Genomic DNA, 109,417 nt, shown 5'->3' on the forward strand with positions numbered 1-109,417 from the left:
AAGAGCGCCATCACACCGCCGATGCAGAAGAACGCGAACGACGTGACCAGATACAGCGTGCCGATCGTCTTGTGGTCAGTGGTGGTCAGCCACTTCACGACGGCATGCCCGGGGCGTCGGGGCCGGAGCACCGACTGCGCGGGCACGGAAAGGGGGTCTGAGGCGCGCGCGGGTGGCGGCACCACGGTGTTGCTGTCCATGCCCCGCCTGTGTCCGGCGCCCCTCGATCTGTGACAGGCGGACGGAGCGACATGGATCACACCCCACCGGTGTGACGATCGCGGCGGTGCCGGACACTTCGTAACCGTGAGCGACGACGAAACCTTCGCCGCTGCCTATCGCGAGCACTACTGGGCGGTCAGCCGCTACGTGGCACGGCGGCTCGGCGGCCCGACGAACGACACCGAGGAGGTGGTGGCCGACGTGTTCGCCGTCGCCTGGCGGCGCCGCGCCGACCTGCCACCGGCCCCGCTGCCCTGGCTGTACGGGATAGCGCGGCGCTGCCTGGCCAACGCGGTCCGCGGATACGGGCGTCGGCGCCGGCTCGTCGAACGGCTCGGCAACGACGAGAGCCGCCACCGCAGGAACGTGGTGGCGGGGCCGGAGGCCGAGCACCCGGGGGATTGGGTGCACGACGCCCTGAACCGGCTCTCCGCTTCCGACCAGGAGGTGCTGCGCCTGACGGCCTGGGAGGGCCTGGACACCGAGGAGCTCGCGACCGCGCTCGGCTGCGGCACCCGGGCCGCGGCGATGAGGCTGCACCGGGCCCGCCGCCGGCTGAGAGCCGAGATCGACCGCTTGCGGCCCGCACCGGCCGCACGGCCCGCCCCTGCAGCGACCCGCGCCACCGTTCCGGAGGACCACGGCCATGGCTCATGACGACGAACTCGCCCTGCTGCGCGACGCCGACCCCGTGCCCGGCGACGCCGACCGGTTCCGCGACCGGCCGCTGCCCGCGCACGCCCAGCGCCAGTTGCACCAGCTCCTGCACAGCGCCCCCGGCGACCGGCGCAGACCCGCACGCCAGGTGCGCCGCCTGGTCTGGGGCATCGAGATGGTCTCGCTCGCCGTGGCGGCCGCGCTGGCCCTGGTCCTCGCGGGGCCGAGCAGCGCGCCGGCGGCCGCGGCCCCCCGGCCCCTCACCCTGCGGGCGGGGTCCACGCCCGTGGCGCTCGACCAACTCGCGGACCGGGCGTCGGCGTCGGCGTCGGCCAAGGGCGCGCCCCGGCTGACCAGGGGAGCGCACGTCCAGACCTGGAGCCTCGCCATGCACGAGGACCGCGGCGGCACCGCGCCCGTCACGTTGCCGGAGGAACGCGTCACCCGCTGGCACGCGGACGGCAGCCGCACCGAACTGGTCGTGGCCACCGACCCCCGCAGCCCCGGGAAGCCGGTCATCACCGACGGCGACGACGGGCCGCGCACGGTCCGCGACGGCAAGGTCCTCAGCAACCGCACCTACCCCCCGAGTTGGGGTACGGCCGCGCCCCAGACCCGGCCCCCGCACACGCCCGGAGCGCTCCGCACCTACCTGGCCGAGCTCAGCCACCCGGGCGTCCGCACCCCGCTCACCGGCACCGATGAACTCCTGGACACGGTCTCGACGTTCCTGCGCGAGTGGACGCCGGGTGCCCGGGAGAGCGCGGCGCTGACCCGCGTCCTCGCCGACGCCGAGGGGCTGCGCCCGGCGGGAGCGGTCACCGACCGGCTCGGCCGCACCGGCCAGGCGTACGTCCACACGAGCGACGGCCTGCGGCGGATGCTGATCCTGGACCCGGAGAACGGCGCTGTGCTGGGCCTGGAGGAGACGGTCACCAGGGACGACCCTGCCTTCGGCGTGAAGGCGGGGGACGTCATGTCGTACACCGCTTGGGTGCGTTGACCCGGCCTTTGGGGCGTGGGGTCTTGAAGACCCCCGCCCGTTGATCGTTAACATATGCCAGATGGGCGTAAACAAGCAGGAATCGGGCGATCGGGTCGAAGTGGCCGCGACGCAGGTGCCCGGGGCGCGGGTCTCCGGCGAGCAGGTGTCCGAGACGCACGTGTCCGAGACGCAGTTGTCCGAGGCGCAGGTGGTCGAGGCCAAGGCGCGGGCGGCGCGGCTGCTGCTGGCGTTCCGGCACGGCAACCAGCTCGCGTACGACGCCCTGATGGCGGAGTTCGACGCCGACGAGCGGACCGCCGACCTGGTCTCCGCGCTGTGCTGGATCGCCAACGAAGGCGTACGCAAGGCGTATCTGCCCGCGGCGGGCGACCGGGTGCTGCGGCACATGGTGCGCCGGGCCGAGTTCGGCGACCGGTCCGTCCTCACGGAGGACGGCGCGGGGCCGGACGCGGCGGAACTCCTTCAAGCCGTCGCGGCGGAGGACGTGACGGCCGTCAAGGACATCGTGCGCGGGACGCCGGACACCACGTTCCTGCTCGGGAAGTTGCTGCTGGCCTTCGCGATGCTGCTGCCGGACGTGCCGGCGCCGGTGCTGCGGCAGGTCGTCGAGGAACTGCGCGGGGCGTGACACCGGGGGGCAGGCTCTCAGAGCCTGCGCGCTCCCGTGCCCGCACTCTCCTCCGGTACCGCGAGCGGGGCCCCGAGCGGCCGGGCCAGGCCGACGATCCCCTCGTCGAGACGCTGCAGGTGCCGCAGCACGCGGAACGCCACCGACCCCGTCCGCAGCACCTCGTGACCGCCGCTGTCCAGCATCGAGGCGATGCTGGCCCCCGACTCGATGGTGCCGTCGGTCTCCTCACCGCGTACCCGCGCGGCGATCAGGTCGATGTTGTGCGTGATCCGCCGGCCCGCGAGCGCGAGGCGCGCGTCGGCGGCGACGCTCTTGCTGGAGGGCACCAACTCGGCCGTCGCCGCCAGCGAGCGGGCGTGGTAGGCGCACGTCTCGAGGAGCGCGACGAGGTAGCGGGCCGTCTGGCGCCGGGCCCGCAGCGGGGCGATGGGATGCGTCAACGGCTTCGTGGAGCGCCGTAGGTCGTCCAGCGCAGTGTCCAGGTCCCGCGCCAGGTCCACCAGGTCGACCGCGGGGCCGCCGCTCAGCTGGGCCACCGCCGCCGACACGACGTCCCGCAGCCGGGCGAGGACGGTGCCGAGCTCCTCGTCGGTCCGGTGCGACGTGCGCACCGGGAGCACCAGGACGGCCGCGATGATCCCGCAGGCCGCGCCGAGCGCGGTCTCCTCGATCCGCAGCACGAGGACGTCGAGGCTGTAGGTGTTGAGCAGGGTGTAGAGCAGGCCCAGCATCGCCGTGACGAAGAACGACATCAGGGCGTACGACAGCGGCGCGGTGAAGAACATCCCGAAGACGCACAGCACGACGAGGGCGAACGCGGCCCAGGTGTGGTTGCCGACGGCGCCCGCGAGCGCGACCCCGGCCACCACGCCGAGCACCGTGCCGAGCAGCCGCCGGTAGCCCTTGACCATGATCTCGCCCGTGGAAGCGGTGTTGAGGAAGACCACCCAGCATGTCAGGACCGCCCAGTACCACCGCTGCGTGGACAGGAACTCACCCCCGACGATGGCGAGCGCCGAGCCCACCGCGACCTGGACGGCCGCCCTCGTGGTGGGCCGCCGCAACCCGGTGGGCTCGTCCTCGGCGGCCCCCGCCGCCTCGCTCGAGATCGAGATCTCCTCCGCCTCGAACTCCTCCCTCGACCGCGCGGCTTCCGGGCTGTCGTACTCCTCGCCCTGCGATCCGTCGGTCGCAAGCCGCAGGCCCAGAATGGCGCGCGCCGCCTCACCGACCGCGCGGAAGCAGTCCTGGACGGCGGGTGAGCCCTGCGGCAGCCCCTGCTCCTCGCGGTAGCCGAGCAGTCTGTTGCGTACGTACGGCAGGGCCGTGCCCCGGTCGTCGGGGACCAGCCGCACCACGAGCAGGTGCAGGGCCCGCAGATCCCGGCGCAGCGCCGTGCCCGCGTCCTGGCCGAACTGGGCGCGCCCCGGCATGGCGACGGGGGCGCTCGGAAGGTGCAGGGTCAGGGTCTCCACGCGTTCCGCGCTGCGGGCGTTGAGGAGCAGCACGCCGAGACGCTCCGCGGCGATCTCGGCGTCGGCCACCCTGCGCTGGAGCAGCGCAGCCGCGGCCGCGTCCCGTGTGCCCTCCTCCAGGCGCCCCTGGATCATCAGCGCCGCCTCGTGCAGCCGGGCGGTGGAGCGCCGCAGGTCGTCGAGGACCTTCTCCGGGCCGTCCGTGGACCCGGCGTCCGCGTCCAGGAGCTCGATCTGGTGGGCGATCAGCTGGGCGAGCCGGGCCCGGAACGCCTCGCGCAGCCGGGCGAGAGTGCGCTCAGGCGTCTCCGGCACGATGGCGAACCGTACGACCGCGCTGCACGCGAAGGCGATGGTCAGCGTCAGCCACAGTCCGGGCAGCGCCGAGGCGGAGGCACTCACGAAGAGCGAGACGAAGTAGACCTGGAAGCCGATCAGGCCGAGCGCGGTGCCCCGGTCGCCGAACCGGCGGCAGTAGACGGCGCCGAAGATCAGCAGGATGAAGAAGGCGTCCCCGGCCACCACCCGGTGGTTGAGCAGCGCTCCCAGAGATATCGCCGCGAGGGCGACCGGCAGCCCGAGCGCCACCGTGATCGCCTGCCCCCGCACCTCCTTCTCCTGGATCGCGAAGGTGGCGACCATGGCCGTCATCGCGCCCGCGACGAGATGGGTCACCGAGGTGCCGAGCGGTGCGAGCACGGCGAGCGCGAGGAGGATCGCCCCCACCGTGCGCAGTCCCGCCATGAGCCGCAGGAGTCCTGGGTCGGATGCCGAGAAACGGTCCCAGACGCCCTTCGCTGTCCGTCGTGCCACTGCCATCGTGATGCCGTACTCCCCGTCGCTCTCTCGGTGCCTCCCGGCGTCACCCAGCATCGCACGACGGCGTTCGACGGGATCAAGGCTGGTCGGAGGGTGTCGGCGGGCGGCCAGGAGCAGGGCGCCAGGACCGTGCTCGGACCATCGAGTAGGGTTTCGCTCCCGCCACTTGAGGAGGCAACGTGTCGCCGATGGACCGTACGTCGACGGGGAGCCCGGCATGACGGCGCGCACGGCGGTCGGTGACACCGTCGAGGACTTCACGCTGCCGGACGAGACCGGCGCCCCGCGACGGCTCTCCGAACTCCTGCGGGAAGGCCCTGTGGTGCTGTTCTTCTACCCCGCGGCCCTCACGCCCGGCTGTACGGCGGAGGCCTGCCACTTCCGTGACCTGGCCGCCGAGTTCGCCGCCGCGGGAGCGCGGCCCGTGGGGGTCAGCGGCGACGGGGTCGGGAAGCAGCGGGAGTTCACGGAGCGGCACTCCCTCGGCTTCCCGCTGCTCTCGGACCCCGAGGGAGTGGTGCGTGGCCGGTTCGGCGTGGCACGCGGCTTCTCGCTGGCCCCCACCAAGCGCGTCACCTTCGTCATCGGCAAGGACCGGACCGTCGTCGAAGTGGTCCGCAGCGAACTGCGCATGAGCGCACACGCCGACCGCGCGCTGGCCGCCGTACGCCGCCTCGCGGAAAGCTGACCGATCGCGGATTTCCGGCCAAGGCTGAAGCCCGCTAGGAGCCTGTCCTGCGCAGGAAGGCATCCAGCCGTTCGGCGAAGCCCGGTGCTGCGGCGACGAAGTGACCGGCGCCCGGGTGCACGCTGCGCTCGCCGCCGAGCGCTACCGCGAGAGCATCGCAGATCCGCTCGAGCGCGACCGCGTGGCCGCCGGACGCGACGAGCACCGGGACGCCGGTGCGACGGACGCGGTCGAGGCTGAATCGGGCCTCGCCGGGCAGCCTGGCACCGTGCGCCCGGCGGACGCCGGCGACCACGTCCCGCGGGAGTGGCCCGTCGCCGACGGGGGCACCCGCGAGACGGAGGAACTCGCGCAGCTCGACCGGGTCCGTGTCCATCCCGTGGGTGAGGACCGCGTCCCCGATGCGCTGGAGTCGCGCCACCTCGGGATCGTCGGGGACGAGCCAGGTCAGCGGCGGCTCGATCAGAGTGAGCGAGCGCACGCCGTCCGGCGCGTCCGCCACCGCGGTCAACGCCCCGAGGACGCCGTACGAGTGGGCGACGACGTGCGGACGGCCGACGAGCAGCGGCGCCAGATCCAGGGCGTCCACCGCGAAGTCCTGGCCCTCGCACGGTGGTGGACTCGGCGGATAGCCGCGCCGGTGGACGTGCGCGAGTGTCCACCGATCGGTCAGCGGCGACAGCGCGCCCCACGTCGTCCGCGGCCCCGCGCCGCCGTGCACGAGCAGGACCTCCGGCCCGGAGCCGGTACGCACCACCACTACCTCACCCACGCGGCGAGCATAGCGGCGCATCCGTTCCGCTCCGGTGCGGCCCCGGCAGGTGGGGGTTCAGCCCTTGTGCTTGATGGTGTCCCGGATCCAGTCCGCGTAGGCCGGGACGTTGACGTACAGGCCGGGCCCGTCCGAGCACGCGACCCCGGGGGCACCGGGGCCGGAGGTGGCGCCGATCAGTTCCCACCGCCCGTGCCGGCCCTTCTGGAGCTGCGGGCCGCCGGAGTCCCCGGAGCACGCCATGGCCTTGGGCCTGAGGCTGATGGTGCACAGGCGGTTCGCGGACGCGTAGCCGGGGGCGCATTCGGACGCGGCACCCCTGCGCGTGTCCAGCTCCTTCAGGCGCGGGGAGAACCGCATCTCGCCGTCCACGGTGGTGCCGAACCCCAGCAGCCGGGTCGGGGTGCCGGGCCGCCCCGCCCGCTCCGCGATGCCGATGGGCTTCTGGGAGACCGGGCGATCGAGCTGGACCAGTGCGATGTCGTGCCGGTTGAACGAGGTCCCGTCGCCGCTCCGGAACCCGGGGTGGGCGATGGTCCGCTCGATCTTGCGGACGGTGCCCCCGGACTTCCGGTGGCTGCTGCCGACCCGGACGATGCCGTCCAGAACGACATCGCCCCGCACGCAGTGCGCCGCCGTCACGACCCACCGCGGATCGATCAGCGTCGCCCCGCAGGTACCGTCCTGCACGCTGCCGTCCTTGGCCGACTCCGGGATGGTCGCCATGAAGGGGTAGCGCTGACTGGCGTCGTCCCCGTTGACGATCGCTCCGGCGCTGCCCGTCATCAGGGTGGCGCAGGTGGCTGCGGCGAGGGCGCCGACGGCGGTGGTGCGGGCCGCGCGGTGTCGCATCGACTTCAAGCTGAACACGAGGGGTTTCCTTGTCTGTGAACCGGTAAAGCGGAACACGGCCATCCTGCTGGCCCAAGATCCACCGGCCCATCGGGCCAGCATGCCTGTCCGTGGTCGGGGCGGCGGCCCGTTCAGGGTGGGGCAAACCCCCGGTTGCGGGCGGGCGGGCTTCGGCCGCGCCGGTCGGGTGAGCCGTGTCTCACCTGACCGGCACGGCTTGTCTATGCAACTAGTTGCATAGAAGGATTCGGGCATGGCGCTCGAACACGCGATCCTCGTCTCCCTGCTGGAGAAGCCGGGCTCCGGCTACGAGCTGGCCCGGCGGTTCGACCGTTCCATCGGCTACTTCTGGACCGCCACGCACCAGCAGATCTACCGCGTGCTCAAGCGCATGGAGAACGACGGCTGGATCGGCGCCCGCGAAGTGGCGCAGCAGGACCGGCCGGACAAGAAGGAGTACTCCGTGGCCGACCGGGGGCGCACGGTCCTCTCCCGGTGGCTGCAGGAGCCGATCGAGCCCGAGAGCGTCCGGCACGAGCTCGCCGTGAAGATCCGCGGCGCCGCCTTCGACGACCCGGCCACACTGATCCGCGAGGTGGAGCGCCACCGCCAGGCGCACGCCGACCGGCTCGCGCACTACCTCGCGGGCGAGCTGCGCGACTTCACCGGCCCCGAGGCCCCTGCCCCCGCGGCACCCGACGCCGGGCGGGAGCTCCAGCACGTCGTGCTGCGCGGCGGCATCGCGTACGAACGCATGACGCTCGACTGGCTCGACGACGTGATCGCCACCCTCCACCGGCTCGCCGCCGAGCACTGAGCCCGTCCCCGACCCTCACTCGAAACACCGCACCTCCCACCCTCCCGAGCCGGAAAGGCGAACCACCATGGCCGACCAGCTGCTGTTCAACCCGCACACCTACGACCCGGTCCACTTCGATCCCGAGACCCGCAGGCTGCTGCGCGCGACCGTCGACTGGTTCGAGGCCCGCGGCAAGCGCAGGCTGATCGAGGACTACCGCTCCCGCGCCTGGCTCGCCGACTTCCTCGCGTTCTCCGCCGAGGAGGGCCTGTTCGCGACCTTCCTCACCCCGGCCTCCGCGGCGGGCGAGGGGCAGGACGACAAGCGCTGGGACACCGCCCGGATCGCCGCACTCAACGAGATCTTCGGCTTCTACGGACTCGACTACTGGTACGCCTGGCAGGTCACCATCCTGGGGCTCGGCCCGGTCTGGCAGAGCGACAACGCCGCGGCCCGCGCCCGCGCCGCCGAACTCCTCGCCCAGGGTGAAGTATTCGCGTTCGGCCTCTCCGAGAAGGCCCACGGCGCGGACATCTACTCCACCGACATGCTCCTCGAACCGGACGGCGGCGGCGGCTTCCGGGCGACCGGCTCCAAGTACTACATCGGCAACGGCAACGCCGCCGGTCTCGTCTCCGTCTTCGGCCGCCGCACCGACGTCGAGGGCCCCGACGGCTACGTCTTCTTCGCCGCCGACAGCCGCCACGAGGCGTACCACCTCGTCAAGAACGTCGTCGACTCCTCCAAGTACGTCAGCGAGTTCCGCCTGGAGGACTACCCCGTCGGACCCGACGACGTCCTGCACACCGGCCGCGCCGCCTTCGACGCCGCGCTCAACACCGTCAACGTCGGCAAGTTCAACCTCTGCACGGCCTCCATCGGCATCTGCGAGCACGCGATGTACGAGGCCGTCACCCACGCCACGGGCCGCATCCTCTACGGCCGCCCCGTCACCGCGTTCCCGCACGTGCGCCGCGAGCTCACCGACGCGTACGTCCGCCTCGTCGGCATGAAGCTCTTCAGCGACCGCGCCGTGGACTACTTCCGCTCCGCGGGCCCCGACGACCGCCGCTACCTCCTCTTCAACCCCATGACGAAGATGAAGGTGACCACGGAGGGCGAGAAGGTCATCGACCTCATGTGGGACGTCATCGCGGCCAAGGGCTTCGAGAAGGACAACTACTTCGCACAGGCGGCCGTCGAGATCCGCGGCCTGCCCAAGCTGGAGGGCACGGTCCACGTCAACCTCGCGCTGATCCTCAAGTTCATGAGCAACCACCTGCTGAACCCGGCCGAGTACGAGCCCGTGCCGACCCGCCTCGACGCGGCCGACGACGCCTTCCTCTTCCAGCAGGGGCCGGCCCGCGGCCTGGGCGCCATCCGCTTCCACGACTGGCGCACCGCCTACGACGCGTACGCCGAGGTGCCCAACGTCGCCCGCTTCCGCGAACAGGCCGACGCGCTCTGCGAGTTCGTCACCACCGCCGCGCCCGACGAGAAGCAGAGCCGCGACCTCGACCTGCTCCTCGCCGTCGGCCAGCTGTTCGCGCTCGTCGTGCACGGCCAGCTGATCCTGGAGCAGGCGCGTCTCACCGGCCTCGACCAGGACGTGCTCGACGAGCTCTTCGCCGTCCTCGTACGGGACTTCTCCGCGCACGCCGTCGAGCTGCACGGCAAGGACTCCGCCACGCCGGAGCAGCAGAGCTGGGCGCTCGGCGCGGTACGGCGCCCGGTCGTCGACGAGGCCCGCTCCGCACGCGTCTGGGAGCGCGTCGAGGCGCTGGCGGGGACGTACGAGATGGCGCCGTAGCGCCACAGTCCCGGTCGGGAGTGGTTCAGGGTCGGGCCCTCAGAGGAAGCTGACGTTCTGGGCGAGGGAGAGCCGGCCGGAGTAGTTGACCGTGTTGGTGGCCGGGCGCATGTACGCGCGCCACGCGTCGGACCCCGACTCGCGGCCGCCACCGGTCTCCTTCTCGCCGCCGAACGCGCCGCCGATCTCCGCGCCCGACGTCCCGATGTTCACGTTGACGATGCCGCAGTCCGAGCCCTCCGCGGACAGGAACAGCTCGGCCTCGCGCTGGTCACGGGTGAAGACGCTCGACGAGAGGCCCTGGGGCACGTCGTTGTGCAGGGCGATCGCCTCGTCGAAGGTGTCGTACGTCATGACGTGAAGCAGCGGTGCGAAGGTCTCCTCGCGGACGATGCCGGTCTGCCGGCCCACGCGCACCACGGCCGGTTCGACGTACGCGGCGTGCGGCGCCGCCTGCGCCGGGCGCCGGGCGCCGCCCGCGAGGAGCTCACCGCTCTCGCCGCGCACCCGGTCGAGCGCGGTGCGCATGCCATCCAGCGCCTGGACGGAGATGAGCGGGCCGACCAGCGTCGTGTCGTCGAAGGGGTCACCGATGGGCAGCTTCCGGTACGCGGACGTCAGCCGGCCGACGAGGGTGTCGGCGATGTCCCGGTGCACGATGAGGCGCCGCAGGGTCGTGCACCGCTGACCGGCGGTGCCGACGGCGGCGAACACGATGCCCCGCACGGCGAGGTCCAGGTCGGCGGACGGGGCCACGACCGCCGCGTTGTTGCCGCCAAGTTCGAGCAGGCAGCGGCCGAAGCGGGCGGCGACGCGCGGGCCGACCTCGCGCCCCATGCGGGTCGATCCCGTGGCGCTGACGAGGGCGACCCGTGGGTCGTCCACCAGCCGTTCCCCGACAGCACGGTCGCCGAGCAGCAGCCGGTGCACGTCGCGGGGCGCCCCGACGTCGTCGGCGGCCCGGGCGAGCAGCCGGTCACAGGCCAGGGAGACGAGCGCGGTGAGCTCCGACGGCTTCCACACCACCGTGTCGCCGCAGGCCAGCGCGACCGCGGTGTTCCACGACCACACGGCGGCCGGGAAGTTGAACGCGGAGATGACGCCGACGACACCGAGCGGGTGCCAGGTCTCCGCCAGCCGGTGCCCCGGCCGCTCCGAGGCGATGGTGCGCCCGTAGAGCTGCCGTGACAGGCCCACGGCGAAGTCGCAGATGTCGATCATCTCCTGGACCTCGCCGAGCGCCTCGGAGCGGATCTTGCCCGCCTCGATGGTGATCAGGTCGGCCAGATCCTCCTGGTGCACACGCAGCAACTCGCCGAGCCTGCGAACCAGTTCACCCCTGCGCGGCGCCGGGGTGCTCCGCCAGGTGAGGAAAGCCTCGCGGGCCGCGGTGAGCGCCTCCTCTGTTCCGGCCGCGTCCGTGGCGGCCAGACCGAAAAGGTCCTCGCCGGTGACCGGGGTGCGGGCCCGCAGGGTGTGGCCCTCGGGGACCGTGACGCCGATGCGGTCGAGTCCGGCGCGGGCGCGGGCGCGCAGTTCGTCGGTGGAGGGCAGGACGAGGGTCATGAGGCTCCCTGGGGACGGAGTGCGCGGGGCAGCAGGGCGAGGGAGCGGTCCCGTTGCCGCTCGTACAGCGTGAACGGGTCGAGGACGTCCCGGCACATGGCTCCGGAGAGCCGGTCGGCGTCGTACGCGCTGCCTTCCCGGCCGCTGTTCCTCGACCCCGCCTCACTGAGGTTCGACTGGAAGATGCCTGCGGCCGACCGGGGCAGGAAGTCCTCGTACACGACCGGCTCGGCCCGCAGCCAGCCCCCACCCAGGAGGCCGTCGAGATCGGAGGGCGGACGCGCGCCGTCCGCGGGACGGCCGGGCACCTCGTGGTACGTGAAGAACCCCAGCCCCCGCCCGGCCAGTTCCCGCTCGGTCGTTGGCAGGTGCTCGGCCCACACGGCGCGGGCCACCTCGCCGCGCTCACCGGCCGGACGGCCCGCGGCCCGCTCGTCCACGACGGCCAGGAGGCTGTCGTAGAGGGCGCGCCCCGCACGCGTCAGGGCGATGCCGCGGGCTTCGACCTCGCCGAAGCGCACCCGCAGCGCGCCGCGGGTCACGCTGCCGTCCGGGGCGCGCAGGGCACGCGGTTCGGCGAGCGCCCGGAAGGAGGTCTGGCGCAGCAGTACGTCCGGCCCCGCCCAGCGCGGCGGCCCCTGGATGGTGTCGATCATCTCGATGCCGCGCTCGGTCATGCGCCGGTACAGCTCGTCGATGTCCAGGACGCGGGGGGTGAGGTGGTTGATGTGGGTACTGCGTACGCCACCGATGTCCGCGGCGACGGCGGAGACCTGCTCCAGGGCCGCGTACCACTGCCCGTCGATGGGCTCGGCCGACAACTCGAAGGCGGACACGGCCAGGTCGAGGAAGCGCTCGGCGTCGGCGTCGGACAGTTCCCGCTCCGCCTCCGCCCGGTCGGCCAGCTTCAGGAGCTCCGGGCCGAACAACTCGCGGCCGGCGAGGAACGCGGTCAGGCGTGAGCGCAGGTCCGCGTCGAAGAAGCGGGGATCCGACACGGTGAGCATGGAGGTGAAGACCCGGAACGGATTGCGGGCCAGCTCGTCCTCGGCCACCGGGCGGAACGCGGTCGACACGATGGGCAGCGCGCTGGTGGCGGTCTCGCGCAGGTCGTAGAAGCCGACGGGACGCATGCCGAGCGCGCCGAAGACGCGGGCGACCTGCCGCAGCTCCTCCGGGGTGCCGACCCGGATGGCGCCGTGCCGTTCGGCGGTGACGCGGCCGATGGTGCCGAGGCGTTCGGCGTCGGCGCCCCGCGCGCGCAGCACGTCCTCGTTGACCTCGCGGGAGACGTCCACCAGCGTGGTGTACGCGGGGACCTCGCGCCCGTACATCCGCGAGAGCCTCGCGGCGAACGCGGCACGCAGCTGCCACTGTCCGATCATCGACACGTCGTCCTCTCAGTGGTGGGGTGACTTCCCGCGTGGATGGCCGGGGGATGGCGGTGCTTCACACCACATGGGCCTCCGGGCGGTTCGCGGCGGACCCGGCGCGGAAGCGGTCCGCGCTCAGCGGTGCGACATCGACGCACGGCGGCCGGCCCAGGTGCAGATCGCGGACGATCTCGCCCACCGCGGGCGCCTGCAGAAAGCCGTGTCCGGAAAACCCGGTGGCGTAGAGGAAGTTGACCGGATCGGTGGCGCGGCCGATCAGCGCGTTGTGGTCCGGGGTGACCTCGTAGAGTCCCGCCCAGCCTCCGCGCGTCTCCATCCCGGCGAGGGCCGGCGCCCGCTCGCGGGCCACCTCGCGGAACAGCTCCAGCCAGCCGGGCGTCCATGTCGTGTCGAAGCCCTCGCTCTCGTGGGGGTCGGCAAGGCCGAGAAGCAGCCCGTCGTCGCTGTTGTGGAAGTACGCCGATGACGAGAAGTCGATGGTGAAGGGGATGCGCGGCGCCGGGGACACCAGCGGTGCGGTGAAGGCGAGCTGGCGGCGCAGCGGCCGCACGGGGAGGTCGACGCCCGCCATGGCGCCGATCCGCGCCGACCAGGCTCCGGCGGCGCAGACGACCGTCGAGCAGGCCACAGGGCCGCGGTCGGTGTGCACGACGGTGACGCGGTCCCGGGCCGTGTCCATGCCGGTCACCGTGGTGTGCGTCGCGAACACGGCACCGGCCCGCGCCGCGGCACGCGCGTATCCGCGCACGACGCGTGCGGGCCGCGCGTGCCCGTCGGCGGGGGAGTGGACGGCGGCCACCAGGCCGTGGGCGTCGACGTAGGGGCAGAGCGTCCGGGCCTCGCGGGGGCTGATCAAGCGGCTGGGCACACCGAGCGCGTTCTGCCTCCGCACCGCGTCCTCGAACTCCGCCGCCTGGCCGGGGCCGGTCAGCAGGAAGAGGTAGCCGACGGTGTCGAGGCCGATGTCCGCGCCGGGGCGGTCCCCGAAGTCGCGGAAGGCGCGCAGGCTGCGGTGGCCCAGCTCGATGTTGAGCGGATCGGAGAACTGCGCCCGTACCCCTCCGATCGGCTTTCCCGAGCTGCCGCAGGCCAGCTCGCCGCGCTCGACGACGACGATGTCGCGTACGCCCGCCTCGGCGAGGTGGAACGCGATGCTCGCCCCCATCACCCCGCCACCGACGATCACGACGTCGGTGGCGGTGGGGAGGGCGCGGGGTGCGCCGGGCGACATGGCCGGGCGGGGCGGTGAGGAGGCCAAGTGGCCGCTCCCTTACAGGCGTTGGCCCGGACTGTCATGGCGTGACGGGGAACGCTGGACAGTTGTCTGCCCGCCATGGTGCAGTACGCCGCCCGCGGACGTCCATGAGCCCTCGCCGCCGCAGCGCTCGATCCGGCCGGGACCGGCTCACGCGGCGAGAGCGCGCCGGAGCGCGGCGGCGAGCTGCGCGATCTGCCGTTGGGAGACCTCGGCGGAGAGGATGGCCTGCGAGCCGTGGAACGTGCCGGGCCACTGATGCAGCTCGACGCAGACGCCCGCCCGCAACAAGCGCAGCGCGTAGTCGATGTCCTCGTCGCGGTTCGGGTCGAACTCGGCGGTGGCGATGTAGGCGGACGGCAGCCCGGAGAGGTCGGTGGCCCGGGCGGGCGCGGCGTACGGTGTGACCGGCGCGGTGCCGAGGTAGTGGCGCCACGACGCCCCCACGTTGGCGCGCGTCGCCCAGGGCGTGTCGGTGAAGTTCCGTTGCGACCACGTCTCCTGGCGGTCGTCGAGAGCCGCCTCGTTGAGCAGCTGGAAGTGGATCGGCGGCCCCTGCCGGTCGCGGGCCCACAAGGCGAGACCGGCCGCGAGGTTCCCGCCGGCGCTGTGACCGCCGACCGCGATCCGCGCCGGATCGGCACCCAGCTCGGCGGCGTGGCCGGCCGTCCACTCCAGTACGGCGTAGGCGTCGTTCAGGGCGGCGGGGAACGGATGCTCGGGGGAGAGCCGGTAGCCCACCGAGACCACCACCGCCCCGGAGGCGGCCGCGATGCGGCTGGCCCACGGGTGCTCGGTGTCCAGATCACCCATGACGTGCGCACCGCCGTGCAACCAGACGAGGGCGCCCTGCCCCTGGTGCGGACGGTAGATCCGTACCGGCACGTCCGGATCGGCCGGCACCGTACGGTCCTCGATCTCCATGCCCGACGTGTCGGGTGCCGGCTTCGAGGCGGCGTACGCGGAGTACATCGGGCGCGCGGCGACCGGGTCGGTCAGGTCCTGCTGGGGGATCAGCGGCAGAAACGCTTCGAGTTCGGGATCCATGGCGGACATTCTCAAGGCTGCCACCGACACGATCCCCCGCCAACTGTCGGACGGCGGTGGGCAAACACGCGCCGGACGGCGCACCGACTGCGCCTATCCTTGCGCCATGGAGGCTCTCGCCGAACGGCTGTCGCACCTGGATTCCCACGTGCAGGGCGCGATCCGTGTCGTCCAGTTCTACGACACGCTGATGCGCCGCAGGGTGGACATCCCGGCGCTCGTCCGGTCCTCGGCGGGACTGGCCGAATGCGTGGTGGGGGTGCGCCTTTCGGGTGCGGGGCAGGCGGTCCGCTTCTCACCGGAGGGCACCCCGGCGGCAGGACCGCCGGGGCCCGAGTCCCTGTCGGCGCCGGTCACCCTCGACGACGAGGAGATCGGCACGGTGTGGCTGGAACGCGCGGGCCCACCGGATGCGTCCGGTTCGCTCGCCAAGCCCAGCCCGCTCGTCAAGCCAGGACCGCTCGCCGAGCCAGGACCGCCCGGGCCGCTCGACGACGTACTCCTGGACCGGCTCGCCATCGCCGTCGCGGCGGCGGTCGAACGGTACGGTCCGGCCCGCACCACCATGGCCGACCCCGCCCTGGTGGAGCTGGCCATCAGCTCCGACAGCGAAGAGGCGGCCAGGGCCCGTGCGTTGCGCCTGCTCGGCTTCTCCGCAGGTCTGCCGGTCCGCGTCGTCGCCGTACGGTCGCGGCTTCCGCTCGACCGGATCGGCGGTCTGATCTGCCCGGCCCGCCCGGTGAAGGCGGCGCCGCTCGCCGACGTGGGCGTCATCCTGGCCACCACCGTCGACCAGGCACTGTTCCCTGCGGGGGTACGCGCGGGCATCGGCGCCGCGGGAAGCCCCGACCGCTCCTGGCGCGAAGCCCGCACCGCCCTCCGCTTCGCCACCGCGCGCCGACCGGTCGTCCCGCACGACGGTTTGGGCGCGCTCGCGCTCCTTGCGCAGGTTCCGCAGGACGCCGTGCGGGACAACGCCGACGTGGCCGCGATGGCCGGCGCGGCAGCCCGCCCGGAGGACCTGGAGACACTGGAGGCCTACTGCGCCACGGGCTCCCTGCGCCGCGCCGCGGACTGCCTCCACCTGCACCACAGCAGCGTCGCCCGCCGACTCGAACAGATCGGCAAGACCCTGGGCTTCGACCTGACCGATCCCACCGGCCTCCTCCGGGCGAGGCTGGCGCTCACCGCGTGGCGGCTGCTCGACGAGTGAGAGGGGGCGGTCTCTGCGTACGCGCCCCTTGCCGCCCTGGGAAGCGCCTGACAGGCTCCTGCCCCGTGATCGATGACTTCGCGAAGCAGTACCTGCACAATGACCTGCGAGTGATGCGTGATGCGGTGCTCCAGAAGCTCGACGGGCTCGGCGAGTACGACATCCGCCGCCCCCTGACCGTGACGGGGACCAACCTCCTCGGCCTGGTCAAACACCTGGCGCTCTGGGAATCCAGGTACTTCGGCGAGGTCTTCGGCCGGCCGTTCCCGGAGGCGCTGCCCCGCTGGGACGACGCGGAGCAGCGCGGCACGGACATGTGGGCGACCGAGCACGAGACGCGCGCCGAGATCGTCGACCGCTACCGGCGTGCGTGGCGGCACTCGGACGCGACGATCACCGCCCTCGCCATCGACGCCCCGGGTCATGTGCCCTGGTGGCCGCGGCCCGACGTGAAGCTGTTCAACATCCTGGTCCACGTGCTCACCGAGACCAGTCGGCATGCCGGGCACGCCGACATCCTGCGCGAAGAACTCGACGGCTCCACGGGGGCGGTTCCGGGGAACGCTGTTTCAGAGCGCGACGCGGCCTTCTGGGCAGCCCGGCGTACGACGATCGAGCGGGCCGCCGAAGCAGCCGTCGCGGACGGAGCGGGCGGGCCGTTCGCCGCTCGACCGGGCAGAGGCGGGTGGCGTGGCCGCCTGGGCGAGGAGCCGGACGGCCTCGCGTGACGGTGAGCCCGGTTCGGTGACGGCCAGTACCAGGTGCTGGTCCTCCTCCTGGGGGAGGCTCAGGCTCTGCTGGGTCACGGTGAGGGTGCCGACCAGGGGGTGGCGCATCTCGTAGCCGGCGAAGGCGCAGGGGCTCACCCCGTGGCCGGACCACATCGCCGCGAACTCCGGGCTCCTGACCGTGAGTTCACCGATCAGTGAACTGAGCAGTGTGTCGTCGGGGTGCCGTCCCGCCACCATCCGCAGATTCTCGACGACGGCCTTGGCCTTCGCCGTCCAGTCGGCGTACAACGCGCGGGTGTGCGGATCGAGGAAGAGCATCCTGGCGAGATTGGGGCGCTCCGCCGCGCGCTCGGGGCTGTCCGGGCTCAGATGCCCCGCGAACAGCGCGTGCCCCAGCCGGTTCCAGGCGAGCACGTCGCTGCGGCGACCGGTGATCAGTGCCGGCACGCTCTCCAGGGTGCTCAGGAGCTCAAGCGTGGCGGCCCCCGCCCGTTCCGCCCGCGGCCGACGGGCCGGAGTCCGCCGTCGCCCGGCCTCGGCGAGGTCCCGCAGGTGCCGGCGTTCCGCCTCGTCCAGGCAGAGAGCCCGCGCGACGGCGTCAAGGATCTCCGGTGACGCCCCCACCGACTGCCCCTGCTCCAGCCTCGTGTAGTACGAGGCGCTGACGCCGGCGAGCAGCGCGAGCTCCTCCCTGCGCAGGCCCGCCACCCGTCGCCGGTCGCCGTAGTCCTGCAGGCCGACGTCGGCGGGGCGGAGCCGGGCGCGGCGCGCGTACAGGAAGTCGCCCAACCGTCCTCGTTCGCTCATGCGCCCCAGTCTGCATCGACCGGCGCGCGGCAGCCTGACCCTGCCGGGGGTAGGCAGCGGCGGGTCTGGCCGACGTGCGGCGACACGGCGACGGTGGCGATCAGGACCTCAGGACCCGAGAACCCCAGAAGCCCAGAACCTCAGAACCCAGCCCCGGCCATGGAGCAACCCGATGGAACAGATCGAACTCGGCGACGTCACCGTCACTCGCGTCAAGGAGTACTACGGCCCGGTCGACATGACGCCCGGCGCCTTCCTCCCCACCAGCCCGGAGGCCGCCTGGAGAGACACCGACGCCTGGCACGCGCCGCACTTCCTCGACCCGCGGACGAACATCGTCAACTCCGCGGTCCAGAGCTGGCTGCTGCGCAGCGAGGGCAGGACCATCCTCGTCGACACCGGCGTCGGCAACCACAAGGAACGTCCGTACTCCCCGGTGTGGCGCCACCTGCGCACCGATTTCCTCGCCGGTCTGGCGCGCGCGGGCGTCACACCCGAGGACGTCGACATCGTGATCAACACCCACCTGCACGTCGACCACGTCGGCTGGAACACCCGCCTGGACGGCAGGGACTGGGTCCCCACCTTCCCGAACGCCACCTACCTGCTGCCCAAGGACGACTACGACTTCTGGAACCCCGAGAACGGCCACAAGAGCGTGCTCGGCCGCGGCAACCAGAACGTCTTCGAGGACAGCGTCGCCCCCGTGCACCGGGCCGGCCAGGCGCGCCTGTGGGAGAGGGGCCACCGCATCGACGCCAATCTGCGCCTCGACGCGGCCCCCGGGCACACCCCCGGGTCGAGCGTCCTCACCCTCACCAGCGGCACGGACCGCGCGGTCTTCGTGGGGGACCTGCTGCACAGTCCCGTCCAGCTCGTCGACCCGGACCACAACAGCTGCTTCTGCGAGGACCCCGTCGCCGCCCGCGCCACGCGCCGAAGGATTCTGGGCTGGGCCGCCGACCACAACGCGCTCGTCGTTCCCGCACATCTGGGTGGCCACGGCGCCGCCGAGGTCGAGCGCGCGGGCAGCGGGTTCGCCATCAAGGGGTGGGCTCCTTTCACGCCGTACGTGCGGTCGGAGGAGTACGAGGGTCAGGCGACGAACGCATGAGCAGCGAGAACCGCCCGGGCAGCGGCCACCCCGGCGCCCTCCGCACCGTGACCACCGCGCAGGGAGCCGTGGCCGGTGCGCGGCACGGGGGCGTCACGGTCTTCCGAGGCGTCCCGTACGCCGCGCCCCCGGCCCGGACCGGCCGCTTCGCCGCGCCACAACCGCACGCCCCGTGGGGCGGCGTCCGGGACGCGACGGCGGCTGGCCCGACCGCGCCACAGGCTCCCCGGAACCTCGGCGCGATCGACATGTCGCCCTACTTCGGACCCGGTTGGATCCACGGAGAGGACTACCTCACCGTCGACATATGGGCCCCCGACCCTCCCGAGGAACAACACCGGGACCGGGACGGGTCCCGGGTCCGGGGTCGGGCCCTCCCTGTCATGGTCTTCGTGCACGGTGGAGGCTTCGTGGCGGGCTCGACCAGGGCGAGCCTGTACGACGGCACCGCGTTCGCGCGCGACGGAATCGTCCTGGTGACCGTCAACTACCGCCTCGGCATGGCCGGTTTCCTCGACCTGCCCGGAGCCCCGCGCAACCGGGGACTCCTCGACGTACTCGCCGCCCTGCGCTGGGTGCGCAAGAACATCGCCGCGTTCGGGGGCGACCCCGATCAGGTGACGCTGTTCGGCCAGTCCGCGGGCGCCACCCTCACGGGAGCCGTCATCGCGGCGCCGGAGAGCAGGGGTCTGGTCCGGCGCGCCATCGTGCAGAGCGGCAGCGCTCTGGGCGCCTTCGATCCCGAACAGGCCACCCGGGTCACACGCACGGCGGCAGCGTCCCTGGGCATCGCGCCGCACGCCGACGCCTTCGAAGCCGTCCCCGACACACGTCTGGTCGAAGCCGCCTCCCTGCTCGGCGGGATCGACCTGCGGACCGCGACCGCGTACGACCCGCTGCTCGGGCTCAGCCCCTTCAGCGTGGTGGCCGAACGCCAGCCAGTCGATGCCTTCGCCGCCGGGCACGGCAGCCTCGACATCGACCTCCTCATCGGCACCAACGCCGAGGAGGGCAACCTCTACCTCGTGCCCTCCGGCGCCTACACCAGCTCGACCACGGCCGGCGTCCGGGCCGCCGCCGAACGCTCGCACCCCGAACCGGATGCGCTCACCGCCACCTACCGCGCCGCGCACCCCGACGCCACACCGGGGCAGTTGCGCTCGGCGATCATGGGTGACGCGCTGTTCGGTGCGGGAAGCTGGGCCCTGGCCGACGCGCACGCCGACCGTTCACCCGGCGCGACGTACGCCTACCACTTCGACTGGCGCTCCCAGGCGTTCGACGGCCTGCTCGGCGCCACCCACACGATGGAGCTACCCTTCGTCTTCGGCAGAGTCCCGGACCAACTGCGGGGAACCGGCGCGCTGTTCGGCACCGGCAGCCCTCCCCCCGACCTGGCCGCCCGTACGCACGCCGCCTGGGTACGCTTCGCACGCACCGGCGCCCCCGGCTGGGCCGCGTACGACACGCGCAGTCGGAGCACGATGGTCATCGGAGACCGCTGGGCGGTACAGGAGGACCCGCGCGGCGATGTGCGCCGGGCCTGGGAGGCGGCGAGGTGAGCGGGGGCGGTGCTCCCGCTGTCTCCAGGAGCTACGCGGTTCCGGCCCAGCCGCCGTTGGCGCCCCCGCCGGTACCACCGTTGTCGTGCAGGGCGGTGCCGAAGGCCTCGATCGTGCGGCGGCGCGCGGTGAAGAAGGCCAGCCAGGTGCCGTCCGCGTAGTGGAGCCGGAAGCGGGCCATGAGCTGGAGGCGGGGGCGGCGCTCCACGCGGGCGACCCAGGTGCGGGGGATCTCCCAGACGGGGGCGCCGTCCAGGGGCCGTACGAGGCCGACCCGCTGATCCGTCACCCGCATCAGCAGCGCGCCGGAGCTGGGCGGCATGGCCGCCGCGATGCTCTGCGCACCGCCGGACTGGGCGCCGTACCGGTGCATCAGGTGTTCGCCGAGCTTCCCGCCGGCCTTGCCATGCTTGATCTTGATGCCTTCGGCACTCTTCACCGGGACGACGATCCCGTAGGAGAGGAGCTGCTCGCCCGGCGCCAACTGGCTCAGTGCGGCCTGCTGTTGCTTGGATACGGCTTCCGGCATGGCGCTGTCTCCCCGTGTTCCCCGTGATCTTCCCGATTCCGACGGGAGATCGTACCGGTCGGCACCGCAGCGGGGGTCGGCGCCCCTCGCAGGGTCGGTCCGCCGGGCCGGGCAGCCCGCGCGGTCACTGTCCGGTCCGCCGCGGCTCACCCGCCCGCGCCGCCCTGGTGCGCCGCACGAGGGACGTGGCCGCCGTCCCCCACTCGGGCCGAGTGAAGGCGAACCCGGCCGCGCGCAGCCGGCCCGGCACCACCCGGCGGCTCTTGAGCAGCAGCTCCGTGTCCGAGCGGAGCGCGAAGGCCCCCAGCTCGGCCATCCATCGCGTCGCAGGCAGGCCCACCGGAACGCCCCAGGCCCTGCGGAGCGTCCGCATGAAGTCACGGTGGGGCAGCGGGCCGGGAGCGGCGAGGTTCACCGGCCCGTCGAGGTCGTCCCGGTCGATGAGGAACTCCACCGCGCGCACGAAGTCCTCATCATGGATCCAGGAGACGTACTGCGCGCCGCCCGCGACCGGCCCTCCAAGGCCGAGGCGGGCCAGCCGCGACAGCACGTCGAACACCCCGCCGCGGTCCGGGCTCATGACCATCGCCGAGCGCAGCGCCACCTTGCGTGTGCCGGGTGTCGCCGCCTCGGCCTGCGCCCGCTCCCAGTTCTCCGCGATCCTGACGCTGTACGCCCAGTAGTCGGGGACTCCGGCCTCCGAACCGCCGAGCACTCCGGTCGCCTCGTCGTTCGCCGCGTCGAAACGGTGGGCGTAGATCGTCGCCGTACTCATCTGCAGCCAGACGCGCGGCGGCCGGGCGGCGGCGGCGATCGCCTCGCCGACCACCCGCGCGGAATCCACCCGGGAGGCCATCATGGCCCGCAGGTTGTCGGCCGTATAGCGGCAGGAGACGCTGCGCCCGGCCAGATTGACCACCGCGTCGCAGCCGTCGATGGTCTCGGTCCAGCGGCCGAGCGTGGCTCCGTCCCAGCCGACTTCGTGCGCCCGGACGGGGCGCCGGGTCAACACCGTGACCTCGTGGCCCGCCGACGTCAGCGCCCGGTGGAGGACCGTGCCCACCTGTCCGGTTCCTCCGGGCAGTACGACCTTCATGGGGCCTCCTTGACGCGACAGCCGGTACGGGTGGACGGCCGTCCGCCGCCCGTCGTTGCGTGGTGCCGAAACAATTCTCCGCCACGCGACGCGAGGTGAAGCAGGCGCCCCCACTTATGATCAGCGGTGAGGGGGTGGTTGCATGGCCGGGGGCGGGCATGTCCGGGCGCGGCTCGTTGGATGGTTCACAGGGGCGGCGCGACGCCGGGCGAGGGAGGATCTCGTCGAGGTGGAGGCCCGGATCACCGCGTTCGGGGTCGCGCTCGACGAGCACGACTTCTCGCCGGGGGAACCGGGGTCGACCGACGGCATGCGCGCCGACCTGGGTCGGGCCCTGAACGCGTACGACGAGGCCAAGCGCGCCTTCACCGGGGACCGGGACCGGGAGGACGCCCTCGACGTGCTGCGGGCACTGGACGATGGATGGCACGCGCTGGCCTGCCTCGACGCCCGGCGTGCCGGGTTGCCGCTGCCCCGCCGGCTGCCGCTGTGCTTCTTCGACGCCCGGCACGGGCGAGCCGAGCGAGAGCTGCCCTGGACCCCGGTGGACGGCGCTGCCCGCAATGTCGCGGTGTGCGCCGCGTGCGGGGTGCGGATCGAGGACTCGCACAGCGGGAGGGGGCGGGTGTTCGCCGCGCCCCGGTACGTGGAGCGCGAGGCCGCGTTCCGGCGGCCAAGGGACGCGCGGGATGCCGACCGGGCCGAGGCGGGCGAGCGGGTGCATGGGCCGGGGCCCGGGGTCGCCCGGGTGCGGCTGCCGGCAGCGGGACGGCCCGCCGTGCTGGTGGTGCGGAGCGACAACGGCAGGCAACTGGCCGTTGCCTTGCTGCTGCGCAAGAACCAGCGCATGCGTTTCGTACTGGGCGACGGCTGCGCGCCGGTGTGCGCAAGAGTGCCGCTACCGCGCTCGGGCGACCGCGAAGTGGTGCGATTCCAGGTGGAGTTGCGGGACGGAACCGGGGTCGACTGGGAGGCGTGGGTCGAACCGGTCGACGCCGTACCGGAGTTCACCGATCGCATCCACGGGCGCGGCGGGGACCTGATCCGGTACGAGGGCCGCGGCGGCCCGGCCGTGCTGCGGCACCGTGGGCGCGGCAACGTACGCCTGGTGCCCCTGGACGATGCCCTCGCCGACCGGACAGAGGTGGCCCGCGGCAAGGGCGACACCGACCTGGCGCTCCATCTGCCGGGGCCCGGCGTGTACCGGGTGCAGGCCCGAGGCAGCTGGGTCATTGAGGCCGGGGACGGCGCCGCGGCCTCGGCCGGGGTGGTGGAAGGCGTCATTGAGGGGCGTACGAGTCCTCCGGGCTGACCAGCCTGCCACGCTCCTGGACGGCGCGGGCGAGCACGCGGACGCCGGTGGCGGTGATGGCCAGCAGCCCGGTGACGACGTACGCGTTCTCGTGCGTGAAGGCCCACACGTGTGCCAGGGGGCCCGTGAGCGGTCCGGTCGGCAGGGCGATGATTCCCGCGGGGCTCAGCTTGGGCGGGTCCTCCGGGAGGGGGACGGGCCAGGCGGCGTACCAGCACCACAGGGCCGCCGCTGCCGCGTACAGGCCGCCAGCCGTCGCCCGCCGGGGCGCCGCGGCCCCGCGCGCCACCAGGAGCAGCAAGGCGGGAGCGACCCACACCCAGTGGTGGGCCCAGGAGAGCGGGGAGACGAGCACCGCTGTCGTGGCGCACAGCACCATGCCCCACAGGTCGTGGCCCCGGCGGCTGACCGCCGCGGCACAGGCGAGGCCCGCGACAGCCGTGAGGCAGACGGCGAGCACCCAGAGCGCGTGGGGGAACGGCGCGTCGCCGAGGGTGCGCAGGATGAGGCCGTTGAGGGACTGGTTGTGGGTGGCGGCGAGGTTGATCCTCCCGCGGCCGGTCGCCTCACTGCTGAGGTCGCCCAAGGCGGTCCAGTAGTGCAGTGAAGCCCCCGGCAGGAACAGGGCTCCCACCGCCACGGTGGCCGCGGTGGTGGCGACGGCCGTGGCGGCCGCGCGTCCGCGCCGGGTGAGCAGCAGGTACACGATGAAGATGGCCGGGGTGACCTTCAGACCCGCGGCGAGCCCCACCCCGACCCCTTTCCACCGTGAACCCGTCGGCAGGCTGAAGTCCCACACCACCAGGGCCAGGAGGAACAGGTTGATCTGCCCGGCCTGAAACGTGAGGTACACCGGAGTGAGCCACAAGCAGACCGCGGTCACGGCCAGCACGAGCGCCAGACGCCGCGCCGGGGGCCAGGTCGCCGACGGGGGGAGGGTACGAGCCATGCGGTGCAGCGCGGCACCGAGCGCGAAGAGGGTCAGCGCCGGAAGCAGCACGCGGAAGCTCTGCCATCCGACGGAGCCGAGGACGCGGAACACCAGGGCGCTGAACGGCGGGTAGGTGAAAGGAAGTCGGCTCGCTCCGTACGGGGTGCCGTACAGCCCGGGACCGCCGTCGAACAGCTGGCGCGTCGCGTCGAAGTACACGGTGGCGTCGCGCTGGTGCCAGCGGTACGCCCGCTCGGTCAGCCGGCAGGCGAGGTGGATCCCGAACCCCGCCACCGCGAGTACGAGGGCGCCCGCGCCCACCGTCCAGGCCCTGGAGCCCGCCTTGTCGGTGACCGGGTCGGTGGGGTGCACGCGGCGCATGACCATCCCTGTTGGCAGTAGTGCGACAACAGGGGCTCACCCTACGCGCCGCCGTCCCAATCGTGTTGAATTGTCCACCTTGCGGCTCAATGCGGCGCCGAGCTCACGTCGAGGGGCGTGGCTCACATCGAGGGGCGTGGAGCTCACATCGGGGGAGTGGCGGGCGCCGGTCCCAGCGTGGTCGTGCCGGGCGCGGCCCGGTGCCCGAGGCCCGTGCGGTACGCGTCCATCGCGGCCTCCACCCGGCCGGCGCGGCGCCGCAGATCGCCCAGGAGGCGGCAGAGGTCCGCCAAGTCGCCGACCGCGCTGGAGCGTTCGAGCAGGGACAGCGCCGCGCAGTAGTGCTCCTCGGCCGCCTCAGTGTCGCCCCGCTCCTCGGCGATCAGTCCGAGCAGCCGGTGCGCCCCGCCCGCGTGCACCGCTCCGCGTCCGGCGCCGAGCGGCCCGGTCCCCCCTTCCGCGCCCCCGCCCGAGGCGAGCAGGGGCCGCAGCAGCGCCTCCGCCTCCTCGGCCTTGCCGCGCCGCCGCAGCACGTCGGCCAGCTCGACCTCCACCTGCTCGGTGAAGAGCGCGGCCCGCTTGGAGGCGAGGATCTCGCGGGCCTTCCGCAGCTCACCCTCCGCCTGCTCCAGGTCGCCGTCCTGGGCGTGCACATAGCCGCGCATCCAGTGGCAGTGGGCGAGTTCGGTGCGGATCTGCAGTTGCCGGTAGAGCTCCTGGGCCTTGGCCAGTGACGCGTCGGCCTCGGCGATGCGGCCCTCGGCGATGAGGGTGCGGGCCACCCCTCGGTGCATGCCCGCGACGAGCGCGGGATCGGCCACGCGCGGGGCGAGCGCGAGCGCCAGTTCGGCGGCGTGCGCGGCCCGCGCGTGGGCGCCCATGTCCATGTAGGGGGCGATGGACGCGGTGTAGAGAAGCAGCAGGGCGTCCGGGTCGTGCAGCCCGGCGGCGTTCAGCTCGTCGAGGGTGCTCTCCAGGAGGTAGCAGGCGTAGCGCAGTTCACCGGTGAGCAGGTGGGCGGTGGCGCGGCCCCGGACGGCCGGTACGCGGCGGGGCAGCGGCTCGTCGGCGAGCAGCCGTTCGGCGGCGGCGAAACGGTCCCGGGCCGCGGTGAGTTCACCGGCCTCCAGGAGGCAGTCGCCGAGCCCGAGCAGGGCGTCGGCCTGCTCCTGGGCGAACCCGTGCTCGACGGCTTCCTCGTGCAGTACGCGAAAGAGTCCGGCGGCGTCCTCGGGCGCACCGGTGGCCAGGGCGCGCCGTGCGTCGGTCAGTCGCAGCCGGATTCCCGCGGCCAGGTGGGCGGGGCGGCCCGTGGCCAGCTCCTCGTAGCTGACGCCGAGGCGCCCGGCGAGGTGGCGCAGCGCGGCCTCGGAGGGGCGCACCTTTCCGGACTCCAGTGTGGAGATGTACGCGGGTGTGTAGGCGGGCTCGGCCAACTGCCGCTGGGTGAGGCCGTGTTCACCGCGCAGCCGCAGGACGCGCCGCCCGATCTCGGCCGGGTCGTCGGGGCGTACGCCCTCCCGGGAAACGTTCTGCGCCACCGCTGCCTCTCCGTCGCCACTTCGTACGTCGCTTCACATCACTGCCCAGCGGGGGCGGCGGCCGGAACTCGCCCGGCCCCACAAGTTACTTGGCCCGCACCCATTGCCTGGCGCCCCGGCAGCCCCTACGTTGATCCGCGCATTAACCCCGCTTAACCCGCCATTTATATCGCGTATGTCGCGGACCCCGAAAGGACGCCCATGCCCCCCACGGACCGAATACCCGGCACGCCCGGCCGCGTCAGACGCTCACCGCTGCGTCTTGCCCTCGCCACGGGCATCGCCCTCACGGCAGCCGCCGTCGCCACCGGCCCCGCGGCCACGGCCACCGCGGCGGACCCGGAAACCACCGCCGGACAGACCCAGCACGTCGAGTACTTCACCGGGCCCGGCGCCCACCCCCGGCACACCGAGGTTCCCGCGTCCCCGACGCTCTCCCCGAAGGAGCGCGCGGAGATCAGGGGCGACGGCGACGTCGTGCCGATCGTGCAGGCGGGCCCGACCGGCACCAAGCTCGACGTCGTCTTCATCGGCGACGGCTACACCTCGTCCCAGCAGGCGGACTTCCACGCCGACGTGCGCGCCAAGTGGGCGAAGATCTCCGCGGTCGAGCCGTACGCCTCGTACAAGAGCCTCTTCAACGTGTGGGCGGTCGACGCGGTCTCCCGGCAGTCCGGCGTCTCCGGCGATCCGACGAGCGGCACCGTCAAGGACACCGCGCTCGGCTCGGCCTTCTTCTGCGACGGCATCGAACGGCTGCTGTGCGTCGACACGAACAAGGTCGAGTCCTACGCCTCGAAGGCCGCGGACCCCGACCTCGTCATCGTCCTCGCGAACTCCACCAAGTACGGCGGCGCGGGCTACAACGACATCACCTCGCCGTCCGGCTACGACGGCATCGCCACCGCCTCCTCGGACAACGCGCAGTCCGACCAGGTCGCCGTCCATGAGACCGGCCACTCGCTGGGCAAGCTGGCCGACGAGTACTTCTACGACGAGTACGGCACCTACACGGGCGCCGAGCCCTGGGAGGCCAACACCAGCAAGCTGACGGCCGCCCAGCTCACCGCGCAGAAGAAGAAGTGGTACCGCTGGATCGGCCAGGCCTCACCCGACGGCGGCAGGGTCGGCGCCTACGAGGGCGGCGGCTACTACCCCCGCGGGCTCTACCGCCCGACCGCGGACTCGATCATGCGCACCCTGGGCCGCCAGTTCAACCTGCCCGGCCGCGAGGCCATGATCGCGGGCTTCCACCGGCACGCGTCCGTCGTGACAGCGGAGACGTCCACCGATGGTGTGGTGCGGCGCGACGACAAGCTCCGCGTGCGGGCGGCGGACGGCATCCGGCTGCACTGGAGCGTCGACGGCCGCGAGGCGAAGAGTGCCAGGGACGACGCCGTCGTGACGCCCCGCTCCCTCGGTGCCCCGGCCGACGGCCGCACGCACACGGTGTCGGTACGCGCCACCGACCCGACCGAGGCGGTCCGCGATCCGCAACTGCGCACCCTGCTCACCGACTCGCTCACGTGGCGGGTGAGGCGCTGACCCGACCAAGGCACGGAGCCACGGGGTGGGCGGTGCGGCGAGGGCGGAATCCGCCCACCGGCGTGGCCCCGCCCACCCCTCTACGGAGTGGGGACCCGCTGTCGCCCCAAGCCCCCGCCCGCCGCGACCACGGCCGCCCCGCCCCGCACGCTCGACTCGCGGACCACGAGTTCCGGCGTCAGCCGTATCGCGCGGCGCGGTCCGTCCTCGCCGCCGGAGAGGCGTCCGGCGAGGAGGCGTGCCGCTTCGGCGGCCAGTGCCGCCACCGGCTGGCGGACCGTGGTGACGCCCGGGGCGGAGAGCGCCGCCATCGGGATGTCGTCGAAACCGGTGACGGCGACCTCGCCGGGAACGTTGGCGCCGAGCTGCTGCAGGCGTTGCAGCGCCCCGATGGCGATCAGATCGTTGGCGCAGACCAGCGCGTCGGGCCGGGCGGGCCACACCTCGTCGACGGCGGCGCGCCCCCACTCCACGGAGAAGTCGCCGAGGGCCACCCGCTCCGGCGCCCCGGGATCGAGCGCCCCGGCCCCGGCGGCGTAGGCGGCGCGCCGCTCGGCCGCGGCGGAGGCCGTCCCCGTCGCACCGAGGAAACAGACGCGGCGACGGCCCGTGGCGGCCAGATGATCGAGGACCAGGGCCATGCCCGCCGAGTTGTCGACCGCCACGGAATCGGCGACGGCAGGACCGCAGCCCCGGTCCATCAGGACGAGCGGCACCCGGTCGGCCGCCGCCGCCACCGCGTCCCTGCTGCGCTCCTCGTGCGCCGGGATCACCAGGAGCGCGTCGACCTGCCGGCTCAGCAGGTCGGCGATGTACTCGGCCTCGGCCACCGGGTCGTCGTCGCAGTCGGCGAGGAGCACGGCGCGGCCCTCGGTGTGCAGGGCATGCGTCAACTCCCGTACCAGCGCGGGGTAGAAGGGGTTCGTGATCTGCGGCAGGACGAGGCCGACGGTGCCCGTCGAGCGGCTGCGCAGGGCCCGCGCCGCGTGATTGGGCCGGTAGCCGAGCGCGTCGGCGGCCTCGCGGACGCGCCGGGCGGTCTCGGCGCCGACGGGGCGCGTGCCGGCCAGGACCCGGGAGACCGTCGCGACGGAGCAGCCGGAGACCCGGGCCACATCTCTCAGCGTTACGTCGGCCACGCCGCGCCGCCCCTTCGATAGCCGGCCAAGTTTCGGCAAACGTTATCAGCGGGTCTCAGGCCCGACCAGACCTCTTCTTCGTGGTGAATTCGTCTGGTTGAGCCTCAGTTGGTCTGATGTCGCCTCTGTCCGTTCCGGGCGCGTTTGCCGGGGTGTGGTTTCGGCCATTGACATAATCCGCCCCGGTGCACAAAGTCTTGGGAGAACGTTTTCCCGAGCTTTCGCCCCCGCAGCGTCAGCTCAGCCGAACAAAGAGGTTCCGCGATGCCCCGAAAGATCATCCTGGATTGCGACCCCGGACATGACGACGCGATCGCCATGCTCCTGGCCCACGGCAACCCGGATGTCGAGCTGGTCGCCGTCACCACCGTGGTGGGCAACCAGACGCTGGAGAAGGTCACCCGCAACGCCCTCTCGGTGGCCCGCATCGCGAACATCACCGGCGTCCCCTTCGCCGCGGGCTGCGTCCGCCCCCTGGTGCGCCACGTCGAGACGGCCCTGGAGATCCACGGCGAGAGCGGCATCGACGGCCCCGTGATGCCCGAGCCGACGCTGGCCCTGGACGAGCGGCACGCCGTCGACCTGATCATCGACACCGTCATGGCGCACGAGCCCGGCGAGATCACCATCGTCCCGACCGCGGGCCTGACCAACATCGCCATGGCCGCCCGCAAGGAGCCCCGCATCGTCGAGCGCGTCCGCGAGGTCGTCCTCATGGGCGGCGGCTACCACACGGGCAACTGGAGCCCCGTCGCCGAGTTCAACATCAAGATCGACCCTGAGGCCGCCCACATCGTCTTCAACGAGTCGTGGCCGGTCACCATGGTCGGCCTGGACCTCACGCACCAGGCCCTCGCCACCCCTGAGGTCATCGAGCGCATCGGCAAGGTCGGCACCGCCCCCGCGCTCTTCGTGAACGAGCTCCTCGACTTCTTCGGCGCCATGTACCTGGAGGCCCAGGGATTCGACGCCCCGCCGGTCCACGACCCCTGCGCCGTCGCGTACGTCATCGACCCCAGCGTCATGACCGTCCGCAAGGCCCCCGTGGACATCGAGCTCACCGGCACCCTCACGCTCGGCATGACCGTGACGGACCTCCGCGCCGTCGCCCCCGACGACTGCCACACCCAGGTCGCCGTCGACCTCGACCACCAGCGCTTCTGGGACCTCATCGTGGACGCGCTCGAGCGGATCGGTGACGTGCGCGCATGAACGCCTCCCTCGCCGAACCCGCCGCCGCCCCCGGCGGCGCCCGCGGATCGCGCCCGGTCCGCGTCGGGGTCCTGGTCGCCGCGCTCCTCGCGGCCTGCTTCGCCTTCCAGCTGAACGCGAGCATGCTCAGCCCCGCCCTGAAGAACATCCAGGACTCCCTCGGGGCGACCTCGGCCGAGGTCGGCCTGACCCAGACCGCGTTCTTCACCTCGGCCGCGCTCTTCTCGCTCTTCCTGCCGCGCCTCGGCGACCTCGTCGGCCGGCGCAAGGTGCTCGCCGGAATGCTGACGCTGATGGTCGTCGGCTGTGTGGTGGCAGCGCTCGCCGGAAGCGTCCCGATGCTCTTCGCGGGCCGCGTCATCCAGGGCGTCTCGGGCCCCACCGTGCCGCTCTGCCTCATCATGCTGCGCAACGAGGTCCGCGAGCCGAAGAAGTACGGCACCCTCCTCGGCGTCATCACCGCCGTCAACGGCGGCATCGCGGGACTCGACTCGCTGGCCGGCGGCTACCTCGCCGACCACCACGGCTTCCAGTCGGTGTTCTGGGCGATGGCCGGTGTCGCGGCGATCGCCGCGCTCCTCGTCGCCACCCTCACCCCCGAGTCGAAGGCGGCCGACACCACCGACACCCGGATGGACTGGCCCGGAGTGACCCTCCTCGTCGTCTCGGTCGGCGCGGCCCTGATCGCCCTGAACGAGGCGGGCAAGCTCGGCGCCGCGAACTGGCCCCTCGTCGTCGGCCTCTTCGTGGTGAGCGCCGTCGCCTTCGCCCTGTTCTGGCGCACCGAGGACCGCAGCAGCCACCCCCTGGTCGCCACCCGGCACCTGCGCCGGCGCTCCACCTGGGCGCTGCTCCTCACCACGGTCCTCACCATGACCGGCGTGTTCGCCGTGATGAACGGCATGATCCCCGCCTTCGCGCAGGACGCCCAGGCGGGGTTCGGCATGGGCGCCGAGCAGTCCGCCTGGTGGACCCTGACGCCGTACGCCCTCGCGGGCCTGGCCATGGGCCCCCTCGCCGGACGCCTCGCCGCCACGTACGGCTACGGCCGCATCCTGCGCCTCGGCCTCATCGGCTCGGCCGTGACCGTCGCCCTGATGCTGTTCACGCTGCACGCCGACTCACGGCTGCTGCTGCTCGTCACATCGGTCCTCATCGGCGTCACCTACGCGGGCGTCGGCAACATCGTCCTCAACGGCCTCGGCATCGTGCTCTCCCCGAAGGAGAACCCGGGCTTCCTGCCGGGCCTGAACGCGGGCGCCTTCAACCTGGGCGCGGGCCTCAGCTTCGCCGTCCTGTACGCCGTGCAGACCGCCGCGGCACCGGCCGACAAGACGTCGCCCGCCGGCTACACGGCAGGCATGATCGCCGGAGTCGCCCTCATCGCGGCGGCCTTCGCGACATCCTTCCTGATCCCCAAGCCGGTGGAGGCGGAGGCCACGGAGTGAACGTGCGCGCCGCTCACGCGCGCACGCGCGGCAGCCCGGTCACCGACATCACCAGCGAGTAGAGCGAACTGGTGGCCGTGAGGAAGAGCCGGTTGTTCTTCGGACCGCCGAAGGCGATGTTGGACACCGGCTCCGGCACCCGGAGGCGGCCGATGAGGGTGCCGTCGGGGTCGTAGCAGTGCACCCCGCCCTTGATGGCGGCGGCCCACAACCGGCCGCCGTCGTCGAAGCGGATGTTGTCGAACCGGCTGACGCCGTCCTTCGTCTCGGCGAAGACCTCGCCGTCGGACAGCGTGCCGTCCTCGCGCACGTCGAAGACCCGGATGCGGCCGCCCCGGGTGTCCGACACGTACAACTGCCGCTCGTCGGGCGAGAAGACGAGACCGTTGGGGGCGCCGAAGCCGTCGGCGACCAGGCGGACCGCGCCCGTCGACGGGTCGATCCGGTAGACGTTGAGGCCGTCGATCTCCGGCTCAGCGCGAAAGCCCTCGTAGTCGCTGGTGATCCCGAAGTCCGGGTCGGAGAACCACACCGATCCGTCCGAGTGGACGACCGCGTCGTTGGGGCTGTTCAGCCGCTTGCCCTCGTACCGGTCGGCGAGCACGGTGATCCGGCCGTCCGGCTCGGTGCGGGTGACCCGGCGATTGCCCTGCTCGCAGCTGATCAGCCGGCCTTCGCGGTCCAGGGTGTTGCCGTTGACGTGCCCGGCGGGCGACCGGAAGACGGCGACGCCGCCGGTCGTCTCGTCCCAGCGCAGCAACCGGTCGTTGGGGATGTCGCTCCAGATCAGCTGGCGCCAGGCGGGCAGGTAGAGCGGGCCCTCGGCCCACCGGCACCCCCCGTACAGCTTCTCGAAGCGGTCGTCCCCGTTCGCGCACCTTCCAGTACGGAACCGTTCGTCAAGAATCTCGTACGGAGAAGTGCTGTCGTCGCCGGACATGGATACCCCTTAGCGGCCTTGGTGCGAATGTTGTTCGGTCGATCATGACTGTGGCACGACCGTCGACGTGGACCCCGCGGCGCTCGACCGCGAGGAAGCACGCACGCAGGCCACGGTCTCCCTGGAGACGTTCTTCGAACGCCCGGTGTCGCCCCTTCCCGGCTGACCCCGCACGCCCGTCCCGCGGAGCCGGACGCTCTCAGACGCTGCCGCCGCCGTCGACGGTCAGCACGGAACCGGTGATGAAGTCGGCGTCGGGCCCGGCGAGGAAAGCGACCGCTGCGGCTATGTCCTCGGGCGTGCCGATCCTGCCCAGCGGGCGATCGGCCGCTTCGGCGAGGAACTCGGCGTCGCACTGGCCGAGTTGACGTGCCTCGCGGGCGAGCATGGGGGTGCGGGTGTCGCCCGGCGCGACGCAGTTGACCCTGATGCCCGCGGGGCTGTGGTCCAGCGCCATGGCCTGGGTCAGCATCACCACACCGGCCTTGGCCGCGCAGTACGCGGCGGCCTTCGCCCCCGCCCGCAGGCCCCAGCCGGAGGCGACGGTGACGATGCGGCCCTGCCCGGCCCGCTCCATGAGCGGGAGCACCGCCCGGCACACCAGGAAGACGGAGTCCACGTTGTCCGCGAAGGACCCGTGCCAGTCCTCGAGGGAGAGGTCCGGCACCGTGCCGCGCCGGATGCTGCCCGCGACACAGCACACGTCGGTGATGCCGCCCAGCCTGCCGGTGACCTCCTCGACGAGGGCCGCGACCTCGCTCTCGGCGGAGACGTCGCACAGGAACGACTCGGCGTGCCCGCCGGTGTCGCGGATGGCTCCTGCCACCGCCTCGGCCCGGTGGTCGCGGTCGACGACCGCGACCCGGGCGCCGGCGTCGGCGAGCCGCCGCGAGACGGCGCTGCCGATGCCGCCGCCGCCCCCCGTGACCAGCGCTACGCGCACGTCGGACCGTGTATCCGTCATCGCGCGCCTCCCGAGAGCGTCCCGTCGAACAACTGGGTGAGCAGGGCCTTCTGGGTGTGGAGGCGGTTCTCGGCCTGCTGGAAGATCTTCGAGCGCGGTCCGTCCTTGACCTCGGCGTCGACCTCCTCGCCGCGGTTGGTGGGCATGCAGTCGAGGAACACCGCCTCGTCGTCGGCCCGGCTCATCAGCGGCGCGGTGATCCGCCACCGGTCCGCGAGCCGGGTCCTCGCCCGGATCTCCTCCTGGCCGACGAGCGTGGGGGACTTCCAGCTCAGGGTGTACACGGCGGCGCACCCGTCGACGGCCTCCGCGAGGTCCTGCGTGAGCTCGATGCGCGCGCCGGTGCGGGCGGCGACGGCCCGGGCGGCGCGGGTCACGCGTTCCTCGGGGGCGAAGCCCGGCGGGTGCGCGACGGTGATGCGGTGGCCGAGGACGGCGGCGGCCATCATGGAGGAGTGCAGCACGCCGGGGGTCTTCTGGCGCGGCGAGTAGGACCAGGCGTACACGATCCGTTTGTCCGGTACCTGTGCCCCGAACAGTTCGCGCAGCGTCATCAGGTCGGCGAGCACCTGGCAGGGGTGCTCCTCGTCGTCAAGCGCGTTGATGACGGGGATCGTCGCCCGTTCGGCCATCGCACGCAGGCGGGCGTGGCCCGCGCCGTACTCGTTCATGTCGTACCAGCGCACCACGAGCGCGTCGAGGTAGCGGTTGAGTACGCCGATGGTGTCCTCGATCGACTCGCGGTTGGCGAGCCGGAGCTCCTCCACCCCGTACGGGTAGCTGTGGGCGCCGAGTTGGGACGCGGCGACCTGGAAGGAGACCCTGGTCCTGGTGGAGGGTACGTTGAAGAGCAGGCCGATGCAGCGGCCCGCCAGGTGGGCGCGTGTGTCGTCGCCGCGCTTCATCGCTTCGGCGAGATCGAGCAGGGCGCACATTTCGTTGGCTGAGAGGTCCTGTATGCGCAGGATGTGTCGCGCGGTCACGTGAGGACTCCTGTCTCGGTGGGTGGGGAGACGCGCTTGCGCAGCCACCGCTCGGCGATGACGGAGAGGAGCAGCATCGCCAGCGCGATGCCGAGACTGCTGCCGAAGAAGGGCAGCATGGCGAGGGTGGCCGCGATGACCGCCAGGTTCAGGTACGCGATGCCGCCCCGGGGAAGCAGCCGGGTGGCGGAGAGGAAGGCCATCAGGAAGATGAGCACGTAGGTGGCCGACGACGCCTTGATGAGCGTCGACTCACTGGAGTCGGTGACCAGGAGGAGCACGACCGGCACGGCGTAGCCGGGCAGGAGCGCGAGGACGGCGCGCGCCGGGACCCTGCCCCGCGCGGAGAGCCTGCTGAGCCCGGCGGGCAGGATGCGGTCGCGGGCGAGTGCGAAGACGACGCGCGAGGTACCGAGGCACCAGGCGTTGGTGGTGAGCAGCAGCAGAATTCCGGCGACGAGAAATCCGCCGCGCTGCAGGCCCGCCCCGGTGGCCACTTCGAGAAGTCGCACGAACGCCGTCAGATCCGACTGCCCCGCGGAGGTCCCGGGCAGCGCCACCGAGACGGTGAACGCCATGGCGAAATACAGGAGGCCCACACAACTGACGGCGTAGAGAATGCCTTTGGGAAAGGTGTGTCCGGGATTACGCACCTCCTCGGCCACCGGGGCGGCGTTCTCCCAGCCGATGAAGCCGAAGAAGCAGATGAGCAATGTACTGCCCAGGGCGCCCCAGCCGTGCGGCGCGAACGGTGTGAGGCGTGTGTAGTCCCCCTCGGGCAGGGCCAGGCAGATGACCGCGACCAGCAGCAGCACCACGGCGCCGAGAACCACCATCTGGGCGCGCGTACTCACTTTGATTCCCCAGAGGTTGAGCGCCACGCAGAACACGATGACGGCGGCGCCCGCGAGGAGAGCGGCCCGGTTCGAGGCGGTGGGATCGGCCGCCGAGAGCAGATAACGGCCCGCCGCGAGTCCCAGCACCGGATTGCCGGCGAGCAGGGTGAGGAGAAGGAAGACGGCGGCGACCCGGCCGGCCCGGACCCCGAACGCCGCTTCCACGAACTGGGCGACGCCCTTGCTCGTGGGATGCCGTACGGACAGCTTCGCGAAGATGAGGGCGAAAGGGTAGCTGTAGAGGATCAGCACCCCCCAGGCGACGAGGGACAGCGGTCCTGCCTCGGCCCAGGCGAGAGAGGGAATCAGCAGGACGCCCGCGCCCATGACGGAGGTGATGTAGTGGGCGACGAGCCCTGGAGTGCCCAGCCGGCGAGGTAGTTGAGGGGGCTCGGGCGCTTGTGCAGGAGCCCCCTCGACCGACGTCATACGATCTGTCCCGCCTGTTCTTCGCGCGAGCCGTGCCAGAGCCCGTCCATGGTCTCGTGGCTGATCTGTTTGTGCAGGTCGGCATGGGAGGCGTACCCCATGTTGATGATGAGCCGACGGCCGCGGCTCAGCGGGTAGACGCGGTGCAGGGTGGTGTCGGTGCGCATCAAATAGAGGTCACCCGGCCGTAGTTCGAAGGAGTGGATGGGCTGCGCGATGAACTGGCGGTGCAGCTGCGGATCCTCCTTGTTCCAGTACGTGCGGGGCACGCACTGGACGAATCCGCCGTGCTCGGCGGGCGGGCAGTCGACGATCCAGACGAGCGCGAAGCTGTAGTCGTCCCAGTGCCATCCGTGCGTGTCGCCGGACTGCTCCAGCTCGGTGATGACATACCGCTCCGGCTCGTAAGGGCACAGGAGCACCGGCTCGCCGGCGACTCTGCTCAATACGCCGAGGAGATCCGCGGAGGCGTACACCTCCGGAATGACGGAACCGTGCTCGCGTATTTCCTTGTGGCGGACATTGCGCATGTGCCGGGGCGTGTGCCCGGTCTCCTTGAAGCTCATTCCGCGGCGGACGCCGTGTTCCTCGATGAGGCTTTCGATTTCGTCCGCGATCGCGGTTTTGACATCGTCAGGCGCGAGGAAGGGCAAGGTGGTGAATCCGCGCTGGAGGAAATCGCGGCGCGCTCCCTCGATGCGGTGTTCCTCGACATTCCTGACCAGGTGTTCCGAGAGGGACTGAACGAGGCCCCCGATCCGCTCGTCCGGTCGCATGACCAGCTCCCAACGTCGTCGGCAGGAGGGTGTGCCACTTCGGCCTATTTCAAAGACGGAAGCCTACCGGGTCGTCCTGTGGGGACCAAGGAAAGGGGCGCATTCAAGCCAGCTGACAGGAGAGACGGTGTGCCGCGCCCTACCGTGCGCGCAGAATATGAGGATCCGTTTTGCATGATTCAATGATTCAATAGAAATTGTTGCGACATTGTTTTTGACGCAACGTTTCCTTCTGTCAGCCGACAGGACGGTCCGCGACCCGCACCGAGAGTCCGTAATCCAGCTCGGCCCCGTCCACGAGCAGTGCCTCGACCGCGCGGGTCACCGGGTCGATGTCCGCTTCCATGCCGTCCCCCGCATACCGCGGATAGCCGGAGGCGCCGGTCTCCCCGGTGGCCACCACCACCGCGGAACGCAGGGCGCCGTCGGTACCGCCCGTGCCCGCCCCGCCCTCGGCGAACTCGGGGACCAGGAGCAGCTCGTACCTCTGCGGATGAGTCTTCATGCCAGTGACGCTAGACAGGAGTCGCGTGCGCCGCACGTCCACGCGGCCGCTCGTGGCCGCGACTCACCGGTCCAGAGCACCGGCGGCCGCCCGCGCCACCGCGTCCGCCATCGCGGCGAGCGCGGGCGAGTCGAGCTTCCACTGCTGCCAGAACAGCGGTACGTCCACGACGCGTTCGGCGTCGAGCAGGGTCAGCGTGCCGGCCCGCAGCAAGGGCTCGGCCTGCGCCCGCGGCACCACGCCCCACCCGAGGCCCGCCTCGATCGCCTCGACGAAGGCACGCGATGAGGGAACGTAGTGCCGCAAACGTCCTGCCCCGCGCCCGCCCGTCACCTGGCGCGCGAAATCGTCCTGCAGGCAGTCACGACGGTCGAAGAACATCACGGGCGCGTCCGCGAGGACCTGCCCCAGCGGCACCCGCGGCCAGTCGCCGAGCCACCGCGCCGCGAACGCGGGCGAGGCGACCGGCAGATACCGCATCCGCCCCAGCCGCCGCACGGTGCACCCCGCCACCGCGTCAGGCGACGACGTCACCGCGGCCATCACCGACCCCTCGCGCAGCAGCGACGTCGTGTGCTCCTCGTCCTCGCGGCGCAGCTCGAAACAGACCCGCAGCTCGGCGGGGATCGCGGCCAGCGCCGACAGGAACCAGGTCGCGAGCGAATCGGCGTTCACCGCGATCGGCAGGACGGCGGCCTCACCCGTGTCGCTGATGCCGAGCTCGGCGCGCGCGTCCCGTTCGAGGCGGGCCAGCTGCCGCGCGAACCGCACGACGACCTGCCCCGAATCGGTGGGCCGCACCGGCTTCGTACGCATCAGGAGCACCCGGCCGGTCCGCTGCTCCAACGCCTTCACGCGCTGGCTGACCGCGGAAGGGGTGACGTGCAGGGCGGCCGCGGCGGCGTCGAAGGTGCCCTCGTCGACGACGGCGAGGAGGGTCCGCACGTGATCCAGCGGCAGCTCCGACACGGCTCCCGGCAGCGACCTCACCGGCACGTCCGCACCTGTCACCGGCGCTCCCCTCCTCCACTCACGCCATTAGTTCTGCTTAAGCTACATGACAATCTTTAGCTGTACGCAGGCGTCAATGATCCTTAACGTCGGTGTCCATGGGATCAGCACTCACCGCCACAGCCGCCGGGTTCGGCACCGGACTCTCGCTCATCGTCGCCATCGGCTCGCAGAACGCCTTCGTGCTGCGCCAGGGCATCCGTCGTCAGGCGGTGTTCAGCGTGGTGGCCATCTGTGCCCTGTCCGACATAGTGCTCATCGCCGCGGGCGTGGGCGGCATCGGCACCGTGGTCACCGCCTGGCCCCCGGCGCTGACCCTCGTCGGCCTGATAGGCGGAGCCTTCCTCCTCTCGTACGCCGTGCTCGCCGCACGCAGAGCGCTGCGCCCCACCGCGATGACGGCCACCGGCGCGACGGCCGGGTCACGGCGCGGCGCGCTGCTCGCCTGCCTCGCCATGACCTGGCTCAACCCGCACGTCTACCTCGACACGGTGCTGCTGCTCGGCTCCGTCGCCGCCGGGCACGACGGGCTGCGCTGGGCCTTCGGGATCGGCGCGATGCTCGGCAGCGTGTGCTGGTTCGCCGCGCTCGGCTACGGCGCCCGCCTGCTCAGCGGCTTCTTCGAGCGCCCGGCGTCCTGGCGGGCCCTGGACGTCCTGATCGCCGTGACGATGGCGGTCATGGGAACCACGCTCGTCATCGGCGTGCTCTGACCACCGCCCACCGCCGCTCCCCTTAGGTGATCGTTCGGGGTAAACCCCTACCCGTACCGGGCAGTTGGGAGGATGTGATCACCCTGGAAGATCGGCGAAGCTCTTCCGCATGACGAAGATCAAGCGCAACACCGCCCTGCTCGCCGCCTCCGCGGCCGTCCTCACCCTCACCGCGCCGCTCGCCGCCTCCGCGTCGACCCCCGCCACGGCCGCGCGGACCGCGAAGCTCGTCTGGACCACGTGCCCAGGTCAGGGGCTCGACCCCCGGCAGGAGTGCGCGACGCTCGACGTCCCGATGGACTACGCCCACCCCGAAGGCAGAACGATCGAGCTCGCGATCTCCCGCATCCCCAGTGAGAAGCCCGCCACCCGCCGCGGCGCCCTCCTCCTCATCGCCGGCGGACCCGGCGGCTCCAGCATCAACGACCCCTCCCACAAAGGACAGAAACTGCCCCAGAGCGTGCGGGACAGCCACGACCTGATCGGCTTCGACCCCCGCGGTCTCGGCCGCTCCACCCCGGTCACCTGTGGTTTCGAGCACGCCGACATGGCCACCTCCAAGCTGCGCCCCTGGCCCGCGCCCGACGGTTCCGTCGACGAGAACATGGCCGTCGCGAAACGGACATCCGAAGCCTGCGCCCGCAACGGCGGCGAACTCCTCCGCCACATCAGCACCCCCGACAACGCCCGCGACATCGACCGCATCCGCGCCGCACTCGGCGAAGAGAGAATTTCCGCGTGGGCGGTCTCGTACGGCACCTACGTCGGCGCCGTCTACAGCCAGCTCTTCCCGCGCCGCACCGACCGCATCGTGCTGGACAGCAACGACAACCCCGACCCCGCCCGCGTCGGCCGCGGCTGGCTCGCCGCGCACGAGCAGGGCGTCGAGGACACCTTCGCGGAGTTCGCCAAGTGGGCCTCGGAGCCCGGCAACCAGTACCGCGTGGCCGACACGGCGGCCGACGTGCGCACGGGCTTCCTGCGCCTCGCCGAACGCCTCGACCACGAGCCGATCCCCTGGGACGGGGCCAATCCGGCGGAACTCGACGGCAACGTACTGCGCCAGACCATGCTCAACGCGATGGACGACCCCGACGGCTTCCCCGCCCTCGCCCAGCTGATCCTCGCCGCCCGGCAGGGCAGCCTGCCGCCCGCGCCCCCGGCGCCGCCCGAGAGCGCGATACAGAACTCCGTGGCCGTCGGCTCCGCGACCCTCTGCAACGACGTCGCGTGGCCCAGGACGGCGGCCGTGTACCAGAAGGGCGTCACCGCGAGCCGCGCCGCGTTCCCGCTGACCGCGGGCATGCCGAGGAACGCGATGCTCTGCGCCGCCTGGCCGTACGAGCCCAAGCAGGCCCCGGTACGCATCACCGACCGCGGCCCGTCCAACATCCTGCTCGTCCAGAACGAGCGCGACCCCAACACCCCGCTGAAGGGCGCCCTGAAGATGCGCGACGCCCTCGGCCGCCGGGCCACGATGGTGACCGTCGACGCCACCGGCCACGACTCCTACCTCGCCAACGGAAACGCCTGCGGCGACCGCACCGTCTCCCGCTTCCTCGCCACCGGCGAGCGGCCGGACCACGACACGTACTGCGCCTGACCAGCCGCTGACCTGCCGCTCCCGGGGCGCCCGCCGCGTGTGAAGGTCATCACAAGCGGGCGTCTCATGATCGGGGTCGGTCCCACCGGGGCACTGAGTTCGCGTAAGGTCGCGGGTCGGCCGCACACGGCCGCCCGAGTACGCAGTCCCCGAACAAGGAGCCGCAGGTCATGCCGGCCAATGACGCCACCCAGGCGCCGATATACCACACCCTCGTCCAGGAGCACGGCGACGTCGTCGCCACGGCCCGCAAGGCGGCGGAGGAGACCCAGCAGACGGCCGAGGACCTCCTCGACTTCGGCACGTCCGCCCCGGCCGGCACGCCCTCCTCCGGGCCCGCGTCCTGACGGCAGCGGCGCGGCGCACAGGCTCTCCCGTACGCCTCGGACGCGGCCCGGGTGCCCGAACGGGTTCTCGGGGCCGCACCGCCTCGCGCGGGCCCGCGTCGATCGGCCAGGATGACCCGATGGACTACGAGTTCTGGAAAGAGATCCACGCCCGCGGCGGCATCCCCGCGGTCAAGAGCGCGCTGGAGGACCTTCCCGGCGACCTCCCTGCCAAGGAGGCGGACGCGGCCACCGAGCTGGCCCTGAAGGTCATCGAGGACGACATCGCCCGCATCAACGCCCGGGCGGACCGGGCCGAGGCGCGAGCGAGCCAGCTGGCCGCGCAGGCCCGCGAGGTGAACCAGCAGCTGAGCGCGCACGCGAACCGCGAAACGGGCGGGACGGCGGGCGCAGTGATTGACGAGGGCGACGGGCGGGGCGACTGAGCAGGACGGGACGTCTGTGCCGGGCGGCCTCGCAAGGTGAGACGGTGCCGCAAGGTGCGGCGGCCCCACGGGGTGAGCGGCCCCGCGGGCCGAGACGACCGGCCACCGACGCGGACCGCCGGAAGACGGCCGTCGCGTCGCGGCCCGTCGAAGGGCTCCACCCTCACGTACGCGCCATCAACCGCACCAGCGCCATGTCGTACCGTGCCTGCAGCCCCGCGTCCGCCGATACCCGCAACAGCGCCCCGAGCGCGCGGACCGCGCCGTCGTCGTAACCGCACCCCTCCGCCTCGCGCGCCGCGGCCTCAAGGCGCCGAATGCCCTCGGCCTCGTCGCCCATCCCCAGCAGCGCCTCCCCGATCACGATGCGCAGCAGCACCCGGGCCGCCGCCGAGGCCTGCGAGGAGTTGTCCAGGTCGAGGGCCGCGACCGCCGTCTCGAAGGCCGGCTGCCACTCACCGGCATCGAGGCGGTGCCGGGCCAAGTGGTAGAGCGCGAGCCGTTCGGTGTTCCGGTCGCCGACGCTGTGCGCCAGCTCCGCCGCGAGCGCGCATCCCTCGGAGGCTTCCTCCGGGCTGCCGAGTTCCGACTGCGCGAGCGACAGGTTGATCAGCGCGGTCGCCTCCCCGCGCGCGTCACCGGCCCGGGCAGCGAGCACGGGCGCGGCCTCCAGATGGGCCAGCGCCTCTGTGGTGCGCCCCTCCTCCGTAAGCACCCAGCCGAGCAGCGCGAGCACCCGCGACTCGGCGCGCGCGTCACCATCGGCCCGCGCCGCCTCAAGTGCCGTACGCAGCAGGGAAGTCCAGCCGTCCCGGACCCGCCACACGATCTGCGGCCACAGCGCCAGGACGATCCGCCACGTCCTGGCGTGCAGCCCGGCGGCGTGTGCGGCGGCCGCCGCCAGCGTCAGGTCGTCGCGCTCGGCCGCGTACCAGTCCATGGCCTGCTCACGGCCGGTGAACTCCCGTGTCGCCTGCGGCGGGTGGAAGTCCGCGGGCAGGGCGAAGCACGACTCGTCGCCGGGCTCGGCCGCGTCCGCGGCGGCCAGCGCCGTGGCGACCGTGTGGTCGAGCCCCCGCACCAAGGTGTCGGGCCCGGCGTCGAGCCCGCGCGCGTACAACCGGACGAGGTCGTGCAGCGTCCAGCGGTCCGGCGCGGTCCGGATCACCAGGTGCGCGGCGGTGAGCTTGTCCAGCGCCGCCGCGGCCGTCTCCGGATCCGTACCGGCGAGAGCCGCGGCCGTGTACCGGTCGACATGCGTCCCAGGGTGCTGCCCGAGAGGGGCGAAGTGGTGCGCGGCGTCCGCCGGGAGCCGGCGGACCGTCAGGCGCAGCGCGGCCCGGACGCCCGTGTCCTCCACGTCCAGGAGGTTCAACCGCCGTGACTCGTCGGACAGTTCGCCGCACATGGCACTCAGCGACCACTCCGGCTGATCGGCGAGACGGGCGGCCGCCACCCGCAGCGCGAGCGGCAGCCCGCCGCACAGCTCCGCGAGGCGCCGGGCGGCCACCTCCTCCGCGAGCACCCGTTCCTTGCCGAGCACCGCGGCGAGCAGCGCCGTGCTGTCCTCCGGTTCCAGTACGTCCACGGGGACGGGCCGCGCGGCGTCGGACGCGATCAGCCCGCGCAGCCGGTACCGGCTCGTGACCACGGTGACGCACTGCGCACCGCCCGGCAGCAGCTCGCGGACCTGCTCGGACGCGCGCGCGTTGTCGAGTACGACAAGGAGTTCCCGCTCGGCACAGAGGGAACGGAACAGCGCGGACGCGGCCCCGGCCGACTCAGGTATCCGACGCGGCGCCACACCCAGCGCCAGCAGGAACTCCCGCAGCACTTCGAGGAGGGCCGGTTCGCCCGTGTCGCTGAAGCCGCGCAGGTCGGCGTAGAGCAGACCGCCGGGGAACTGGTCGCGATTGCGGTGCGCCCAGTGCGCAACGAGCGCGGTCTTGCCGACGCCGGCGGGCCCGGTGACCAGACAGACGGGCGCCTCGCCCGCGGCGGCCCGGGACAGCGCGGTCAGCTCCCCGGCCCGCCCGTGGAAGCCGCGCGGCATGCGCGGGAGCAGGTCGATCGTGCCTGGCGGAGGGGCTGTTGGCAGCCCGTGGACGGGTGGTGGGGCGGGGGCGGCCACGGGGGCAGGGGCGGGAACCACGGCGTGTGCGGGAGCCGGAGGCGAGGCCGACTTCGCGGTGTCGGTCACGGAGGCGGCCGCGACGGAAGTCGCAGCCGTGGTGGCGGCAGCGGTCGATGCGGACGACGTCGATAGGGAGGTCGACGTCGAGTGCGAGGCCGGACCTGGTCTTCGCGCCGCCTCGTCCCTGTCGTCCTCTCCGCGCAGCACGACCGTGTAGGCGTCGGCCAGCTCCCGTCCGGGATCGACCCCCAACTCGTCGGCGAGCAGCCGTCGCGTGCGGTGGAACCAGTCGAGCGCCTCCGAGCGGCGGCCCGCCCGCTGCAGTTCCCGTACGAGCGCCGCGGCCAGCGATTCGCGCAGCGGGTGGACGCTCGCCTCCGCCCGCAGCACGGCCGCGGCGCGCGCGTGCTCGCCCATCCCCGAGTACGCCGTGGCCAGCGACTCGACGGAGGCGAGGCGGAGCTCTTCCAGGGCCTGGGCGGCCGCCTGCAGGGGCTGACTCGGATGCGCGCCGGTCAGCGCGGGACCCTGCCAGAGGGACAGCGCCTCCTGGTACATCGCCACGGCATCGGCGGGGGCGCGCTGACTGCGGGCCAGCGTCACCAGCTCTTCGAAGCGGTGGGCGTCGAGCAGCGATTCGGGCATCCGCAGGACGTACGCCGAGCCCTGGGTGAGCAGCTCGACGCCGAACATGTCGGCGTCCGCGCCGGCGAGCAGGACCCTGAGCCGCGACACATGGCCCTGGATGACGCCGCGGGCCCGCGCCGGCGGCTCGTCGTCCCACAGCGCGTCCGTCAGCTGGCTCACCGGGACCGGATGATTGGGCCTCAGCAGCAGGGCGGCGAGCAGGCTGCGCCGCTTGGCGGGTCCGAGCGGCACCACACCGACCTCAGTGGCGACGGAAACCGCTCCAAGCAGCCGGAACTCCACTGATGCAACTCCTCCTGCGGGAAAAGATCCAGATTACCGGAGGGGGCGCGGGGCCCGAGTACCGTCTACGCGGAAGCGGCCTCCGGCCCGGCGGAGTCCGGAAGGCAGGCGGCAGATCTGGGCCGGCGGTAAGAGGGGGCCGGTCAAAAGTGTGAGAGGTGGCGAGCGGGCATGGTGGCCGGCTGGGAGTGGGACGAGACGTTGTTCGCGGGGGCGGCCCCCTATTACGCGCGCGGAAGACTGCCCTACGCGCCCGGCCTGGCGGACGTACTCGCCGAGGTGCTCGGCCTCGACGTGCGGGGGCGTCTCCTCGACGTGGGATGTGGTCCGGGAACCCTCGCGCTGGCCCTGGCCCCGCTGTTCGGCGAGGTGGTGGGCGTGGACCCGGACGGCGGCATGATCGCCGAAGCGGGTCGCGAGGCGGTCCGGCGGGGCGTGGCCGCACGGGCGCGATGGGTGCGGGCCCGCGCGGAGGACCTCCCCGCGGGGCTCGGCACGTTCACCGTCGCGGTCTTCGCCCAGTCCTTCCACTGGATGGACCGCGACCTGGTCGCCGCGACCGTCAAGGAGATGCTCCGTCCCGGCGGCGCGCTGGTCCACATCTCGGATGTGAAGACGGAGGCTCGGCCGGTCGACGGGCTCCCGTACCCGGCGCCACCCCACGAGGCGGTGGGGGCGCTGGTCAGGCGGTACTTGGGGCCGGTCCGCCGCGCCGGGCGGGGCGTGTTGACGCAGGGCACCCCCGGCGGCGAGGCAGCCGTGTACGCCCGGGCGGGCTTCTCGGGGCCGGAACACCACGTCGTGCCCGGCGGACAGCCCCTGGAACGGTCGGTCGACGACGTCGTGGCCGGTGTCTTTTCCATGTCGAACTCGGCCCCGCACCTGTTCGGAACCGGCCGCGACCGTTTCGAAGCCGATCTGCGCGCAATGCTTCAGGAGGCCTCCGCGTCGGGCCGGTTCTCCGAACGTGTCCCGAGCACGGAGGTCCACGTCTGGCGGAATGGCGCGCCCAGGGACTGATGACGGCGGGGGCCGACGGATGGCCAACGACCAAGACCACGAAACGACGACGGCATGCGTTATCCGCGAGCCACATGCGAATGCCGCCCGCCGGTTGGCTAGGCTGAGGTCATGGGTATGTCTTCCGTCGAGCGACTGCGTGCGGCTGTGGCCGCGCTGATGCAGATCACCGGTGACACACAAGCGGGCCTCGCCTCCGTACTGGGCGTCGACCAGACGCAGGTGTCACGTCGTCAGTCCGGCGCCGCCGCCTGGGGCCTGGACGACTGCGACGCGATCGCCGTGCACTACGGCATCGATGTGCTCGACCTGCTCGCCGGCCCCACCCGGGCCTGCGAGGCGCTGCCCGTCGACCGCCGTCGTACCGTTCCGAGGCGCCGTACCGCCGCCGGACCCGCAGCGAGGGGTGCGGCCCGGCGATGAGCGACTTCGACGCCATCGACGCCCTGCTGGCCGTCGCGGGGCCGGAGGTGGAACTGCCGTCCGCCGAGGAACGCCGCACGCTGCGCGAGGCCCTGAACCTGTCGCAGGCCCAAGTGGCGCGCGCCATCGGGGTGAGCCCGAACACGGTCGGCGGCTGGGAGTCCGGCCGCGAACCGACGGGTGGCGTCCGGGAGAAGTACGCGTACTTTCTCGACGCGGCGCGTACGAGGCTCGCGCCGCAGCCTTCGGGGACCGACCCCGACCCCGAGCCCGAAGCCGAACCGGAGTCCGAGCCGCAGCCCTTCGCCCCCTCCCAGGCGCCGACCGGGGGACGAGGCGAGCCCGCCGACAGCACGGCCGGGCGCCTGGCCCACCCTGAACCGTGTGTGCTGTGCGGCAGGCCCGCCACGGAGGAGGTGGAGGGCTTCCCGCAGCACCTGGACCCCACCCAGTGCGGCACCACGAACACAGCGGTCACCCCCGCGCTCGCTCCCGCCTCCACCCGCCCGGCGCGGCAGGTGAAACTCGTCCCGGTGGGACGCAGGGCGCAGACGCCCGCCGACATGCCCGACGTGATCGGCCACGCCGTGCGGGAGGCGCTCGCCGCGCACGCGGGCGACGTGGATGCCGCCACGGCCGCCCTGGTCAAGCGGGCCATCCCGGACGCGATGGCCCTGCTCGACGAGACCCGCAAGGGTGGCCGTTACGACATCGTGGCGCACCCCTGGATCCCGGACATCCTGCGCAAGCAGACCTCGCGCGGCGCGGACCAGATCTGGGAGGCCCGACCCAAGTGGACCCGCCCCGAACTCCCGCCCGGTGCCCACGAGGTGACGGCCCTCGACATCAACGGCGCCTACCTCTCCGCGCTCAAGACGCATCTCCCGATCGGCCAGCTGGAGCACTCCACCGGCTTCGCCCACGACCGCCGCCGCGCCGGAGTCCACCTCGTCACCCCACCCGTCTGGGACCACGAGGATGTCCTGCCGAACCCGATCGGCAACCGCGACGAACCGGGCCCTCTCTGGATCACCGAGCCGACCCTGCGCCTGCTCCTGCGCCTTTCGTCGCCGAAGTACGGACTGTGCGAGCCGCCCCTCATCCACGAGTCGTACACCTCTGGCGCGACCGAAGGCCTCCTCGAGAAGTTCCGTGTCGCCCTCAAGGACGCCAGGGACCTGGCGATCGCCGAGGACGACGAGGTGACGCTGGAGTACGTGAAGGCGATGTACTCCAAGTTCGTCGCCACGATGGGGGAGTCGAACTACAACCGCGAGCTCTACCGCCCCGACTGGATGCACCTCATCCGCTCCCAGGCTTTTTCCAACCTCTGGATGAAGGCCTACAAGGCGTACGAGGAAGGTCTCACCGTCGTCCGCGCGATGGGCACCGACGAGCTCCATGTGATCGGCGACTGGCGGAGTGTCTTCGCCGAGGGACGGTCGGTCACCGAGGTCAAGGTCAAGGACCGGTACACCCTCGGGAGTCAGCGATGAGCGAACAGCAGGAGCGGGACCGTGAAGAGGAGATCACGTGGGGCTCCTTGAGCGCCACGGGGAAAACGCTGGTCGCAGCCGGAATGACGGCTCTGGGTCTCGGGGTCGCGGCCGTCGTCGTGCTCGTCCTGCTGCTGATGGTCCTGATCGTCACCGCCGCGTTCAGCGACCTGATCGAATTCGACGGCCTGGGCACGCTGCTCTGGGCCGCGCTGCTGAGTATCCCCTGCGGACTGCTCGCCGGGGTGTTCACCACCCCGGTACGACTCCTGGTGCGGCTCAGCCGGCCCGCGGAGCGCACGAAGCAGGCGGCAGAGACGGTCACCTCCTGCCTGACGACCTTCATCGCCGCCATGTTCGTCCTGCAATTCACGCCGGGCCTGCACGCCACCAACCCATGGCTGCCCTCCGCGGCGGCGACCTTGCTGGGGATCGTGGCGAACCTGGTGATGGACCGAAGGAACCGAGTGGAGTCGCGCAAGAGGTAGGTGTGCGAGGCCGCCGCAAGGACGACGGGGCGGACCGTGGCCGGTCCGCCCCGCCGCGCGGGCGTTCGCTACGGAAGGCTGTGCACCTTCGGGCCGACGGTGTTCGACCATGTGCTGCCCGCCGTCGCGTCCCAGTTCGTGGACCACGTCATGGCGCCGCGCAGTCCCGGGTACGTCTTCGACGGCTTGAAGGAGCCGCAGCCGGTGCCGCGGGCCAGGCAGTCCAGGGCGTTGTTCACGACGGACGGGGCGACGTAACCGCTGCCCGCGCCGCGCGTCGACGCCGGGACGCCGATGCCGACCTGTGACGGGTCGAGGCCACCCTCCAGCTGGATGCAGGCGAGCGCGGTCAGGAAGTCCACGGTGCCCTGGCTGTAGACCTTGCCGTCGCAGCCCAGCATCGAACCGCTGTTGTAGTACTGCATGTTGACGATCGTGAGGATGTCCTTCACGGCGAGCGCCGTCTGGAAGTACCCACCGGAGGTGGACTGCATGTCGATGGTCTGCGGCGCCATCGTGAGCACCAGCTTCGAGCCCGCCTTCGCGGAGAGCTGGCGCAGCGCCTTCGTCATGTAGGTCGGGTTGAGGCCGTTCTCCAGGTCGATGTCGACGCCGTCGAACCCGTACTCCTGCATGAGCGCGTAGGCACTGTTGGCGAACGCCGTCGCGGAGGCGTCACTGTTGACGGAGATGCTGCCCTTCTCGCCGCCGACCGAGAGGATCACGGACTTGCCCGCGGCGTGCTTGGCCGCGATGTCCGCCTTGAAGTCGGCGGGGGAGGAGTAGCCGACGGCCGGGTCCAGGTTGAAGGTGATCTGGCCCGGTGTGGTGGTGGCGTCGGCGAAGGAGACGGCGATGATGTCGTACTGCGAGGACACGTCCCGCAGCTTCTGCACGGTCGCGCCGTTGTTGAAGTTCTGCCAGTAGCCGGTCAGCGCGTGCTTGGGCACGGTGCCGCCGTCTCCGCCGCCGCCCTTGGTGGTCCGTGCGGACACCGCCGCCGACTTGGCGGACTCACCCGCCGCGTTCGAGGCGCTCACCTGGAAGCTGTACGTGGTCTCCGGCGTGAGGCCGGTGACGGTCGTGGAGGCGCCGCTTGTCGAGGCGACCTTCGTGCCGTCGCGGTAGACGGTGTACGCGGTGGCCGTGGACACCGGGGTCCAGGACAGGTCCACCGACGTGGACGTCGTCGCGCCCGCCGTGAGGCCGGCCGGCACGGCCGGTATCTCCACCGGATCGGTGCCGCCGCCTCCGTCGGGTCCGAGGACGCTCACATCGTCGACGTAGTACGCGCTCTGCCCGTACCAGCCGTGGGTGTACACGGTGACGGACGTGGTGTTCGCGCCGGTGGTGAAGCTGGTGGAGAGCTGCTGCCAGGAGGAGGTGCCCGGCGTCCACGTCGACACGTCGGTGGTACCCGTGCCGCGGGCACCGAGGTAGGCGTAACTGCCCTGCACCCAACTGCTCAGTTTGTACGTGGAGTTGGGCTTCACCTTGACGATCTGGGAACACTCGGCGGTGTCCTGGCCCGACGGGGTGGCCTTGAGCGCCTTCGTACCGCCGTGCACGGGGGAGGTGACGGCGGTACCGCTGTTCGCTGCGCAGGTCCAGTTGCTCAGGTCCGATTCGAACCCGGCGTTCTTGGCCACGTTGACGTCCGCTGCGACGCCGGCGGCCTTGGCGTCGGCCGACTGCGCGGGCGCGGCGAGCGCGGTGACGGCGAGTGCGGCGGCCGCACTCACGGCGATCGCTGCGCCGAACCTCCGACGAAGGCCGGGTCTGCCCTGACGTACACGGTCCACGGGGTGCCTCCAGGGAGGAGAGAAGGAGGGGAGCGAACGACGGTGGCCACCGCTGTTGTGCGCATAGTTGGTCCAGACCAATTGAGTTGTCAATAGTTTTGACACGTACCCGTGGGTGATCGCCGGGTGGGCGAGGTGGGTACCGACCGGATGAGGGCGGGCGCTGCCGTCAACGCCGACGGCAAGCGAGTGAGCGAGGTCGCCGCCGCGAAGGAACCAACCGGGCTGCGCGACGGTTCACCGTCCTGGAACAGGGACGGCCATCCGACGGGTGGGGCGGCTCACCTGGTGGGAGGGGTGCGCCAGGGAGACCGCTGCCCCACCCGTCGGGCAGTTCCCGGTGGTGGGCCGACAGCCGGTTGCTCCCGCGGTGGCTGCCAGCCGGTTGATGCGTACACCGGGACCCTGTAGTGGTGATGGGGGTGTGAAGTCACTGACCGGGCCGGGACAGAAAGACCGGTCTGTCTCGTGGGCCGCTACTTAGACGATGGCAGGGGGCGGCGGCTCTGTCCAGGGCTATTCTGGACGGTGATGGACAGCGGACCGCCGGCAGAGACGTGCCAACTGGCACCTCGTGAACGGATCTTGCGAACCGCGTACGAGCTCTTCTCGCGACGCGGCGTCCGCGATGTCGGCATCGAAGAGGTCATATCGCGTTCGGGAGTCGCCAAGGCGACGCTCTACCGGCACTTCGAGTCGAAGGACGCGCTCGTGCTGGAGTTCCTCGCCCGCCGTGAGGAGCAGTGGACGCTCGGTCTCGTCATGGCAGGTGCCCGCAGCCGTGGCGGTACGCCGGAGGAACGGCTGCTCGCGATCTTCGACGTCTTCGACGATTGGTTCCGCAGCGACGACTTCGACGCCTGCACGTTCATCAACGTCCTGCTGGAGATGGGCGGCGAGCACCCCCTGGGCAGGGCGAGCATCGGCTACCTGCAGAACATCCGCTCTTTCGTGTCCGGCATGGCCGAAGAGGCGGAGCTGCGCGACACGGACTCGTTCGCCCGCTCCTGGCACATCCTGATGAAGGGGTCCATCATCTCGGCGGCGGAAGGGGACACCGACGCGGCTCTCCGGGCCCGGCGGATGGCACACCTGCTCATCGCCCAGCACCGCTGAGCGCAGGTGCGTCCCGCGCCGCGAGAAGATGAGGTCTCGGTGACCCACCCGAGCGGACGGAGTCGGCAGCCCATGACGAACGAGTGGCGCGAGGACCGGATCGCAAGCGCCCTGGCCGGCGAGAACCCGGCCGTGATGCGGCGGTTGACGGCGGGGTTCGCGGCGATGGGGGACGTCCAGTTCCTGCCGGGCTACTCGGTCCTCCTCGTCGACGATCCGCAGGTGGAGCGATTGTCCGAGCTGCCCAAGCCGAAGCGACTGGCCTTCCTCTCCGACATGGACGTCCTGGGCGAAGCCGTCGAGTGCGCTTGCCGACGCCTCGACCCGGAGTTCCGGCGGGTGAACCTGGAGATCCTCGGTAACACCGACGGATACCTCCACGCGCATGTGTGGCCGCGATACGCATGGGAGCCGGCCGACCTGGTGCGGATGCCGGTCTGGCTCTACCCGCGGGAGAACTGGAACGACGAACGGTACGCACTGTCGTCCAGGCACGACACGCTCCGGACGCGGATCACCGCGGAGTTGGACCGCCTGACCGGGCAGAACTGAGTCGGTCAGCCGGGGATATGGCACGGGCTCTGAGCGCACGAAGGTGAGCGTCCGGGACCGAAGAGGCTGCCGACGGGTGCCAGAAGCGGGCACCCGGCGCCCGACGCGGCCTGTGCGGTCCTACGATGAGGCCATGCCGGAGCGCGACGCACCCTCAGCCGCACACCGCGAGACCAGCGGTCACCAAAGCAGCCCGAACCGGGTGCAGTTGGAGGCCGCCACAACGGTGTTCGCGCTCCTCGCCGACCCGACGCGCCTGCACCTGCTGTGGGTGCTGGCCGGGGGAGAGGCGGACGTGACGGAGCTGGCGGGCGTCAGCGGCGCGGCGCGTCCTGCCGTCAGCCAGCACCTGGCCAAGCTGCGGCTCGCCGGTCTCGTCCAGTCCCGCAAGGACGGGCGCCGCATGGTGTATTCGCTGCGCGACGGCCATCTGCGCCGACTGGTCACGGAGGCGCTGAGCCACGCGGACCATCAGGTGACCGGAGCACCCTGGCACCCCTGAGAGCCTGTACTTGAATCCTCCTCATGGGGTCCTTGAGGCTGGATGTGGCTCTGGTGGCGCGGGGCTTCGGCCTTGGGCTGCTAGGGAGCTGGTAGCGGGATGGCGCTGCTGTTCAAGGAGGGCCGGGGCTCGTCGTCGGCGAAGTGGATCTCTCCTCAGCGGGCATCGCGCCCACCCCCAAAGGCCAAGGCGCGGCGGAGCGCCAGGTCACCAATCCGAAAACTGCCCCTTGGACTGCTGCTCGACCACGTCCCGCAGCTCGGCCACGATCTCCTCGTAGCGCTGCCGGGTCACACACCCGACCTTCTTCGCCGCGATCCGGACGCCGCCGGAGGGCAAGAGTCGCCGGACGCCGGACGACGCCGGCCGGCGGGTGGGCCAACGCAATGCTCCAGCTCACCCAGACCTCCTCCACCACCATCTCGATCACCTGAGGTCCCGAGGACGACCCCGCGGCTGGCTCGCCAGCGCCGTCAGCCTCGGGCACCTGGAGGACGCGCTGCGCGTGCTCGGCGACCCCATGGAGATGGCCAACGTCGCAGCCGACGACCGGCAGGCCAAAAGGGAGACCCATGGTCTCGCACACTGAAGCCATCGCCACGTTCGCCGCCGCCTTCACCATGCTCTGGGTCGGTCACACCGTCGCAGACCACTGGGTCCAGCAGTCAGCGCACATTGCCGCCAAGGCAAAGCCCGGATGGGTCGGACGTCTCGCCGGCACCCGCCACGTCCTCAGCCTGACCCTCACCAAGGGCATGCTCCTGGCCCTCGCAGTCCTCGCCCTGGACCTGCGCCTCACCGCCCCTGGCCGCACCGTCGGCCTGGCCTCAGACGCGGCATCACACCGGTGGGCGGATCGACGCTCCACACTCGCCTGGCTTGCCACGGTTACCGGCAAAGCCGAGTTCTACGCCCTCGGCACATCTGCCCACCCGGCTCACCCGACCACCGCCGACAACAAGCCCGCCGCGCATCTGGGGACCGGTGACTACGCGCTGGACCTTCTCTGCGCCCGAGGTCGTCGCGGACGATGCGCCGGCCCCGATGGAGCAGGCTCGCGCCCAGCGCCGCCGCCGCCAGGCCACGGCGACCGAGGCCGCCGCGCTGCGCCGGGCTCGGCAAGAGCGTGCGGCGCGGGAAGCCGGGACGCCGGCCATCGGCCCGTCGGCTGCACTGCGGACCACGGCCTGAACTGGCGGATCCGCTGCGGTAGCCAGCGGCGAGGAGACGGCGCAGCTCGGCGCGCCCACCCGCGCAGGCCGCGACGGTGAACCGGTGGGTCACTCCGGTCCGCCCAACAGGTCATGAACCCTCTGGAGTTGGGGATGTGAGGTGTGCCACACTCGTTGGGTGGTCACATGGATGGGGGCAGCGGGCCCGGCGGGTCATGCGGTGTCGGAGGCGGCGGGCCGGGTCGGCTCCGTATCGGAGCTGGGCGAGGTGGTGTCGAGCCACCTGAGCAGGGCCGTACCGCACGACGGCTATCTGCTCACCGGCTATGACCCCGTCACCGGCGCGCGCTGCTTTCTGGCCTGCGAGAACACCTACGACGCGCGGGCGCGGCGCCGTATGGACAGCGAGGATGCGCTCGGCTGGACCCAGAGCCCCGTCGCCGAGCTGATTCGCGGGGCCTGCCCGGTCGCCGTGCTCGGTTCCGGCTCGTCGGACGAGCGCCCGCAGGTGCGCCGACTGCACAGCATCATGGCCGCCGACTCGTACGGCAGTGAGATGTGTGTCGCGTTGGCCCAACGTGGCATTGCTTGGGGCGCGTTGGTGCTGTTGCGCGAGCGGGGGGCGAGGCCGTTCTCGGCGGTGGAGATCGCGCGCGCGGCGGAGCTTGCGCAGCCGCTCGCCCTGGCCGTGAGGCGGTTTGTGACGGGCAGGTCGTTGCGTCCTCGGCGTACCCCGTTCCCGCCGTGTGTCGTCTTCATCGGGCCGAGCGATGAGATCACAGGGGTGACGGCAGGGGGTCGCGAGGCCGTGCGCAGGCTTCTGCCTGGCGTCTATCCCGCCTGTGACCAGGAGCTGTTCGGCTTTCTCTGGCACATCACGTACACCGCGCGGCGTACGGGTGCACCGGCGATCACCCGCGCGCCCACCTCTCAGGGATGGTTCTCCCTGCAGGCCCAGCTCCTCGACGGGGGGACGGCGGGGGATGTGGTAGTGACCCTCCAACCTGCCCCGGCCGCCGACCTGTTGCCCGCTCTCGTGCAGTGGTACGGCATCTCCAGCAGGGAGCGGATGGTCATCGCGCAGGCCATCGAGGGCCAGTCCGCCAAGCAGATCGCCCGCCGTCTCGACCTGTCGCCGCATACGGTGAACGACCACTTCAAGGCGGTGTATCGGAAGACGGGCGTGTCCGGCCGGGAGGAACTCATCGCCCGCCTGTCCTAGATGCCGGGCATCTCGTGCCTGTGCGAGTCGGCTTGAGTCGCCGCGGCCTCGGCCGGGTGGGTGGAGCGGGCCCTCGACATCGCCGCGCAGCGCCACACCCTGGAGCAGCGTCACGATTGCGGCGGTGCAATCGACGTCCACGGTGGCGAAGGCCGACAGCCGATCGCGCACTGCACAGGTTGCGGTCGCATCTGGACGGAGGGTGGACGCATCGCCGCATGAACGGGAAAGCCGCAGGAGCGCAACAGCGAGGGGTAAACATCAGAACGGCTCGAAAATGCAAGGACTAAGGTCCTAACGGGGCAGCAAATACAAGGACCAAAGCCCTCAATTGCGCCGACCTCAGTTGAACACCCTTCCCGTGATCATTTGCGCATGCCAAGGTCATCTCACCCTGGCGCCAGCCCCCTCCCTCCATCGGCTGCGCCGGGGCCCAATGCACCATCCACGAAGGGTTTTCATGAACCACCGTCAGCGCATAGCCAGCGGCATCGTCACCACCCTCAGCGCGGCCGCGCTCACCCTCGGAACCGCCTCCGTCGCCTTGGCCAGCGACGCCCCCTCTAAGACCGAAAGCACTGCGGCCGCGGTCGAGAAGGCCACCGGCACCGGTGACATCGCCCCGACCCCGGCGTCAGGCACCAGAATCCCCCAGCGCTCCACCGGGGACGCGAAGACTGTCACCGCAACGGGTGACGCCGTATCCATCGCACTTCCCAGCAGCAACAACGTCATCGGCACCAGGGCCGGCAAGAACACCACCGTCTACCCCGGGGCGGCCAAGGGCACCGACCTCGCGATCCAGCCCACCGCCGACGGCGGCATCCGCGCCCTGGCCGTCCTCAAGAACGCCACCGCCCCGCGCGAACAGCGCTACGACATCGGCCTGCCCGACGGTGCCCACTTGGTCAAGCTCAACACCGGCGCCGTCGCCGCAGTCGCCAAGAACGGCACATTCCTCGGCGGTTTCACTACACCCTGGGCCAAGGACGCTACCGGCAAGTCCATACCCACCAGCTACCGCATCGACGGCAACACCCTCATCCAGTCGGTACAGACCACGGGCTCCACGGCCTTTCCCGTCGTCGCCGACCCCAAGTGGGTGAACGACGCGGCCAAGGGCACCGCCATGGGACTTGTCAGCGGGTGCGTGGGGGGCGCCGTAGCCGGAGGAGGAGCTGGATGCATCCCCGGGGCTGTCGCAGGAGGTCTGGGTGGAGCCGTCGCCGGAGTCGTCGGCGGTCTGTTCGACTGACAGGCGATGCTGTCGCCCTTCCCGCGCCGACGACATGACTCGTGAGGAGCACTGCGATGACAGATGACTTGAAGAACCGTCACACCCGAGCCGAACGGACCGCCGCGCTTGCGGTGTTGGCCGGCATGGGGGTGTTCCTCGGCCTTACTGTGAGCGATCAGTCCTGGGCAGCTTGCATGTTGTGGGCACTGGTCGGGGGGATCGCCGTAGTGCCCGTAGTCCTGGGCGCCCAACGAGTCGCCCGATACGTGAGCAGACGGCGAACACCCTGACACCTTCGAGCCGGTCCACTCCTGACAACCGCCAAGGCCGACGCCAGGAGTGGACCGGCGCAAGGCCACGGCCTGCCCGTCTGACACGGCCGCGGGCATGTGGAGTCAACTCACCCACCCAACATCGAGCACCTCGACGATGATGTCCGCCACCGTGCACGTGACCCAGCTCGACGCCCCGAACACCACGGTCCGCCCCGGTCGCGAGTGCGGGGCATCGGCCACGGAGTCGATGAGCGCGAGCAGCTCCTCGTGCACGTCGTCCGGCATCGCGGTCAGCACCTCGTCGGCCACGCGCGTGAGCTCCACAGGAGAAGCACGGTAGGGCGGATCACCAATCCCTGCAGAGCCCTGTGGACAACCCGCGCGGTCGCGCACAATGCAGTACGTGGATGCGGCTCTTGCAGGGCTCATAGGCGTTCAGGCGGATCTGCTCTGGGTGCGGCAGGCGCCTGGGGCGCTGCCCGGATCGCTGCCAAGGGTGCCCGCTAGCAAGCGGACAGGCAGGCCCAGAGTGCACATGGGCAATGGCTGCGTCAGATCCGGCGCGAGGCGTACGCGACGTACCTCTCCGAAATGCGCTCCGCGGCCCGCTCTCGGAAGTCGTCCGGATCCGCACGCTTTCAGATGTGGATGCTACGCGGGTTGGACGCGAGTGCGTTGACTTCCTTCGACGGTTCCCGAAGGCCGCTGAGGCCTTGAAGCTCGAAGCCCCCGACGACCTTCGACCATCCGTCGATCAGTTCACAGGACAGATCCACCGTTTCGTGGGCTTTACAGCTTTGGCGAGAACGGGCGACGAGGAGTACGACCTCGCGGCGGAGCACGAACGGCTCCTGGCCATTGAGCAAGAGATAGCCGACCGATGCCGCCGCTCGCTCCAACTGGCGTGATCTGAGAGGCGTGCGAAGCGCTCGCAGCGCGGTGACCGTACGTGAACGAGCTCGTTATGCAGTGGTGGGCCCACTGAACCAAACCTCGGGCCCGCCCCCGCGCCACTCGATCAGCGACGACCGGATGACGTCCATCTCGTCGAAGTCCTGGAGCCCCGCCGTCTGCACGAGAGCGGCGATGTCCCCACGGCATCGTCGGCGTGAGGGGCGAACCGGCCCGGCAGGTGGTCGAGTACCACGTCCGACCCACGTGGGCGGTGCCGTCCTTCGCCGCGTTCCTGACGGCGCTCGACGAACTGGGCCTCGCCTACGATCCGGCCACCCGCACCGGGGTGATCGTCTCCATGCCCGCCATCCCGCTCTCCGCCGGGCAGCCGGTCCAGTTCGTGTTCTGCCTCGCTTGCGACCCCGCTCACGGCCACGCCGACGCCTTCGACCGGCTCGACGCGCGGTTCGCGACCGTGCCCGCCGGCGCCTACGACGCCAGCCAGCACATCGGCACCGCCACCGTGTCCTTCTCCTCCTGACCCCGGGAGCTCCCCTTGACCACCACTTCGCCCGCAGCGGCACTCCGGCCCGTCTTTGACTCCGACCGGCTCGCCGCCGAGCTCACGGCCGTCACCTCCCACACCTGGAACGTGCAGCGCACCCACACCTACGGCGGGCAGGTCGGTCAGCCCGCGGCGATCGACTGGCGGGTCCTGCCCCTGCGCAGTCTCGGCGGCGATCCGGACCGCACCGACCCCGGCGGCCCCGGCTCGCAGCCCTTCAAGGCAACCCGCTGGCTCGTCCAACTGCCCTACCTCGCCGAGACCCTGGACTCCCTCCCCGCCCCGCTCAACGCGGTAGGGGCTGATGGCGCTGGGTCCCGGGGCCGTCTCCACCGCGCACAGCGACCCGAAGTACCGCCTGGACCGCGGCATCGTGCGCCTGCACATCCCCGTCGTCACCGCCCCGGGCGCCGTCCTCGTCCTGGACGGCGTCGAACACTGCTGGCAGCCCGGCACGTTGTGGTACGGCGACTTCTCCCGCGAACACCTGGTGCGCAACACCAGCGAGAAGGTGACCCGGGCCCACGTCGTGATCGACGCCCTGCTCACCGCCGAGCTGGCGGCCTGGTTTCCCGAGGAGTGGCAGGAATTGCTGACCCACGGCGAGATCCTCCTCAATCGCGCGTGCCCGACCGCGCCGCCGCCCGTCTGGCCCGGGCACCTGCCCTACGAGGCGCTGCTGCCGTCCGGGTTCGCGGACTTCGACGCCCCCGCCCCGCTGGACGGCTCGCTCCTCGCCGCCCGGATCGACCGCGAGAGCGGTGACGTCCTCACCCTCACGATCGCCGGACGCACCCTCGCCCTCGTTCCGGCCGGCGACACCGGAGAGTTCCGGTTCTCCGGCTGGAGCGAACAGCGCACCTTCCAGCCGGACGCCACCGGGCTGGCCCTGCGGGTGCGCCGCGGCCGGGCGCTCGCTGACCGGCACGTGACCGCACCCCCCGGACCCTCCTGACTCCCAGCCTTCCGAGAGGAGCCCCCATGTCCCGCCTGCACAGCCACGACGACTTCACCCCGCTCAAGGAGGTCATCGTCGGGTCCGCCGCCAACTACCTCTCCCACGAGCGTGACGTCAGCTTCGAGCTGTTCCACCACCAGAACCTGAAGGGCTTCCGGTCGGACTGGGCCTACCCGCGCCTGACCCGGGTGGCGGCCGGCCACCGGGAGAGCTGGGCCATCAAGGAGAGGTATGCCGAGGAACTGCACGAGGACGTCGAGGACCTGGCGGCCGCGCTCGCCGGGCTCGGGACCACTGTGCACCGGCCGCTGTCCCTGCCTGCGGACGCGAGGGTCATCGCGGGCCTGGGCTGGGAGGCCGCGCCCACGCCGGCGCTGAACATCCGCGACAACACGCTGATCCTCCTGCGGTACAGGCAGACAATGGCCTCGCCGGTGCGGTAGAGGTTCCCGCGAACTCGGCGAGCGCCTCGGACGGCGCCCCCACGCCGAAGACGGAGGGAACTACGAGGATCACGCTGAACGCGGCGAGCGCAGATACGCGCAAGAGAACGATTCGCGCGTACTGCAATATCACGGCGGACGCCCCCCCACTGGTCAAAAAAGGGGAAAAGTGTCATCTATAAGACCCGCGCCCAGTGTTACGGCAATATCCCCTCAGTCCAGTTGAAGGTCACATCCAAGTTGATGCGTGCCGGTGCGCCGAAGCCGCTTGTCGCCGCGACGGCGAAGGAAACGCAGACGGTGAGGACCGGTGGTGGCAGGGCGACGTTTTACGCTCCTGTCCCCCACGGCAAGAAGGTGAAGTACGCTGGGCGGTTCTGGGGGCAGAGCACCGCACAGATCGTCTCGCCTATCACTGGTACGAAGACGCAAGTTGTCAGCAAGGCCGCTGATGCAAAGCCCAGGTAGACAGATTCGGATGAGGATGCACCGCAATGGCCAGTGACTGGGAAGTCGACGTGCAGCTACTGCTGGACGTCACCGACGATGAGTGGGCACGGCTTCGGGAAGGAATGGCCGAGGCGATGGAGAAGGAACCGCAGTACGAAATAGTGCCGACCGCTACGTCTAACAGTCCGACCGGCGCCTTCTTTTCCGTCGGCGCCACCGTGCAGGTCTCGGCTGAAACCCCCGGCGGAGCAGCGGACATCGCGGTCGCTGTGACACGGCAGGCCATCCGGATTGCCGGAGGTGGCGCTGATCGCGGTGTAGCGGAGGTCAACATTCGGCAAGGTGATATCGATCCCCGGCTTTTGGGCCGGTAGGCCGGTACACCACCCTCCGAGAAGCCTCGCGACTATGTCGCGAGGCTTCTCGGTTCTTCACCGCAGTTAAGGAATCGATGTAACAGCCCCATTCAGTGCCGTCTCACGAGACTCGGCCTCGACCTCCGCGCCCGAGTCGCGGGGGCGCGTTCGACGCCGTAGACCGGAGGTATGAGCGAGCACACGGAGCCCGGCGAGATCGTTCCCGAGTCCGGGATCTATGAGTGCGAGTGCGGGCAGCACCACCGATACAGCACCGATGTGCGTGGCCACCGCTTCCCGCCCCCGCACGAGGGATGCGTCGGCACCGGCTGGAAGCTCGTGACCGTCGCGCACGACTGAACCGCGGCGGCGAGCTCATGGTCCTGCGGCCGCCGGTGGAGCCGATGCTGGCGCAGGCCCGCGAGACCCTGCCCTCGCCCGGCGAACTCCCCGGCGACCTGATCTATCAGCCCAAGTGGGACGGCTTTCGCGCGATCCTGTTCACGCCGAGCTCCGCGTCCCGGGCGGTGTTCCTGCAGTCCCGCCGCGGCGCGGACTTGGCTGACCGCTTCCCGGACCTGGTGCGCGCCGCGCCATGTTCTCTGGGGCTCTGGGCTGTGGCGTTAGTGAGTAGTTCACGTTGGTGCAGCTCAGCGCCATTGATCGAGAGTCTAGCCACTGCGACAGGTGTGGTGCTGTAGCCCGAAGGGGCTGTTGGGCGGCCATCTCGTTGACGGGGCTGCCGTGGAGCCCGGGTGGCGCTGCGGGGCCAAGTGTCGCGAGAGTGTCCATGTCGTTTGCCATAAGACGATCTTGGACACCCTCAGCATGGACCACGCGTCGAGAACGACACGCGCGCCACCAGGCACCGACCGGCCCCATGCACACCAGCGGCGCCCGAGACCCGTATCCCGGACGCCGCTGAAGACTGCCGCTTGACAGACCGGCCCCACATATCAGTGCTGTGACCGCATAGGCTGGCCGGTTCGGGTGCCTTACAGGTTGTTCGCATAGAAGCTGGTGAGTCGTTCGACGGCGGCGTCGACGTATGCGGGTTCGTCGTACATCTCGTAGTGGCCGGCGCCGTCGATCACCATGAGGTCGACGGGGTTGGGGGCCAGCTTCCACAGCTGCATGCCCATGTCGTAGGAGCCGGTGTTGCCGATGCGTCCGGCGACGATGACCTGGAGGGGCTGGGTCATGAGTTGATCGGCCAGGTGGAAGGCGTCGTAGCCCAGCAGGAGGGAGTCGCTTCGCAGGAGGCGCCGGCTCGTGGAGTGTTCGTTACCGCCGCGCTCGGTGCGGTAGTAGGTGATGGCCTGAGTGGTGTCGATGTCGGTCAGGCCCGCTGCCGCGGCGTCCTCGAGGGTGTCGGGCAGCCAGTTCACGCGGGTCGTCTCGCCGGAGCGGGCCTCTTCGGTCCGTGCGTCCGCGAGGGCGTCGAGTGCTGCGGCCGGACCGTCGGGGGAGAAGCTGCGGAACGCGTTGCCGATGTTGACGGGGACGACCGTGCCGACCGCTTTGATGCGGTGGTCCGTGCGGGCGGTATGGACGGCGTAGCCGCCACCGGCGCAGATACCGAGGACGCCGATGCGCTGCGGGTCGATGCCGGGGGTCGTGGTGAGCACGTCGATGGCGTAGGAGATGTCCTCGCCTCGGCGGTAGGGGTCTTCGAGGTCGCGGGGCTCGCCCCCGCTCTGGCCCTGATGGGCGGGGTCGAGGACGAGCGCCGCGATGCCGCGGGCGGCGAGACGGGAGGCGTAGTTGGCGCCGATCTGCTCCTTCACGCTGCTGCCTGGGGTGGAGAGCACCACGGCGGGCAGCGGTGTGCTGCTGTCGGCGTTGTCGGGCAGGTGGAGGTCCGCGGCGAGGTTGATGGGACCGCGCGGGATCGCGAGGTGCTGGATCATCCCTGGCTTCCTTCGTGAGATTGTTGTTCCATAGGAGTCCAGTACAAGGCTGCATCTTGTACGATACAGAACTAATACGAAACTGTACCACATGGATGGAGGGCCCGCATGTCGGTCGACGGGGCGCAGCTGTGGACGCTGAACCAGCGGCTGCTGGCAGTCGTGATGGATGCCTGCACGGAGGAGCTCGCCGAGCTCAGGTTGGAGACGAAGGAGTTTTTCGTCCTGGCCGAGGTGGAGGCATCGCCGTACCCAGCCGAGATCGCGACCGCGCTGCTGTTGCCCAAGGCGAGCGTGACGGTCTACGTCCGCAACCTCGTCACCAAGGGCTTCATCCGCCGCGAGATCGACGAGGCGGACCTGCGGCGTCACCGGCTCGTACTGACCGACGAGGGCACGCAGGCGCGCGATCGAGCACTTGCAGCCCTCGCGGCGGAGTACGACCGCAGGTTGGCGAGGGTCACTCCCCAGGACCGCGTTGAGCTGCAACGCATCCTCAAAGCGATGCTCGCCTCGCCCGCGTCAGGCCGTATGCGTGAGTGATCGTCTGATGAGCCGCTGGAGCCACATTCTGCTGCCGCTGGTGCTGATCGCGATCGGTCTGCTCATCCTGATCGAGGGCGGGGCCTTCGGGCTGTAGGCGGGCCCGTTCCCTCCGGCGTATGGTTCAGCGCCCGGGTCAGTTCACGGTTTGCGGCGCGTGCCGCGTCCAGTTCCCCAGTTCTTTCGTCCAACTGTCCTTTCACGTCGGCGAGTTGTTGTTCCGGTTCGGTGATGCGGCGCTGAAGCTGGTCGAGGTCGGCCGGGGCACCGAGGCCGGATTCGCTCCAGACCGTCGTGCCCAGCTCCTCGGACAGGCGTTTTCCAGCTGCCGGACGCGTGCCGTCAGCCGGGTGTTGCGTTCCAGGGCGTTGGCGAGGTCTGTCTGGAGTGAGACCCTGCTCACGGCCGCTGTTCTGCCTGCCTCGGCAGGGGCGGTTGCTGCGGCGTGGGCGCGTTCGAGCAGGTCGCGGTGATGTCCTGACCGCTGCGCAGGGCCGCGTCCAGGGCCTGGAGGACGCTTTCGCGGCGGCGGGCGGAATCGGCTCGTTTCCCCTCGATCATCGGGCTGGTCACGCGGTGGGCCTTTCGGGACGCAGGTCGGGCAGGGGCTGACGGACTCTGGGCAGGCCGAGAGAGACGACCTGGCGTGTGCGGCGGACGACCTGGACGGCTTGCTGGATCTGGGCGCGGTCCTCGCCGGTGAGCTCATCGAGGTCGGCGCGGACGCGGCTGATGAGGCGACGGACGCGGGTGATCTCCTCGTCGGACGGCATGGCCTCGCCCTTGGCCCAGTCATCGGCGCTGAAGGCGGCCAGGCGTTCGCGGTTGCGCAGCAGGTCGGCGAGGTAGGACTCCAGGTCGGGTAGGTAGGAGACGTCGGTGCGGAAGTGGCCGCAGCCCACGCATCGGAAACGGACGGGGCAGTCGTGGCCACCGGCGGCGACGTTGGACGGCTCGGTGCACAATCCGTAGGGAACGGCGACCTCGCCGACCGCCCGCCGCGCGTGCTCGGAGTCCAGGACGAGTTGGGCCTGGCGCCAGATCCGGCGGCCGTGCCGGTCGAACTGCATGGCCGTGACTCGCTCGACGGCCTCCCGCCGTCGTTGCTGGCCCACCCGGTAATAGCCCTGTGTCGTGCTGAGCTGGCGGTGGTCCATCAACTCCTTGAGCACGTCGGGTACGACGCCGGCGTCGGCGTGCCGCTGGGCGTAGCTGTGCCGGTAGGCGTAGAGGAAGACGCGGGCCTTGTCGAAAGGGATCTGCTGGTTTGTGCGCCGCCCGTCGGTTTCCACGACGACGTTGACGTAGAGATCGGGCAGTCCGTTGGCCCAGGTGCGGTGCCACTGGGCGAGCAGGTCCTCGCTGATCGTCTTGATGCCGTGGGGGTTGCGCATCTGCGTGGGCAGCAGCGCCAGGTCCTTCGTGGGAGTGTTCGGGAAGCGCCGCCGCACGGTCTCTTGCTGCCTGGTGATCAGCGCGGCGGTCGCCGCGGCGATGGGCAGGCGCCGACGCAGGCGGTGGGACTTGTAGTTGTCGTAGATGAGGACGGGCTGGCCGTGCTCCAGGTCGTGGAGAACTGGAACTCCGCCAACCACGACCTGTTCTACGGCAAGGACGGCGACCTGACCGGCTCCGACAAGGAGTCCCAGGAAATTTCGATGCTCGCCCTGCACCTGCTCCAGCCCGCGCTGGTGCACGTCAACACCCTGCTGCTCCAGGACATCCTGAGCGAGGAGATGTGGCAGAGGCGGCTCACCGACGCCGACCGGCGAGCTCCGTCCCCGTTGTTCTGGACCCCCGTGAACCCTTACGGCCGGTTCGAGCTGGACATGAATTCCCACCTCGACCTCGCCGCTGTGGCACCAGCCTAGGTGGCCTGACCTGAATCGTCGGTCAGAGCAGCCGCGGTCAAGGTGAGGTGCTGGACCAGGACCGCGGCTGCGGTGTCGGCGTCGCGGGCCAGCGCCGCCTCTTCCAGCCTGCGGTGTTCCTCGGCGCCGTCCCGGTCGGGGTTGCGGTGCGCCGACCAACGGCGGGCCAGCTCGCTCGCGGTCCACATCCGGTCGAAGGTCTCCAGCAGTGCGCGGTTGCCGCACCCCTCCAGCAACGTGCGGTGGAAGGCCCTATGAGCTTCGGCCCAAGCGCCGGTGTAGTAATCGCCCTCCTCCGGCACATACGCCGGAGTGCGCACCAGACGATGGTGGGCGGCCCGTACACGGGCCTCCCAGTCGACGTCGCCGCGCTCGATGGACATGCGTAGTACGACCGGTTCGACAGTCCGACGGGCCTCCGCGATCTCCTGCCAGCGGCGGTCGGAGAAGGACGGGACTGTGAAGCCGCGGTTGGGCAGCCGGTCGGCGAGCCCCTCGCCGACCACCCGCACGAGCGCCTCGCGCACCACGGCCAGGCTCACGCCCTGCTCCTTGGCAAGATCCTGCGGCTTGAGGGGGGCGCCAGGGGAGTGGTCCCCGCGCATGATCGCGTCCCGCAGGTGTGCATAGACCTGCTCGGAAAGCATCTGCTTCCCCGGCGGGGTCGAGGAGTGCGCCGTCTGAGTCATGAGCCCATCCTAGACGATCCATCAGATAATCGATTATCCATGTTATGGTCGATTCAGTAGCCGATTAGACCGCCCTCGTCCGAAATGGAACGACCACTGTGCCTGCCAACGACCCCTTCGCCCGCCTCCCCCAGGCGGCCTCGTTCACCGTCACCAGCACCACCGTCACCGACGGTGCCGCGTGGCCGCCCGAGCAGCACTCCTCCGGACTGCCCGGCGGGAAGGACACATCCCCGCAGCTGTCCTGGAGCGGCGCCCCGGACGGCACCAAGAGCTACGCCGTCACCGTCTACGACCCCGACGCCCCCACCGGGTCCGGGTTCTGGCACTGGGCAGTCGCCGACATCCCCGCCACCGTCACCGAGCTCCCCGAGGGCGCCGGCGACGACACCGGCTCACAACTACCCGAGGGCGCCTACCAGTTGCCCAACGATGCCCGTGTGGCCCGCTACATCGGCGCCGCCCCGCCGGCCGGACACGGACCGCACCGTTACTTCATCGTGGTGCATGCCCTGGACATCCCCGCCACAAATGTTCCGGCCGACGCCACACCGGCCGTCCTCGGCTTCACCATGGCCGGTCACACCCTCGGACGTGCCGTGTTGACCGCCACTGCCGAAACACCCGCCTGACAGCGCCGCCCGCCCCCCCGACCCCCGGAGACACCACCGCCATGCACCTCGACGCCCTTCCCGACTCCGCCCGCACCGGCGACGGCCCGATGGACCTGAACGCCGTCCGTGACGTCAGCCGCGCCATCAGTGCCGCTCACCTGTTCATACATCTCGTCCCCGAGACCGCCGAGGAGGCGGCCGGGCTCGGCGTGACCGACCGCGGGCCGGCCTATCTGGCCTTCCGGTCGGCCGCGATGGGCGCGGTCCCGTGGCAGGTCACGCTCGCGGCCTTCTACAACTTCAGCCCGCGGGCGGTGAGGGCCATGGCGGGCGTGTGGAAGGCCGCGTCGCCCGAGCGGTGGCAGGCCGCCCGCTTCCTGGCCGCCGGACGGGCGATGCGGCGTGTCAACGTACATCTCACGGACGACCACCTCGCCGAAGCGCGCTCGCTGATCGATCCGGTCGTCGCCGGCGCCGACTACGCCGGCAAGGTGCTCGCCGCCGCGAACGCCTCGGTCGCGCCTCCATCCGATCCTCTTGTCGCACTGTGGCAGCAGATCACGGTGGCGCGCGAGTGGCGCGGCGACGCCCATCTCGTCGTACTCGCCGACAACGGCCTCGGGCCATGCGACTGCCTCGTTCTGCACACCGCAACCGGCCGCCTCCCGACAGCTCTCGCGCGAGCGACCCGTCAGTGGGACGACGAGGAGTGGAGCGCGGCGACAGCACGCCTCGTCGAGCGCGGCTGGCTCGACTCCCACGGCGTTGTCACCGACGCCGGCAGTACGGCACGCGAGCGCATCGAAGTGGAAACGGACGAGCACTGCGCCGCGCTGTGGGCGCCGATCGGCACCGCGGGTGCCCGCCGCTTCGCCTCGCTCATCGCGCCGATCACAAACGCGTTCACTGCGGCGGGGACGTTCCAGGCCGTTCGCGGACAGTCTGATCTCGCATAAACGGTCCTTTGCTCGAGCAAGATCGGAACCGGGCCGCCGGACCGCCGCCGGGCCCGGTTTCGTTCTCAGAACCCGTTCTCACCCGAAAGCGGCACGGACCCCCTTCTGAGACTTGCATTGTGCGAAAGTCCGGTCTCATGACGGACCCTCAGCACCCTCTGAAGACCGACCGGTCGGACGGCGACGACGTCGAACAGCACACCTGTCCGAAGTGTGACGCGCAGCCCGGATCACCGTGCCGCTCGCGCGGCGGCGCGGTCGTCTCCGCCTACCACACCCGCCGCTTCACCATGGTGCCCCGACTGAAGAAAGCGCTGCGGGTGCCGACCCCAGCCGACCGCGGTCCGGGCCGACCATGGCGGGCCGGCAGCCCGCCGCCGGCGCCCATCGACCCGGACCTGCCGAGCGCGGACATCCGCATCGGCTACGCGCGATGCTCGACACTCGGGCAGGAACTTGACTCCCAGCTCAACGCGCTCAGCGAGCACGGCGTCCCGAGGGACAAGATCTTCAGCGAGAAGATCAGCACCCGCGTCCGTGTACGGCCCCAGTTCGAGGTGGCGCTGCGGACCGCGCGGGAGGTCAAGGCGCACGCCCCGCACTGCCCGGTCATCTTCACCGTGTACGAGATGGAGCGGCTCGGCCGCGACGCCGCCGAACCCACCGCGCTCGCTGACCACCTCACCGCCCACGGCCTCATCCTGGAGATGCTCGCCGGGCCACTGCCCGGCATTTACGCCCCGACCGGTCCGGGGAAGCTGCTGTTCGCGTTCTTCGCCGCGATGGCGGAGACCGAGCGGGAGAACATCCGCGAGTCCACCCTGGAAGGGCTCGACACCGCCGCCCGCAAGGGCAAGCACGGCGGCCGGCCCCCGTCATCACCGACGACATGCTCCACACCGTGCGCCGGCGCCGCGCGGGCGGCGAGCCCGTCGAGCAGATCCAACCCGACCTGTTCATCCCCACCGGCAAGCGCAAAGGACTGAACCCCTCCGTCGCCAGCATCTACCGGGCCCTCGCCGAGCACGCCAGGCGCGAGGCGTATCCCGAAGCCGTCGAGCAGGCCCAGGCCGACTTCGCTGCCGACCGGACCGCCCCGGTCCCTGAGCTTTGCCCCGCCACCTCGGACCGAGCGGCACTCTGATCACAGAGCGCTACTTGTCACTTCGCGGCAGCTTCGGGAGGACAGGGCCCTGTCCTTGGCGTATAGCGCCGAGCAGCTGCCAGCCGCTGTCGTCCGGGGTGGCAGTAGTGAAGCGGCCCAGCACGGCCAAGACTTGCGCTTGATATTGCGAAGGCCGAGCGATGTACACGGCGTGGACTCACCTCGGGTCGTGCGACAGGGGCAGCCGAACCCGCATCCATAAGGTAAGCAGAACCGGGTCGGAAGACGTGTTCCCGGATTGCCTCCTGCGAGATTGTGCGAACCCGCGCGCCTCGGTCTTCGACGTCCTCCAGGCCGACGGCCACGAGCTCCTCGCCGTCCCGTACGCCCAGCGCCGCACCCGGCTGGAGAAGCTGTTCTCCGAGCGGGCCGCGCCGTGGACGCTCTGCCCTGAGACGGCCGATGTGGCAGTCGCGCGTGAGTGGTTCACGACGTGGACCGACGTCCCGGGCATCGAGGGCCTGGTGGTGCGCGGCAGCCGCCAGCGCTACCGGCCCGGCGCTCGCGCCCTGATCAAAGTCCGCAGGGGAGATACGACGGAGGCCGTGATCGGCGCCATCACAGGGACGCCGAGCCGCCCCCGCAGCCTGGTGCTGGGCCGCCTGGACCAGCGCGGGGTGCTGCGGTCTGTGGGCCGCAGCGCCCCGCTGCGGGCCGACGTCGCGCGGCAGTTGGCCGGGCACCTGACCCCCGCCGGGGCTGGGAGCGGGCACCCGTGGGAGGGGGTGCGGTTCACCGCGGCGTGGGGCTCCCGCACCCCGCTCGATGTGGTCCTGGTGGAGCCGGAGCTCGTCGCGGAGATCGAGGTGGACACCGCCCGCGAACGAGGAGCCTGGCGCCACCCAGTACGTGTGGCCCGGCTGCGCACGGACCGGGCACCGGCCGACGTGCCCCGGTTCTGAGCGGTCCTTTCGGCTGTGGGCCAAGAATTGCCATCGAAGTTGGACCGGCCTGGAGTTCGGTGGCCCGAGAAAAGACCAAGGAAGATCGCGGATACCGAAGGGGCGGGGCCGTGGGGCAGGGGAACGAAGCGATCACGCGAGATTGGCACGGTGCTGGGCAGGGTGGTGCGGGCCGCTCTGTGCGGTGTCGGACCGTGACGGACCGGGCATGCCATGGGCGAAAGAGTGGTGACCACATGGGGGATGGGCGATGACGAAGCTCGGCCAAGGGGTACTGTTCCTGTTCTACTACCTCGACGTGGTCGCTGTTCTCGCCATCGGGGACTGGATTTCCGACGTGGGTCCTCTGCTTTATGGCAGCCCGGTCGCTTTCGTCGCTGGGTTCGTCACCCAGGCGGCACATGACGTCTATCGGCGAAATGCGGAGCGCAACGCGCGTCTGTAAGAGGGAAACTGATCTGTTTTGAGGGCGGTTTGAGGTGTTCTCTGTGACTGCAGTGGCGGTGGTTCGTTGCTGTTCTCGTGAGCCCTCGACGGCCGTACCGCAGTGATGTCTCCGATGCCCGCTCGGCATTGATCGAGCCGGTGTTCGGAGCCTGGCGGGCTGCCCGAACTGGACCGGGTACCGCGGCACGAGTCCATGATCTGCGGGACACCGTGAATGCCATCCTCTACATCAATCGCACAGGGATTCCGTGGGAGTACCTGCCCCACGACTTCCCCGCGCACACCACTGTCTTCTCCCACTTCAGCGCCTGGACCACCGACGGCACCATCGAGAAGCTCGGCATCCGTCTGCACCGCCTCGTCCGTGAACAGGAGGGGTGCAAGGGCGAACCGACCGCCTGCACGATCGATGCCCAGAGCGTCAAAACCGCCCCCGGCGTCCCCACCAGCACCGAGGGAATCGACGCCGGGAAGAAGATCGTCGGCCGCAAGCGCAGCATTGTCGTCGACACCCTCGGCCTGTTGCTGCTGGTCATGGTCACCGCCGCCGGCGTCTCCGACAACGAGGCCGGCAAACAGCTCCTCACCCAACTCGCCGCCAACCACCCCACCGTCACCAAGGCATGGGTCGACACCGGCTACAAGAACCAGGCCATCGAACGCGCCGCCCTCGGCATCGACGTGGACGTCGTCCCCAGGAACACCTAGGTCAAAGGCTTCTCGGTGACCCCACGGCGCTGGGTGGTCGAGCGCAGTTTCGGGTGGATCATGATGCACCGCCGACTCGCCCGTGACTACGAGACCAAACCGGAGCACTCCGCAAGCATGATCCGCCTCGCGATGATCTCCAACCTCGCGAAACGAGCAACCGGCGAAACCACCTCAACCCGGCGAGACGCATAAAACGCAATCAGTCATAAACTTCGTGAACCAGACGCCCTCTGAGAGCCTGTCGTTGCCCCCACCTGCGCCCCGACGGCCGACGGCTTCTGTTGTACTCCGGTGGGTCATCCGCATTCGCTGCCGATGTGTGCGCAACTGCGCACGTGTCGTCTAACGTTGTGGTGTCCGGGCCGCCGACCCAGGGGACGCCGTCATGCGTTCAGTGCTCCACAACCGCGCCTACCGCCGCCTGTTCACCGCTCAGGCCCTGGCCCTGACCGGCACGGGCCTGGCGACCGTGGCCCTCAGCCTGCTGGCGTACGACCTCGCGGGCGCGGACGCCTCCGCGGTTCTCGGCACCGCACTCGCGATCAAGATGGTGGCCTATGTGGGCCTCACCCCGCTGATCGGCGCCTTCACCGAACGCCTGCCGCGCCGCGCCCTGTTGGTGGCGATGGACCTCTCCCGGGCGGGGATCGCGCTCGCCCTGCCGTTCGTGAACCACGTGGGGCAGGTCTACGTCCTGATCTTCCTGCTGCAGGCCGCCTCGGCCGCCTTCACGCCCACCTTCCAGGCGACCATTCCCGAAATCCTGCCTGCCGAGCGCGACTACCTCCGCGCCCTCACTCTCTCGCGACTCGCCTACGAAGTGGAGAGCCTGCTCAGCCCGGCGCTCGCCGCCGTACTGCTCGCGCTGATCACCTACAACTGGCTCTTCGCCGGTACCGCCCTCGGCTTCCTCGCCTCCGCGACGCTGGTCATGTCGGTCGTCCTGCCGACACCGCGCCCCGTGGAGCGCGTCGGCGGAGGCTACGCCAAAGCGACGTTCGGCATCCGCCTGTGCTGGGCCACGCCCCGGTTGCGTGCCCTGCTCGCGCTCGACCTCGCCGCGGCTGCCGCCGGCTCCCTGGTCATCGTCAACACCGTCGTACTCGTCCGCGACCACCTGCACCGCGGCGCGGGCGACGTATCACTGGCGCTGGGTGCGTTCGGGGCCGGTTCCGTGGCGGCCGCCCTCGTCCTGCCACGGGCTCTGGAGCGGTTCGGGGACCGCGCGGTGATGCTGCCCGCCGGGTTCGGGCTCGGCGCCGTCCTCGCCGTATACGCCGCAGGACTCGCGTACGGAACGTATGGAAAGTACGCAATGGACGGGAGCCGCGGGATCCACGGTATCTACGGGATCGGGCCCTGGGGCGGACTGCTGCTCGCCTGGGCCCTCCTCGGCATCGGCACGTCCATGGTGCTGACCCCCGCGGGCAGGCTGATCCGCCGCTCGGCCGCACCCGCCGACCTGCCCGCCGCGTTCGCCGCGAGGTTCGCCCTCACCCATGGCTGCTGGCTGTTCACCTATCCGCTCGCGGGCTGGCTGGGCTCCACCGCCGGCACGAGCACGGCCGCCGCGACGCTCGCCGGGGTCGCGCTCACCGCCGCGACCACGGCGCTCGTGCTGTGGCCCGCCCACGACCCGGCCCGCCTCACCCACTTCCACAGCACCCTGCCCGCGGGCGACCCCCACCTCGCCGACGCCCACGCCGGGCCGCACGGCTGGCAGCACGCGCACGACTACGTCATCGACGCCCGGCACCCGCGCTGGCCCGCCCCGGGCCATGCGGCGGGCGCACACTAACGCCCGTCGGCGCGCCCCACTTCAGCCACTTCCTCGCCGCTCGCCAGACGTGCCCGTACCGTCGCCCGCGCGTCCTTGGGCGCACGGACCGCCAGGAGACGGCCGCGCTTCTCCGCGTCGACCGTGCCGGTCACGGAGATCCGGGCAACCTCGCGGCTGCCCGCGGCGAGGAGGAACCGGTGCCCCGAGCGGGCCGTCCAGCGGGTACTGGCCACGACATGCTGGCCGAACCGGCTGCAGGCGGCCGTCGAACGGGCCCGCCCGACGACCTTCGCCGGCGCCGTCGCTGACCCTGCGGACGTACGGAACTGGAGCAGCACGCTGCCGGTGCCCCGCCAGGTCGTGGCGCGGGTGCAGGACCACACGGCCCGGCCGCCGTCCTCGGGCAGTTCCTGCTCGGCGAAGTCCCACTGATTGACCGCCCGCACCCCGCTCCCGCGCAGATCGGAGAGACGGCACGCGCCGTGGGCCCAGCTCAGCAGCGCCGCGCCGCTGGTGGCCTCGCGCGGCTGGCGGGCCGGGGCGCCGGTGCCCGGCGGCGGCGTGTAGCTGAGGTGCGCCGGGGAGAGACCGCCCAGGTCGGTGACGAGGAAGGCATGCTTCTCCACGATCCTTTTCGACGAGCGCAGTTGGAGCACCGGCAGGGCGATGCAGGAGCCCGCGGCCGACGGTACGTCGACCGCCTCCAGGAGGCCGTGGCCGGAGACGGTGAGGGGGTGGCCGGGCGCGTCGGGGCGCAGCAGGTCGCGGGTCCGGGCCTCCGCGATCCATGGGGCGGTGAGGTAGCGGACCTCGCCGTTCCCACGGCTGACGGCGAGCGCCGCCGCGGTGGTCACGTCGGAGTCGTCGGCGCGCGAGAAGTCCAGGGACGCGGACGTCGACGCGGTGAGCGGCTCGGTGTAGCGGACGACGCGGCGGCCGTCGTGGAACAGTACGACCGCGTTCCGGTCCACGACATCGGCGTACAGCAACTGTGTGGTCCTGGGCGGTGGTTCGGTGGTGGTGGCCGCGGCTGCGCCGACGCGGGTGCCGCGCGGCGGATCGGTCCAGGTGGCGAGCGCACGGGTGAGCAGGGCGCGGTCGTCCACGCGGGAGCCGCGCGCGGGCCACGCGGTGAAGTCCACCCGTGAGGTGTCGGCCCAGGTGCCGGAGGAGGTGCGGAGCAGTGCGTCGGCGCTGATCGCGGGGTGCCCGGCGGGGCGCCGGGACGGCTCGTTGCCGGGGGCGGAGCCGAGCGACGCCAGTGCCGCGCAGCTGATGGCGGCGATTCCCGTGGCGCACCAGAGAAGACGGAACCGGCGTCGGCGGCGCAGGAGATCGGTGGGACGGGTCTGGACGGAACAGGCGTCGAACTCCTGCGAGCGCAGCAGAGCCCCTGCCGCGTCGCCCACCCTCTCCTCCAAACGGCAGGCGGCATCCAGCGCTTCCTGCGGCTCGGACACACCGGCGCTGAAGAGCAGGTGCACGACCTCGGTGCGGGGCAGTCCGTCGAGGCTGCACAGGACGAACGCCGCGCGGGCGGGCGCGGAAACCTCCGACAGGAGCTGCGCGAGCGCGATCTCCTCGGCGCCGCCGGCGCGGGGAAACAGACGCAGCCCCCAGACGAGGGGCAACGTGAGGCGCAGCGCCCCGGGCGGGGGCAGCCGGTTCGGCCACCCGCGCGGCCGACGCTCATGTGCGAGCGCCGCGCCCACCACTCGCGCCGTCACCCACGCCGCCCCGGTCCTGCCGGGCCCCCGCGCCCCGGCCCGCGCGCCGCCCGCCCTCGGCAGCGGAATCCCCGCCGACGCGTGCCGCGCCCGGAAGCCGGGCAGCGCACGCTGCACCAGAGCATGGGCGATCAGGACGCGCCGGTGCCGACTGAGGGCACTGGGCAGGGTGAGGTAGGCGAGGCGTACGAGCCGGGTGTACTGGTCGACGATGACGGCCTCGGCATGTTCGAGAACCACCGGCTCGGCCCTCTTCACCCGGCGCGGCCGTTGCGATGTGCTCATCGGTCAAAGCGCCTTCCGAAGGCTGACGACGTTCCGTCCTGACCTCCGTCAAACGAGTGAATCCTGCGATGGTCACAGCCGGGGAACGGCGGGCGCCGACACAGAGGCGTGACGGCGGGGCGAGCCTTCGCGCAGTGCCCCCTGTTGCCGTTCGGTGACACGTAAGACAGAGCTGTGACGTGGGCGAGGGCAACGAGTCCGTAAGGTCGCGGGTCGTATGAGGCGTGGGAATCAAGGGCGGCGTCGTCCGCTCGAACGAGCAAGTCGGCCACATGAGTTGGGGGAGACAATGAAGACGAACACGCGTGTGAACAACGGACTGCTGGCGATGGGTGCCGCGCTGGCTGTGGTGGGTGTCGCGGTCGGTACGGTGCCCGCCGCGGCGGCCGGTACGCCCCGGTTCCTGGCCCCGGCCGAACTGCCGCCGCACGCCACGTCGCAGTGGGCCGCCGGTCCGGTGACGGCCGGGCAGCCCGACCCGCTGCCGATGTGCGTCGGCGAGGCCCTGCCGTCGATCTCGGTGCACCGCGCCTACCGCACCGACCTCGACACCAGCGCGCTGCAGGTGACCGTCGTCGAGCGCGACACGCAGCGGGCCAAGGACTTCGCCGCCCTGCTCCGCAAGGACCTCGACGGCTGCGCGAAGACGGTCATGAAGCAGAACCCCGACATCACCGCGGAGCAGAAGTACTACGGCAAGGTGAACGTCGAGGAGGGCGCCCACGTCTACGGCGTCCACACCAGCGCGACCTGGGGCGCATCCGACATCAACATGTTCTCGGTGGGCCGCGACGGCAGGACGGTGACGCTCGTGCAGTGGGGGCAGATGGGCGGCTTCGCCGACGCCCAGGTCGCCGACTTCAAGACCACCACCGCCACGGCCGTCAACAAGCTCTACTGACACCCGGCCCCGGCCGGATCCGCCGTGTGCGACGGCGCCGGTACCGACCTCGGCATTCCCGTGCAGGGGTGGGACAATCGGCCGACGCGGCCGCACTCGTGCGCCCTCACCGGCGCGCCGGTGCCGTCGCGCGAGGATTTGGCCGGGGTGAGGCAGGGGGCGGGGGTCGTACCCGGCGCCCGGTGGTGGGGAGGAACCGACGGTGCTGGAGTGGCGGTACATCGCCAAGGGGGCAAGGGCCGTCCCCGAGCCCATGGCCACACCGTTCGTCTGGACGACGGCCTGCTCGGGCTCCCTCGTGCTGGTCATCACGTTCGATCTGCTCGGCGCGCTCGACCGCACCGGCCTCGCCCTCGCGGCACTGTCCGTACTCGCCGCACTCCTCAGTACGCTCGGCCGCTTCGTCGCGGCGCCGGGAACGGCCCTCCTGTGCTGGGCGCTGCTGAACGTCTTCGCCACCCACCCCACCGGGGAGCTCTCCTGGGCCGGCCACCGGGACCCGGGTTGGGTGGCGTGCTTGCTGGCCGCCGCTCTCATCGGCACCGCGACGGCCCGGGTGCGGTACGCCCGGGCCGCGTACCGCCGCCTCACCCCGTTCGACGGGACGCGCTGACGTCCCGTCGGGCTCGCTTGCTCGCACGAGCCTCACCTCGTCGCGCCTCCGCCGACGCGGACCGGCCCACTCAGACCACCTTTGCATGACCATGCGCGATGATGCATACTCTTCCTATGTCTAAGGTCCTCACCTCCCTTCCCGCCGGCGAGCGCGTCGGCATCGCCTTCTCGGGCGGTCTCGACACCTCCGTCGCGGTCGCGTGGATGCGCGACAAGGGCGCCATCCCGTGCACCTACACCGCCGACATCGGGCAGTACGACGAGCCCGACATCGCCTCGGTGCCCGGCCGCGCCAAGACCTACGGCGCCGAGATCTCGCGCCTGGTCGACTGCCGTGCGGCGCTCGTGGAGGAGGGCCTGGCCGCGCTCACCTGCGGCGCGTTCCACATCCGCTCGGGCGGTCGCGCGTACTTCAACACCACGCCGCTCGGCCGCGCCGTCACGGGCACGCTGCTCGTGCGGGCGATGCTGGAGGACGACGTCCAGATCTGGGGCGACGGCTCGACGTTCAAGGGCAACGACATCGAGCGGTTCTACCGGTACGGCCTGCTGGCCAACCCGAAGCTGCGGATCTACAAGCCCTGGCTGGACGCCGATTTCGTGACCGAGCTCGGCGGCCGCAAGGAGATGTCGGAGTGGCTGCTCGCCCACGAGCTGCCCTACCGGGACAGCACGGAGAAGGCCTACTCCACCGACGCCAACATCTGGGGCGCCACCCACGAGGCCAAGACCCTGGAGCACCTCGACACGGGTGTGGAGACGGTCGAGCCCATCATGGGCGTCCGCTTCTGGGACCCGTCGGTCGAGATCCCCACCGAAGACGTCACGATCGGCTTCGACCAGGGGCGCCCCGTGACGATCAACGGCAAGGAGTTCTCCTCCGCCGTCGACCTGGTGATGGAGGCCAACGCCATCGGCGGCCGCCACGGCATGGGCATGTCGGACCAGATCGAGAACCGGATCATCGAGGCCAAGAGCCGCGGCATCTACGAGGCACCCGGCATGGCCCTGCTGCACGCCGCGTACGAGCGCCTGGTGAACGCGATCCACAACGAGGACACCCTCGCCCAGTACCACAACGAGGGACGCCGCCTCGGTCGGCTGATGTACGAGGGACGCTGGCTGGACCCGCAGGCCCTGATGGTCCGCGAATCGCTGCAGCGCTGGGTCGGCGCCGCCGTCACCGGCGAGGTCACCCTGCGGCTGCGGCGCGGCGAGGACTACTCGATCCTCGACACGACCGGGCCCGCGTTCAGCTACCACCCGGACAAGCTGTCCATGGAGCGCACCGAGGACTCGGCCTTCGGCCCGGTCGACCGGATCGGCCAGCTCACCATGCGCAACCTCGACATCGCCGACTCGCGCGCCAAGCTGGAGCAGTACGCGGGCCTCGGCCTGATCGGCACGTCCGACACCTCCATCGGCGCCGCCCAGGCGGCCGCGACCGGCCTGATCGGCACGATGCCGGAGGGCGGCGCGCAGGCCATCGCCTCCCGCGGCGAGGTGTCCGAGGACGACGAGATGCTGGACCGCGCCGCGATGGAGTTCGGCACGGACTGACCCGTCCTCGCCGGGGACGATCCCGACGCCGCGCCTCGGCGAGAGGCCGGTTCGACGCCTTGATACGGCGCCGAACCGGCCTCTTCCGTCTCTCTCCGTCACCGTCGGACCGGATCGCCGTGCGGCGCCTGCCTCGAACGGGTGAACCTGAGACCGGAGGGGTTTTACGCGACTGTAGAAGTATGGCTAGGGTGCCGCAGACGTACTGCGACGCCGCACCACTCGCATCTCGCGCAGAAGGCGGCCTCGCAGGCCCAAGTTGACTGCGGGAGGCACCTTGCAGGAGCCGACACGGCCGACAGGCCGCCAGACGATGCCGCTCCCTCCTCGGCGGCCGACCACGGGACCGGCTCCGCCCCGGAACGCGGGCCCTGGCCGAAGCCCCGCGCACACCGCCGAAGGCACGGTCGCTCCAAGCGCGGCAGCGGCCCCGTCCGCGCCACCGGCCAAGCGCCGCGACGCGTTCTTCGACAACGCCAAGTACCTGGCGATCGTCCTCGTCGCCATGGGGCACGCGTGGGAACCGCTGCGCGGGGACAGCAGAGCCGCCGCCGCGCTCTACCTCACCGTCTACACCTTCCACATGCCGGCGTTCATCGTCATCTCCGGCTACTTCTCCCGCGGTTTCGACGCGAGCCCGAACCGGATCAGACGCCTGATCACCGGGATCGCCGTGCCCTACGTGATCTTCGAAGTCGCGTACACGTTCTTCAAGAGGTGGGCGGGCGGCGACCCGGGCCACCCCATCAGTCTGCTCGATCCCTGGTACCTGACCTGGTTCCTGGCCGCACTCTTCATCTGGCGGCTCACGACCCCGGTCTGGAAGGCCGTGCGGTGGCCGCTGCCGCTCGCGCTCGCCATCGCCGCCCTCGCCTCCGTCTCCCCGGACATCGGCGACGACCTCGACCTGCAGCGCGTACTGCAGTTCCTGCCCTTCTTCGTCCTCGGCCTCACCCTGAAGCCCGAGCACTTCCAGCTGGTACGCCGCCGCGAGGCGCGGATCCTGGCGCTCCCGGTCTTCGCCGCCGCGCTGGTCTTCGCCTACTGGGCGGCGCCCCGGATGAGCGCGGCATGGTTCTACCGTCGCGACAGCGCCCAGGAGCTGGCCGGTCCCGGCTGGTCGGGCGGTGTCATGACACTCGCGATGTTCGGCTGCTCCCTGGCCCTGGTCGCCTGCTTCTTCGCGTGGGTGCCGGAGCGCAAGCTGTGGTTCACGGTGCTGGGCGCCGGCACGCTCTACGGCTACCTCCTGCACGGCTTCCTGGCCAAGGGCTCCCGCTTCTGGGACTGGTACGGGGCCGACTGGCTCCACCGGCCGCTCGGTGAGATCACCGTGACCCTCGTGGCCGGGGCAGTGATCACGCTGTTGTGCACACCGCCGGTGCAACGGATGTTCCGCTTCGCGATGGAACCGAAGCTGGAGTGGGCGTTCCGGCAGGACGCCGCCACGCTCGCCAAGGGCCGCGGACACGGCGGAAGAGCCGCGTGAGCCGCCCGGCCCGGCCGCCCGCCGTCCACTTCGAGCACGTCGTCGAGACGCTGCCCGCGGGCCGCCAGGCGCTCACGCTCCTCGACCCCGCCGACCGGCCGGTGGGCTGCCTGGAGTACCAGGTCTGCCACCCCTGCCGGACCGGATACATCGGCAACGTCGCCGTCGCCACGCACTGGCAGGGCCAAGGCCTCGGGCGCCACGCGCTGCACACGGCCCTGGCCGCGTGCGCGGGCTACGCCTGGTCCACGTCACGCCAGTCCGCCGAGGGCAAGCGATTCTTCGCCGCCATAGAGGACGAGCTGGAGACCGCCTTCCCGCCCAGCGGGGTGCGTTGCCCGCACATGGAGGCCTGAAGGGAGTCCCGACACGGGTGGGGCGGACCCCTCACAAGGAGTCCGCCCCACCCGGCGACACGCGCTTCGACCGACCGGCCGAACCGGTGCTCCGTCGATTAGCGCTTACCGATGTCCTTGACCTTCTCCTTGGCCTGGCGGGCATCGCCCTGCATGCGCTCCGCACGGCCCTTGGCAGTGAGGCGTTCGTTGCCGACGGCACGTCCCGCGGCTTCCTTGGCGGCGCCGGTGGCCTGCTCGGTCTTGCCCTTGGCCTTCTCGTTGGCGGTCATGATCCGCTCACGCTCCCTTGGCGTCGACATCAACTGCTGTTGATTCGCCTGGCCGCTCAGCGGGATCGCAAACATCGTTCCGGAGATCGCATGGAGATCGCGTCACCAGACATGACCGGAGCGGAACGGGGCACTCCAGCGGGCGCAGGCGGCCGGTCACATGCCCTGCACAATGTGAAAGAAACACGACTTATGCGTGTTTGTGGGGGGCCATTGAGAGCACATGATCGCCAGGAGGTCGATAACGATGGTTCCCCTGATTCTGGTTCTTCTTCTGGCTCTGATCCTCTTCGGCGCGGGCTTCGCACTGAAGGCGCTCTGGTGGATCGCGGTCATCCTGCTCGTGGTGTGGCTGCTGGGCTTCGTGATCCGTCCGACGGCGAGCGGCGGTCGCAAGGGACGCTGGTACCGGTGGTGACACCCGCCGTTGGCTGAAGACGGCGCACGGCGGCGCACCCACCGACCCTCGTTCGCCGGCATCCGTTTAGTGATGTCCGTGTCGGACAGTCGGGGGGTGTCGCCGGAAAGGACGCACGGTGCGGCCCCGCACCGACCGACCGCAAGCGACTTGAGTACGGAGGTACCACCATGACCGAGAACATCTGGAACTACCCGGCCAATGCTGGTCACACTCCTGACGCCGACCTGACGGGCTACAAGGTCGAGGCCACGGACGGCCACATCGGCAAGGTGGACAAGCACTCGCAGGACGTGGACTCGCAGTACATCGTCGTGGACACCGGTGTGTGGATCTTCGGCAAGGAGGTCCTGCTGCCCGCGGGCACCATCATCGGGATCGACGCCGAGGCGAAGACGATCCGGGTGGCGCGCACCAAGGACGAGATCAAGAACGCCCCGGAGTTCGACAAGAACAAGCACCTCGGTGACGCGAACTACCACGACCAGATCGGCTCGTACTACCACTCGCACGGGCCGAACACCCCCGGCTCCCCGGGCACGCCCGGCGCGGGCCCGAGGCACCCCGGTCCTGCCACCTTCTGAGCGGGAACGGGTCGACGCCGCCCTCCGATGAGGAGAGGCGGAAGACAGATCGCAGAAGAGACCGGGGCCGGACCGCGAGCAAGCGGTCCGGCCCCGGCGCGTTCGGCCCCGGCCCTGATGCGAGCGGAGCCGTCACCCGAGTGACCTGCCCCAAGGGTGACGCATACGTCTGCCGCATAACGTGACAGACCTGCCCGAATTGCTCTTCCCCGCTGAGCCCAGGCCCCGGCCCTCGGCCCGACCGGCGACTGGCGGCAGGGTGCGTCGGCCGTCGTGGTGATCAGTGTGGACGTCGACGGGGAATCCGCCGTCCTGTCGCACGGCGCCCACTACCGCCGACACCTGTCCACCATGTCCCACCAGGCATATGGCCCGCGCGTGGGTGTGCCGAGAATTCTCGACCTGCTGGACCGCTACGCCCTTCCCGCCACGCTCTTCGTACCCCGGGCCACGGCACTCTCCTGGCCGCGAGTGGTGGAAGACGTGGCGGGGCGCGGGCACGAGATCGCCGTGCACGGCCACACCCACCGTTCCCCGGCCGGGCTTTCGCGGACCGCACAGCGACAGGAGCTGGAGGAGGCCCGCGCCGCGCTCTCGGACCTCGGGGTGTCGCCGCGCGGCTACCGCGCACCGAACTGGCAGGCGACCCAGTACACCTTGGACCTGCCGCCCGGCTTCGGCCTGGCCTACGACTCCTCCCTCATGGACGACGACCGTCCCTACGTCGTCTCCCGCGACGGGCAACGGCCGGCCGAACTGCCCGTGCACTGGCTCCTCGACGACTGGGAGCAGTACGCCTACCTGCGAGCCTGTCTTTCAACCCCCGCCTGCGCCCCGACGCCCGGCACGCGCCCTCGGCGCACGGAGTTCCAGGAGACAGGTGGCTCCGCCACATGACCTCGAACTCCGCACACCGATCGCACGCTTCCCCAAGCTCTCGGCTCTGCTCGAGCAGGGGAGGCCCCAATCCGCCGCTGCGCCCGCGCTTCGCGCGGACGACGGGGGTTCAAAGACAGGCTCTGCCGGAACCGGACGTCGGCCGGCAGATCTGCCCGCCCTCGACGGTGGTGGAGCTGTGGACCACCGAACTGGCGGCGATGCGGGCCTTCGGCAGCCTGTGCCTGCTGACCGTCCACCCCTGCCTGACCGGAAGACCCTCCCGGCTGCGGGCGCTGGAACAGTTCATCGAGTTCGCCCTCGCCCTGCCGGACGTGCGCTTCGCACGGGCCGACCAGCTCGCGGAGTCACTCCTGACGCCGTCCTCCGCGCCCGCCCCGCCCGAAGACCTCCTCGCGCCGGAGTCACGGCGATGAACCGGGCGACGACAGGCATGGCCGGAGTCAGCCCCATCGATGGCACGCGCGACCACCGGCTGTACCGGGAGTTCCTGCGCGCGGACTGGCCCCTGGCCTCCTACGCCAACAGCTGGAGCTACGTCACCCAGGCATGCCGCGGCCAAGGATGCGGCCACAAGTACCTGGGCGCCGCCACGCTCATCGGGATCGGCCGGCACGGCCCCGGCTACGTCCTCGTCCGCCCGACCGGCGAGCAGGTCTCCTTCACGGTCGCCGCCCTCGCCCACCGCCTGGCAAGCCATTCCGCCGCCCCGGTCCACCTCAAACACGTCCGCCCCGACGACGCGGCCGTCCTCGTCGACGACGCGGGCTTCCGGCCGATGGCGGACCATCCCTGGTCATCCGCGGCCCCACAGGACGATTCCACCTACCCCGACGTCGTCGTACGCACCACCGATCTGGTCGGGGACGCGCTGCTGCACCCCTCCAAGAGCAAGCTCCGCAGTCGCCTGAACCGCTTCCACAACACGGGCGCGGCGCACCCGCCGGACCTGACTGTCCGCCTGTACCGCCGCCCCGAGGACGCACGTGACGGGGCGAAAGCGGCTCGTTCCGTCGTCACCGCCTGGTCGGCCCAGCGCCGCAAACCCGCGGCGGCGTACGCGAACATGATCGCCTTCCCCGCCGAACACGCCTGGGTCTACCTCGTCGACCTCGACGGGCAGCCCTGCGGCTTCTACCTGTTCGAGCAGATCGCTGCGACCCCGTCGGCTGCTACGCCAACCTGTGCGTCGACACGGGCCACCCCGGCCTCTCCGAAACGGCCCTGCACGCCGTCCTCGTCGACCTCCACCACCACGGGATGACCACCGTCCACCTCGGCGGGTCCGAAGACCGCGCGCTGCACACGTACAAGCTCAAGTTCGGCACACCGCGCCCTTCCCCCACCGTCCACCTCGTCGGCTTCCCGCCGCGTTGAGGACGGCGGGTCTCAGACGCCGTCCACCATCGCGGGACCCCAAGGCGCCGGCCCCGAGCCCTCCGCCCACGCGGTGAGCGACTCGCCGTCCACGCAGCGGATGCCGCACGAGTCCGCGTACTCCCGGGCGGGCTCGGTGAACTGACTGGTGGTCACCACGGCGGCCAGCTGCGCTCCGTGTACGGTCCAGCAGGTGCCGCCGAAGCGCTGGAGGTCCTGAGAGCCGACCTTGTTCGTCGGGCCGTACTGCTTGCACTGCACGACGACCCGTCGGCCGTCGGGCGCGATGGCCAGCACGTCGGCGCCGAGATCGCCAGCGCCACCGACGACCTCGATCTCACGGCAGCCGTCCCGTTCGCACAGCGCGGCGACGGCGGCCTCGAAGCCGTCGGGGTCGAGGGCCGTGAAGTCGGGGACGGGCGGGGGGAGTACGGCGGTGCGTCCGTCCTGCGCCTCGACGGCAGTGGCGGGAACGGTGGGGTCCAGGAGAGCGGATGCCCCGGTTCCGGCGGGCGTCAGGGGCGCGGGAGAGCCCTCGGCCCGCGCCGCCTCGGCCAGTTCGCGGTCGGCCTGGGCCATCCCTTCGCGGGCGGCGCGGCGCAGTTCCCGTGCCCTCGGCATCGCGCGCAGCAGGACGTACAGCACCGGAACGGCCAGCAACCCCAGGAGAGCGGCGGCGAGCGGATGCGCCCCCGCCCAGTGGGCGAAACGCACGAAGAGCAGGATGGCGGCGCAGATCACGGCGCCGATGAGAGCCAGGATCACGACCGGCCCGGACAGGGCCCCCGTCGCCCCGGCCCGGCCCGAACCGCCTTTGCTGTCCCGTATCAGCACGGGGCCTCCTCCGTGTCGTCATGAACCTGTTCGAGCGACACGTGCCCCGAACGGCGCAATCCATGATCGACAAGGTGGCGCCCGCGCCCCGTCAGCGGCAACTCATGACAGCCTCACCGGCCCTTGAGAGGGAGAAGAGGGGGGACCGGCGCCGCGCAGTCCGTCCGGCCAGGCGGTGGCGTCGGGTCCCCCGATTCCGCACCGGCCGTGGTCAGCACCCGGACGTTCAGCGCGCACTCGACCTGCTTCACGGTGTGGAACACCACCAGGTCCTCGGGCCCGTGCTCCTGGCGGGGGCCGCCGCCGATCAACATGCCGATGAGCATCGCGCCGTACACCTTGTGCCCGTCGATCTCGGTGTCGACCGGCACGAACACCGGGGAGCCGGAGTCGCCCTCGTGCACGATGTTCACCCCTTCCTTCCCCGCGAGGACCAGTCCCCTCGTGCACCGGTGCGGTCCCTCCTCGCACGACTCACCATTGGTGAGCGAGTACACCTCGACATCGCAGACCAGCTTGGTGACCTTCCCGGTGAGGCACACCTTCTGGCCGACGACAGGCGCGTCCGAGGATCCGAGCACCCGGCGGGCGACCGGTGTGCCGGGCGGGCCGCCGTCCGTCCAGAGGGTCGGGGCGTACACCTGGGGCTTGATGCGCGTACCGCTGAGCAGCGCCGCGTCGACTTCGTTGTCGTAGAAGGCCCGCACGAACGTGCCGAACCGGAATTCTCCCGAGGTGGCGTCCACGCCGATCCGGCCGTCGGTGCAGTGGCCCGCGGAGGTCATGGCGCGCTTCCCGTCCTCCACCCTGCGTACGGCGAACCCCGACGAGCAGGCGAACGTGTCCCCGCTCAGGGTCACTTGGTACTCGGCGCCGCCGCGGTGCGGCTGCGGGTCGTTGAATCTGCTCGCCGGCGCGGCGGACGCCGGGGAGCACCACGACAGGGCCAACAGGACCGCCATCAGGCAGTAGGTGAACGGACGTCCAGACATCCTGGCTCCTAGAGCTCGAAGTCGATCCGGCCGAGCAGGCCGACGATCAGGCCGAAGTAGTCGGCGTGCACCAGACGGCGGGCCGCAGGCACCGCGGTGCCGTTCACGGTGACGGTGTCCGTGGCCGTGTCCTTGTCGGTGCGGTAGAGCTCGTACTCCTGCACGAGGAGCCGGTAGGAGGTGAGAAGCTGGCCTGCCGGGGCGGCGATGCCACCGGCCCAGGCGAAGGAGCCACCGTCGGCCGTGCAGGTCAGCTCCACCGGCTGGCCCACCTCCTTCCAGTCCATCTCGTCCTCCTGCAGGCTCGCCCGGCTCTGCACGCTCACGACGACCCGGCGGCTGGCCGCCGCGGCGACCGCGCCCGCGCCGCTGAGCTCACCGAGTTCGTTGTAGGTCGCGGGCCCCGAAAGACGGACGGTCAGCTTGTTGCCCTCACGACGGCCGACGACCGTACGCGGCGGGACGAGCTGCGCGAACTCCGCCCGCTCCACCTTCGACAGGTGCAGCGGATCGACCGAGTACGGCTGGTAGCGGGCCAGGGCGAGCCGCACGTACGGGAAGTACGCCGTGCCGGTGGCCGACGCGTTCGCGAAGTCCACGTCGATGTCGACGAACCACAGCCGTCGCTCGGGGTGGTACGTCGGGGCGAAGGCGACCGCGTCGACCGCGACCGGCGCCGTGTCGGGCGACTCCGCGAGGCGCAGGCCCGTGAGGCTCCGCGCCGCGTTCGGGAAGTGCGCGGCGGAAGGGCTCGGCAGGACCGTGGTGTCGGACCAGACGGGGTCCACGCCCCAGCGGGTGAAGAAGGTGTCGGCGGAGGCGTCCGGGACGCTCGTGCCGCCCGGGTCGAGGAGCACGGCGAGCATCTCGTCGTCCCCCGAGGAGAACCAGGGACGCTTCAGGTAGACGCGGAGTCCTGCGGGCCGGCGCCGCCGGGTGACGGTGTCGTTCTCGCTGTCGACCGAGCGCTGCCAGCGGAACGTCGGCACGACGTACGCCACCGCCGGCGGCTCGGGCCTGCGCGAACTGGGAACGGCCAGGGGAGCGGCGGCCGGACCGACGCGGGTGACGTTGGCCCGCTCCTCGGTGAGGCTCGGGTGGAAGTACTCGCGGAACCGGGTGACGGCGGTCGGGGTGTAGCGGACGTCGCGATGCCTGGTGTCGCCGAACTCGTGCGTGCGGCCGACGGCCGCCTCGTCCGCGGTGTAGGCCAGGGTGATGTCCTCAAGGTGCGTGTGCCCCTCGATGCGCTGGGGCGCGGGCCGGGTGACGTCGTCCAGCCACTCGCTCCAGTGCGCGTCCAGCTCGACGTGACCGCTGCTCGCGGCATGACTGCTCAGCGTTCCCGTCAGCTGTGCCGCGGTCTGCTCGGCCGTGCGGAAGGAGACGAGGCCGGCGAGCTCGGGGCGGTGGACGGGCTTCTCCACCGCGTGGACCAGCGTCAGTTCGGTCCACGGGGTGAGCATCCAGTTCTCGCCGTCGGCGCTCGCCCGTGTGACGAAGTCCTTGTCCTGCGCGGAAAGACCGGCCCAGAACGGCGAAGCGGTCAGCAGGCTCCACTGCCGCAGCAGCGGCAGCTTGCGCGCGTCGACGTAGCAGCTCAGCCGGACCGTGGCGATCTCACCCTTGGTGAGGAACACCTCGAGCACCCGCTCAAGGAGTCCATCGTGCCAGTGTGGTTCCCCGTCGCCCTCCCTGACGCGCAGCTTGAACGGCTTGGCCTGCGGCCACGGGCCCGGGAACGGGATTTTGCGGTTCTCCGTGTCACCGGGCAGACCGCGCAGCATGACGCCCTCGGCCATGACGTCCGGGAGGTAGGGCAGGATCAGCTGGTCGGCGCTGTGCACCACGAACTCGCCCTGCTTCAGCTCGCCCCCGCGCCGGGGGAGGGGAAGCGTGGTGACCGGCAGCGGATCGTGCACGTCGTGCTTGGCGATGTGGATGTCGCCCGACCGCAGCAGGTCGTGCTCGCGGTACGGCCACTCCGGGTCCCGCACCTTGGTGTCCAGGAAGGACCCGCACTCCCGGGACGCGACGGTGACGTACTCCTCGCGGAGCCGACCGGGCTTGTCCGCGCCGAACACGGCGTCGAACACACCGTGTTCCTCGGCCATCTGCAGGGCGGTCTTCGGCGGTGCCACGTGCCGCTCCGAGACCGGCTTGTACCGCCGGTCCAGATCGTCCACCTCCGAGTGCGCCTCGTGGTCGGGGACGTTCGAGTGCCGCGCGGCGTACTCGTCGGTGGAGATCTCCCTGCCGTCGTCGGTGACCGTGCTGCGGATGACCAGGCGCTCGGTGGACTCGCCCTCGTTGAAGGGCAGGAGCGGCAGCACCACGGGTTGCGGGACCGGCTCCCAGCGGCCGTAGGTGAGGGCGTCGGAGTGGACGGCGTCCGGTGTGGTCGCCGTGTGGTCGAGGCCGTTGCCGGCCAGGTCGACGACCCTGGCACGCATGCGGTACGTATGGCCGAAGCGCAGGGCGGGCAGCGAGCCGGGCTCCGCGGCGAACGTGGTGGACAGCGGCACATCCGGCGACACCGACGGATCGGGCGCCTCCAACTGGTCCTCCAGACCGATGGTCCGGCCGGGGCGCGGAGCGGCGAGGCTCCAGCCGTGCCAGCCGAACACGGCCTGATGCCCGTAGAGCTGGCGGTCGTCGGCCGCGTCGACGGTGACCGTACTGGCCCGTACGAGACCCTCGTCCGGGCGGACCTGGATCTCGACGGGCTGTTGCCCGGGGCGGCGAACGGTGTAGCGGCCCCGGCGCCGCAGCAGCGAGCGCCACTGCGCGACCCGGCCGCTGGCCGCGTCGACGAGCCCGATGTCCACGCGGTACCCGCGCACCAGGTCCATCGCCGTCAGGACGGCCGCTTCGGCGGCGACCCGGCGTCCGACGTCGGCGCCGATGAGTCCGGCCAGGTGCCGGTCGCGGTCGGTGTGCAAGAGGGTGAGGCCGGCGCCGCGGGCCGCCGGTGTGCCGGTGCCCGAGACCAGTTGGGCCACGGATTGCGGCCCCGACGGCAGGTCGCCGCGCTGCATACCGGCGATCGAGCGGGCGTAGTCCAGGTGCTTGAGGGCCGCGCCGTCCACGTCGAGTTCGGTGAGGTGCCAGGTCTCGGGGTCGCCGAGGTTCAGCATGCGCTCGCTGATCACGGCACCGGCCTCGACGGACGCCTGGAACACGCTGCCCGGGGTGAAACGGATCTTCGTCCAGGGGCGCGCGCCCGGAGCGTTCAGCGTGCCCGCGTCGGCGATGCGGTCGTTGAAGCGCACGCGGACCTTCGCTCCGTCGGCGACCCCGGCCGGCATCGCGAAACCCAGGTCGAGCACGAGGCCGAACCGGCGTTGGAGCTCCGGATAGTCGCCGAGCAGCCCGCACGCCTCGTGGAAGTCGATCCGGTGCGTCGGCTCCTCGGCGAGCGAGGCCGGTTGTTTGCCCCGGTCGTAGAAGCGGGCGGCTTCGGCGAGTGGCAGGACCCGCTTGTTGTCGCCGGTGTACACGTCGCTGGTGCGGTCCATGTATCGGGGCTCGTGGCCGTCGTCGGCGGCGCGGGCCCCGTGCGGGTCGAAGGCGTCCTCCACAAGCGCGTACCCGTGCTTGAGGTCCCGGCCGAGATCCAGCACCCGGTCCGAGATCATGTCGGTCATCCGGAACAGCGCGGGCAGTTCCCAGCCGCGGTGATCCGTCGGCGGCTCCTCGCACAGCAACCGCTCCTCACGTGCCCATTCGGTGCGCAGCCTGCTCTGCGTGGTGTACACCGCGACCGCCTCGTACACCCCGGTGACCTCGTCGTGCACCAGTTTCCCGGGATACGAACGCAGCGTGCGGCGTTCCTCGGCGGCGAGCGCCGGGGGACTCTGCGGCGGCCGGACGTAGGTGTCGTCGTGGAACAGGATCCGCCACAGAACGGGATCGGCGGCGGGGTAGCGGCCGGTCGGCCGCAGTTCCTTGGCGACGGCGCCCGCCGGGCCGTCGAACTCCAGCCAGAGCGCGGGCAGCAGGGCGGCGAGCCGCTCCGGCCACTTCGCGAAGTACGCGGACTGCCCGAGCGTACTGATCCCGGTCAGGGTGGGGCTGACGAGCACGGACACGCGCACCGTGCCGGCGTCGGCGACGCCGTCGGGGAGAACCGTCCATCGGATGCTGTCCATGTCAGCGCACCTCCGCGAACGCCGTGCAGTAGTCGAAGACCGGGTCGACGCGGAGACCGGTCACCGGGTCGTCGTACGGGGACATGAGATCCATAAACGTGGGCGGGCCGAGGGCAGGTTCGGCCGCGCCGGACGCGAGCGCGGCGGTGCGGGCGCCGCTGCCCGCGAACTTCCGCTCGCAGCTGATCGTCACCGACGTCTCGAAGAAGCCGATCTCGATGCTGATCGTCAGGGTGGCCCGGCCGATCGCGTAGCCGTCCTTGTAGCCGAGCTCCATGTAGAGCTCGATGGATGCGGAGACGATGCCGAGGACGTCGACCTCGCCGCGCGCCCGGAGATAGCCGACGAGGGTCACGCTGTTCTGGGCCAGGTCGAGCCGGAAGTAGATCCCGGCCATCACCGAAAGGCTGCCGCTGGCCACCCCGAAGTTCATGGACACGGCGGCCCCGAACTCGATGGCAGCGTCCAGTACGGCGATCTCCTGGGGATTCAGGACGATCCCGAAGTAGCCGCCGCCGCCCAGCATCGACACCGTGAGGCGGAAGGGCGCCTCACGGCGGCAGAACGCGAAACCGGCCTGGAGCGGGGTGTCCCCGATGAAGGGGACCGACAGAACGGCGTTGAGCGAGAGGTTCTCCAGGCTGAAGACGCCGATGGCCGCGCTCGGCAACTGCATGGAGTAGTTGGCGTGGATCCCGGATGCGTCGACCGTGATCGCCGGTGGATCACTGAACCCGTCGAGCGGGATGATGTTGCGCAGGGTCTGTACGAAGTCCAGGTTGCCGACGAAGTCGACGCCGCCGAACTTGACCTCGACATCGGGTTTCTGGCCGGCGCGCATGCTGAACCGGATCTGGTCGAAGTGCAGCACGATCGCGTCGAAGCCGGGGACCATGCGCAGGTCGAACTTGCCCAGGGTGCATGTGACGTCGGCGGCCTGTGGCACGTCCGGGCGCAGCGAGCCGCGCAGGTCGGTGACGAGCGTCAGCTTGCCCGTCGGCCAGAACACGGCGTCCTCCGCCCTGGTCGGCGTCGGCTCGTTGGGAGTCCAGGCCTTGATGTCGGGCTGCCACTGCAGACGCGAGTTCACGACGTCCGGCAGCTTGGCTCCGGCAGCGGCGAGTTCGACCGCCTTTTTCAGCGCGAGGGCCTGGCCGACCGCGCTGTCCCAGGTGGCGGCCTGCTCGGCGATCCGGGTGAGCAGCTGTCGCACACCGGTGACCACGCCCGCGGGCAGGCCGACACGCAGCGCGGTGAGAGCGTCGGTGAACCCGTAGAAGGCGTTCTCCACCTCCTCGATGGTGGTGGGGTCCGGCGAGTCCGCCAGCTGGCTGATGATGTACTCCACCAGGGTCTGTGCGAAGGCCGCCGCGGCGTCGGTCACGCGGATGATCAGATCCACGGTCTCCGGGAACTGTTCCTCGACGGACGTCAGCAGATCACGCAGTCCGAGGAGGTCGCCGAGGAAGCCGGTGACCGCGTCGACCGTCGCCGTGAAGAAGTTCGGCGCCTTGAGGTTGTCGAGGCCGATCTCGCTCAGGATGTCGGTGAGCGGGAACATTCCGAACAGCTTGGCGCCGGCCAGTTCGCCGAAGTAGTCCAGGGGGTTGAACCTGCCCTGCGCGAGCTTGGCCCACTTGTCCAGCGGGTCGGCGCCCGCCTGCCCGTCCGCGGCCGCGGACGGCGGGCCCGTGCGGGTGGCCGCGACCGGTCCGGTGAGACGGGAGAGCCCGGCGACCGGGAAGTTGGGCTGGGCGAGCGCGCCGGACGTCTGGCCTTCGTCGCGGAACGTGAGACCGACGGGCTCGGCCAGTTCGACGAACACCTGGCCCTTGTTCGCCTCGGAGAAGGCGTTGCGTACGTACGGCTCGGGATAGAACACCGACTGCGTTCCGTCGGCTCCGAAACCGCCGCCGAGCTGGGAGAGCGCCGGGACCACCGCTCGTGCCCAGCGGACCGTCGGCACGAACCGGGGGTGGTCGGTGGGGTCGAGCGCGAGGATGGAATCGGTGGTCGCGGCGCCCCAGACCAACTGCCCGGTGGACAGCGTCGTGTCACCGGGCTTGCGGCTCGGCGCGTAGGCGAGGGACTGGCCGCGCACATCCGCGACGACCCGCCGGACGCCCGGATCACCGGCGTCGGGCGATTGCGGAGACGGATCGGGGCACAGGCTCCGGTAGTGGTCGATGATGGTCCGCACATCGGCCTTGTTCTCGTGCACCAGCTTGCCGACGAAGGCCATCGGGGTGCGGAAGTCCAGCAGGCGGCCGGCGAGGTCGACCATGCTCACCTGGAACTGGAAGGGATCCTCGGCGGCGGACACCGGGAAGAAGGCGAGCTTCTCGTTGGGCTCGCCGCCGGCGGAGGACAGACCGGGGATCGTCTGCGGCTCCCGCAGATCGGGCGTGACCAGGGTGAGCAGCCGGACGCTGGTGAACGGGAACAGCCGGTGCAGCCGCTTCTGGTCGTCGTTCTCCTCGGGCCCTCCGTAGCCGCGCACCGGTTCGCGGACCATGATGAAGAACCGCTGGTTGAGGTAGGCGGCACGGTCCGGACGCGTGTGGTCGAACTTCCGCTCGGTGACCTTGACGAGGTCCGCCAGATGCCCGAACGGCCACAGCCTGCCCCGGTACATGACGCGTACGTAGTGATCCCGGCCCAGCGCGGCGCGGTGCCGCCACTGGGTGACGTCGAAGCCTTCCGGGAGCCTCTCCCACTGGCCGAAGGAGTCGAGCCAGCCGCCCATGGTGGACAGTACGAGGTGCTCGACGCTGAGCGGCGTGGGCTTGAAGCCACCCGCCAGGTTGTGGTTGGAGCTCAGATGCACCACCGACGAACGGTCCTTGCGGTCCATCGCCATGGTGAACTCGTTGCCCCCGGCGGGCAGTGCTCGCGGCACGGCCGGATCGAAGCCGGGATCCCGGGTCCACACCGCGCGGGCGTGGCCGGCCGGCATCCTGGTGTGCCAGAGCTCGACCCGGTCGCCCGGGTCGGGGAGTTCGACGGCGTGCGTCCATGTCGCCGTGGGCGGCGGTGACAGCAACAGGCGGTACGGCAGTTCGATGCCGGTGCGCGGGTCGGCGGCATCCGCCAAGGGGTTCTCCGGGCCGGGGCCCGCGGCGGCCGTCGGTGCGGGCACGGCGAAGAGTTCGGCGGCGGCGAGGCCGTCCGGACCGTGCCGCGCGGCCAGTTCCGCCGCTGTCCGGGCCAGTCGCAGCGCCTGGAACACGTCGAGGGACCGGTCGGTCACGGCGTGCGCCGAGCGGGCCGCCGGTGCGGGCTCACTGGCGGCGTCCACGACTCGCAGCGGAAGTGTCCGCATGGCGGTGAGCAGGCCTGCTTCGGTGTACTCGACGACGGTCCCGGCGGCGACGGTGAACACCAGAAGGCTGCGCCCGGCGATGCGTGAGGCGACGGGCGGCGGCTTGTGCGGTTCGCTGCCGGAGGGGGCCGCTTCCGGCAGGCCGGGGCTCAGTTCGAAGAAGGCCTGTTCGGCGACGTGCTGAGGGCCGAACGCGACCACCAGGTAGGCCGGTTGGTCAGGGTCCTTGCGGACCAGCTGGCGTGGGCCGAGGAGTGGGCGCTCCAGACGCAGCCCGAGGAAGGTGAAACGCAGGTCCAACAAGTCGGTCGCCCGCAGTAGCCGGTACGGCTGAGGCGATGGGGAGGCGGCCATCTGACTCTCCCGTCAAGGGAATCCTTTGGGGCACGGATCCATCCCTCGATCGGCAGGGACGCGGCTCAGGCCCGAGAAGCGGCCGGAGTGCGCCTGCACGAGGTGGATGGATTGTCCTGTATCGCGTGGCGCCGGTCTCAGAAGCGCCATCTCGGAAATGCCGACCTCGTGGGTACCCGGCCCCCGGAGAGGCCTGGCGTTGCACCGGCCTCAGCGGAACGAGGCCTCGGAGGTGTCGCGGAGGGAGACGGCCGGGCGGTTCGTGCGGTGGGTGCCGGAGGCACCAGGTATCGGCAGGGCCCCAAGTATCAGCAGGTCCCTACCGCTTGTGGCGACCGCGTTTCCCACGCTTCTGCCCCCTGCCCGCTGTCCGCACAACGGCTCTCACCTAGGCTCCCGGACCCACGCGACACCCGTACGGAAGCATCCCCCTATCACTCGAACGAGTGAATGTGGTCGTGGGGCCGTCAAGGCGAGGGCGCGGCAGCGCGGAATAGCCGCTGTGGGGCGCGAGTTGGGGAAGATGACCGAACCACTCCGCCAACGGAAGAGATCCGCAATGCCTCTCAGTGTCGACGAGCGCGAGCAGTTTCTGGCCGAACCGCACATCGGGGCCCTGGCCGTGGACGCGGGCGAGGGCCGGGCCCCGCTCACGCTGCCGATCTGGTACCAGTACGTCCCGGGCGGCGAGCTGTGGGTGATGACCGGACGCGATTCCAAGAAGGGAAAGCTCATCGCCGCCGCGGGACGCTTCTCGCTGATGGTCGACCGTCTGGAGCCGACCATCCGCTACGTCTCCGTGGAGGGTCCCGTCGTCCGTACGGAGGAGGGGACCATCGAGCACCTGAGGGAGATGTCGGCGCGCTACCTTCCGGCCGAGAAGGTCGAGTCGTACGTGGAGTTCGCCTCCAAGGAGCACGGCGAGCAGGTCGCCTACTACCTGCGGCCCGAACGCTGGTACTCGTCGGACCTCGGCTCCGTTTGAGAGCCTGTCTTTGAACCCCCGTCGTCCGCGCGAAGCGCGGGCGCAGCGGCGGATTGGGGCCTCCCCTGCTCGAGCGGAGCCGAGAGCTTGGGGAAGCGTGCGATCGGTGTGCGGAGTTCGAGGTCATGTGGCGGAGCCACCTGTCCTGGAACTCCGTGCGCCGAGGGCGCGTGCCGGGCGTCGAGGCGCAGGCGGGGGTTCAAAGACAGGCTCTGAGGGACCCCAGAACCTGTCTTCGAACGGTCGGCCGCGGTCAGGGTGTCACGGCTTGCGGGCGAGGCCGCCGTGTTCGCCGATGGGCTCAGGGGTGGGGGAGGCGGGGTCCGGGCGCCAGAAGGGCACCGAGACGACTCCGGGGTCAAGGAGTTCCAGGCCGTCGAAGAACGCAGTGATCTGGTCGACGGGGCGCAGGAAGTACGGGACCGCGCCGGAGGCGTTGTAGGCGTCCTGGGCCTGCTCGTAGGCGGCGTCAACCCCACGCGACCCGTCGTTGACGGAGAGGTAGCTGCCGGACGGCAACCCCTCCATCAGCCGGGTGACGATGGCGCGTGCCTGGTCGTAGTCGGCGATGTGGCCCAGGATGTTGCTGAGGATGAGCGCGGTGGGCCGGCTGAGGTCCAGCGTCTTGGCGGCGGCAGCCAGGATGCGGTCGGGGTCGGACAGGTCGGCGTCGACGTAGGCGGTCGCCCCCTCCGGGGTGGAGGTGAGCAGGGCGCGGGCGTGGGTGAGGACCATCGGGTCGTGGTCGACGTAGACGATCCTGGCCTGCGGGGCGAGCCGCTGGGCGACTTCGTGGGTGTTGTCCACGGTCGGCAGGCCTGTCCCGATGTCCAGGAACTGCCGGATGCCCGCCTCGGTGACCAGATGGGTGATGTTGCGCTGGAGGAAGGCGCGACTGCTGCGGGCGACGGTGACGATGCCGGGGAACACGGCGCTGTACGCGTCACCGGCGGCCTCGTCGACGGGGTAGTTGTCCTTCCCGCCCAGCCAGTAGTTCCAGATCCGGGCCGAGTGGGGCACCGACGTGTCGATCTTGTGGCGCGCCGCTGAACCGGGCGTCGTGGCAGGGTCGGTCATGGGTACCGTCCGTCTTTCAGCCGTGGCGTGAACTGTTCCGTGGACAACCTACGTCGCAACCGGCGCGGGACGCACACCAGTTCGCGCTGTCGAGGCGTACAGGTCGCTCCCGGACGTCGAGAGGCCCCCACCCGGCGTGCGGGTGGGGGCGATGCTTCCCTGACATGGTGCTACTTCTACCCCTGCACCTCTACCTGTACGTCTGACTTCGGCCCGCACTTTCTCTGCTTCGCCCCTGCTTCGCTCCCGGCTCAGCGGATGTTGACGTCGATGCACGCGTAGAAGGCATTGGAGGTGTCGCCGATGTTCCACACCGCGAGGACCTTGTGCCTGCCGGTGGCGCTGCCGAGATTGACCTGGTGGGTGACGGTCGCGGGCGGCTGCTGGTTTCCGCCGTCGATGGTGGCGACCTTCGTGCCGTCGACGAAGTACTCGTAGTTCGCGGTGCGGTGGCGTGCGGTGAACGTCCAGGTGAAGGTCTGCGTCCTGCTGACGTCGCTGACGCGCCAGCCCTTGCTGTCGTTGTCCAGGTCCGCGAACCTGGCGTTGCCGCCACTGCAACTGCGCAGCCCCTTCGGGCCCTCGACGCTCTGTGGCTCCCACTTGATCTCGCCGCAGGACACCGTGCCCGAGGCGCATTGCGCCTGACGGCTCGGCGGTGCGTTGACGTATCCGTGCGCGCTGGCCGACCCGGTCGGCAGGGTGAGGGCGAGTATCGGTGCCAGACCTGCGCCGATCGCGGCGGCGACCTTCCGCTTCTTGTCCATGCGTACTCCTTCACTGCATTGCTTCATGGGGGTGTGCAGCGTGAAGTGCTCTTGTGTGGGCGAGGGGTGGGGATGAACGTGGGGCCAGATGTTCATGACTGTCGATTAGCCCGGACCATAGACTTTGGCGGGGCGCGGTCAAGGTCGGTTTCACGCCATGTGGTCCGGTGGGCCCAAGACCTCAACGGGTCGTGTAGGCGCCCCCGTTGACATGCAGCACCTGCCCGGTGATGTGTCGTGCGCCGGGGGAGGCGAGGAACGCGATCGTTTCCGCGATGTCCGCGGGCGTCCCGGCACGGCCCGTCGCGGTCGCGGCCACGAGCTGCTCGCGCCTCTCGTCCGGGAGGCGGCCCCGGAAGAACTCGGTGTCCGCGATGTAGCCGGGTGCGACGACGTTGCAGGTGATGTCGCGCGGCCCGAGCGTACGTGCCAGATCGAGGTTCCAGGTGGAGAGCCCGGCCTTCGAGGCGCCGTACGCCCCGTAGGAACCGGACCCTCGGTTCGCGGCGATCGACCCGATATGGACGACCGCTCCGCCGGCCGCGAGCCGACTGTCCACGGCCCTGGTGGTCAGCGCGGCGCTGACGAGGTTCGCGTCGAGGTTGGCGCGGAAGGCCTGCGCGTATGCGACCAGGTCGGCTTCCTCACCGAGTTCGAGATCCTGTGCCGAAGCGTCGTCGAAGTCGGTGTTTCCGCCGGCGTTGTTGACGAGGACGTCGATCTGGCGCGGCAGCTCCGCGAGAAGGGGGGTGAGCGCCTCGGGCCGGGTGTGATCGCACACCAGGCCCCGTACGCCGGTCTCCGCGGCGAGGCGGTCGAGCGGTTCGGACCGGCGGCCGGTGACGAACACGGTCTCACCGCGCTCGGCGAAGTGCCGGGCGGACGCGCGGCCGATGCCTGTGCCGCCGCCGGTGATCAGGACGGTGCGTGCCATAAGCTGAACTCCGCATTCTCGTTGAGGCCTAAATTTAGAGCTAAACGTACCACTGGTGCGAACGCGAGGGGAGAGAGACCGTGGAAGCAGGAGCGGACGCCGGAGCGGGAGTTGGAGCGGAGGTAGAGGCGGAGGCGGAGGTAAGGGCAGAGGTGGAGTCGGAAGGTGCCGCCACGTACACCGCACGGGACATCGCCGCCGCTTGGGAGCGCGAGCGCCCCGGCACCCCGGCCACGTCGATCGGCATCGTCACGCCGATCTGGCAGCTGGCCAAGCTCTTCGGCGACGACCGGCGCCGGGTCCTCGCCCGCGCGGGTGTGGACACCGCGACCCTCGACCTGCTCAGCGTGCTGCGCCGCAGCGGTACGCCCTACACCTTGACCACCCGCGAACTGGGCCGCCGCTCCATGGTCACGGCGGGCGCCGTCTCCCAGCGCGTGGCCCGCGCCGAACGCGAGGGCCTGGTCGTCCGCCGTCCCGGAGAGGGCCGCCCCCGTACGGTCGAGGTGACCCTCACCGAAGCCGGCCACGCACTTGTGGAGGCGACGGTGGATCAAGTGCTCGGCAGGGAGGCCGACTTGATCAGCGGCCTCACCTCCGAGCAACAGGAGCAATTGACCGCGCTGCTCGGCGTACTCCTGGCGGACGTCCAGCGGAGCCTCGGCGACGAGCGGATCACGCAGGTGGGCCTTGAGTGACGGGGCCTGGGGCCCGCGGCTCGCGGCTCCTGTGCACGGTGCTGAGCTGCGCTGTTGCTGGGGAAACGATCGTTTCTCCTGGTCAGCCGGGCGCGTTGGACGTTCTGCTGAGAGGAGCCGGCGACCATGGTCCGTACAGCGCATTGCGTGCAGCAGGTGTCGGCGGTTTGGGTGACCAGGTCAAGAGGAGTGAAGCGAATGGCATCCATACTCGACGGCTGCACACCCTGGCCCGAGGCGCTCATCGACCGCTACTGGGCGGCCGGACACTGGCGTGGCCAAACGCTGGACAACCTGCTGCGCGGCTGGGCCCTGCAGCACGGACCGCGCACCGCCCTCATTCATGGCAGCACCCGCATCACGTACGCGGGCCTGAACCGGCGCGTGGACCGCATGGCCGCCGGCTTCCGACTGCGCGGGATCGGCCCCGGACAACGCGTCGTCGTCCAGCTGCCGAACGTCCCCGAGTTCGTCATGACCGTGTTCGCGCTGATGCGCGTCGGCGCGATCCCCGCGTTCTGCCCGGTCTCACACCGCGCGCCCGTGGTGTCCCATCTCATACGGGTCACCGAGGCCGTCGGCTACGTCGGCCCGTCGACGTACGCGGGGTTCGACCACACGGCGATGGTCGCGGACATCGCGGCCCAAGGGGTGTTTCTGCGGCGGGTGTTCACCTACGTACCGCCGGACGTCTCATCCCCGTACGGCGAGTACGGCGGCCTCACCGTCGACTCGGTGGGCTGCCACTACTTCCCGCTGAGTTCCGTTGACGCCCCGCCCGAGCGGGGGCACGCGCGGGGCGCCGAGCAGGTGGCGTTGCTGCTGCTCTCCGATGACCTCGATACAGGTGAACTTGGTACAGCTGACCTCGATGCAGTGCTGAAGATCATTCCGCGTACCCACAACGACTACGCCTACCAGGCGCGGGCCGCCGCCGAGCCGGTGTCGCTCACCGAGGACGACGTCCACCTCATCCCGTTGCCCGCCGAGTCCAACTTCGCCTTCGGCTGCCCCGGCATCCTGGGCACGCTCTCCGTCGGCGGGACCGTCGTCCTGGTCGAGAGCTCGGAGCCCCACGAGTGCCTCTCGGCCATAGAGCGTGAGCGGGTCACCGTCACCTCGGTGACGCCCTCCATGGCCCAGAGCTGGGTGGACGCGCTGCCCACGGCCCGGGCCGACGTGAGCAGCCTGCGCCTCATGCAGATCGGCGGCGCACCCGTGCACCGGGCGACCGCCGAACGAGCGGTCCCGGAATCGGTTCCCGACTTGGGGTGCCGTCTGCAGCAGGTCTTCGCGATGGCCGAGGGAGTGCTGACACTCACCAGGCCCGCCGATCCGGACGAGACCGTGCTCGCCACGCAGGGCCGCCCTCTCTCGCCGGACGACGAGATCCGCCTCGTCGACGCCGACGGCAAGGATGTGCCCGCCGGAGAACCCGGCGAACTCCTCGCCCGCGGCCCTTACACGTCGCCGGGCTACTACCGCGCACCCGACCACAACGCACGGTCCTTCACCCCCGACGGATACCTCCGCACCGGCTACCTCGCGCGGCACACGCCGGACGGCAGCATAGTGGTGACCGGCCGTCTCTGAGGGGCGGCGAGCGGACCTCCTCTACACCGCGGCGATAGCGATGTCCTGCCCCCAACAGCCGCAGCAGGGACCGGCCGAAATTGGCTTGCCCCACGAACAGGGCTCGCCATAAAGTCGGATCACTTCGATGAGACGTTCCCCGGAAGCATGCCGCAGAGCGGGAGCGTCCCACCTCGTTGAGGTGCCGGAGGGGCGGCCACTGACTTTGTCGACCCTTCCTTTCGGAGGCTCCTTTCATGAACGTCGGTATCGGCCTGCCCATCGGCGACCCCCATGCCCTGCTCACCTGGGCGCAGCGCGCCGACGCCGGACCCTTCAGCACGCTCGGCCTGCTGGACCGGCTCGTCCACGACAACCCCGAACCCCTGGTCGCGCTCGCCGTCCTCGCGGGCGCCACCTCCCGCATCCGCGTCCAGACCGAGGTGCTGCTCGCCCCGCTGCGCGATACCGCCCTCCTCGCCAAGCAGGCGGCCACCTTGGACCGGATGACCGGTGGCCGCCTGGTCCTCGGCCTTGGCATCGGCGGCAGGGACGACGACCACCAGGTCACCGGGGTCGACAAGCGCACCCGAGGCCGACGCCTCGACGAGCAGATGGCGGTGATGCGCCGCCTCTGGTCCGGCGAGCCGTACGGCGACGGCGTCGGCCCGATCGGCCCCGCGCCCGCCCGGCCCGGCGGCCCCGAGGTGCTCTTCGGTGGCTTCAAGCCCGTCGCGCTCGAACGCGTCGCTCGCTGGGGGGACGGATTCCTCGCCGCCGCGGCGCCCTCGTGGGCAGGCGGCCTGTTCGACACCGTCCGCACCTTCTGGAAGGAGTATGGCCGCGACGGCGAACCGCGCATCGTCGCGCAGGTCAACGTCGCCCTCGGCCCTCAAGACGTCATTGACGATGCCCGGGCCCGCATGCACGCGTACTACACCTTCACCGGCATGGCCGACCGGATGGTCGCCGGAATGCTCACCACGCCCGACGAGATCCGCGATGCGATCGCCCGCTTCACCGACCTGGGCGCCGACGAGGTCATGCTCTACTGCTACGGCCTCGACCCGAATCAGGTGGACCGCCTCGCGGACGTCCTGTGACGGCTTGAGCGCGGGGGAGGGGAGGTGCCGGATGGTCGTCGAGGTTCAACCCCCGGCCGCCCCCCGCCATGCGCTCCTTGGCCGCCCGGCTTTCCATCACGCGCTACGAGTGACCCAGGCGGCCACCACCGCGGCGGCCTCCGCGGGACTGCGGCCGGTGGTGGTGAAATCCCGGCCCACCACGCCCCGGAGTTCTTCCGCATCCTTGATCGCGTCCTCGATCTCCTCGTGGCCCCAGCCGCGGGCGGCGAGGCGGGCACGTCTGTCCGCGTCGGCGCAATCGAGGCGAGCCCAGGAGACTCGTGGCGGGTCCACGGTGTCCGCGGCCGCACTGGCCCATTCATCGGGTGTCAACGGAGACAGGACCAACACGGGTCCACCGGACCGCAGCAGCATGGTCGCGATCTTCACCCAGAGCTTGTTGTAGGCGGGCCATACAGGGCTCGCCGAGGAGGAGGTGATGTCGATGCCCAGCAGGTTCCCGTCCGGGTCCGGAAGTTCGTCGAAGTCGACGGTGCCGAACGGGTACGCCTTCAGATGCCGCAGAAGTGTGGACTTTCCCGCACCGGGAGCCCCGGTGACGACGTGCAGTTTCGACAAACCCAGCCTTCCGTGATCCCCGATGACCCGCCAGCAGGTCTTTCTCGACCTATCGTCGGCCCAGTTTCACGCGGGGTCGGGTACCGGGACCCGCCTGAGGGGCGCGTCCAGGGCGCCGGGGTCGCCGGTGTGCGCGAAGCGGAGCCAGGCGGTGCGCAGGGCGAAGCCCAGGCGGTCCGTCTCCTCCCAGGGGGTACGGCCCAGCATCGGTGAGTCCTGCCAGGCAGCCCGGGAGCCGAGGAGCAGGGGCAGTTCGAGGCAGTGCGTGGCGCCGAACGGTGATCCGGTGGGGCGCCAGTCCAGGCGGTAGGCGTGCACCTGGGCGCCCGCCCGCGCGAGGCGTGCCCCGAAGCGGCCGAGCGGTTCCTGGTAGACCCGGCGGGTCGCGTCCGCCGGGTCGTCGCCCTCGTCGGGGAACGCGGACATGTCATCGGCGTTCCATCCGTACAGGACGTCGAGGCCGCGCACGTTGTCGTCGAGGTACGCGCCCAGGGCGGTGAGGGGAGCCGCGCCCTCCACAGGCAGGAACGCGGGCTCCATCGGACTGCCTGACCTGCGGAGATTGGCCACGGCCGTCTCGCGCTGCGCGGCCAGGACCGCGGGGACGGCAGCCGTGCGCGGGTCTTCCTCGAGCGCGTAGGCGAAGACGCGTCCCAGTTCGAGGGCCTGCTCGCGGGGGCGGGCGCTGAGAATGAGCGGGGCGCTCTGCAGGATGGCCCGGCGGAACAGCCCCTTGGCCTCGGGGAGTTCCATCAGAAGGCGGACGGAGATGGCGCCGGCGGACTGGCCGAGCACCGTGATGTTCCCCGGGTCGCCGCCGTACGCGGCGATGTTCCGGTGGACCCAGCGCAGCGCCTCCACTTGGTCGTAGAGGCCGAGGTTGCCCTCGGCGACCCCGTCGAGGCAGAGGTAACCCAGTGCGCCCAGACGGTAGTTGACGCCGACGACGACCACATCGCCCTGGACTGCGAGGGCGCCACCGTCGTACCAGTCCATGAGGCCGGCGCCGCTGCTGAAGCCGCCGCCGTGGAACCAGACGAGCACGGGCCTGGCCGAGGCGTCCTTCGCCGGAGTGACGATCGACAGGTTCAGGCAGTCCTCGCCCTGCGGCCGGGCGTCGCGGGGCGGGCCCATCACCGCGTCGAGGCGGGAGGGCAGCTGGGGGCAGATCTCGCCGCTCGACGGGCGGCTGTCGCCGTCCGGAACAGGCCGGGGGCGACCGAAGCGCTCGGCCGTGGCGTAGCGGATCGGGCCGGTACGGAACGGGTTGGTGCGGTCCGGTCCGGTGACCAGGGTGGCGCTGACCGGTCCGGTGCGCACCAGGTTGGGGCTGTCCGGTCCGGTGCGCACCGGGTTGGCGTTGACCGTTCCGGTACGGGCCAGGTTGGCGTCGACCGTTCGGGTACGGGCCGAGTCGGTGCCGGGAGAAGCCGCGCGCACCGGCTCCCCGGCTGCCGCCTCCCCGCCCGCCGCCTCCCCCGTCCGGTTCATGCTCGGATCCGTCATGCCTCTGCTCCCTCCGAAACGAGCACGGTCGCCCCTGGCGCAGTCTCCGGCACCACGCGGAACAATGCCACCACCCCTACTAGCCTGACCCCGCACATCGCCACGAGTTACCCAGTTCACGCCGGTCGACGAGGCCGAACGGATTGGTCGCGAACCACAGCCCGGCGGCCGCCGTGACGTTCAGAGCGAGGAACTGCCGGCCGGGCGCGCGGGCCAGGCTGGACGGAAAGGATCAGGTGTCAGCGCGGTACGCCGAGGCCGTCGAGGACGATGCCCACGGCCCGGTCGAGTGCCTCGCCTTCGCTGAGGTCCGTGGCGTATGCGAGGGCGCGCAGGAGGAGGGAGACGTCGTCACCGGTGACGTCGGGGCGCGCGGCCCCGATGGCCTGGGCGCGGCGGGATGCGCCGTCGAGGGCCGCACGGAAGGCGTCGGCCGTCTCGGTGACCGGCCGGTACAGGCCCTGGCTGTCGTCGTGCGGGGGCAGCAGGCGTGGTTCATGCCGCAGACCAGGTCGGGGGCCTGGGCGGCGAGTGGGTGAGACGCCGTGACCACGGCAGTGCTGGTCCTGCTAGCCAGAACCAGAAGCCAGTAGCCAGAGACCTTCAGCCGGTCTCACGTGGGCCGTGCGGTGGCACATCGGAGCCCGTTCGGGTGGAGAGCGGGTGCTGCCCTGTTACTCGGCGCTGCCGCCGCGGCAAGTGACATCGCGACAGTAGCTGCATATTCCAGGAGGAATATACTCATGCGCGTTCGCTCGACCATCCTCGCCGCCGCTCTCACCGTGTCCGTCCTGGCCGTCGGGGCAGGCGCGGCCGTCGCCAACGAGGACGACCACTACCCGCACCACGAGGTGGGCTACAACCACAAGGGGTTCGCCAGTAAGTACGACAGCGTCGGCGGCCCGCTCGGCATCGTCTGGGCCGAGGCCGCGGGTTACAGCCACGAGGGCATGGGCTACGAGTCCGGCGGCCGTCACTGACGCACGCGCTCGGCACCCGCACGATGACGCGGTGGTGAGGAGGGCTTCGGCCTTCCTCACCACCGCGTTTTTGCCGCGTGCGGCCAGGTGCCAGGGGCACCGCTTCCCGCAGGACCCCTGCTCCCGCCGAGCGAGTACCTCGCACCCGACCAAAGCGGTGCGGACAATGTCGTGTGACCGGGGCCGGTGCCACCGCACGATGGGCGCATGGACGACACGACCTTGGTATCCCGATTCCTCCGCGACGGCTTCGTGAAGTTGGAGGACGCCGTCGCGCCGCGCGTGGCCGCGGACTGCGCGCGGCTGCTGTGGCGGGAGACGGGCTGCGCCCCGGACGACCCGTCGACCTGGACGCAGCCCGTGCACTGGGTGGGCGGCATGGCACAGGGCCCCTTCGCCGCCGCCCCCAACTCCCCCTCCCTGCACCGCGCGTACGACCTGCTCGTCGGCCCGGGACGCTGGGAGCCGCGCTACTCACTGGGTACGTTCCCGCTGCGCTTCCCGCACGAGGAGGAGCCGGACGACGCGGGCTGGCACATCGAGGGGAGCTATCTGCCGGAGGGCGAGAGCTGGTACTTCACGAACCTGCGCTCCCAGGGCCGGGCGCTGCTCATGCTGTTCCTGTTCAGTGAGGTCGGCGAGGAGGACGCCCCGACCCGGATCCGGGTCGGCTCACACCTCGACGTACCGAAGGTGCTCGAGAAGTACGGGGAGGACGGCGCGAACGGGCTGACCCTCGCCCCCGACCTGGTGACGGCGTCCGACCACCGACCGGTCGCTCTCGCCACCGGCTCCCCGGGCGACGTCTTCCTGTGCCATCCGTTCCTGGTGCACTCGGCGCAACCGCACCATGGCGTGCGCCCGCGCTTCATGGCCCAGCCGCCGCTGATGCCGGCCGCGCCCTACGAAGTGGAGCGGGCCGACGGCGCGTACTCACCCGTGGAGATCGCGATCCGCCGGGGCCTGGGACAGGACACCCCCGGCCCGGACGGGAACGGCACCGACCATCGGCTCCAGGAGTGAACGGGCCCCCGCAGCGCATGCGGACACGGCGCGTTGCGCCTGTGCGCTTTCGACGCGCCCTTACGGGCGGCGCGGGAATTCCTACCGTGGTGAGGGTGGCCGGTCCACGGCCACGGTCACGTGCACATCAGCCGAAACGACGGAGGGATGCGTCATGGGTGCATCCGGTGGCGACATGGCGGTTGCGCAGCGCTCGGACAGCACGCCGCTGACGGCGGAGGAAGAAGCGCTGGCATCGGAATGGGCGAAGAGGGAGGCGGGCCCGGCGACCGAGGAGGCGTAGGAGATGCCGGCCGGTGGGCGGGGCGACGGCGCCGTGATGCCCTGGCCGACGGGCGGGACGGTACGGGCGTCATGCCCACCGCCCGACGACCGTGTCAGGACGGACACCGCGAGCATCGCCATCCCGGGCGTCGACCCCGCCAGCATCGACACCCCGAGCGTCGATCCCGCGAGCATCGACACCATAAACGTCGAAAGGGCGGCCCTGAGCCGGGGCAAGCGGCCGTGCTGGCGGCAGCAGGCCCACATCGAGGGCGTCATGTCCCTCTGGGCATGTGACCTGACCGACGTGGCCAACGGCGTACGAACACCCGGTGCGACGGGTGTCGGCAAGGGGCGGACACGGGCGGAGGCCCGGCTCCGTGCGCTGTGCGAGGCTCTGGAACGGCACCTGTCCGGTCCCGCGGCCATCGGCGCCACCGCCGTCCACTTCGCCGGAGCCGAGAAACTGGCCGACGGCCCGTTGGCACGCGAGGCGAGCGCACCGCTGCTGAGGAAGATGCACGGCAGTAAACTCCTCTGCCACACCTACCGGGCACTGCACCCCGGACACAAGGACGCCGCCGTACCGCTCTACCTGGGCGCGCCCTGGTACGCGGGCGACGAGGGGCGCAACCACCGGATCCGGCTCGGTGACCGCACCGATTACCGAGCCCTGTCCAGGTACTCCGTCAGCTCCGGCTACGGACTCGCCCCGACCGAGGACCAGGCCACCGTCCACGCCCTGCTGGAGACCGTCGAACGCGACGCGTGCTCGCTCCTGACCATCCGCACCCTCGTCCTCGGGCGAGCGCCGACCGGCCTGGACCCGCGCACCTTGCCCGGCGACCTCGCCAGCCTCCACACCGAAGCGCAGCGTGAAGCGGGCGCCCCCGTCCACCTCATCGACGCGACGAACGACCTGAACGTCCCCACCGTTCTCGCCTACGCCGCGCCTCGCGAGGGACATGGCCACCTCCGTGGCCAGGCCTCGTCCCTGACCGCGTACGACGCCGTGGCGGGCGCGCTCGCCGAACTCATCGAGTGCGCCGTCGCCCGCCGTCACACCCCACCTCCACCAGCCTGCCTCGACGCGCTGAAGCCCTACCCGGCACTGCACCGCTGCGCCCGCTTCGACCTGACGGACGTCCTCGCGCAGATGACCGCCACGGCGTACCGCGATCAACCGCCGCAGGCCAACGCCGGACCCATGGCCGGGGCCAACGCCGGAGCCCAGCTCGACGAGCTGCTCGCCCGCCTGTCGGCACGCGGATTCACCGCTTACCGGCGCCACTTGGCGGCCCTGCCCGGCGAGGTCAGTGCGGTGCACACTGTGGTACCCGGCCTGGAACGTTTCTTCGCCGTGGTCAAAGGAGCACTCATACTTCCCGGACAACGCGGCCAGACCTGCTGAGAACGCCAACGGCCGCGAGGGACGCCGTGACGGCGTGCCCTACTGCTGCCGGACGTACCGCCAGAGCACCTCGTCGCTCTCCCGGAGAACGAATCCGCACTGCTGGAGCAGGCGGTCGGCTGTCTTCTGCGGGAAGAGCCGGAAACGCAGGCTCTGGTGGGCGAGAACCTTCTCCTGCCGCTTGATGAAGTAGTCCTTGGTGTACCGGCCCTCATCGTCGACGACGACATGCTGGGCGTACAGGAGCCCCCCGGGCAGCGGCCTTTCGTGGGGCCGGTGCGGCCCTTGGACGCTGAGCAGCAGTGAGCCGCCCGGCTTGATGGAAGCGGCGGCATTCGCCATCCCGACGAGGTTGTCCTCCTCCTCCAACAGATGGCTGCTCAGCCATGACTCGTTCCCGTCCTGGACGATGTACCAGACGCCGCCGACCGAGTAGGCGGCGTCGAACGCGGAGGGAAAGGACATGTCCAGGACGTCATCGCGGAGAAGCCGCACCTGGCCGTCCAGGCGCTCGCGGGCCTGCGCCAGCATGCTGTCGGTGTGGTCGATGCCCGTGATCCGCAGATCGGAAGGCCCCAGTTCCAGCAGCCGCTCGCAGACCAGGCCGGTGCCCACTCCGAGTTCCAGCAGGTCCCGGCCGTCGCCGACGCGATCCAGGAGTGTCCGCGCGTAACGGTCGTAGTTGTAGTAGCCCGAGGTCATGACGAGGTCGTAGTACCGCGACAAGTCAGCGTAGGAATCCGGCATTTGCGGGACCGTAGTGGTGCCGCGTGGAGCAGGGCAAGGTGCGGATTCAGGCCGCATCCGGCGCGGGCGGCGACACGCGCGGCACCCCCGCACCCAGTGGCACTCACAGGCCTCCATGCACCAAGATGGGCGAGAAAGCTTTCCGGTAATGCCGCGCCGGTGTCTGTGGTGGGAGACCGGCAGGCGGAGAGGGGTTGAGGCCGTGGTCAGTGAGAACAGGGGATGGATGTTCCTGACGAACCACGCACGGGTGCTGCTGGCCATCGCGCACGATCCGGCCGTGCAGTTGCGGCAGATAGCCGCTTCCTGCGGGATCACCGAGCGGACGGCCCAGGCCATCGTGGCCGACCTGGAAGAGGCCGGCTACCTGCACCGCCAACGGGTGGGGCGGCGCAACCGATATACGCTCCACCTGGACAAACCCTTCCGGCATCCGGCCTATGCCGGACTTCCCGCACGCGCCCTACTGAACATCTTCGCCGACCAGCCCGCGGACACCGGGCCGCCTGCGGGCTGAGACGGAAAGCTACGGACATGGATCAAGAGACCGAGGCCCGGCTAGTGATCCGCCATGTCCCGGCGGCCCGGTCCGTGGTGCTCATATGCCTGTCCGGGGAGCTGGACCTCGACACCACCGCCGTACTGCGCGAAGCGATCGTGCAGGTCGCCTCGCGCCCCCGCGGTGGCCGCCGGCTGATGCTGGACCTGTCCGCCCTCACCCACTGCGACAACGCAGGCCTGTTCACCCTGCTCGGCATCTGCCAAGCGCTCGACGCGGTCGGCATCACGGTCGCCATCGCCTGGACCGGAACCGTCGCCGACACGGCCATCGAACGAGCCGGACTACGGGAGCGATTGCCCCTGCGCGTCTTCTGACCGGAAATTGAATAGAACGCAAATTCAAACTTGGTAATCCGTTCGGGGCGCGCGCCTGATCGTGCGTCAATCCTGAACGGGGCATACAGAAGTGCAGGGGTATACAGAAGTACGAGGGGTATGCAGAGGCGCCAAGGAAGAACGGGAACCTACGGCTGTGATGTATGTGACCGGCACGCACTACAGGCAGCGCGTCATGCCGTACTACCGGGCGTTCGGGTCTCGCCTGGGGTACACCGCACTGCTCGGACGCACGCGCCACTTCGGCTGGTACGAGGCCGGTGACGCACCCTGGAGATTCGCGGCGGCCATGCGGCGCATGGAGGTTGTCGCAGCCAGGAAGCTCGCCCTGCCTCCCGCCTCGTCCGTGCTCGATGCCGGATGCGGTGTCGGGGACACGGCGCGCACCGTCGCGAGGGTGAGCGGCGTTCATGTCACCGGGATCGACGGAATCGAGTCGGATATCGCCATCGCCCGGCGACGGTCGGCCGATGAGGCCAAGGGTGGCGGTGGCGGCGGCGGTGATGAGGAACGGCGCGGTCGCACGAGGTTCCTCCGAGCCGACTACCATGCGCTGCCGTTCGCGAATTCCTCCTTCGACGGCGTTTACACGATGGAGTCCTTCGTCCATTCACCGGACCTCTCACAAGGCCTCGCCGAGTTCTTCCGCGTACTGCGGCCCGGCGGGAAACTGGTGATGTTCGAATATTCGAGCACTCCCAGAGCCGAACTCACACCCGCTGCCCGCTCCGCCCTTCTCCGAGTCTGTGATCGTTCGAGCATGCCGGGAATGCTGACGATGACTCATGGCGAATTGGGGCGCCTGCTCGGTGAGACCGGTTTCACCCTGGAATCGGTCGATGACGTCTCCGCCAGGATCCTGCCCATGCTGCGGTCCTTCTCGACGCTCGGCTGGCTGCCGTACACCGTCGCACGCGGGTTCAGGTGTGGGGACCGCCTGGTCAATGCGATGAGCGGAGTGGAGATGTACCGGCACCAGAACACTTGGCGCTACACCATCAACGTCGCCACCAAGCAGGTGCCTCGGGACGGGCATACGCGATCATGACCCCATGAACTCTCGCTTCCTCGGTATACCCGAGCTGGCCGACGCCCCATCCGCCCCATCGGTGGCCGTCGTGATCGATGTCATGCGTGCTTTCACGGTGGCAGCCTGGGCCTTCGCCCAGGGGGCGGAGAAAATCGTTCTCGCCGAGTCGCTGGACGAAGCACTGTCGCTCAAAGCTCGCCACCCGGACTGGGTGGCGCTCAAGGACGGCCCGCCCGCGCCCGGCTTCGACGCCGTCAACTCCCCGGGCCGACTGCGGTCCCTGGACCTCGGCGGACGCACCGTCGTGCAGACCACGGCGGGAACGGTCGGCGCCCTTGCGGTCAAGGAGGCATCACTGGTCCTTTGCGCCGGTTTCGTGGTGGCGGAGGCGACGGCTCGGCTCTTGCGGATACGTGAGTGCGGCAGCGTCACGTTCGTGGTCACCGGCGAGGACGGGCGCGCCGACGAGGACCTGGCATGCGCGCAGTACATCGCTTGTAGGGCCACTGGGGCGGGGACGGACGCGGCCGCGTACCTCCGCCGTGCCGGAGAGTCTCGCGCGGCCGCGGAGCTGACGGAGGGGGTGCGCCAAGGAATCCACCCCGACGACGTCGCACTCTGCCTCGAACTCGACCGGTTCCCCTTCGCCATGGTGGCGAGCGAGGAGGACGAGCTCATGGTCCTACGTCCGTGCGCCGTACCCTCTCCCTTTCCCTTTTCGTCTCCCTCCACCTCTCCCTCGCCGATCGACGAGGCTACGGACTGATCACTGGCGTTGTCGGCGTCTCACGGGCCGTTCCGGTCGGAGCGGGGACGGCTGGCGGGCCTTGGGGGTCATGCCGTCGAGGAGCCGATGCCAGGTGGGGGAGAGCACCTCGTACGGCAGGTGCATGCCGCGGGTGCATCCCACGCGAGCATCGACGTGGCGAGGAGGCCGCGCTGATCGAGGCACTCTCATCTCCCTGCCGCGGCACCGATCTCGGTCATCCAATGCTTTCGACGATGCGGAAGTCGCGCTCGACGCCGTCGGAGAGGGCGACCAGCGCCTCCTGGTAGGCCGCACTCTCACGGGCCGCGACGGCCTGCTCGAAGCTGTCGAACTCGATCAGGATGGTGCGCCCGGCGATTCCGGCGTCGTATGCGGCGACCCGACCATCACGGGCGAGGAGCCGCCCGCCCCCGAGCCGGACGGCCGGACCGGCCAGCTTGTTGTAAGCAGCGAGCTTCTCGGGGTCTGAAATGGTGCGGTAGACGCTGACCCAGTAGGCCTTGGGCATGGAACCTCCAGTGTGGGGATGAGTGCATTTGATTTGCAGGTTGATCTCGAACTGCTTCGATTTTCGAATCACTATGATGCTTCGAGAAGCGAAGCGCAAGAGTGAGAAGGAGTGAGTATGGGAGCCAGAGCGCCACGTCCGGGTGTGCCGGTGCGGGGGTCCGAATCGGGTCGTCCAGTGATGGCCGCGCTCGACCTGCTCGGACGGCGTTGGACGATGCGGATCCTGTGGGAACTGAGCCAAGCTCCGGCCGGCTTCCGTGAGTTGCAGCGCCGATGCGAGCGCATGTCCTCCAGTGTGCTCAGTGCCCGGCTCGAGGAGCTGTCCAACGCCCGCCTGCTCGCCCTGGACGGTGATGGCTACCGCCTCACCCAGCTCGGCCGGGATCTTGTCGAGGCACTGAACCCGCTGGACGCCTGGAGTCGACGGTGGGCCGAGGAAATGGGTCCGGCGACGGCAGGAGGGCTGGAGTGATCACCGCGTAGCGCGACGTCAAGGAGTTCATGCTGCACGCCGGAGTCGACCATGGGGCTTACCGCTGGAGGGCCGAATACTCCCGGTCACGGCGTACTGGCGAACCAACTTGACGCTGCGTCAGCTTGCCCTGCGTTCGGGGCCTCGAAGTCGTCAGCCGACCGCATCGTCGACCACCTCGGCCTTCTGCCCGCACTCCAGCCCCCGCATAAGGTTCCGACTCAACCCCCGCTGCCCCGCGCACACTCACCCGGAGATCATTGCGGGGCAAGCCTTACGACCCTGTGCATGGTTGTCGGCGGGACGCTGATCGCGGGATTCTGGACGGGCGAGGAATGCTTCGCGTGCGGTGATCGTGGGCAGCCCGCAGATCACCGGGCTGTCAACGGATGTGATTGCCCAACTCATCGCCGAGGTTGGGCCGTTATGGACTGAGCAGAGGAAGTGACGTCTTCAGGCGCGGCCGCGACAGCGCGCCCTGGGGGCGGGTGCTCGGTACAAGCTGGTCTTCGTCGACCGGCTGCTGGCCACGCTGGTCCACCTCCGCCATGGTGTCACGCACCACGTGCTGGCCTCCTGGTTTGGCGTCGACCGGTCCACTGTCACCCGTGCGATCGGTGAAGTGAGACCGCTGTTGGCAGAGCGAGGCTGCACCGTGGCACCGGACATCCGGCTGCGGACGATGGCCGATGTCATCCAGTACCTCGGTGCAAGTGGACGGACAGCGATCATTGATGCCACGGAGATCCGGGTCCGTCGGCCCATGCCAGGGGCCGACGGACGCGACCGGTACATCTCGGGCTCGTCCAACTCCGCGCGACGTTCCGCTCAGTCACCTCGGGATCCACCATGCGCCAGATCGTAGGGAGGGGAATGAGGCGGCTGACCGGATCGGATGAACCGCCCTGCCCGACGATCTACATGCTGGACACTGCCCCACCACCAGCTGTCCCCGTACTCGTCTGAGTGCACCACCGAGTACAGAGTTATGTGCACCACTGCTCAGGCCACGTCGGTGTCCCGCTCGATAGCTTGGAGACGGTTCTTCAGCCGGTAGCTGTTGCCGTTAATCGTGACGACCTCGCAGTGGTGCAGGAGACGGTCGAGGATTGCGGTGGCAAGGACCTCGTCGCCGAAGACCTGACCCCACTCGCTGAAGGTCTTGTTCG

At 70.8% G+C, this 109,417-nt stretch carries 108 protein-coding genes and 4 pseudogenes; 67 read left to right on the forward strand and 45 right to left on the reverse strand.

The window, feature by feature from the left end:
• Positions 1-200: pseudogene (locus AC07DI_RS32655) on the reverse strand (aa3-type cytochrome oxidase subunit I); the annotation flags it as partial.
• A 106-nt stretch (positions 201-306) separates the two neighbouring features.
• Here AC07DI_RS32655 and AC07DI_RS32660 point away from each other — a divergent pair.
• The 3 genes from AC07DI_RS32660 to AC07DI_RS32670 all read left to right on the forward strand — a co-directional run bounded on the left by AC07DI_RS32660 (position 307) and on the right by AC07DI_RS32670 (position 2,513).
• On the forward strand, positions 307-879 hold the full coding sequence (locus AC07DI_RS32660; RefSeq protein WP_384256384.1) for an RNA polymerase sigma factor: 573 nt from the start codon (positions 307-309) through the stop codon (positions 877-879).
• On the forward strand, positions 869-1,882 hold the full coding sequence (locus AC07DI_RS32665; protein ID WP_384256386.1) for a CU044_5270 family protein: 1,014 nt from the start codon (positions 869-871) through the stop codon (positions 1,880-1,882). Before AC07DI_RS32660 ends, AC07DI_RS32665 begins: the two co-directional genes overlap by 11 nt.
• Positions 1,883-1,943: 61 nt before the next feature.
• Entirely contained in the window at positions 1,944-2,513 is a 570-nt protein-coding gene (locus AC07DI_RS32670; RefSeq protein ID WP_384256389.1) for a hypothetical protein, read from the forward strand.
• Positions 2,514-2,530: 17 nt separating this feature from the next.
• Here AC07DI_RS32670 and AC07DI_RS32675 read toward each other — a convergent pair whose 3' ends face one another.
• Complete coding sequence (locus AC07DI_RS32675; protein ID WP_478908115.1) at positions 2,531-4,810, reverse strand: FUSC family protein; 2,280 nt, start codon at positions 4,808-4,810, stop codon at positions 2,531-2,533.
• A 217-nt stretch (positions 4,811-5,027) separates the two neighbouring features.
• Between AC07DI_RS32675 and AC07DI_RS32680 the strand changes: the two genes are divergently transcribed.
• Positions 5,028-5,498 carry a peroxiredoxin gene (locus AC07DI_RS32680; RefSeq protein ID WP_384256393.1) on the forward strand — a complete coding sequence of 157 codons (471 nt, stop codon included), beginning with the start codon at positions 5,028-5,030 and terminating at the stop codon, positions 5,496-5,498.
• A 34-nt stretch (positions 5,499-5,532) separates the two neighbouring features.
• On the opposite strand, the gene AC07DI_RS32685 is transcribed toward AC07DI_RS32680, so the two are convergent.
• Together AC07DI_RS32685 and AC07DI_RS32690 are read right to left on the reverse strand one after the other, a co-directional pair.
• The gene (locus AC07DI_RS32685) at positions 5,533-6,270 is read right to left on the reverse strand and encodes an alpha/beta fold hydrolase (RefSeq protein ID WP_478908117.1); all 738 of its coding nucleotides are present in this window, start codon (positions 6,268-6,270) and stop codon (positions 5,533-5,535) included.
• Between the two features lie 57 nt (positions 6,271-6,327).
• A complete protein-coding gene (locus tag AC07DI_RS32690) occupies positions 6,328-7,140 on the reverse strand; it encodes a S1 family peptidase (protein ID WP_478908119.1) in 813 nt (270 codons plus the stop codon).
• 235 nt (positions 7,141-7,375) lie between these two features.
• Between AC07DI_RS32690 and AC07DI_RS32695 the strand changes: the two genes are divergently transcribed.
• Together AC07DI_RS32695 and AC07DI_RS32700 are read left to right on the forward strand one after the other, a co-directional pair.
• Positions 7,376-7,939: a PadR family transcriptional regulator gene (locus AC07DI_RS32695; protein WP_478908121.1), complete on the forward strand. Its 564-nt coding sequence runs from the start codon at positions 7,376-7,378 to the stop codon at positions 7,937-7,939.
• 67 nt (positions 7,940-8,006) lie between these two features.
• Positions 8,007-9,731 carry an acyl-CoA dehydrogenase family protein gene (locus tag AC07DI_RS32700; protein WP_478908123.1) on the forward strand — a complete coding sequence of 575 codons (1,725 nt, stop codon included), beginning with the start codon at positions 8,007-8,009 and terminating at the stop codon, positions 9,729-9,731.
• A 39-nt stretch (positions 9,732-9,770) separates the two neighbouring features.
• Here the strand turns inward: AC07DI_RS32700 and amaB are convergent, their stop codons facing one another.
• The 4 genes from amaB to AC07DI_RS32720 form a co-directional block, all read right to left on the reverse strand.
• Positions 9,771-11,297 (reverse strand): L-piperidine-6-carboxylate dehydrogenase, encoded by a 1,527-nt coding sequence (gene amaB, locus AC07DI_RS32705; protein ID WP_478908125.1) that lies wholly within the window; start codon positions 11,295-11,297, stop codon positions 9,771-9,773.
• A complete protein-coding gene (gene hglS / locus AC07DI_RS32710) occupies positions 11,294-12,682 on the reverse strand; it encodes a 2-oxoadipate dioxygenase/decarboxylase (RefSeq protein ID WP_478908127.1) in 1,389 nt (462 codons plus the stop codon). Before hglS ends, amaB begins: the two co-directional genes overlap by 4 nt.
• A gap of 64 nt (positions 12,683-12,746) precedes the next feature.
• Positions 12,747-13,922, reverse strand: coding sequence for an NAD(P)/FAD-dependent oxidoreductase (locus AC07DI_RS32715; RefSeq protein ID WP_478908269.1), 1,176 nt, complete (start codon positions 13,920-13,922; stop codon positions 12,747-12,749).
• 174 nt (positions 13,923-14,096) lie between these two features.
• Positions 14,097-14,993 carry an alpha/beta hydrolase gene (locus tag AC07DI_RS32720; protein WP_384256411.1) on the reverse strand — a complete coding sequence of 299 codons (897 nt, stop codon included), beginning with the start codon at positions 14,991-14,993 and terminating at the stop codon, positions 14,097-14,099.
• 106 nt (positions 14,994-15,099) lie between these two features.
• On the opposite strand from AC07DI_RS32720, the gene AC07DI_RS32725 reads away from it, so the two are divergent.
• Positions 15,100-16,206 (forward strand): PucR family transcriptional regulator, encoded by a 1,107-nt coding sequence (locus AC07DI_RS32725; RefSeq protein WP_478908129.1) that lies wholly within the window; start codon positions 15,100-15,102, stop codon positions 16,204-16,206.
• A gap of 65 nt (positions 16,207-16,271) precedes the next feature.
• Positions 16,272-16,934, forward strand: a complete 663-nt coding sequence (locus AC07DI_RS32730) for a DinB family protein (protein ID WP_478908131.1) — start codon at positions 16,272-16,274, stop codon at positions 16,932-16,934.
• On the opposite strand, the pseudogene AC07DI_RS32735 reads toward AC07DI_RS32730, so the two are convergent.
• Positions 16,851-17,744 (reverse strand): annotated as a pseudogene (locus AC07DI_RS32735) (helix-turn-helix transcriptional regulator); the annotation flags it as partial. The gene AC07DI_RS32730 and the pseudogene AC07DI_RS32735 overlap by 84 nt on opposite strands.
• A 172-nt stretch (positions 17,745-17,916) precedes the next feature.
• Here AC07DI_RS32735 and AC07DI_RS32740 point away from each other — a divergent pair.
• Positions 17,917-18,858: an MBL fold metallo-hydrolase gene (locus AC07DI_RS32740; protein ID WP_478908133.1), complete on the forward strand. Its 942-nt coding sequence runs from the start codon at positions 17,917-17,919 to the stop codon at positions 18,856-18,858.
• A complete protein-coding gene (locus tag AC07DI_RS32745) occupies positions 18,855-20,420 on the forward strand; it encodes a carboxylesterase/lipase family protein (RefSeq protein ID WP_478908135.1) in 1,566 nt (521 codons plus the stop codon). Before AC07DI_RS32740 ends, AC07DI_RS32745 begins: the two co-directional genes overlap by 4 nt.
• Before the next feature lie 31 nt (positions 20,421-20,451).
• Here the strand turns inward: AC07DI_RS32745 and AC07DI_RS32750 are convergent, their stop codons facing one another.
• Together AC07DI_RS32750 and AC07DI_RS32755 are read right to left on the reverse strand one after the other, a co-directional pair.
• On the reverse strand, positions 20,452-20,949 hold the full coding sequence (locus AC07DI_RS32750; protein WP_478908137.1) for a hypothetical protein: 498 nt from the start codon (positions 20,947-20,949) through the stop codon (positions 20,452-20,454).
• 124 nt (positions 20,950-21,073) lie between these two features.
• Positions 21,074-22,045 carry a TIGR01777 family oxidoreductase gene (locus AC07DI_RS32755; protein WP_478908139.1) on the reverse strand — a complete coding sequence of 324 codons (972 nt, stop codon included), beginning with the start codon at positions 22,043-22,045 and terminating at the stop codon, positions 21,074-21,076.
• 229 nt (positions 22,046-22,274) lie between these two features.
• On the opposite strand from AC07DI_RS32755, the gene AC07DI_RS32760 reads away from it, so the two are divergent.
• Complete coding sequence (locus tag AC07DI_RS32760) at positions 22,275-23,357, forward strand: hypothetical protein (protein ID WP_478908141.1); 1,083 nt, start codon at positions 22,275-22,277, stop codon at positions 23,355-23,357.
• On the opposite strand, the gene AC07DI_RS32765 is transcribed toward AC07DI_RS32760, so the two are convergent.
• Both AC07DI_RS32765 and AC07DI_RS32770 read right to left on the reverse strand, forming a co-directional pair.
• The gene (locus tag AC07DI_RS32765; RefSeq protein ID WP_478908143.1) at positions 23,326-24,669 is read right to left on the reverse strand and encodes a glycosyltransferase 87 family protein; all 1,344 of its coding nucleotides are present in this window, start codon (positions 24,667-24,669) and stop codon (positions 23,326-23,328) included. The genes AC07DI_RS32760 and AC07DI_RS32765 overlap by 32 nt on opposite strands.
• Before the next feature lie 143 nt (positions 24,670-24,812).
• A complete protein-coding gene (locus AC07DI_RS32770) occupies positions 24,813-26,210 on the reverse strand; it encodes a helix-turn-helix domain-containing protein (RefSeq protein WP_478908145.1) in 1,398 nt (465 codons plus the stop codon).
• Between the two features lie 201 nt (positions 26,211-26,411).
• Between AC07DI_RS32770 and AC07DI_RS32775 the strand changes: the two genes are divergently transcribed.
• Positions 26,412-27,755: a M64 family metallopeptidase gene (locus AC07DI_RS32775; RefSeq protein WP_384256433.1), complete on the forward strand. Its 1,344-nt coding sequence runs from the start codon at positions 26,412-26,414 to the stop codon at positions 27,753-27,755.
• Positions 27,756-27,835: 80 nt separating this feature from the next.
• Here AC07DI_RS32775 and AC07DI_RS32780 read toward each other — a convergent pair whose 3' ends face one another.
• Entirely contained in the window at positions 27,836-28,894 is a 1,059-nt protein-coding gene (locus tag AC07DI_RS32780; RefSeq protein WP_478908147.1) for a LacI family DNA-binding transcriptional regulator, read from the reverse strand.
• 264 nt (positions 28,895-29,158) lie between these two features.
• Between AC07DI_RS32780 and uriH the strand changes: the two genes are divergently transcribed.
• Positions 29,159-30,106 (forward strand): uridine-preferring nucleoside hydrolase UriH, encoded by a 948-nt coding sequence (gene uriH / locus AC07DI_RS32785; protein WP_478908149.1) that lies wholly within the window; start codon positions 29,159-29,161, stop codon positions 30,104-30,106.
• A complete protein-coding gene (uriT, locus tag AC07DI_RS32790) occupies positions 30,103-31,554 on the forward strand; it encodes a uridine transporter UriT (protein WP_384256440.1) in 1,452 nt (483 codons plus the stop codon). The genes uriH and uriT overlap by 4 nt, the downstream gene beginning before the upstream one ends.
• A gap of 13 nt (positions 31,555-31,567) precedes the next feature.
• Here the strand turns inward: uriT and AC07DI_RS32795 are convergent, their stop codons facing one another.
• The 7 genes from AC07DI_RS32795 to AC07DI_RS32825 form a co-directional block, all read right to left on the reverse strand.
• The gene (locus AC07DI_RS32795; RefSeq protein ID WP_478908151.1) at positions 31,568-32,494 is read right to left on the reverse strand and encodes an SMP-30/gluconolactonase/LRE family protein; all 927 of its coding nucleotides are present in this window, start codon (positions 32,492-32,494) and stop codon (positions 31,568-31,570) included.
• A gap of 199 nt (positions 32,495-32,693) precedes the next feature.
• Positions 32,694-33,458 (reverse strand): SDR family NAD(P)-dependent oxidoreductase, encoded by a 765-nt coding sequence (locus AC07DI_RS32800; protein ID WP_478908153.1) that lies wholly within the window; start codon positions 33,456-33,458, stop codon positions 32,694-32,696.
• The gene (locus AC07DI_RS32805; protein ID WP_478908155.1) at positions 33,455-34,441 is read right to left on the reverse strand and encodes an ornithine carbamoyltransferase; all 987 of its coding nucleotides are present in this window, start codon (positions 34,439-34,441) and stop codon (positions 33,455-33,457) included. Before AC07DI_RS32805 ends, AC07DI_RS32800 begins: the two co-directional genes overlap by 4 nt.
• Positions 34,438-35,766: an APC family permease gene (locus AC07DI_RS32810; protein WP_384256449.1), complete on the reverse strand. Its 1,329-nt coding sequence runs from the start codon at positions 35,764-35,766 to the stop codon at positions 34,438-34,440. The genes AC07DI_RS32805 and AC07DI_RS32810 overlap by 4 nt, the downstream gene beginning before the upstream one ends.
• The gene (locus AC07DI_RS32815; protein WP_478908157.1) at positions 35,763-36,542 is read right to left on the reverse strand and encodes a HalD/BesD family halogenase; all 780 of its coding nucleotides are present in this window, start codon (positions 36,540-36,542) and stop codon (positions 35,763-35,765) included. Before AC07DI_RS32815 ends, AC07DI_RS32810 begins: the two co-directional genes overlap by 4 nt.
• 235 nt (positions 36,543-36,777) lie before the next feature.
• Positions 36,778-37,047, reverse strand: a complete 270-nt coding sequence (locus AC07DI_RS32820) for a hypothetical protein (protein ID WP_384256454.1) — start codon at positions 37,045-37,047, stop codon at positions 36,778-36,780.
• Between the two features lie 63 nt (positions 37,048-37,110).
• Complete coding sequence (locus AC07DI_RS32825) at positions 37,111-38,016, reverse strand: LysR family transcriptional regulator ArgP (RefSeq protein WP_478908271.1); 906 nt, start codon at positions 38,014-38,016, stop codon at positions 37,111-37,113.
• 140 nt (positions 38,017-38,156) lie between these two features.
• On the opposite strand from AC07DI_RS32825, the gene AC07DI_RS32830 reads away from it, so the two are divergent.
• The 4 genes from AC07DI_RS32830 (at position 38,157) to AC07DI_RS32845 (ending at position 41,146) form a co-directional block, all read left to right on the forward strand.
• Positions 38,157-38,771, forward strand: coding sequence for a LysE/ArgO family amino acid transporter (locus AC07DI_RS32830; RefSeq protein ID WP_478908159.1), 615 nt, complete (start codon positions 38,157-38,159; stop codon positions 38,769-38,771).
• 109 nt (positions 38,772-38,880) lie between these two features.
• On the forward strand, positions 38,881-40,374 hold the full coding sequence (locus AC07DI_RS32835; RefSeq protein WP_478908161.1) for an alpha/beta hydrolase: 1,494 nt from the start codon (positions 38,881-38,883) through the stop codon (positions 40,372-40,374).
• A 170-nt stretch (positions 40,375-40,544) separates the two neighbouring features.
• Positions 40,545-40,721 carry a hypothetical protein gene (locus AC07DI_RS32840; RefSeq protein WP_384256463.1) on the forward strand — a complete coding sequence of 59 codons (177 nt, stop codon included), beginning with the start codon at positions 40,545-40,547 and terminating at the stop codon, positions 40,719-40,721.
• Positions 40,722-40,840: 119 nt separating this feature from the next.
• Positions 40,841-41,146 carry a hypothetical protein gene (locus AC07DI_RS32845; RefSeq protein WP_478908163.1) on the forward strand — a complete coding sequence of 102 codons (306 nt, stop codon included), beginning with the start codon at positions 40,841-40,843 and terminating at the stop codon, positions 41,144-41,146.
• 163 nt (positions 41,147-41,309) lie between these two features.
• Here AC07DI_RS32845 and AC07DI_RS32850 read toward each other — a convergent pair whose 3' ends face one another.
• Entirely contained in the window at positions 41,310-44,210 is a 2,901-nt protein-coding gene (locus AC07DI_RS32850) for an AfsR/SARP family transcriptional regulator (RefSeq protein ID WP_478908165.1), read from the reverse strand.
• A 171-nt stretch (positions 44,211-44,381) separates the two neighbouring features.
• Between AC07DI_RS32850 and AC07DI_RS32855 the strand changes: the two genes are divergently transcribed.
• The 4 genes from AC07DI_RS32855 (at position 44,382) to AC07DI_RS32870 (ending at position 47,637) form a co-directional block, all read left to right on the forward strand.
• Complete coding sequence (locus tag AC07DI_RS32855) at positions 44,382-45,230, forward strand: class I SAM-dependent methyltransferase (protein ID WP_478908167.1); 849 nt, start codon at positions 44,382-44,384, stop codon at positions 45,228-45,230.
• A 111-nt stretch (positions 45,231-45,341) separates the two neighbouring features.
• Positions 45,342-45,653, forward strand: coding sequence for a helix-turn-helix domain-containing protein (locus tag AC07DI_RS32860; protein ID WP_478908169.1), 312 nt, complete (start codon positions 45,342-45,344; stop codon positions 45,651-45,653).
• Entirely contained in the window at positions 45,650-47,149 is a 1,500-nt protein-coding gene (locus tag AC07DI_RS32865) for a helix-turn-helix domain-containing protein (protein WP_478908171.1), read from the forward strand. Before AC07DI_RS32860 ends, AC07DI_RS32865 begins: the two co-directional genes overlap by 4 nt.
• Positions 47,146-47,637, forward strand: a complete 492-nt coding sequence (locus AC07DI_RS32870) for a hypothetical protein (protein WP_478908172.1) — start codon at positions 47,146-47,148, stop codon at positions 47,635-47,637. Before AC07DI_RS32865 ends, AC07DI_RS32870 begins: the two co-directional genes overlap by 4 nt.
• A 68-nt stretch (positions 47,638-47,705) precedes the next feature.
• Here AC07DI_RS32870 and AC07DI_RS32875 read toward each other — a convergent pair whose 3' ends face one another.
• Positions 47,706-49,439, reverse strand: a complete 1,734-nt coding sequence (locus tag AC07DI_RS32875) for a chitinase (RefSeq protein WP_478908174.1) — start codon at positions 49,437-49,439, stop codon at positions 47,706-47,708.
• Positions 49,440-50,024: 585 nt separating this feature from the next.
• Here AC07DI_RS32875 and AC07DI_RS32880 point away from each other — a divergent pair.
• The 3 genes from AC07DI_RS32880 to AC07DI_RS32890 all read left to right on the forward strand — a co-directional run bounded on the left by AC07DI_RS32880 (position 50,025) and on the right by AC07DI_RS32890 (position 51,609).
• Entirely contained in the window at positions 50,025-50,555 is a 531-nt protein-coding gene (locus AC07DI_RS32880) for a TetR/AcrR family transcriptional regulator (RefSeq protein ID WP_384256485.1), read from the forward strand.
• Between the two features lie 72 nt (positions 50,556-50,627).
• Positions 50,628-51,107, forward strand: coding sequence for a diadenosine tetraphosphate hydrolase (locus tag AC07DI_RS32885; RefSeq protein ID WP_478908176.1), 480 nt, complete (start codon positions 50,628-50,630; stop codon positions 51,105-51,107).
• Positions 51,108-51,240: 133 nt separating this feature from the next.
• Positions 51,241-51,609 (forward strand): ArsR/SmtB family transcription factor, encoded by a 369-nt coding sequence (locus tag AC07DI_RS32890; RefSeq protein WP_478908178.1) that lies wholly within the window; start codon positions 51,241-51,243, stop codon positions 51,607-51,609.
• Between the two features lie 207 nt (positions 51,610-51,816).
• Here the strand turns inward: AC07DI_RS32890 and AC07DI_RS32895 are convergent, their stop codons facing one another.
• Positions 51,817-51,948 (reverse strand): hypothetical protein, encoded by a 132-nt coding sequence (locus AC07DI_RS32895; RefSeq protein WP_478908180.1) that lies wholly within the window; start codon positions 51,946-51,948, stop codon positions 51,817-51,819.
• Between the two features lie 1,053 nt (positions 51,949-53,001).
• On the opposite strand from AC07DI_RS32895, the gene AC07DI_RS32900 reads away from it, so the two are divergent.
• Positions 53,002-54,003, forward strand: a complete 1,002-nt coding sequence (locus AC07DI_RS32900) for a helix-turn-helix transcriptional regulator (protein ID WP_478908182.1) — start codon at positions 53,002-53,004, stop codon at positions 54,001-54,003.
• A 460-nt stretch (positions 54,004-54,463) separates the two neighbouring features.
• Positions 54,464-55,258, forward strand: a complete 795-nt coding sequence (locus AC07DI_RS32905) for a hypothetical protein (RefSeq protein WP_478908183.1) — start codon at positions 54,464-54,466, stop codon at positions 55,256-55,258.
• Between the two features lie 377 nt (positions 55,259-55,635).
• Here AC07DI_RS32905 and AC07DI_RS32910 read toward each other — a convergent pair whose 3' ends face one another.
• Positions 55,636-55,839, reverse strand: coding sequence for a hypothetical protein (locus tag AC07DI_RS32910; RefSeq protein ID WP_478908184.1), 204 nt, complete (start codon positions 55,837-55,839; stop codon positions 55,636-55,638).
• 314 nt (positions 55,840-56,153) lie between these two features.
• The gene (locus tag AC07DI_RS32915) at positions 56,154-56,414 is read right to left on the reverse strand and encodes a hypothetical protein (protein WP_478908186.1); all 261 of its coding nucleotides are present in this window, start codon (positions 56,412-56,414) and stop codon (positions 56,154-56,156) included.
• Between the two features lie 209 nt (positions 56,415-56,623).
• Here AC07DI_RS32915 and AC07DI_RS32920 point away from each other — a divergent pair, with 209 nt between their 5' ends.
• The 6 genes from AC07DI_RS32920 (at position 56,624) to AC07DI_RS32945 (ending at position 59,882) form a co-directional block, all read left to right on the forward strand.
• Positions 56,624-56,950 (forward strand): peptide ligase PGM1-related protein, encoded by a 327-nt coding sequence (locus AC07DI_RS32920; RefSeq protein ID WP_478908187.1) that lies wholly within the window; start codon positions 56,624-56,626, stop codon positions 56,948-56,950.
• Between the two features lie 328 nt (positions 56,951-57,278).
• The gene (locus tag AC07DI_RS32925) at positions 57,279-57,929 is read left to right on the forward strand and encodes an aspartyl/asparaginyl beta-hydroxylase domain-containing protein (RefSeq protein WP_478908188.1); all 651 of its coding nucleotides are present in this window, start codon (positions 57,279-57,281) and stop codon (positions 57,927-57,929) included.
• Between the two features lie 26 nt (positions 57,930-57,955).
• The gene (locus tag AC07DI_RS32930) at positions 57,956-58,375 is read left to right on the forward strand and encodes a hypothetical protein (RefSeq protein WP_478908190.1); all 420 of its coding nucleotides are present in this window, start codon (positions 57,956-57,958) and stop codon (positions 58,373-58,375) included.
• 494 nt (positions 58,376-58,869) lie between these two features.
• Positions 58,870-59,199 (forward strand): hypothetical protein, encoded by a 330-nt coding sequence (locus tag AC07DI_RS32935; RefSeq protein ID WP_478908192.1) that lies wholly within the window; start codon positions 58,870-58,872, stop codon positions 59,197-59,199.
• A gap of 171 nt (positions 59,200-59,370) precedes the next feature.
• Positions 59,371-59,541: a hypothetical protein gene (locus AC07DI_RS32940; RefSeq protein ID WP_478908193.1), complete on the forward strand. Its 171-nt coding sequence runs from the start codon at positions 59,371-59,373 to the stop codon at positions 59,539-59,541.
• Positions 59,542-59,558: 17 nt separating this feature from the next.
• The gene (locus AC07DI_RS32945; RefSeq protein ID WP_478908194.1) at positions 59,559-59,882 is read left to right on the forward strand and encodes a hypothetical protein; all 324 of its coding nucleotides are present in this window, start codon (positions 59,559-59,561) and stop codon (positions 59,880-59,882) included.
• A gap of 294 nt (positions 59,883-60,176) precedes the next feature.
• Here the strand turns inward: AC07DI_RS32945 and AC07DI_RS32950 are convergent, their stop codons facing one another.
• Positions 60,177-61,091 carry an alpha/beta hydrolase gene (locus tag AC07DI_RS32950; protein ID WP_478908196.1) on the reverse strand — a complete coding sequence of 305 codons (915 nt, stop codon included), beginning with the start codon at positions 61,089-61,091 and terminating at the stop codon, positions 60,177-60,179.
• A gap of 108 nt (positions 61,092-61,199) precedes the next feature.
• On the opposite strand from AC07DI_RS32950, the gene AC07DI_RS32955 reads away from it, so the two are divergent.
• The gene (locus AC07DI_RS32955; protein WP_478908197.1) at positions 61,200-61,634 is read left to right on the forward strand and encodes a MarR family winged helix-turn-helix transcriptional regulator; all 435 of its coding nucleotides are present in this window, start codon (positions 61,200-61,202) and stop codon (positions 61,632-61,634) included.
• Positions 61,635-62,033: 399 nt separating this feature from the next.
• Here AC07DI_RS32955 and AC07DI_RS32960 read toward each other — a convergent pair whose 3' ends face one another.
• Positions 62,034-62,207 (reverse strand): hypothetical protein, encoded by a 174-nt coding sequence (locus tag AC07DI_RS32960; RefSeq protein WP_478908199.1) that lies wholly within the window; start codon positions 62,205-62,207, stop codon positions 62,034-62,036.
• Entirely contained in the window at positions 62,204-63,229 is a 1,026-nt protein-coding gene (locus AC07DI_RS32965) for a hypothetical protein (protein ID WP_478908201.1), read from the reverse strand. Before AC07DI_RS32965 ends, AC07DI_RS32960 begins: the two co-directional genes overlap by 4 nt.
• On the opposite strand from AC07DI_RS32965, the gene AC07DI_RS32970 reads away from it, so the two are divergent.
• Positions 63,191-63,505: a Tn3 family transposase gene (locus AC07DI_RS32970; RefSeq protein ID WP_478908203.1), complete on the forward strand. Its 315-nt coding sequence runs from the start codon at positions 63,191-63,193 to the stop codon at positions 63,503-63,505. The genes AC07DI_RS32965 and AC07DI_RS32970 overlap by 39 nt on opposite strands.
• Here AC07DI_RS32970 and AC07DI_RS32975 read toward each other — a convergent pair.
• Complete coding sequence (locus AC07DI_RS32975) at positions 63,502-64,194, reverse strand: GntR family transcriptional regulator (protein WP_329556040.1); 693 nt, start codon at positions 64,192-64,194, stop codon at positions 63,502-63,504. The two genes, AC07DI_RS32970 and AC07DI_RS32975, sit on opposite strands and share 4 nt — an antisense overlap.
• Positions 64,195-64,292: 98 nt before the next feature.
• Between AC07DI_RS32975 and AC07DI_RS32980 the strand changes: the two genes are divergently transcribed.
• The 7 genes and pseudogenes from AC07DI_RS32980 (at position 64,293) to AC07DI_RS33010 (ending at position 70,787) form a co-directional block, all read left to right on the forward strand.
• A complete protein-coding gene (locus tag AC07DI_RS32980) occupies positions 64,293-64,826 on the forward strand; it encodes a YbhB/YbcL family Raf kinase inhibitor-like protein (protein WP_352282543.1) in 534 nt (177 codons plus the stop codon).
• A 41-nt stretch (positions 64,827-64,867) separates the two neighbouring features.
• Positions 64,868-65,764: an SCO6745 family protein gene (locus AC07DI_RS32985; RefSeq protein WP_478908205.1), complete on the forward strand. Its 897-nt coding sequence runs from the start codon at positions 64,868-64,870 to the stop codon at positions 65,762-65,764.
• 137 nt (positions 65,765-65,901) lie between these two features.
• A complete protein-coding gene (locus AC07DI_RS32990; RefSeq protein ID WP_478908207.1) occupies positions 65,902-66,750 on the forward strand; it encodes a recombinase family protein in 849 nt (282 codons plus the stop codon).
• Positions 66,751-67,156: 406 nt separating this feature from the next.
• Positions 67,157-67,831 (forward strand): ATP-dependent DNA ligase, encoded by a 675-nt coding sequence (locus tag AC07DI_RS32995; RefSeq protein WP_478908209.1) that lies wholly within the window; start codon positions 67,157-67,159, stop codon positions 67,829-67,831.
• 250 nt (positions 67,832-68,081) lie between these two features.
• Positions 68,082-68,276 (forward strand): hypothetical protein, encoded by a 195-nt coding sequence (locus AC07DI_RS33000; RefSeq protein ID WP_478908211.1) that lies wholly within the window; start codon positions 68,082-68,084, stop codon positions 68,274-68,276.
• A gap of 77 nt (positions 68,277-68,353) precedes the next feature.
• A pseudogene (locus AC07DI_RS33005) lies at positions 68,354-69,181 on the forward strand (IS5 family transposase).
• A gap of 193 nt (positions 69,182-69,374) precedes the next feature.
• Entirely contained in the window at positions 69,375-70,787 is a 1,413-nt protein-coding gene (locus tag AC07DI_RS33010) for an MFS transporter (protein WP_478908213.1), read from the forward strand.
• On the opposite strand, the gene AC07DI_RS33015 is transcribed toward AC07DI_RS33010, so the two are convergent.
• Positions 70,784-72,781, reverse strand: coding sequence for a hypothetical protein (locus AC07DI_RS33015; RefSeq protein WP_478908215.1), 1,998 nt, complete (start codon positions 72,779-72,781; stop codon positions 70,784-70,786). The two genes, AC07DI_RS33010 and AC07DI_RS33015, sit on opposite strands and share 4 nt — an antisense overlap.
• 289 nt (positions 72,782-73,070) lie before the next feature.
• Here AC07DI_RS33015 and AC07DI_RS33020 point away from each other — a divergent pair, with 289 nt between their 5' ends.
• The 5 genes from AC07DI_RS33020 (at position 73,071) to AC07DI_RS33040 (ending at position 77,702) form a co-directional block, all read left to right on the forward strand.
• Positions 73,071-73,682 (forward strand): hypothetical protein, encoded by a 612-nt coding sequence (locus tag AC07DI_RS33020; RefSeq protein ID WP_478908217.1) that lies wholly within the window; start codon positions 73,071-73,073, stop codon positions 73,680-73,682.
• 202 nt (positions 73,683-73,884) lie between these two features.
• Positions 73,885-74,295, forward strand: coding sequence for a hypothetical protein (locus tag AC07DI_RS33025; protein ID WP_478908219.1), 411 nt, complete (start codon positions 73,885-73,887; stop codon positions 74,293-74,295).
• Between the two features lie 116 nt (positions 74,296-74,411).
• Positions 74,412-75,857 (forward strand): argininosuccinate synthase, encoded by a 1,446-nt coding sequence (argG, locus tag AC07DI_RS33030; protein WP_478908220.1) that lies wholly within the window; start codon positions 74,412-74,414, stop codon positions 75,855-75,857.
• A gap of 277 nt (positions 75,858-76,134) precedes the next feature.
• Positions 76,135-77,346: an acyltransferase family protein gene (locus tag AC07DI_RS33035; protein WP_478908222.1), complete on the forward strand. Its 1,212-nt coding sequence runs from the start codon at positions 76,135-76,137 to the stop codon at positions 77,344-77,346.
• The gene (locus tag AC07DI_RS33040) at positions 77,343-77,702 is read left to right on the forward strand and encodes a GNAT family N-acetyltransferase (RefSeq protein ID WP_478908224.1); all 360 of its coding nucleotides are present in this window, start codon (positions 77,343-77,345) and stop codon (positions 77,700-77,702) included. The genes AC07DI_RS33035 and AC07DI_RS33040 overlap by 4 nt, the downstream gene beginning before the upstream one ends.
• 98 nt (positions 77,703-77,800) lie before the next feature.
• Here the strand turns inward: AC07DI_RS33040 and AC07DI_RS33045 are convergent, their stop codons facing one another.
• Positions 77,801-77,974 carry a CsbD family protein gene (locus AC07DI_RS33045; protein WP_384256519.1) on the reverse strand — a complete coding sequence of 58 codons (174 nt, stop codon included), beginning with the start codon at positions 77,972-77,974 and terminating at the stop codon, positions 77,801-77,803.
• 247 nt (positions 77,975-78,221) lie between these two features.
• Between AC07DI_RS33045 and AC07DI_RS33050 the strand changes: the two genes are divergently transcribed.
• From AC07DI_RS33050 to AC07DI_RS33070, 5 genes are all read left to right on the forward strand, one after another.
• Positions 78,222-78,392 carry a DUF5670 family protein gene (locus AC07DI_RS33050; protein ID WP_384256522.1) on the forward strand — a complete coding sequence of 57 codons (171 nt, stop codon included), beginning with the start codon at positions 78,222-78,224 and terminating at the stop codon, positions 78,390-78,392.
• A gap of 170 nt (positions 78,393-78,562) precedes the next feature.
• Positions 78,563-78,976 carry a PRC-barrel domain-containing protein gene (locus AC07DI_RS33055; RefSeq protein WP_384256524.1) on the forward strand — a complete coding sequence of 138 codons (414 nt, stop codon included), beginning with the start codon at positions 78,563-78,565 and terminating at the stop codon, positions 78,974-78,976.
• A gap of 273 nt (positions 78,977-79,249) precedes the next feature.
• Entirely contained in the window at positions 79,250-79,873 is a 624-nt protein-coding gene (locus AC07DI_RS33060; RefSeq protein WP_478908227.1) for a polysaccharide deacetylase family protein, read from the forward strand.
• Positions 79,874-80,043: 170 nt separating this feature from the next.
• Positions 80,044-80,289 carry a hypothetical protein gene (locus tag AC07DI_RS33065; protein WP_478908229.1) on the forward strand — a complete coding sequence of 82 codons (246 nt, stop codon included), beginning with the start codon at positions 80,044-80,046 and terminating at the stop codon, positions 80,287-80,289.
• A complete protein-coding gene (locus tag AC07DI_RS33070; RefSeq protein WP_478908231.1) occupies positions 80,286-81,137 on the forward strand; it encodes a hypothetical protein in 852 nt (283 codons plus the stop codon). The genes AC07DI_RS33065 and AC07DI_RS33070 overlap by 4 nt, the downstream gene beginning before the upstream one ends.
• 125 nt (positions 81,138-81,262) lie before the next feature.
• Here AC07DI_RS33070 and AC07DI_RS33075 read toward each other — a convergent pair whose 3' ends face one another.
• The 4 genes from AC07DI_RS33075 to AC07DI_RS33090 all read right to left on the reverse strand — a co-directional run bounded on the left by AC07DI_RS33075 (position 81,263) and on the right by AC07DI_RS33090 (position 90,903).
• Positions 81,263-82,078, reverse strand: a complete 816-nt coding sequence (locus AC07DI_RS33075) for a restriction endonuclease (RefSeq protein ID WP_478908273.1) — start codon at positions 82,076-82,078, stop codon at positions 81,263-81,265.
• A 119-nt stretch (positions 82,079-82,197) separates the two neighbouring features.
• Positions 82,198-83,076, reverse strand: coding sequence for a chymotrypsin family serine protease (locus AC07DI_RS33080; RefSeq protein ID WP_478908232.1), 879 nt, complete (start codon positions 83,074-83,076; stop codon positions 82,198-82,200).
• Positions 83,077-83,084: 8 nt separating this feature from the next.
• Entirely contained in the window at positions 83,085-87,227 is a 4,143-nt protein-coding gene (locus AC07DI_RS33085) for a hypothetical protein (protein WP_478908233.1), read from the reverse strand.
• A gap of 1 nt (position 87,228) precedes the next feature.
• Positions 87,229-90,903 (reverse strand): hypothetical protein, encoded by a 3,675-nt coding sequence (locus tag AC07DI_RS33090; protein WP_478908234.1) that lies wholly within the window; start codon positions 90,901-90,903, stop codon positions 87,229-87,231.
• A gap of 559 nt (positions 90,904-91,462) precedes the next feature.
• Between AC07DI_RS33090 and AC07DI_RS33095 the strand changes: the two genes are divergently transcribed.
• Positions 91,463-91,888, forward strand: a complete 426-nt coding sequence (locus AC07DI_RS33095) for a pyridoxamine 5'-phosphate oxidase family protein (RefSeq protein ID WP_478908236.1) — start codon at positions 91,463-91,465, stop codon at positions 91,886-91,888.
• Between the two features lie 261 nt (positions 91,889-92,149).
• On the opposite strand, the gene AC07DI_RS33100 is transcribed toward AC07DI_RS33095, so the two are convergent.
• From AC07DI_RS33100 to AC07DI_RS33110, 3 genes are all read right to left on the reverse strand, one after another.
• A complete protein-coding gene (locus AC07DI_RS33100; RefSeq protein WP_478908237.1) occupies positions 92,150-92,965 on the reverse strand; it encodes an SAM-dependent methyltransferase in 816 nt (271 codons plus the stop codon).
• A gap of 251 nt (positions 92,966-93,216) precedes the next feature.
• Positions 93,217-93,732 carry a lytic polysaccharide monooxygenase auxiliary activity family 9 protein gene (locus AC07DI_RS33105; RefSeq protein WP_384256541.1) on the reverse strand — a complete coding sequence of 172 codons (516 nt, stop codon included), beginning with the start codon at positions 93,730-93,732 and terminating at the stop codon, positions 93,217-93,219.
• Positions 93,733-93,913: 181 nt separating this feature from the next.
• On the reverse strand, positions 93,914-94,666 hold the full coding sequence (locus AC07DI_RS33110; protein WP_478908239.1) for an SDR family NAD(P)-dependent oxidoreductase: 753 nt from the start codon (positions 94,664-94,666) through the stop codon (positions 93,914-93,916).
• A 152-nt stretch (positions 94,667-94,818) separates the two neighbouring features.
• Between AC07DI_RS33110 and AC07DI_RS33115 the strand changes: the two genes are divergently transcribed.
• From AC07DI_RS33115 to AC07DI_RS33125, 3 genes are all read left to right on the forward strand, one after another.
• Entirely contained in the window at positions 94,819-95,364 is a 546-nt protein-coding gene (locus AC07DI_RS33115) for a MarR family winged helix-turn-helix transcriptional regulator (protein ID WP_478908241.1), read from the forward strand.
• Between the two features lie 198 nt (positions 95,365-95,562).
• Positions 95,563-96,957 carry an AMP-binding protein gene (locus tag AC07DI_RS33120; protein ID WP_478908243.1) on the forward strand — a complete coding sequence of 465 codons (1,395 nt, stop codon included), beginning with the start codon at positions 95,563-95,565 and terminating at the stop codon, positions 96,955-96,957.
• Positions 96,958-97,193: 236 nt separating this feature from the next.
• Positions 97,194-98,039 carry an LLM class flavin-dependent oxidoreductase gene (locus AC07DI_RS33125; protein WP_478908245.1) on the forward strand — a complete coding sequence of 282 codons (846 nt, stop codon included), beginning with the start codon at positions 97,194-97,196 and terminating at the stop codon, positions 98,037-98,039.
• Positions 98,040-98,135: 96 nt separating this feature from the next.
• Here AC07DI_RS33125 and AC07DI_RS33130 read toward each other — a convergent pair whose 3' ends face one another.
• The 3 genes from AC07DI_RS33130 to AC07DI_RS33140 form a co-directional block, all read right to left on the reverse strand.
• Positions 98,136-98,639, reverse strand: a complete 504-nt coding sequence (locus tag AC07DI_RS33130; RefSeq protein ID WP_478908246.1) for a hypothetical protein — start codon at positions 98,637-98,639, stop codon at positions 98,136-98,138.
• A gap of 66 nt (positions 98,640-98,705) precedes the next feature.
• The gene (locus AC07DI_RS33135; RefSeq protein WP_478908248.1) at positions 98,706-100,145 is read right to left on the reverse strand and encodes a carboxylesterase family protein; all 1,440 of its coding nucleotides are present in this window, start codon (positions 100,143-100,145) and stop codon (positions 98,706-98,708) included.
• A gap of 239 nt (positions 100,146-100,384) precedes the next feature.
• Positions 100,385-100,651: an SbtR family transcriptional regulator gene (locus AC07DI_RS33140; RefSeq protein WP_478908275.1), complete on the reverse strand. Its 267-nt coding sequence runs from the start codon at positions 100,649-100,651 to the stop codon at positions 100,385-100,387.
• Positions 100,652-100,888: 237 nt separating this feature from the next.
• On the opposite strand from AC07DI_RS33140, the gene AC07DI_RS33145 reads away from it, so the two are divergent.
• From AC07DI_RS33145 to AC07DI_RS33160, 4 genes are all read left to right on the forward strand, one after another.
• Positions 100,889-101,125: a hypothetical protein gene (locus AC07DI_RS33145; RefSeq protein ID WP_478908250.1), complete on the forward strand. Its 237-nt coding sequence runs from the start codon at positions 100,889-100,891 to the stop codon at positions 101,123-101,125.
• Positions 101,126-101,332: 207 nt separating this feature from the next.
• Complete coding sequence (locus tag AC07DI_RS33150; RefSeq protein ID WP_478908252.1) at positions 101,333-102,148, forward strand: phytanoyl-CoA dioxygenase family protein; 816 nt, start codon at positions 101,333-101,335, stop codon at positions 102,146-102,148.
• Between the two features lie 154 nt (positions 102,149-102,302).
• Positions 102,303-102,431, forward strand: coding sequence for a hypothetical protein (locus AC07DI_RS33155; protein ID WP_478908254.1), 129 nt, complete (start codon positions 102,303-102,305; stop codon positions 102,429-102,431).
• A gap of 3 nt (positions 102,432-102,434) precedes the next feature.
• Positions 102,435-103,823, forward strand: coding sequence for a YcaO-like family protein (locus AC07DI_RS33160; protein WP_478908256.1), 1,389 nt, complete (start codon positions 102,435-102,437; stop codon positions 103,821-103,823).
• A 39-nt stretch (positions 103,824-103,862) separates the two neighbouring features.
• Here AC07DI_RS33160 and AC07DI_RS33165 read toward each other — a convergent pair whose 3' ends face one another.
• Positions 103,863-104,570: a class I SAM-dependent DNA methyltransferase gene (locus tag AC07DI_RS33165; protein ID WP_478908257.1), complete on the reverse strand. Its 708-nt coding sequence runs from the start codon at positions 104,568-104,570 to the stop codon at positions 103,863-103,865.
• 202 nt (positions 104,571-104,772) lie between these two features.
• Between AC07DI_RS33165 and AC07DI_RS33170 the strand changes: the two genes are divergently transcribed.
• From AC07DI_RS33170 to AC07DI_RS33185, 4 genes are all read left to right on the forward strand, one after another.
• Positions 104,773-105,087 carry a helix-turn-helix transcriptional regulator gene (locus AC07DI_RS33170; RefSeq protein WP_478908259.1) on the forward strand — a complete coding sequence of 105 codons (315 nt, stop codon included), beginning with the start codon at positions 104,773-104,775 and terminating at the stop codon, positions 105,085-105,087.
• A 17-nt stretch (positions 105,088-105,104) separates the two neighbouring features.
• Positions 105,105-105,446 carry an STAS domain-containing protein gene (locus AC07DI_RS33175; protein WP_478908261.1) on the forward strand — a complete coding sequence of 114 codons (342 nt, stop codon included), beginning with the start codon at positions 105,105-105,107 and terminating at the stop codon, positions 105,444-105,446.
• Between the two features lie 160 nt (positions 105,447-105,606).
• Positions 105,607-106,515: a class I SAM-dependent methyltransferase gene (locus AC07DI_RS33180; protein WP_478908277.1), complete on the forward strand. Its 909-nt coding sequence runs from the start codon at positions 105,607-105,609 to the stop codon at positions 106,513-106,515.
• A gap of 4 nt (positions 106,516-106,519) precedes the next feature.
• The gene (locus AC07DI_RS33185) at positions 106,520-107,263 is read left to right on the forward strand and encodes a 2-phosphosulfolactate phosphatase (RefSeq protein ID WP_478908263.1); all 744 of its coding nucleotides are present in this window, start codon (positions 106,520-106,522) and stop codon (positions 107,261-107,263) included.
• Positions 107,264-107,480: 217 nt separating this feature from the next.
• On the opposite strand, the gene AC07DI_RS33190 is transcribed toward AC07DI_RS33185, so the two are convergent.
• Complete coding sequence (locus tag AC07DI_RS33190) at positions 107,481-107,774, reverse strand: DUF1330 domain-containing protein (RefSeq protein WP_478908265.1); 294 nt, start codon at positions 107,772-107,774, stop codon at positions 107,481-107,483.
• A 117-nt stretch (positions 107,775-107,891) separates the two neighbouring features.
• Here AC07DI_RS33190 and AC07DI_RS33195 point away from each other — a divergent pair, with 117 nt between their 5' ends.
• The 3 genes and pseudogenes from AC07DI_RS33195 (at position 107,892) to AC07DI_RS33205 (ending at position 109,113) form a co-directional block, all read left to right on the forward strand.
• A complete protein-coding gene (locus AC07DI_RS33195) occupies positions 107,892-108,248 on the forward strand; it encodes a winged helix-turn-helix transcriptional regulator (protein WP_478908267.1) in 357 nt (118 codons plus the stop codon).
• Between the two features lie 13 nt (positions 108,249-108,261).
• Positions 108,262-108,452: pseudogene (locus tag AC07DI_RS33200) on the forward strand (transposase family protein); the annotation flags it as partial.
• A 298-nt stretch (positions 108,453-108,750) separates the two neighbouring features.
• Complete coding sequence (locus AC07DI_RS33205) at positions 108,751-109,113, forward strand: helix-turn-helix domain-containing protein (RefSeq protein ID WP_478908279.1); 363 nt, start codon at positions 108,751-108,753, stop codon at positions 109,111-109,113.
• A gap of 137 nt (positions 109,114-109,250) precedes the next feature.
• On the opposite strand, the gene AC07DI_RS33210 is transcribed toward AC07DI_RS33205, so the two are convergent.
• Positions 109,251-109,417: ATP-binding protein (locus AC07DI_RS33210; protein WP_478908281.1), on the reverse strand; the 167-nt coding region annotated here is incomplete at its 5' end.

The sequence above is a fragment of the Streptomyces sp. NPDC044106 genome (assembly GCF_056433985.1).

Coding starts and splice junctions, on each gene's coding strand:
- AC07DI_RS32885 (WP_478908176.1), top strand. CDS start 50,628: ATGACGAACGAGTGGCGCGAGGACCGGATCGCAAGCGCCCTGGCCGGC.
- AC07DI_RS33120 (WP_478908243.1), top strand. CDS start 95,563: ATGGCATCCATACTCGACGGCTGCACACCCTGGCCCGAGGCGCTCATC.
- AC07DI_RS33105 (WP_384256541.1), bottom strand. CDS start 93,732: ATGGACAAGAAGCGGAAGGTCGCCGCCGCGATCGGCGCAGGTCTGGCA.
- AC07DI_RS33100 (WP_478908237.1), bottom strand. CDS start 92,965: ATGACCGACCCTGCCACGACGCCCGGTTCAGCGGCGCGCCACAAGATC.
- AC07DI_RS32680 (WP_384256393.1), top strand. CDS start 5,028: ATGACGGCGCGCACGGCGGTCGGTGACACCGTCGAGGACTTCACGCTG.
- AC07DI_RS33050 (WP_384256522.1), top strand. CDS start 78,222: ATGGTTCCCCTGATTCTGGTTCTTCTTCTGGCTCTGATCCTCTTCGGC.
- AC07DI_RS32675 (WP_478908115.1), bottom strand. CDS start 4,810: ATGGCAGTGGCACGACGGACAGCGAAGGGCGTCTGGGACCGTTTCTCG.
- AC07DI_RS32890 (WP_478908178.1), top strand. CDS start 51,241: ATGCCGGAGCGCGACGCACCCTCAGCCGCACACCGCGAGACCAGCGGT.
- AC07DI_RS33125 (WP_478908245.1), top strand. CDS start 97,194: ATGAACGTCGGTATCGGCCTGCCCATCGGCGACCCCCATGCCCTGCTC.
- AC07DI_RS32820 (WP_384256454.1), bottom strand. CDS start 37,047: ATGAAGACTCATCCGCAGAGGTACGAGCTGCTCCTGGTCCCCGAGTTC.
- AC07DI_RS33185 (WP_478908263.1), top strand. CDS start 106,520: ATGAACTCTCGCTTCCTCGGTATACCCGAGCTGGCCGACGCCCCATCC.
- AC07DI_RS33010 (WP_478908213.1), top strand. CDS start 69,375: ATGCGTTCAGTGCTCCACAACCGCGCCTACCGCCGCCTGTTCACCGCT.
- AC07DI_RS32755 (WP_478908139.1), bottom strand. CDS start 22,045: ATGAAGGTCGTACTGCCCGGAGGAACCGGACAGGTGGGCACGGTCCTC.
- argG (WP_478908220.1), top strand. CDS start 74,412: ATGTCTAAGGTCCTCACCTCCCTTCCCGCCGGCGAGCGCGTCGGCATC.
- AC07DI_RS32795 (WP_478908151.1), bottom strand. CDS start 32,494: ATGTCCGGCGACGACAGCACTTCTCCGTACGAGATTCTTGACGAACGG.
- AC07DI_RS33020 (WP_478908217.1), top strand. CDS start 73,071: ATGAAGACGAACACGCGTGTGAACAACGGACTGCTGGCGATGGGTGCC.
- AC07DI_RS33080 (WP_478908232.1), bottom strand. CDS start 83,076: ATGTCTGGACGTCCGTTCACCTACTGCCTGATGGCGGTCCTGTTGGCC.
- AC07DI_RS32835 (WP_478908161.1), top strand. CDS start 38,881: ATGACGAAGATCAAGCGCAACACCGCCCTGCTCGCCGCCTCCGCGGCC.
- hglS (WP_478908127.1), bottom strand. CDS start 12,682: ATGATCGGACAGTGGCAGCTGCGTGCCGCGTTCGCCGCGAGGCTCTCG.
- AC07DI_RS32775 (WP_384256433.1), top strand. CDS start 26,412: ATGCCCCCCACGGACCGAATACCCGGCACGCCCGGCCGCGTCAGACGC.
- AC07DI_RS33070 (WP_478908231.1), top strand. CDS start 80,286: ATGAACCGGGCGACGACAGGCATGGCCGGAGTCAGCCCCATCGATGGC.
- AC07DI_RS32715 (WP_478908269.1), bottom strand. CDS start 13,922: ATGTCGCCCGGCGCACCCCGCGCCCTCCCCACCGCCACCGACGTCGTG.
- AC07DI_RS32740 (WP_478908133.1), top strand. CDS start 17,917: ATGGAACAGATCGAACTCGGCGACGTCACCGTCACTCGCGTCAAGGAG.
- AC07DI_RS32695 (WP_478908121.1), top strand. CDS start 7,376: ATGGCGCTCGAACACGCGATCCTCGTCTCCCTGCTGGAGAAGCCGGGC.
- uriH (WP_478908149.1), top strand. CDS start 29,159: ATGCCCCGAAAGATCATCCTGGATTGCGACCCCGGACATGACGACGCG.
- AC07DI_RS32945 (WP_478908194.1), top strand. CDS start 59,559: ATGGTCCTGCGGCCGCCGGTGGAGCCGATGCTGGCGCAGGCCCGCGAG.
- AC07DI_RS32990 (WP_478908207.1), top strand. CDS start 65,902: ATGACGGACCCTCAGCACCCTCTGAAGACCGACCGGTCGGACGGCGAC.
- AC07DI_RS32745 (WP_478908135.1), top strand. CDS start 18,855: ATGAGCAGCGAGAACCGCCCGGGCAGCGGCCACCCCGGCGCCCTCCGC.
- AC07DI_RS32950 (WP_478908196.1), bottom strand. CDS start 61,091: ATGATCCAGCACCTCGCGATCCCGCGCGGTCCCATCAACCTCGCCGCG.
- AC07DI_RS32725 (WP_478908129.1), top strand. CDS start 15,100: ATGGAGGCTCTCGCCGAACGGCTGTCGCACCTGGATTCCCACGTGCAG.
- AC07DI_RS33175 (WP_478908261.1), top strand. CDS start 105,105: ATGGATCAAGAGACCGAGGCCCGGCTAGTGATCCGCCATGTCCCGGCG.
- AC07DI_RS32870 (WP_478908172.1), top strand. CDS start 47,146: ATGAGCGAACAGCAGGAGCGGGACCGTGAAGAGGAGATCACGTGGGGC.
- AC07DI_RS32840 (WP_384256463.1), top strand. CDS start 40,545: ATGCCGGCCAATGACGCCACCCAGGCGCCGATATACCACACCCTCGTC.
- AC07DI_RS32830 (WP_478908159.1), top strand. CDS start 38,157: ATGGGATCAGCACTCACCGCCACAGCCGCCGGGTTCGGCACCGGACTC.
- AC07DI_RS32670 (WP_384256389.1), top strand. CDS start 1,944: ATGGGCGTAAACAAGCAGGAATCGGGCGATCGGGTCGAAGTGGCCGCG.
- AC07DI_RS33180 (WP_478908277.1), top strand. CDS start 105,607: ATGTATGTGACCGGCACGCACTACAGGCAGCGCGTCATGCCGTACTAC.
- AC07DI_RS33110 (WP_478908239.1), bottom strand. CDS start 94,666: ATGGCACGCACCGTCCTGATCACCGGCGGCGGCACAGGCATCGGCCGC.
- AC07DI_RS33190 (WP_478908265.1), bottom strand. CDS start 107,774: ATGCCCAAGGCCTACTGGGTCAGCGTCTACCGCACCATTTCAGACCCC.
- AC07DI_RS32985 (WP_478908205.1), top strand. CDS start 64,868: ATGCACCTCGACGCCCTTCCCGACTCCGCCCGCACCGGCGACGGCCCG.
- AC07DI_RS33145 (WP_478908250.1), top strand. CDS start 100,889: ATGCGCGTTCGCTCGACCATCCTCGCCGCCGCTCTCACCGTGTCCGTC.
- AC07DI_RS32865 (WP_478908171.1), top strand. CDS start 45,650: ATGAGCGACTTCGACGCCATCGACGCCCTGCTGGCCGTCGCGGGGCCG.
- AC07DI_RS33135 (WP_478908248.1), bottom strand. CDS start 100,145: ATGACGGATCCGAGCATGAACCGGACGGGGGAGGCGGCGGGCGGGGAG.
- uriT (WP_384256440.1), top strand. CDS start 30,103: ATGAACGCCTCCCTCGCCGAACCCGCCGCCGCCCCCGGCGGCGCCCGC.
- AC07DI_RS32935 (WP_478908192.1), top strand. CDS start 58,870: ATGGCCAGTGACTGGGAAGTCGACGTGCAGCTACTGCTGGACGTCACC.
- AC07DI_RS32765 (WP_478908143.1), bottom strand. CDS start 24,669: ATGCGCCGCGTGCACCCCACCGACCCGGTCACCGACAAGGCGGGCTCC.
- AC07DI_RS32845 (WP_478908163.1), top strand. CDS start 40,841: ATGGACTACGAGTTCTGGAAAGAGATCCACGCCCGCGGCGGCATCCCC.
- amaB (WP_478908125.1), bottom strand. CDS start 11,297: ATGACCCTCGTCCTGCCCTCCACCGACGAACTGCGCGCCCGCGCCCGC.
- AC07DI_RS32940 (WP_478908193.1), top strand. CDS start 59,371: ATGAGCGAGCACACGGAGCCCGGCGAGATCGTTCCCGAGTCCGGGATC.
- AC07DI_RS32855 (WP_478908167.1), top strand. CDS start 44,382: ATGGTGGCCGGCTGGGAGTGGGACGAGACGTTGTTCGCGGGGGCGGCC.
- AC07DI_RS33045 (WP_384256519.1), bottom strand. CDS start 77,974: ATGACCGCCAACGAGAAGGCCAAGGGCAAGACCGAGCAGGCCACCGGC.
- AC07DI_RS33095 (WP_478908236.1), top strand. CDS start 91,463: ATGCCTCTCAGTGTCGACGAGCGCGAGCAGTTTCTGGCCGAACCGCAC.
- AC07DI_RS33160 (WP_478908256.1), top strand. CDS start 102,435: ATGCCGGCCGGTGGGCGGGGCGACGGCGCCGTGATGCCCTGGCCGACG.
- AC07DI_RS33090 (WP_478908234.1), bottom strand. CDS start 90,903: ATGGCCGCCTCCCCATCGCCTCAGCCGTACCGGCTACTGCGGGCGACC.
- AC07DI_RS33155 (WP_478908254.1), top strand. CDS start 102,303: ATGGGTGCATCCGGTGGCGACATGGCGGTTGCGCAGCGCTCGGACAGC.
- AC07DI_RS33085 (WP_478908233.1), bottom strand. CDS start 87,227: ATGGACAGCATCCGATGGACGGTTCTCCCCGACGGCGTCGCCGACGCC.
- AC07DI_RS32720 (WP_384256411.1), bottom strand. CDS start 14,993: ATGGATCCCGAACTCGAAGCGTTTCTGCCGCTGATCCCCCAGCAGGAC.
- AC07DI_RS33195 (WP_478908267.1), top strand. CDS start 107,892: ATGGGAGCCAGAGCGCCACGTCCGGGTGTGCCGGTGCGGGGGTCCGAA.
- AC07DI_RS32975 (WP_329556040.1), bottom strand. CDS start 64,194: ATGACTCAGACGGCGCACTCCTCGACCCCGCCGGGGAAGCAGATGCTT.
- AC07DI_RS32905 (WP_478908183.1), top strand. CDS start 54,464: ATGAACCACCGTCAGCGCATAGCCAGCGGCATCGTCACCACCCTCAGC.
- AC07DI_RS32665 (WP_384256386.1), top strand. CDS start 869: ATGGCTCATGACGACGAACTCGCCCTGCTGCGCGACGCCGACCCCGTG.
- AC07DI_RS32925 (WP_478908188.1), top strand. CDS start 57,279: ATGGCGCTGGGTCCCGGGGCCGTCTCCACCGCGCACAGCGACCCGAAG.
- AC07DI_RS32860 (WP_478908169.1), top strand. CDS start 45,342: ATGGGTATGTCTTCCGTCGAGCGACTGCGTGCGGCTGTGGCCGCGCTG.
- AC07DI_RS32955 (WP_478908197.1), top strand. CDS start 61,200: ATGTCGGTCGACGGGGCGCAGCTGTGGACGCTGAACCAGCGGCTGCTG.
- AC07DI_RS33165 (WP_478908257.1), bottom strand. CDS start 104,570: ATGCCGGATTCCTACGCTGACTTGTCGCGGTACTACGACCTCGTCATG.
- AC07DI_RS32930 (WP_478908190.1), top strand. CDS start 57,956: ATGTCCCGCCTGCACAGCCACGACGACTTCACCCCGCTCAAGGAGGTC.
- AC07DI_RS33055 (WP_384256524.1), top strand. CDS start 78,563: ATGACCGAGAACATCTGGAACTACCCGGCCAATGCTGGTCACACTCCT.
- AC07DI_RS32700 (WP_478908123.1), top strand. CDS start 8,007: ATGGCCGACCAGCTGCTGTTCAACCCGCACACCTACGACCCGGTCCAC.
- AC07DI_RS33150 (WP_478908252.1), top strand. CDS start 101,333: ATGGACGACACGACCTTGGTATCCCGATTCCTCCGCGACGGCTTCGTG.
- AC07DI_RS33000 (WP_478908211.1), top strand. CDS start 68,082: ATGACGAAGCTCGGCCAAGGGGTACTGTTCCTGTTCTACTACCTCGAC.
- AC07DI_RS33015 (WP_478908215.1), bottom strand. CDS start 72,781: ATGAGCACATCGCAACGGCCGCGCCGGGTGAAGAGGGCCGAGCCGGTG.
- AC07DI_RS32800 (WP_478908153.1), bottom strand. CDS start 33,458: ATGACGGATACACGGTCCGACGTGCGCGTAGCGCTGGTCACGGGGGGC.
- AC07DI_RS32810 (WP_384256449.1), bottom strand. CDS start 35,766: ATGACGTCGGTCGAGGGGGCTCCTGCACAAGCGCCCGAGCCCCCTCAA.
- AC07DI_RS32750 (WP_478908137.1), bottom strand. CDS start 20,949: ATGCCGGAAGCCGTATCCAAGCAACAGCAGGCCGCACTGAGCCAGTTG.
- AC07DI_RS32815 (WP_478908157.1), bottom strand. CDS start 36,542: ATGCGACCGGACGAGCGGATCGGGGGCCTCGTTCAGTCCCTCTCGGAA.